79 protein-coding genes, 1 pseudogene and 1 CRISPR repeat array (1 of these 81 running past the window's edge) are annotated in these 82,847 nt (G+C 66.0%); of the genes and pseudogenes, 48 read left to right on the top strand and 32 right to left on the bottom strand.

Features of this window, described 5'->3' with window-relative positions:
- Position 1: 1 nt before the first annotated feature.
- A CRISPR array of direct repeats spans positions 2–2,345; the repeat unit is 35 nt; unit sequence GTGTAGCCGCTTAGGGATCGAGCACCAGCCGCAAC.
- Positions 2,346–2,500: 155 nt separating this feature from the next.
- From QNJ30_19700 to QNJ30_19675, 6 genes are all read left to right on the top strand, one after another.
- On the top strand, positions 2,501–4,039 hold the full coding sequence (locus QNJ30_19700) for a benzoate-CoA ligase family protein (protein MDJ0945699.1): 1,539 nt from the start codon (positions 2,501–2,503) through the stop codon (positions 4,037–4,039).
- Positions 4,040–4,045: 6 nt separating this feature from the next.
- Complete coding sequence (locus tag QNJ30_19695; GenBank protein ID MDJ0945698.1) at positions 4,046–4,855, top strand: alpha/beta hydrolase; 810 nt, start codon at positions 4,046–4,048, stop codon at positions 4,853–4,855.
- A 54-nt stretch (positions 4,856–4,909) separates the two neighbouring features.
- Positions 4,910–6,556, top strand: coding sequence for a 2,3-epoxybenzoyl-CoA dihydrolase (gene boxC / locus QNJ30_19690; GenBank protein ID MDJ0945697.1), 1,647 nt, complete (start codon positions 4,910–4,912; stop codon positions 6,554–6,556).
- A gap of 450 nt (positions 6,557–7,006) precedes the next feature.
- Positions 7,007–8,455 (top strand): benzoyl-CoA 2,3-epoxidase subunit BoxB, encoded by a 1,449-nt coding sequence (gene boxB, locus QNJ30_19685; GenBank protein MDJ0945696.1) that lies wholly within the window; start codon positions 7,007–7,009, stop codon positions 8,453–8,455.
- Positions 8,456–8,773: 318 nt separating this feature from the next.
- Complete coding sequence (locus QNJ30_19680) at positions 8,774–9,253, top strand: thioesterase family protein (protein ID MDJ0945695.1); 480 nt, start codon at positions 8,774–8,776, stop codon at positions 9,251–9,253.
- Between the two features lie 170 nt (positions 9,254–9,423).
- Positions 9,424–10,377 carry a helix-turn-helix transcriptional regulator gene (locus tag QNJ30_19675; protein ID MDJ0945694.1) on the top strand — a complete coding sequence of 318 codons (954 nt, stop codon included), beginning with the start codon at positions 9,424–9,426 and terminating at the stop codon, positions 10,375–10,377.
- Positions 10,378–10,445: 68 nt separating this feature from the next.
- Here QNJ30_19675 and QNJ30_19670 read toward each other — a convergent pair whose 3' ends face one another.
- Positions 10,446–11,027, bottom strand: a complete 582-nt coding sequence (locus tag QNJ30_19670) for a hypothetical protein (protein ID MDJ0945693.1) — start codon at positions 11,025–11,027, stop codon at positions 10,446–10,448.
- A gap of 185 nt (positions 11,028–11,212) precedes the next feature.
- Between QNJ30_19670 and QNJ30_19665 the strand changes: the two genes are divergently transcribed.
- The 4 genes from QNJ30_19665 to QNJ30_19650 all read left to right on the top strand — a co-directional run bounded on the left by QNJ30_19665 (position 11,213) and on the right by QNJ30_19650 (position 14,468).
- Entirely contained in the window at positions 11,213–11,437 is a 225-nt protein-coding gene (locus tag QNJ30_19665) for a shikimate kinase (GenBank protein MDJ0945692.1), read from the top strand.
- 12 nt (positions 11,438–11,449) lie between these two features.
- A complete protein-coding gene (locus QNJ30_19660) occupies positions 11,450–11,896 on the top strand; it encodes a hypothetical protein (protein ID MDJ0945691.1) in 447 nt (148 codons plus the stop codon).
- Entirely contained in the window at positions 11,897–13,468 is a 1,572-nt protein-coding gene (locus tag QNJ30_19655) for a right-handed parallel beta-helix repeat-containing protein (GenBank protein MDJ0945690.1), read from the top strand. It begins immediately after the preceding gene.
- 70 nt (positions 13,469–13,538) lie between these two features.
- Positions 13,539–14,468, top strand: coding sequence for a hypothetical protein (locus QNJ30_19650; GenBank protein MDJ0945689.1), 930 nt, complete (start codon positions 13,539–13,541; stop codon positions 14,466–14,468).
- 450 nt (positions 14,469–14,918) lie between these two features.
- Here the strand turns inward: QNJ30_19650 and QNJ30_19645 are convergent, their stop codons facing one another.
- Entirely contained in the window at positions 14,919–15,233 is a 315-nt protein-coding gene (locus QNJ30_19645) for a hypothetical protein (GenBank protein ID MDJ0945688.1), read from the bottom strand.
- 196 nt (positions 15,234–15,429) lie between these two features.
- A complete protein-coding gene (locus tag QNJ30_19640) occupies positions 15,430–15,648 on the bottom strand; it encodes a helix-turn-helix transcriptional regulator (GenBank protein MDJ0945687.1) in 219 nt (72 codons plus the stop codon).
- A 115-nt stretch (positions 15,649–15,763) separates the two neighbouring features.
- Here QNJ30_19640 and QNJ30_19635 point away from each other — a divergent pair, with 115 nt between their 5' ends.
- A complete protein-coding gene (locus tag QNJ30_19635) occupies positions 15,764–15,976 on the top strand; it encodes a hypothetical protein (protein ID MDJ0945686.1) in 213 nt (70 codons plus the stop codon).
- 239 nt (positions 15,977–16,215) lie between these two features.
- Here QNJ30_19635 and QNJ30_19630 read toward each other — a convergent pair whose 3' ends face one another.
- The gene (locus QNJ30_19630) at positions 16,216–17,430 is read right to left on the bottom strand and encodes a hypothetical protein (GenBank protein ID MDJ0945685.1); all 1,215 of its coding nucleotides are present in this window, start codon (positions 17,428–17,430) and stop codon (positions 16,216–16,218) included.
- A gap of 419 nt (positions 17,431–17,849) precedes the next feature.
- The gene (locus tag QNJ30_19625) at positions 17,850–18,584 is read right to left on the bottom strand and encodes a hypothetical protein (protein ID MDJ0945684.1); all 735 of its coding nucleotides are present in this window, start codon (positions 18,582–18,584) and stop codon (positions 17,850–17,852) included.
- A gap of 283 nt (positions 18,585–18,867) precedes the next feature.
- On the opposite strand from QNJ30_19625, the gene QNJ30_19620 reads away from it, so the two are divergent.
- Positions 18,868–19,290 (top strand): hypothetical protein, encoded by a 423-nt coding sequence (locus QNJ30_19620; GenBank protein MDJ0945683.1) that lies wholly within the window; start codon positions 18,868–18,870, stop codon positions 19,288–19,290.
- A 56-nt stretch (positions 19,291–19,346) separates the two neighbouring features.
- Here the strand turns inward: QNJ30_19620 and QNJ30_19615 are convergent, their stop codons facing one another.
- A complete protein-coding gene (locus QNJ30_19615; protein ID MDJ0945682.1) occupies positions 19,347–19,739 on the bottom strand; it encodes a hypothetical protein in 393 nt (130 codons plus the stop codon).
- A gap of 228 nt (positions 19,740–19,967) precedes the next feature.
- On the opposite strand from QNJ30_19615, the gene QNJ30_19610 reads away from it, so the two are divergent.
- Together QNJ30_19610 and QNJ30_19605 are read left to right on the top strand one after the other, a co-directional pair.
- Positions 19,968–20,303: a hypothetical protein gene (locus QNJ30_19610; protein ID MDJ0945681.1), complete on the top strand. Its 336-nt coding sequence runs from the start codon at positions 19,968–19,970 to the stop codon at positions 20,301–20,303.
- 62 nt (positions 20,304–20,365) lie between these two features.
- A complete protein-coding gene (locus tag QNJ30_19605; GenBank protein MDJ0945680.1) occupies positions 20,366–21,334 on the top strand; it encodes a DoxX family protein in 969 nt (322 codons plus the stop codon).
- Between the two features lie 110 nt (positions 21,335–21,444).
- Here QNJ30_19605 and QNJ30_19600 read toward each other — a convergent pair whose 3' ends face one another.
- From QNJ30_19600 to QNJ30_19575, 6 genes are all read right to left on the bottom strand, one after another.
- Positions 21,445–21,576 carry a hypothetical protein gene (locus tag QNJ30_19600; GenBank protein MDJ0945679.1) on the bottom strand — a complete coding sequence of 44 codons (132 nt, stop codon included), beginning with the start codon at positions 21,574–21,576 and terminating at the stop codon, positions 21,445–21,447.
- The gene (locus QNJ30_19595) at positions 21,573–22,121 is read right to left on the bottom strand and encodes a hypothetical protein (GenBank protein MDJ0945678.1); all 549 of its coding nucleotides are present in this window, start codon (positions 22,119–22,121) and stop codon (positions 21,573–21,575) included. Before QNJ30_19595 ends, QNJ30_19600 begins: the two co-directional genes overlap by 4 nt.
- Complete coding sequence (locus QNJ30_19590; protein ID MDJ0945677.1) at positions 22,118–23,023, bottom strand: hypothetical protein; 906 nt, start codon at positions 23,021–23,023, stop codon at positions 22,118–22,120. Before QNJ30_19590 ends, QNJ30_19595 begins: the two co-directional genes overlap by 4 nt.
- A 178-nt stretch (positions 23,024–23,201) precedes the next feature.
- Positions 23,202–23,564, bottom strand: a complete 363-nt coding sequence (locus QNJ30_19585; protein ID MDJ0945676.1) for a hypothetical protein — start codon at positions 23,562–23,564, stop codon at positions 23,202–23,204.
- Between the two features lie 342 nt (positions 23,565–23,906).
- Entirely contained in the window at positions 23,907–25,283 is a 1,377-nt protein-coding gene (gene nhaD / locus QNJ30_19580) for a sodium:proton antiporter NhaD (GenBank protein ID MDJ0945675.1), read from the bottom strand.
- Between the two features lie 431 nt (positions 25,284–25,714).
- On the bottom strand, positions 25,715–27,091 hold the full coding sequence (locus QNJ30_19575) for a glutamate decarboxylase (GenBank protein MDJ0945674.1): 1,377 nt from the start codon (positions 27,089–27,091) through the stop codon (positions 25,715–25,717).
- Between the two features lie 202 nt (positions 27,092–27,293).
- Here QNJ30_19575 and QNJ30_19570 point away from each other — a divergent pair, with 202 nt between their 5' ends.
- The 7 genes from QNJ30_19570 (at position 27,294) to QNJ30_19540 (ending at position 31,287) form a co-directional block, all read left to right on the top strand.
- Positions 27,294–27,506 carry a hypothetical protein gene (locus tag QNJ30_19570; GenBank protein ID MDJ0945673.1) on the top strand — a complete coding sequence of 71 codons (213 nt, stop codon included), beginning with the start codon at positions 27,294–27,296 and terminating at the stop codon, positions 27,504–27,506.
- A gap of 297 nt (positions 27,507–27,803) precedes the next feature.
- The gene (locus QNJ30_19565) at positions 27,804–28,127 is read left to right on the top strand and encodes a hypothetical protein (protein ID MDJ0945672.1); all 324 of its coding nucleotides are present in this window, start codon (positions 27,804–27,806) and stop codon (positions 28,125–28,127) included.
- 171 nt (positions 28,128–28,298) lie between these two features.
- Positions 28,299–28,439, top strand: coding sequence for a hypothetical protein (locus tag QNJ30_19560; protein ID MDJ0945671.1), 141 nt, complete (start codon positions 28,299–28,301; stop codon positions 28,437–28,439).
- Between the two features lie 84 nt (positions 28,440–28,523).
- On the top strand, positions 28,524–28,742 hold the full coding sequence (locus QNJ30_19555; protein ID MDJ0945670.1) for an MbcA/ParS/Xre antitoxin family protein: 219 nt from the start codon (positions 28,524–28,526) through the stop codon (positions 28,740–28,742).
- Between the two features lie 414 nt (positions 28,743–29,156).
- Complete coding sequence (locus tag QNJ30_19550; protein ID MDJ0945669.1) at positions 29,157–29,666, top strand: cytochrome c; 510 nt, start codon at positions 29,157–29,159, stop codon at positions 29,664–29,666.
- A gap of 256 nt (positions 29,667–29,922) precedes the next feature.
- Positions 29,923–30,267: a c-type cytochrome gene (locus tag QNJ30_19545; protein MDJ0945668.1), complete on the top strand. Its 345-nt coding sequence runs from the start codon at positions 29,923–29,925 to the stop codon at positions 30,265–30,267.
- A 390-nt stretch (positions 30,268–30,657) separates the two neighbouring features.
- Entirely contained in the window at positions 30,658–31,287 is a 630-nt protein-coding gene (locus QNJ30_19540; GenBank protein MDJ0945667.1) for a class I SAM-dependent methyltransferase, read from the top strand.
- 338 nt (positions 31,288–31,625) lie between these two features.
- Here QNJ30_19540 and QNJ30_19535 read toward each other — a convergent pair whose 3' ends face one another.
- Positions 31,626–32,408 carry a fumarylacetoacetate hydrolase family protein gene (locus QNJ30_19535; GenBank protein MDJ0945666.1) on the bottom strand — a complete coding sequence of 261 codons (783 nt, stop codon included), beginning with the start codon at positions 32,406–32,408 and terminating at the stop codon, positions 31,626–31,628.
- 97 nt (positions 32,409–32,505) lie between these two features.
- Between QNJ30_19535 and QNJ30_19530 the strand changes: the two genes are divergently transcribed.
- The 3 genes from QNJ30_19530 (at position 32,506) to QNJ30_19520 (ending at position 35,187) form a co-directional block, all read left to right on the top strand.
- Positions 32,506–33,651, top strand: a complete 1,146-nt coding sequence (locus QNJ30_19530) for an aminotransferase class V-fold PLP-dependent enzyme (protein MDJ0945665.1) — start codon at positions 32,506–32,508, stop codon at positions 33,649–33,651.
- A gap of 849 nt (positions 33,652–34,500) precedes the next feature.
- The gene (locus tag QNJ30_19525) at positions 34,501–34,644 is read left to right on the top strand and encodes a hypothetical protein (GenBank protein MDJ0945664.1); all 144 of its coding nucleotides are present in this window, start codon (positions 34,501–34,503) and stop codon (positions 34,642–34,644) included.
- Between the two features lie 3 nt (positions 34,645–34,647).
- Entirely contained in the window at positions 34,648–35,187 is a 540-nt protein-coding gene (locus tag QNJ30_19520; protein MDJ0945663.1) for a hypothetical protein, read from the top strand.
- A 621-nt stretch (positions 35,188–35,808) separates the two neighbouring features.
- Here the strand turns inward: QNJ30_19520 and QNJ30_19515 are convergent.
- Positions 35,809–36,288, bottom strand: a complete 480-nt coding sequence (locus QNJ30_19515) for a universal stress protein (GenBank protein ID MDJ0945662.1) — start codon at positions 36,286–36,288, stop codon at positions 35,809–35,811.
- Positions 36,289–37,104: 816 nt separating this feature from the next.
- Here QNJ30_19515 and QNJ30_19510 point away from each other — a divergent pair.
- From QNJ30_19510 to QNJ30_19500, 3 genes are all read left to right on the top strand, one after another.
- Positions 37,105–37,836, top strand: a complete 732-nt coding sequence (locus QNJ30_19510; GenBank protein MDJ0945661.1) for a class I SAM-dependent methyltransferase — start codon at positions 37,105–37,107, stop codon at positions 37,834–37,836.
- A 221-nt stretch (positions 37,837–38,057) separates the two neighbouring features.
- On the top strand, positions 38,058–38,417 hold the full coding sequence (locus QNJ30_19505; GenBank protein ID MDJ0945660.1) for a hypothetical protein: 360 nt from the start codon (positions 38,058–38,060) through the stop codon (positions 38,415–38,417).
- A 162-nt stretch (positions 38,418–38,579) separates the two neighbouring features.
- Positions 38,580–39,233, top strand: coding sequence for a DUF3313 domain-containing protein (locus QNJ30_19500; protein ID MDJ0945659.1), 654 nt, complete (start codon positions 38,580–38,582; stop codon positions 39,231–39,233).
- Between the two features lie 325 nt (positions 39,234–39,558).
- Here QNJ30_19500 and QNJ30_19495 read toward each other — a convergent pair whose 3' ends face one another.
- The 4 genes from QNJ30_19495 to QNJ30_19480 all read right to left on the bottom strand — a co-directional run bounded on the left by QNJ30_19495 (position 39,559) and on the right by QNJ30_19480 (position 42,403).
- Complete coding sequence (locus tag QNJ30_19495; protein ID MDJ0945658.1) at positions 39,559–39,885, bottom strand: hypothetical protein; 327 nt, start codon at positions 39,883–39,885, stop codon at positions 39,559–39,561.
- 214 nt (positions 39,886–40,099) lie between these two features.
- On the bottom strand, positions 40,100–41,269 hold the full coding sequence (locus QNJ30_19490) for a serine hydrolase (protein ID MDJ0945657.1): 1,170 nt from the start codon (positions 41,267–41,269) through the stop codon (positions 40,100–40,102).
- 203 nt (positions 41,270–41,472) lie between these two features.
- Positions 41,473–41,952 (bottom strand): CYTH domain-containing protein, encoded by a 480-nt coding sequence (locus tag QNJ30_19485; protein ID MDJ0945656.1) that lies wholly within the window; start codon positions 41,950–41,952, stop codon positions 41,473–41,475.
- A 52-nt stretch (positions 41,953–42,004) separates the two neighbouring features.
- Positions 42,005–42,403, bottom strand: a complete 399-nt coding sequence (locus QNJ30_19480; GenBank protein MDJ0945655.1) for a hypothetical protein — start codon at positions 42,401–42,403, stop codon at positions 42,005–42,007.
- 205 nt (positions 42,404–42,608) lie between these two features.
- Here QNJ30_19480 and QNJ30_19475 point away from each other — a divergent pair, with 205 nt between their 5' ends.
- From QNJ30_19475 to QNJ30_19465, 3 genes are all read left to right on the top strand, one after another.
- Positions 42,609–43,865: a hypothetical protein gene (locus QNJ30_19475; GenBank protein MDJ0945654.1), complete on the top strand. Its 1,257-nt coding sequence runs from the start codon at positions 42,609–42,611 to the stop codon at positions 43,863–43,865.
- Positions 43,866–44,115: 250 nt separating this feature from the next.
- Entirely contained in the window at positions 44,116–46,692 is a 2,577-nt protein-coding gene (locus QNJ30_19470) for a DUF3772 domain-containing protein (protein MDJ0945653.1), read from the top strand.
- An 18-nt stretch (positions 46,693–46,710) separates the two neighbouring features.
- Entirely contained in the window at positions 46,711–47,103 is a 393-nt protein-coding gene (locus QNJ30_19465) for a VOC family protein (GenBank protein MDJ0945652.1), read from the top strand.
- An 18-nt stretch (positions 47,104–47,121) separates the two neighbouring features.
- Here the strand turns inward: QNJ30_19465 and QNJ30_19460 are convergent, their stop codons facing one another.
- Together QNJ30_19460 and QNJ30_19455 are read right to left on the bottom strand one after the other, a co-directional pair.
- A complete protein-coding gene (locus tag QNJ30_19460; GenBank protein MDJ0945651.1) occupies positions 47,122–47,682 on the bottom strand; it encodes a hypothetical protein in 561 nt (186 codons plus the stop codon).
- A 336-nt stretch (positions 47,683–48,018) separates the two neighbouring features.
- A complete protein-coding gene (locus QNJ30_19455) occupies positions 48,019–49,191 on the bottom strand; it encodes an adenylate/guanylate cyclase domain-containing protein (GenBank protein MDJ0945650.1) in 1,173 nt (390 codons plus the stop codon).
- A 359-nt stretch (positions 49,192–49,550) separates the two neighbouring features.
- Here QNJ30_19455 and QNJ30_19450 point away from each other — a divergent pair, with 359 nt between their 5' ends.
- The gene (locus QNJ30_19450; protein ID MDJ0945649.1) at positions 49,551–50,105 is read left to right on the top strand and encodes a DUF1353 domain-containing protein; all 555 of its coding nucleotides are present in this window, start codon (positions 49,551–49,553) and stop codon (positions 50,103–50,105) included.
- Between the two features lie 10 nt (positions 50,106–50,115).
- Here QNJ30_19450 and QNJ30_19445 read toward each other — a convergent pair whose 3' ends face one another.
- Positions 50,116–52,950, bottom strand: a complete 2,835-nt coding sequence (locus QNJ30_19445) for a hypothetical protein (protein ID MDJ0945648.1) — start codon at positions 52,948–52,950, stop codon at positions 50,116–50,118.
- 195 nt (positions 52,951–53,145) lie between these two features.
- Positions 53,146–53,964 (bottom strand): SDR family oxidoreductase, encoded by an 819-nt coding sequence (locus QNJ30_19440; protein MDJ0945647.1) that lies wholly within the window; start codon positions 53,962–53,964, stop codon positions 53,146–53,148.
- Between the two features lie 368 nt (positions 53,965–54,332).
- Here QNJ30_19440 and QNJ30_19435 point away from each other — a divergent pair, with 368 nt between their 5' ends.
- The 8 genes from QNJ30_19435 (at position 54,333) to QNJ30_19400 (ending at position 61,496) form a co-directional block, all read left to right on the top strand.
- Positions 54,333–55,526: an ABC transporter substrate-binding protein gene (locus QNJ30_19435; GenBank protein MDJ0945646.1), complete on the top strand. Its 1,194-nt coding sequence runs from the start codon at positions 54,333–54,335 to the stop codon at positions 55,524–55,526.
- 489 nt (positions 55,527–56,015) lie between these two features.
- Positions 56,016–56,888: a branched-chain amino acid ABC transporter permease gene (locus QNJ30_19430; protein MDJ0945645.1), complete on the top strand. Its 873-nt coding sequence runs from the start codon at positions 56,016–56,018 to the stop codon at positions 56,886–56,888.
- A 4-nt stretch (positions 56,889–56,892) separates the two neighbouring features.
- Positions 56,893–57,867, top strand: coding sequence for a branched-chain amino acid ABC transporter permease (locus QNJ30_19425; GenBank protein ID MDJ0945644.1), 975 nt, complete (start codon positions 56,893–56,895; stop codon positions 57,865–57,867).
- A complete protein-coding gene (locus QNJ30_19420; protein ID MDJ0945643.1) occupies positions 57,860–58,627 on the top strand; it encodes an ABC transporter ATP-binding protein in 768 nt (255 codons plus the stop codon). The genes QNJ30_19425 and QNJ30_19420 overlap by 8 nt, the downstream gene beginning before the upstream one ends.
- 3 nt (positions 58,628–58,630) lie before the next feature.
- Positions 58,631–59,323, top strand: coding sequence for an ABC transporter ATP-binding protein (locus QNJ30_19415; GenBank protein MDJ0945642.1), 693 nt, complete (start codon positions 58,631–58,633; stop codon positions 59,321–59,323).
- 250 nt (positions 59,324–59,573) lie between these two features.
- The gene (locus QNJ30_19410; protein MDJ0945641.1) at positions 59,574–60,509 is read left to right on the top strand and encodes a peptidoglycan-binding protein; all 936 of its coding nucleotides are present in this window, start codon (positions 59,574–59,576) and stop codon (positions 60,507–60,509) included.
- A gap of 202 nt (positions 60,510–60,711) precedes the next feature.
- Positions 60,712–60,948 (top strand): hypothetical protein, encoded by a 237-nt coding sequence (locus QNJ30_19405; GenBank protein ID MDJ0945640.1) that lies wholly within the window; start codon positions 60,712–60,714, stop codon positions 60,946–60,948.
- Positions 60,949–61,022: 74 nt separating this feature from the next.
- Positions 61,023–61,496, top strand: a complete 474-nt coding sequence (locus QNJ30_19400) for a hypothetical protein (protein MDJ0945639.1) — start codon at positions 61,023–61,025, stop codon at positions 61,494–61,496.
- Between the two features lie 75 nt (positions 61,497–61,571).
- Here QNJ30_19400 and QNJ30_19395 read toward each other — a convergent pair whose 3' ends face one another.
- Positions 61,572–62,162, bottom strand: coding sequence for a hypothetical protein (locus tag QNJ30_19395; protein ID MDJ0945638.1), 591 nt, complete (start codon positions 62,160–62,162; stop codon positions 61,572–61,574).
- Positions 62,163–62,389: 227 nt separating this feature from the next.
- On the opposite strand from QNJ30_19395, the gene QNJ30_19390 reads away from it, so the two are divergent.
- The gene (locus tag QNJ30_19390) at positions 62,390–63,010 is read left to right on the top strand and encodes a glutathione S-transferase family protein (GenBank protein ID MDJ0945637.1); all 621 of its coding nucleotides are present in this window, start codon (positions 62,390–62,392) and stop codon (positions 63,008–63,010) included.
- A 2-nt stretch (positions 63,011–63,012) separates the two neighbouring features.
- Positions 63,013–63,528 (top strand): DUF2867 domain-containing protein, encoded by a 516-nt coding sequence (locus tag QNJ30_19385; protein ID MDJ0945636.1) that lies wholly within the window; start codon positions 63,013–63,015, stop codon positions 63,526–63,528.
- A gap of 164 nt (positions 63,529–63,692) precedes the next feature.
- Here QNJ30_19385 and QNJ30_19380 read toward each other — a convergent pair whose 3' ends face one another.
- Positions 63,693–64,514 (bottom strand): OmpA family protein, encoded by an 822-nt coding sequence (locus QNJ30_19380; protein ID MDJ0945635.1) that lies wholly within the window; start codon positions 64,512–64,514, stop codon positions 63,693–63,695.
- 239 nt (positions 64,515–64,753) lie between these two features.
- Between QNJ30_19380 and QNJ30_19375 the strand changes: the two genes are divergently transcribed.
- The gene (locus tag QNJ30_19375; GenBank protein ID MDJ0945634.1) at positions 64,754–65,122 is read left to right on the top strand and encodes an HU family DNA-binding protein; all 369 of its coding nucleotides are present in this window, start codon (positions 64,754–64,756) and stop codon (positions 65,120–65,122) included.
- A gap of 112 nt (positions 65,123–65,234) precedes the next feature.
- Here the strand turns inward: QNJ30_19375 and QNJ30_19370 are convergent, their stop codons facing one another.
- From QNJ30_19370 to QNJ30_19355, 4 genes are all read right to left on the bottom strand, one after another.
- Positions 65,235–65,666, bottom strand: a complete 432-nt coding sequence (locus QNJ30_19370; protein ID MDJ0945633.1) for a GFA family protein — start codon at positions 65,664–65,666, stop codon at positions 65,235–65,237.
- A 51-nt stretch (positions 65,667–65,717) separates the two neighbouring features.
- Positions 65,718–66,281, bottom strand: coding sequence for a histidine phosphatase family protein (locus tag QNJ30_19365; protein ID MDJ0945632.1), 564 nt, complete (start codon positions 66,279–66,281; stop codon positions 65,718–65,720).
- Between the two features lie 291 nt (positions 66,282–66,572).
- Complete coding sequence (locus tag QNJ30_19360; protein MDJ0945631.1) at positions 66,573–67,508, bottom strand: hypothetical protein; 936 nt, start codon at positions 67,506–67,508, stop codon at positions 66,573–66,575.
- Positions 67,509–68,152: 644 nt separating this feature from the next.
- Positions 68,153–68,566 carry a hypothetical protein gene (locus tag QNJ30_19355; protein MDJ0945630.1) on the bottom strand — a complete coding sequence of 138 codons (414 nt, stop codon included), beginning with the start codon at positions 68,564–68,566 and terminating at the stop codon, positions 68,153–68,155.
- 114 nt (positions 68,567–68,680) lie between these two features.
- Between QNJ30_19355 and QNJ30_19350 the strand changes: the two genes are divergently transcribed.
- Complete coding sequence (locus QNJ30_19350; protein ID MDJ0945629.1) at positions 68,681–69,502, top strand: competence protein CoiA family protein; 822 nt, start codon at positions 68,681–68,683, stop codon at positions 69,500–69,502.
- A 695-nt stretch (positions 69,503–70,197) separates the two neighbouring features.
- Positions 70,198–70,392, top strand: a pseudogene (locus QNJ30_19345) (ArdC family protein).
- Between the two features lie 144 nt (positions 70,393–70,536).
- Here QNJ30_19345 and rocF read toward each other — a convergent pair.
- On the bottom strand, positions 70,537–71,466 hold the full coding sequence (gene rocF, locus QNJ30_19340) for an arginase (protein MDJ0945628.1): 930 nt from the start codon (positions 71,464–71,466) through the stop codon (positions 70,537–70,539).
- 120 nt (positions 71,467–71,586) lie between these two features.
- Positions 71,587–72,363, bottom strand: coding sequence for an AAC(3) family N-acetyltransferase (locus tag QNJ30_19335; GenBank protein MDJ0945627.1), 777 nt, complete (start codon positions 72,361–72,363; stop codon positions 71,587–71,589).
- Positions 72,364–72,710: 347 nt separating this feature from the next.
- Between QNJ30_19335 and QNJ30_19330 the strand changes: the two genes are divergently transcribed.
- Together QNJ30_19330 and QNJ30_19325 are read left to right on the top strand one after the other, a co-directional pair.
- A complete protein-coding gene (locus QNJ30_19330; protein ID MDJ0945626.1) occupies positions 72,711–75,362 on the top strand; it encodes a hypothetical protein in 2,652 nt (883 codons plus the stop codon).
- A gap of 187 nt (positions 75,363–75,549) precedes the next feature.
- Positions 75,550–76,149, top strand: coding sequence for an acyloxyacyl hydrolase (locus QNJ30_19325; GenBank protein ID MDJ0945625.1), 600 nt, complete (start codon positions 75,550–75,552; stop codon positions 76,147–76,149).
- 97 nt (positions 76,150–76,246) lie between these two features.
- Here the strand turns inward: QNJ30_19325 and QNJ30_19320 are convergent, their stop codons facing one another.
- On the bottom strand, positions 76,247–79,561 hold the full coding sequence (locus QNJ30_19320; GenBank protein ID MDJ0945624.1) for an AAA family ATPase: 3,315 nt from the start codon (positions 79,559–79,561) through the stop codon (positions 76,247–76,249).
- A gap of 364 nt (positions 79,562–79,925) precedes the next feature.
- On the opposite strand from QNJ30_19320, the gene QNJ30_19315 reads away from it, so the two are divergent.
- Together QNJ30_19315 and QNJ30_19310 are read left to right on the top strand one after the other, a co-directional pair.
- On the top strand, positions 79,926–80,225 hold the full coding sequence (locus tag QNJ30_19315; GenBank protein MDJ0945623.1) for a hypothetical protein: 300 nt from the start codon (positions 79,926–79,928) through the stop codon (positions 80,223–80,225).
- Positions 80,226–80,424: 199 nt separating this feature from the next.
- The gene (locus QNJ30_19310; GenBank protein ID MDJ0945622.1) at positions 80,425–81,912 is read left to right on the top strand and encodes a D-aminoacylase; all 1,488 of its coding nucleotides are present in this window, start codon (positions 80,425–80,427) and stop codon (positions 81,910–81,912) included.
- Between the two features lie 640 nt (positions 81,913–82,552).
- Here the strand turns inward: QNJ30_19310 and QNJ30_19305 are convergent.
- Positions 82,553–82,847, bottom strand: the 3' end of a protein-coding gene (locus QNJ30_19305; GenBank protein MDJ0945621.1) for an aspartate aminotransferase family protein. The gene runs 986 nt beyond the window's last position; only the last 295 of its 1,281 coding nucleotides appear in the window; the start codon falls outside the window, past its right edge — the gene reads right to left on this strand; its stop codon occupies positions 82,553–82,555.

Genomic DNA, 82,847 nt, shown 5'->3' with positions numbered 1-82,847 from the left:
AGTGTAGCCGCTTAGGGATCGAGCACCAGCCGCAACCCACCAGGCGCCGCGGCGCTTCTGCTCCTCAGTGTAGCCGCTTAGGGATCGAGCACCAGCCGCAACGGAACCAACCCCGACAAGACGAAGCGGGTTAGTGTAGCCGCTTAGGGATCGAGCACCAGCCGCAACTGCCCTGGGCTTGGAGAGTAGCCAGCACACAGTGTAGCCGCTTAGGGATCGAGCACCAGCCGCAACCGATTGGCCGCAATCCAGCGCCACAGAGCTAGTGTAGCCGCTTAGGGATCGAGCACCAGCCGCAACAAGGGCACGCGTTTCTGCGCCACGCACCATAGTGTAGCCGCTTAGGGATCGAGCACCAGCCGCAACAGATCCGCCGTCAATGACATGCAGCTCGGCAGTGTAGCCGCTTAGGGATCGAGCACCAGCCGCAACCAGCGCGTTTTGGAGGCCGTTCAGCTCAAGAGTGTAGCCGCTTAGGGATCGAGCACCAGCCGCAACCACGAACATATCCCTAGTATCTTTCGGAACAGTGTAGCCGCTTAGGGATCGAGCACCAGCCGCAACCGGCCCCGACCGCGGCCCAAGTCCGCGACAAGTGTAGCCGCTTAGGGATCGAGCACCAGCCGCAACCCCGAGGGAGATCGTGTGATTAAAGTTGCAAGTGTAGCCGCTTAGGGATCGAGCACCAGCCGCAACAGGGTGATCGGACCAAGCAGGAGTTTCGCAAGTGTAGCCGCTTAGGGATCGAGCACCAGCCGCAACAGGACTATCTTGGTCTGCCGACCAAGATCGAGTGTAGCCGCTTAGGGATCGAGCACCAGCCGCAACGAGGAAGCCGGTGTCTGGCCCGGGCGCGGCAGTGTAGCCGCTTAGGGATCGAGCACCAGCCGCAACAGCCGGGCGAACTGCGCGATGTCGAGATAAGTGTAGCCGCTTAGGGATCGAGCACCAGCCGCAACTTCTGCCATCTCCTCGGCAACGAACGGGTTAGTGTAGCCGCTTAGGGATCGAGCACCAGCCGCAACTGCACGTTGTTCGTGGCATTCTGCGGGTTAAGTGTAGCCGCTTAGGGATCGAGCACCAGCCGCAACGGTTGATTACACCATCATCGATCATTCGAAAGTGTAGCCGCTTAGGGATCGAGCACCAGCCGCAACCGCGGCGGTATCGATTCCATCGCCCCGGTGAGTGTAGCCGCTTAGGGATCGAGCACCAGCCGCAACTAGTTCGCCTGGATCTCGGCCTTGGCCGCCAGTGTAGCCGCTTAGGGATCGAGCACCAGCCGCAACGGGAGGCGGCGTGATGGCAGGCAGCACCGAAGTGTAGCCGCTTAGGGATCGAGCACCAGCCGCAACAGCGAGCTCGCGCCCTTCATCGTGAGTGCGAGTGTAGCCGCTTAGGGATCGAGCACCAGCCGCAACAGATTACGGCAGAAGGCAACTCTGCAGAAGAGTGTAGCCGCTTAGGGATCGAGCACCAGCCGCAACCAGGACATCGAGCGGCGCACCCGCTCGGCCAGTGTAGCCGCTTAGGGATCGAGCACCAGCCGCAACGCGAGCTCCGGCGCAACGGCGTGACCAGCTAGTGTAGCCGCTTAGGGATCGAGCACCAGCCGCAACCTCCGAAAGCGGCTTGGGCAAGGTCTACGAAGTGTAGCCGCTTAGGGATCGAGCACCAGCCGCAACGGATCCGGCAGGTTGGTGTTCGGCGCCGGGAGTGTAGCCGCTTAGGGATCGAGCACCAGCCGCAACAGGGCGAACCCGAACCCGTTGTCGACCCGGAGTGTAGCCGCTTAGGGATCGAGCACCAGCCGCAACGAAAAACTATGCGAAACGCTGGAAATGGCGAGTGTAGCCGCTTAGGGATCGAGCACCAGCCGCAACAGCTGGTGTTCGAACTCGCCGGCCAGGTCGAGTGTAGCCGCTTAGGGATCGAGCACCAGCCGCAACTCTATACCGGCGCCTACCTGCTTGGAGGAGAGTGTAGCCGCTTAGGGATCGAGCACCAGCCGCAACGGCGGCGCTGTCGTTGAAGGCCGCGGTCAGAGTGTAGCCGCTTAGGGATCGAGCACCAGCCGCAACGACGATCACAAGCGCCATTTGCGCCAGTCCAGTGTAGCCGCTTAGGGATCGAGCACCAGCCGCAACTGGGACGAACGCCGGAGCCGGATCGAGCTGAGTGTAGCCGCTTAGGGATCGAGCACCAGCCGCAACTTCTCGTCCTCCGTCGAGCAGGCTCGCTTGAGTGTAGCCGCTTAGGGATCGAGCACCAGCCGCAACACAGCGGCCTCGAGCAGCTGAGGCCGCAGGAGTGTAGCCGCTTAGGGATCGAGCACCAGCCGCTGCTGCTCCGCGGTCGCCATTCGCACTTGTACTCTCCCCCATGAACGGAGTGGAAGGCTTGGGCGGCAGCCGCCCCCTGCAGACTTTCCGCTGGACGCGCGCCGCCGAAAGGCAAGAATCGCCCGACAACCAAGAACAAGAGAAAGGGGAGGCGCAAGGTGGAGTTCCCGCGCGACTACAACGCGGCGGTCGATTTCGTCGACCGCCACCTGGCGGAGGGCCGGGCCGGCAAGGCCGCCTTCGTCGATCCCGAACGTGCGCTCACCTACGGCGCGCTGGCCGCGGCCTGCAACCGCCTGGGCAACCTGCTGGCCGCCGCCGGCATCGGCCGCGAGGCCCGGGTCGCCCTGCTGGTGCTCGACACCGTCGACTTCCCGGTGATCTTCTGGGGCGCGATCAAGGCCGGGGTGGTGCCGGTCGCCCTCAACACCCTGCTCACCACCGAGCAGTACGCCTACATCCTGCGCGACACCCGGGCCCAGGCGCTCTTCGTCTCCGCCCCCCTGCTGCCGACCGTCGCCCCCCTGCTGGCCGAGCTGCCCAGCCTGCGCCAGGTCTTCGTCCTCGGCGGCGAGGCGGGCGCCCACACCGCCTTCCGGCCGGCCCTCGAGGCCCAGCCGGCCGAGCTGGCCCCGGCCGAGACCTGCGCCGACGAGGTCGCCTTCTGGCTCTACTCCTCCGGCTCGACCGGCCAGCCCAAGGGGGTCAGGCACGTCCATGCCAGCCCCATGGCCACCGCCAAGCTCTACGGCCAGGGCCTGCTCGGCCTGACCGAGGACGACCTGGTCTACTCCGCCGCCAAGCTCTTCTTCGCCTACGGCCTGGGCAACGCCATGAGCTTCCCCCTGGCGGTCGGCGCGACCGCGGCCCTGCTGCCCGGCCGGCCGACCCCGGCCGCGGTCTTCGAGACCCTCAAGGCGCACCAGCCCACGGTCTTCTACGGCGTGCCCACCCTCTACGCCGCGATCCTCGCCGACCCGGCCTGCACGCCGGAGGCCGGCTCCGAGCGCCTGCGGCTCTGCGTCTCGGCCGGCGAGGCCCTGCCTGCGGAGGTCGGCAAGGCCTGGCGGGCGCGCTTCGGGGTCGACCTCCTGGACGGCGTCGGCTCGACCGAGATGCTGCACATCTTCCTCTCCAACGCCCCCGGCGCGGTTGCCTACGGCACCTCCGGCCGGGCGGTGCCGGGCTACGACCTGCGCCTGGTCGAGGAGGACGGCTCCGAGGTCGGGCCCGGCGAGATCGGCGAGCTCCTGGTCCGCGGGCCCAGCGCCGCCGAGGGCTACTGGAACCAGCGCGCGAAGAGTCGGCGGACCTTCGAGGGCGAATGGACCCGCACCGGCGACAAGTTCACCCGCGACGCCGCCGGGACCTACGTCTACTGCGGGCGCACCGACGACATGTTCAAGGTCAGCGGCATCTGGGTCTCGCCCTTCGAGGTCGAGTCCGCCCTCATGGCCCACCCGGCCGTGCTCGAGGCCGCCGTGGTCCCGGCCGAGGACGAAGACGGCCTCCTGAAGCCCAAGGCCTTCGTCGTGCTCAAGCCCGAGACGGCGGCCGACGCCGAGCTGACACCCGCGCTGCAGGAGCTGGTCAAGGAGAAGGCCGGCCCCTGGAAGTACCCGCGCTGGATCGATTACGTCCCCGACCTGCCCAAGACCGCGACCGGCAAGGTCCAGCGCTTCAAGCTGCGCGGCTGACGATCTGTGATCGCCCCCGCCGGCCAGCTGGAGATCGGCGCCGCTCGCCTGGAGTACCGCCGCTGGAGCCCCGAGCCGGGCGCGGCCCGGAACGGGGCGCCCACCCTGATCCTGCTCCACGAGGGCTTGGGCTGCCTCGCCCTCTGGCGCGACTTCCCGGAGCGCCTGGCCGCCGCCACCGGGCTCGGGGTCCTGGCCTACTCCCGGGCCGGCTACGGCGGCTCGACGCCCTGCGCCCTGCCCCGGCCGCTGACCTACATGCACGACGAGGCCCGGGAGGTCTTGCCCGCGGTCCTGGACGCCGTCGGCCTGGCGCGCGGGGTCCTGCTCGGCCACAGCGACGGCGCCTCGATCGCCGCGATCTACGCCGGCAGCCGCCCGGACCCGCGGATTTCCGGGCTGGTCCTGATCGCCCCCCACTTCTTCACCGAGCCCGAGGGCCTGGCCGCCATCGCCGCGGCCAAGCTGGCCTACGAGACCGGCGACCTCCGCGACCGCCTGGCCAAGTACCACCGAAACGTCGAGGCCGCCTTCCGGGGCTGGAACGAGGCCTGGCTCGACCCCGGCTTCGAAACCTGGGACCTGACCGAATTCCTGCCCGGGATCGAGGTTCCCCTGCTCCTGATCCAGGGCGCGGACGATTCCTACGGCTCGGCCCGGCAGGTCGAGACCGCCCGCGACCTGGCCCCGGGCCCGAGCGAAATCCATCTGCTGCCGGCGTGCCGGCACAGCCCGCACCTGGAGCGGCCGGAAGAGACCCTCGCGGCGATCCGCAGCTTCCTCGAAACTGGCCAGGCCGGGAAACCTGTATTATAGTTCCGGTCCAGAAACTGGACATGAACTATAATTCCTGTTTTGGCCAGGGCGGGCATGCGGATCGATTTCCAGACCGAGCCGTCGAACTACCGGCATTGGCGCTTGCGAGTCGCCGGCCGAGTCGCCGAGCTGATCCTCGACGTCGACGAGGCCGGCGGGCTCTTCCCCGGCTACGACCTCAAGCTCAACTCCTACGACCTGGGGGTCGACATCGAGCTGGCCGACGCGGTGCAGCGCCTGCGCTTCGAGCATCCCGAGGTGGGCGCCGTGGTGCTGCGCTCGGGCAAGGACCGGGTCTTCTGCTCGGGCGCCAACATCCGCATGCTCGCCGGGGCGAGCCACGACCACAAGGTCAACTTCTGCAAGTTCACCAACGAGACCCGCAACGCCATCGAGGACGCCGGCGCCAGCTCCGGCCAGCCCTACCTCTGCGCGATCAACGGCACGGCGGCGGGCGGCGGCTACGAGCTGGCGCTGGCGGCCGAGCACATCGTGCTCACCGACGACGGCGCCTCGGCGGTCTCCCTGCCCGAGGTGCCGCTGCTCGCGGTCCTGCCCGGGACCGGCGGCCTGACCCGGGTCACCGACAAGCGCAAGGTCCGCCGCGACCTGGCTGACGCCTTCTGCGCCACGGAAGAGGGCGTGCGCGGCCAGCGCGCCGTCGCCTGGCGCCTGGTCGACGAGGCCGTCCCGAATTCCCGCTTCGACGCGGTGGTCGAGGAGCGGGCCGCGGCCCTGGCCGCAAAGTCGGACCGGCCGGAGGGCGCCTCGGGGATCGCGCTCACGCCGCTCGACCGGGCGTTTTCCGAGGATGGCGTGGCCTATTCCAGCCTGGCGGTCGAGATCGACCGGGACCGGCGCCTGGCCACCCTGACGATCAAAGGCCCGGCGGCCGCGGCGCCGGACTCCGCCGAGGCGGCGGCGGAGGAGGGCGCGGCCTTCTGGCCGCTGCGCCTGGCGCGCGAGCTGGACGACGCGGTCCTGCACCTGCGCTTCAACGCGCCGGAGCTCGGGGTCCTGGTCTTCCGCAGCGCGGGCGATCCCGAATTGGTGGCGGCCTACGACGCTTTGCTCGAGGCCGACCACTGGCTGCTGCGCGAGCTGCGCGGCCTCTGGAAGCGCGTCCTCAAGCGGATCGACATGACCTCCCGCTCGCTGGTCGCCCTGGTCGAGCCGGGCAGCTGCTTCGCCGGGAGCCTGGCCGAGATCGTCTTCGCCTGCGACCGGGCGTACATGCTCGCGGGCGGGTTCGAGGGCGACAACCGGCCGCCGGCGACCCTCCGGCTGGGCGCGCTCAACTTCGGCGCCTTGCCCATGGGCAACGGCCTGACCCGCCTCGCGACCCGCTTCCTGGGCGAGCCGGAGTCGACCGAACGGGCCCGCGCCCGCCTGGGCGAGGCCCTGGAGGCCGAGGCCTGCGAGGATCTGGGCCTGGTCACCTTCGTCTACGACGACATCGACTGGGAGGACGAGATCCGGATCTTCCTGGAGGAGCGCGCCAGCTTCTCGCCCGACGCCCTGACCGGCATGGAGGCCAACCTGCGCTGCCCGGGACCGGAGACGATGGAGACCAAGATCTTCGGCCGCCTGACCGCCTGGCAGAACTGGATCTTCCAGCGCCCCAACGCGGTCGGCGAGGACGGCGCGCTGCGCCGCTACGGCAGCGGCCGCAAGCCCGCCTTCGACCCGAAGCGGGTGTGAGGGGGTGCGGCTTGGACGGCAGCTTCTTCTGGCTGTCATCCTCGGGCTCGACCCGAGGATCCAGGGCGGCGGGCTCGGAAGGGGCTCTGGATCACCGGGTCAAGCCCGGTGATGACAGCGGGAGGTGGCGATGGCGGGGGCGAAGCCGGGGGTGCGGGTGACCGCCCCTCACCCTCCCAGCGCCTTGCGCTGGGCCCCTCCCTCTCCCTCGGGGAGAGGGGACTGGGGGGCGGCTCTGATTTTCCCTCTCCCACGGGGAGAGGGTTGTGGAGGCTTGGCGAGGCCCTTGGCCGAGCCTTAGCCGGAGCTGGGTGAGGGGGCTACCTGGCCAGCTTGGGTGTGCCACCCCCACCGCGCGAAGCGCAGCGCGTACGCGCCCCATCCCCTTTCGAGGGGAGGGAGATAAGGAAAGGGGTCGCGGGACCACTTGCGACGGGAAGGAACGAGGAGATGATCGAGAGCTTGGAGGTCAGCTACGACACGCGGATCCCGAACAACGTCGGGCTGTCCGAGGACCGGCGGGTGCTGAAGGCGCTGGAGCGCTGGCACCCCGGCTACATCGACTGGTGGATGGACATGGGCCCGGAGGGCTTCCAGGCCTCGGAGGTCTACCTGCGCACCGCGGTCAGCGTCGAGAAGGAGGGCTGGGCCAAGTTCGGCTTCGTGCGCATGCCCGAGTACCGCTGGGGCATCCTGCTGGCGCCCCAGGTCGAGGGCCGGAGCATCGGCTTCGGCGAGCACAAGGGCGCGCCGGCCTGGCAGGAGGTGCCGGGCGAGTATCGCGCCATGCTGCGCCGCCTGGTCGTGATCCAGGGCGACACCGAGCCGGCCTCGGTCGAGCAGCAGCGCTGGCTCGGCCAGACCGCGCCCTCGCTCTACGACCTGCGCAACCTCTTCCAGGTGAATGTCGAAGAAGGCCGCCACCTCTGGGCCATGGTCTACCTGCTGCAGAAGTACTTCGGCCGCGACGGCCGCGAGGAGGCCGAGGCCCTGCTGCAGCGCCGCTCCGGCGACCTGGACCGGCCGCGCATGCTGGGCGCTTTCAACGAGGAGACGCCGGACTGGCTGTCCTTCTTCATGTTCACCTTCTTCACCGACCGGGACGGCAAGATGCAGCTCGAGAGCCTGGCCCAGTCCGGCTTCGACCCGCTGTCGCGGACCTGCCGCTTCATGCTGACCGAGGAAGCCCACCACATGTTCGTCGGCGAGACCGGGATCCGCCGCACGATCCAGCGGACCTGCGAGGCGATGGTGGCGGCCGGGATCGAGGACCCCCACGACGTCGAGCGGATCCGGGCGCTGGGGGTGATCGACCTGCCGACGATCCAGAAGAAGGCCAACCTGCACTTCTCGCTCTCGCTCGACCTCTTCGGCTCGGAGATCTCGACCAACGCCGCCAACGCCTACAACGCCGGGCTCAAGGGCCGCTACCGGGAGGACCGGATCGAGGACGACCACCGCCTGGTGGACGCGACCTACCCGGTGCTCAAGCTGGTCGACGGCGCCTTCCGCCTGGTCGAGGCGCCGGCCCTGACCGCGCTCAACATGCGCCTGCGCGACGACTACGTGCGCGACTGCGAGGGCGGCATCACCCGCTGGAACACCATCATCGCCAAGGCCGGGGTCGACTTCCGCATGGCGCTGCCCCACGTCGCCTTCAACCGCCGGATCGGCGAGTTCGCCGGGATCGAGGCGAGCCCCGAGGGCGCGCTGCTCTCGGCCGAGGCCTGGGCGGCGCGGCGCGACGCCTGGCTGCCCTCGGCCGACGACGGCGAGTTCCTGAAGTCGCTGATGCGCGCGGAGCGGGCCCCCGGCGCCTACGCCGGCTGGATCGCCGCCCCCAAGCGCGGCATCGACAGCAAGCCCGGCGACTTCGAATACGTGAAGGTGGTGGCGTGAGAGTGGCGGTGTGGCGTTGGTGGTCCGTCATGGCTGACCTGTGTGTTCCACCCCCACCCCGACCCTCCCCCATCAAGGGGGAGGGGGCTATGTGGCTGGCCGCGCCATCGTTCCCTCCCCCCTTGTGGGGGAGGGCTAGGGTGGGGGGTCGCGTTGGTGCCGCGCCTCCACTGTCATGCCCGGACTTGATCCGGGCATCCATGGATCACCGGATCAAGTCCGGTGATGACAGCTGTGTTTTGAAGCCGAAGATGGAGGGTGAGTGACCGCGATGCGAAGCTTCCGCACAGTGATCATCGTCAACACCGGAGCCGCGGCGTGAGCCCGGCCGACGATCTGCCGGAGCTGCCGGCCGGGCCCTTCGTCTACGTGCGGCGGGTGCGCTGGGGGGAGTGCGATCCGGCGAAGATCGCCTATACCGGCAACATCCCGGGCATGGCGCTGGAGGCGGTGGAGGACTGGGTCAAGGCCTGCACCGGGGCCGACTGGTACGTCGGCCACCTGGACCAGGGCATCGGCACGCCCTTCGTCCACCTCTCCTGCGACTTCACCGCGCCGATCACGCCGCGCCACGACCTGGTCTGCCACCTGACGGTCGAGCGCCTGGGCCGCGCCTCGGTGGCGACCCGGGTCGAGGCCTTGCAGGACGGGCGGGTCTGCATGGAGGCGCGCTACGTGTTCGCCTGCGTGGATGCCGAGTCGATGAAGCCGATCCCGATCCCGCCGGCGATCCGGGCGCGCATGCGCCGCTTTGCCGAGGCCCAGGGGCGGGACTTCGAGGACGCGGCGGGTGGGTAGGAGCGGTGGCCCCTCACCCTCCCACAGCGCTGTTGCGCTGCGGGCCCCTCCCTCTCCCTCGGGGAGAGGGATGTGGAGGCTTGGTGCGGCGTCTAGCCGCGCCTTAGCCGGAGCTGGGTGAGGGGTCGGCAGGGTGAGGGGACAGCCCGCGGCCTAGAGAGGAGAGCCGCTTGGCCAAGCGGACGCACGAAGACTGGGTGCTCTCCGGGGAGCTGGAGGCAGAGTCCGAGCGGGCGATGAGCCGGCGCGACTACCTGCAGCGCCTGGGCGAGCGGGTCAAGCGGGCGCGGGAGAGGTCGCGGACCAGCCGCCGGCTGCTCGCCCACCTGGCCGGGGTCTCGGAGCGCTACCTGGCCAAGCTCGAGGCCGGCGGCGGCAACCTCTCGATCCTCAAGCTGCGCGAGATCGCCCGGGCCGCCTGCATCCCGCTGGAGGAGCTGGTCGCCGAGGAGCCGGTCTTCCCGGACAGCATCTGGTTCTGGCGCCTGCGCCTGCACGACGCCACGGACGACGAGCTGCGCGCGGTCGACGCCGCCCTGGGCGCGATCTTCCGCCTGCCCGGCGAGGGCCAGCGGCGGACCCGGCGGGTCGCCCTGATCGGCCTGCGCGGCGCCGGCAAGTCGACCCTGGGGCGCCTCCTGGCCGAGGCCATGGGCGTGCCCTTCGTCGAGCTCAACCGGGAGATCGAGCGCGAGACCGGGGTCACGACGGCGGAGATCTTCGACCTCTACGGCCCCCAGGGCTACCGCCGGCGCGAGGCGGCGGCCCTGCTCCACGTCTTCCAGTTCCACGACGAGGCGGTGATCGCGACCGGCGGCGGCATCGTCGCCGAGCCCGGGACCTTCGACCTGCTGCTGGCCAACACGGTGACCGCCTGGATCCGGGCCGCGCCCGAGGAACACATGGCCCGGGTCCTGGCCCAGGGCGACGACCGCCCCATGGCCGGCCACCCCGAGGCCCGGCGCGACCTGGAGCTGATCCTGGAGGCCCGCACCCCCCACTACGAACGCGCCGACGTGACCGTCGACACGACGGGGAAGCGGGTGGAGCTGAGCCTGGCGGAGCTGAAGATGGCGCTGGCGGCCTATGGGGTGGCGAAGGCAAGGGTGCGGGGGGAGGGGTGATTGGGGGCCTGTGGCCGCGCCACAATTTGAGTCTCGGTATCCGAGAGCAGGCAACTCAGAGGTTTTGGTTAGCTCGAGCTCTCAGTCGATGCGGCTGGCCTATCTTTCGGCTTGAGCATGCTCTCCGCTATGCTGTAGAGGCGCTCATAAGCGTGATCTGTGAACATGCCGGCGATAATCGCCAGTATGGACAGCGTGAATACATTGATTGCTTCTTCGTCAACCTTTCCATCGCCGCCGCTGTAGAACACCAACTGTCCTGCACGGAAGGCATAGTAGATGAAAATAGCCATCAATACACCTTGAAGCGGTCTAGTCAGGTACCATGCGACTGAGCAATCGCTCTCTCTTCGAGTTCTCACAAAAGTCCTAGTAACGAAGAACACGCCTCCCAGAAATCCAAATGTCATCATTAGAATCAGGTGGTTCTCTAAATCGATCGCAAATACCGCAGCGATGCCTGGGTCAGAAGTTTCTGCAGCGGTGACTGGTTCAGGAGTTTCTGATGTGGCAATGGAGAATGAAAATAAAAACGCGTAAACATAATATAAGAATAGCAGAAATCCAATCATCGCTCTTCGGAAAATCCATCGCGATTGCGAGATGCCAGAGAAATCGATTGGATCAAACCTAAATCTGGAAATGTCCATTTGTCTCGTCCCTTTTCCTAATGCGAAATGAACTCAGCCGAGGCGTTTGTAATATCAGAATTTCATGGACAGTATACTCATATTAAATCCCAAAACCTCCCTAGTGTCGCTGCTCGTTCGTGACAAGGCTTGCCTAGCCAATCGCGATCCATGAGCCAGCTGCAAGTGGGTAGATCGAACTAGAAATGGCTATACACAGGCCCCTGAATGTCGTGCCCTTCATCGAGCTCTACTTGGAGGTCGAGAAGGCGACCGGGGTCACGACCGCGGAGATCTTCGACCTCTACGGCCCCCAGGGCTATCGCCGGTGCGAGGCCGCGGCCCTGCTCCATGTTTTCCAGCTTTACAAGGAGACGGTGATCGCGACCGGCGGCGGGATCGTCGCCGAGCCCGGGACCTTCGACCTGTAACTGGCCAACACAGTGACCGCCTGGATCAAGGCCGCGCCCCACGAACACATGGCCCGGGTCCTGGCCCAGGGCGACGACCGCCCCATGGCCGGCCCCCTGCGCGACCTGAAGCTGATCCTGGACGCCCGCACCCCCCACTACAAACGCGCCGACGTGACCATCGACACGACCGGCAACCGGGTGGAGTTGAGCCTGGTGGAGCTGAGGATGGCGCTGGTGGCCTATAGGGTGGCAAAGGCGACAGGGGTGAGGTCTCCAGCCGGCACGCTCCGTTTTCCTCAAAATTCACTCACACACGCCCAGCCTTTGGCCTTCGATCAATTGGCCATTCTCCCAACAGCCCTAATTTGTCTCTTACATGACGCAGATCAACGTTCGGTAGCAGCATATATGGCATTCGGGATAAGAAGGATTTGCAAGCAAGACGTTTTCATTGTCGTCATGGAGCATGAGAAATAGATGCCAGCCTGGGTAAGACCTCTTCCACTCATGATCATGGGTGTCCTGCTTGGTTGTGTTGGCCAACCATGCTTACAGTGTGTTGGAAAGAGTAGCTCTTCGGCAAGCTTTGTGGTCGTCGATCCTGGTGGTGATGGTGATGTGGCGACACTTGCTGAGGCGATCACACAATGTGCTCTTGATCCCAACTTGCCTTGCCTGATTTGCGTTTCCCCCGGCATGCATCTCCTTGATGAAGAGGTTGAAGTCAGAAATCTGTCAAAGGTTCATATTTCGGGCGCCGGCAGCACATTGACCACGATCAGAGCACAAGGCAACAATGGCCTTACAATCCAAAACTCTCATTTGGTTACTATATCTGATCTTGCAATAGACGAAGCTTTGGCAGCGGTGAAGCTCAAGAGTGGCACCGAACTAGCGATTCGCAATACAGAGATCAGAAACTCAGACGTTGGTGTAGAGCTACTTTCTGGTGCTGATGTCGAGATAAGTCAGAGCTACTTCTATGCAAATAGGGAAGGGATTCGGTCGAGCGGTATAGGCGGATTGCTTATCGGCGGAAATGTCTTTGCGGACAACGGCCAGCCTGACCCTCTGCGCGGCGCTATTCATTTCGTTGATGAACTGGGCACAACACTCGGCGCTCCCCGGGTGGTTGGTAATGTTTTTCGCCGCAACGTGGTAGCTGTCTTTAGCGAAGTCGCCCCCTATTTCCCGACCGATCCAGTTCCGGTGATCCAGGACAATTTCATAGGTGATTCTGTTCACGCTGGGATATATTTTGTCGATACAAGTTCTTCTGCAAATCCAAAAAAGAGAGCAATTGTTGCCAGAAACCAAATACGTGGAAACCCCATCGGTATTCGAATTGAAAACTCACATGTTCAAATTTCCGACAACAAATTTGAATCCAACGGAAAGGGTGTACAGTTCCATTTCTCCACTGCCGCCATTGGTGCATCAGGAGGTTCTGAAACCAACATCGATCGGAGCGTATTCGAATCTGGCGAGTCTGCCATAGTCGTGGGTGGAAGCGGCGGAATTCGGAACCGGATCCTTGTTCGGGGTAACACCATTCAAGAAATGGAAGGTCATGCCATTGTTCGAGGTAGCAACAACGTGGCGCTTAGGCTCGAGCGGAATTCTGTCGTCGAATCTGCAGGGGACGGCATCTATGTGATATCGAACGGAGCGGCTGACAACGGTACTGAGCTTGCGATTCTCGGGAACACAATCAGCGATGGAGACGCAAACGGCGTCAATATAGTTGGAAGTGCCGCCGTGATCTCTGTCCATGGGAATATCATTCTAAACAATGATGGCTACGGACTCCAATTGTCGGATTATGCCAATACAGTCCATCAACATGCTGGGGGAGGCGCAGTTATCAGCCACAACACCGTCTACGGAAGCGGCGCGGGAAAGGACATACGAGTGAATGACTGTTCAATCCACAGCCACGTCGCGATTAGCCTCAATATGGTTGACATTTTCGGTGCGTCTATTGCGTGCGTAGACGGAGGATTTAACGCTAAAACAAATGGGGCAATATTCCAACAATTCCCGCTTTGATTGAGTAGCCCAGGCTGGCCAATCTGCTTCGCCAGATTGAGTAAACCGCAAGAAATTCCCGGAGGTTACGATGTCCAAAACTGCACCACAAGAAATCTCCATACCTAAGCGTATGCTTTTTGGAGGCTTAGGGGGCATAGTGCCCGTGCTTATTGCTGCCGCCGCTCTGGACCCGCCGAATATCCACGTTAACTATATGATCGGCTCTGGTTTTAAGGCTTTAGTCATGTTCGCTCTTGGTGCAATTGTACCATTTCTTATGAGCGATATAAAGAACCCAAAAGCGTTAATTATGCTTGGTATGGTTGCGCCATCAATTTACTCGAATGCGACGAATACAATTGGTCAAATCAATGAGCGACCGCCAGAATTTGCGGGCGAACTCACAGGTACGGCTAAAGGGATCCTTGGTAGTGGTCAGGTTTCTCTATGGCCCTCGCCAGGCCGTGCGTTGGCAGGGGAAAGATCTGACGGCGTTACATCTACCGTAACGCCTGAGCAAATCCAATTGACTAATCCAGGAGTTCGACTAGTCAGTCTTTGCTGGGAGGTGCCCCGAATGGAAGGAGTCGATAGCTTTGTTCGAGGTTTGCTTGGTTTGGGAAACCCGACGCCCAAGTTCTTCATAGTTGTTGGTAGGTTTAGGTCAAATGATGGCGATAAAGCAGACAAGAATGTAACTAACTTGAATACTGTCTTTGAGAAACGTAAGATCCTAGATGCCTTTGCTTTGAAGATTGAAGACCCCTTCGAGGGTTCGAGGAAGGACTGGTACGTGCTTGTCGGGCACAAAGGCACTCGAGATCGGCTGAGGCCACGCTTCATTTCACCGCTAACTCGGCAAGTCATTTTTGACACGCAGCAACAGGCAGAAGAAATCTACAAGAAGGTCGCTGCTGTCATCACTGAGCCCCCGAAAGGTGGCCTAATGCAGCATTGCACCTCACGTCAACCAATGGTGTCGCGGGATGAGCAGATACCTTCATCGTCTGGCAGGTGACATTTCTGGTGGATCCACTTGGTTGACTTTGTTTTTTGGTTTTAACTTCGCATTCTGCTACTTCGGCAGCCCGTTTGTGAAGGCCGTGTAGGTGGTACCGGAGTTTCGGGGCTAGCATATGTGTTTCGGTATTGATTTTGATCCTTGGGCATAGGCCCCGGCTTGCCAAAAACCTGCATCCGCATTGGTCCGGCCTTGCATCAAGCCTAGCACTGCGTTCGCGGTCGCATTGCGGGGACAGTATACCTATATTCGCGAATCGGTCGTCGTTTTCGTGGATCTCTGCGGGCGGCGAACGTTGGTGAATCTAGCCTTAGGTTTGCTCTGACATCAAGTCACCCGGCCGTCCGGAAATAGGTGGTCTACACCCCTACTCGGCCGACTTCGATCGACTCAGCCGGGCGTGACGGCGCCGAAGCCGCGTGCCCTCACCCCTGCGCCGCGCCGCGGCTACTGCAGGCCGCAGGTCGACTTGATCTCGGCGATCTTGGCCTCGATGCGCTTGTTGTACTCGCCGGTCGCGACCTCGGAGTCGTCGCCCCAGGTGCCGCCGACCAGGGCGACGACGTTGCTCGTCGGGTCGACCGTGCTGGCGCCCGCGAGCGCCCTCTGGGTCGTGCTGGCGCGCTCCTTCTCGAGCAGCGCGATGTCCTCCTTGGCGGTCGTGCAGTCGACGTCCTTGGCCAAGCCTTCCTTGGCCTCGTCGGAGATCGAGCCGCAGGCGGCGAGCAGCGCCGCCAGCGCCAGGATCGCTGGCCGTTGCATCCTGTCCTCCCTCGCGTCACGGTTGTGCGCGACCTTCAGACTAGATCAAGCGGCGATCAATTGGAATCAACCGAGCGCAGCTTGACCTAGAGCGGGATGACATGAAGCCAATCCGGCTTCATGTCATCCCGCTCTCTTTCAACAGTTTAGAGCACGATTCAGACATGAGGTCGGTTCGACCTCATGCCATCGTGCTCTAGGCCTCCTCGCCCCGGTAGTGGACGGCGGTCTTGCCGCTGAACTCGATGCCGGCGGCCTCGAAGGCGGCCTGCAGCTTGGTCATGGTCTCGAGCATGACGGGGCGGTTCTTCTCGAACTGCACCACGGTCGACTTGGAAAGGCCCGCCTCCGCGGCCGCCTTGCGGATCGACCACCCCAGCCAGCTGCGCGCCGCCCTCGACTGTCCCGGCGTCATCGCCACCCCGTCCCGCGAATCCAGCGGACAGGTTACCAGTACCGTAGGACCATAATCTTAGGCTGTTATACTGGTACGCTGTACCAGAGTTGGGAATCGCGCTAGACTGCCCGCCATGGGGGAATCGCTGAAGGCCTGGCACAGCTTCTGGGACACGGCCGCATCGCGCCGGGCGGCCGCGCGGCTGCGCGCGCTGCACGGCGCGGGGGCGACGGCGGTGGCGCTGGACCGCGTCCTGGCGGCCCGGGCGGCGCGGCGCCGCGAGGACTACCGCTTCTGGCTTTGCGTCCTTTGCCTGCTCTACGGGGTGCGGCCGAGGGCGCACTAGCCGCGTGTTCCGAGGTCGCGATCACGGGACTCCGGGGCTGCGTTTGGGTCCATCGGCGGGGCGCTGCCCGTGTTCCCGGGTTTCAGCCGGCGGGGAAGCTTGGCGAACTTGGCCCCATAGCTGCTCCGGCGTCCGATCGCCCGACGGTCCTTGGTATAAGGATACGGTCGCTCTATCCCATTCCCGCGAACATCAATCAGTACCGTTTCTTCGGAACTGGATCGGTCGAGACCCTGGGCTCACCTGACCAGCCCCAGGTTCAAGGCCCTGTCGTATCTGTCCCTGTCGGATTTCGACAACTCCGTCTTCAGCCATCCGGCAAAGGCCGGGTCGATCGTCTCAACTGCAGCCAAGGTTTCCTTGAAGGTGAGTCTTCCGGCCTTGATGCCCGGAACCATACCCGATAGCACCGTTGCGCGGCTCAGGGGCGAGGCGCGGAATCTACCGACTTCCCCTCCACCGGTAAGCACGATCGCGCCTTCCGGAAAACCCTTGTCGTAAAAGCAAATCATGTGCAGGCCGTTCTGGCTCACAAACTCTTCGTGGATTGTCGCCACCCTTTTTATGTCCCCGGTGAGCTGTGAAGAATCCGCATCCTGGGGCACTATGGTCGAATAGAACCCAATCCTGTAATCGATGTAGCCCTTGAGGGATTGTGGGAGTGCCACCTCCAAGATGCTGTGGTGGTGAAAGCCGGCGATGGTTCCAAATGGGAGAACACGGTAGATGGAGCCCAAGTCCCCACCGTGCACTTTGAGTACATACATGACATCTGCGGTGGTTCCGGAAATGGAGCACACGTCGCGCAAGCCGAACAACTGGTCGATCTTGAGAACGCTATCTTCCGTGGGGCCCTTGGGTATCCGTTTGAGCTCTCGCCCCGACAGGCCGACATGAAGCTTATGCTTGTCCTCGCGGTACCTAAGCAGTTCCCGCTGCACATCAAAGGGCGTCTGGTCGATCGTCACATTTCCATGTGTTTTCTTTTTGGCACCCGGAAAGATACCTTCTCTTTCCCGAAACCTGTCGGACCAGGGGTCGCCTTGTGGTCCGGCCCCAGCCCGTTCCTTCTTCTTTTCTTCCGCCATTTTGGAGCCTTCGTGCTTTTCAACCCACGCTCCGATGAAGCGGAACAAGTCGTTACAGTCTGCGGCGTTGACCCTGGTGGGCTGGGTGCCAAGGCGGTCATAGAGCGTCTGCACACCAATGCGGTTCGTCTGTACTTCTTGATTCTTCCATACTTGTAGAGAGTCTTCGTCTTCAAAGGCTTTTTGGAGGTACAAATCCTGATCTTCCAGCACCTTCCCAAGAGCGGCCCTCACTGTTTTCCGCAAGGACGTTATCTGCGGCCCCGTGTTGAATATGTCGAACAGCTTGTGCGTCAGCTCCACCTCGTTGCTTTGCTTTTTCTTGATCCGTTTGCGAACCTCCACATGATCTATGATGTGAACCACGATGGCCTCCAGATATGATCCGTAACAGTTTTCTGAAGGAAGGCGTCACGAGCAGCGGGGACAGGAGAACGCAATTCCCGTCCCCTCCCATCTGAGGTGGGTGCCCCGCCTCCTCGCTCCCTCATCCCTTTCTCCTCACCCGAAGGCATGGGCGGACGCCCCGTCCTTCACGCCCACATCGACCTTCTCGATGGTCCCGCCTTCCATCATCCGGGCCAGGACCGCCTCGCCGACGCGGGCGTTCAAGGTACAGTAAACTTGTGTCTGTGAATCGCCATTGATTTTCTTGGGTCCCTGCGGGCGGGGAAGGCTGGCGGACTTGGCCCCATACGCCCTCCGGCGTCCGACGACCCGAGCGGCCCGAAGCAGGTGCAGTGTCTCCCCGGTCCGGACCTCAGTCCCGGCGGCGGGCCGCGGGGCTACTCGGCGCCGCGGCCGCCGCGCTCCAGCAGGAAATCCCGGATGGCCGCGCGGGCCTCTTCGACGAAGATCACCGCGTGGATGTCGCCGTCGAGCGCCAGCTTGTGGCGCGCCTGGCTGCAGCCGAGGCCGCGCATCCAGGTGTCGCGCTTCGACCAGAGGGCCAGCGTGTTGCGCGGGTCGCCGCGGCCCTCGAAGCAGGGCGCGCTCATGACGATCCGGCCGGCGAAGCCCGCGCCCTGAAAGGCGCCGGCGTAGTAGCCGCCCTCGCTCTGGCCCATGAGGAAGAGCCGCTCCGGATCGACCCAGTCGAAGGCGCGCAGCCGGTCGCGGGCGTAGCGGATCTCGGCGAAGCGGGCGGCCGTGGTCCACTGGGTCTGGGCGCCGCACTGCTCGGGCCGGTAGGCGCGGGCGAAGCTGTCCGGGGCGACGAAGACGAAGCCACGGGCCGCCAGTTCGAGGTAGAAGACCGGCAGATGCGTCCAGGGCAGACCGTTGCAGCCGTGGAGGTAGACGATGACCGGCCGCTTGGCCCCGCCGTTGAGGCCGGCCAGCTGGCTCTGGACCTCGGGATCCTCCATGCGGCCGATCCCCTGCTCGCTGCGTGCGCGCACCACGATGACCCCGGCGCGCTGCCAGGTCCGCTCCAGCTCGGCCGGGTCCTCTGAGGGCAGGGCCGCGCAGCCCGGGAGCCAGAGCCCGGTCAAGACCAGGCCGAGAAGAGCACGCATCATGGAGCGACCCCCGCTGGTTTCCGGCTGCCGCATCGGACCCGAATCGGGCGACGGCCGGCCCGCAAGACTAGACGGAGGGCCGCGAAGCGCAACTCCTCTTGCCGGATCTCCGCGGGCCGGGGGGCCTCGGCGCGCGATCATCCGGTCTCCTGCCCGGGCGGCGGCGCGCGCCCTTCACGGCAGACGAGGGAATTCTCGCGCGCTTGTCGCTCTAGGAGTCGAGCGCCCATCGCGCTCCTCGAACCGAAGCGGCCACCAGCTGGCCCATTCAAGGAGTAGGATCATGACCGACGTTATCGACACCCTCGACGACAGCACGATCCCGGAGGAAAAGGCCGGCGTCGAGCGCGGGCCAATCATCTGCAAGGGCGCCTTCTTCAACGAAACGGGCCGCACCATCGAAGTGAAAGAGCTGACCCACAGCATCGACGGCAACAAGAGAACGCTCTTGAGAAACAAAACGGTCGGCAACGGTCAGGCGGTGAAGTCCAACGACGTGCATTCCTACTCGGGCGTGCCGGTCAATGATTACTGGTACCTCGAGATCGTCATGGACGGCAAAACCTACTCGAACGACAGTTTCTCGTGCAACCTGGGTGAGGACGACAACAAGGGCACCGTCTACTTCAGGGTCTATCAGTCCTATTTCTACCTGGACCGACCGGCACGCAGCAGCTGTTATTCGAAGATGAAGAAGCGGTCCTAGGGCATTACATCCGGCCAGATGGATCGCGAAGCGATTCCATCTGATCGGATAGTGCCCTAGTTCCGCCGCGCGAACCAGGCGAGGAGCTTTCCCGACTTGCTCGTCTTGGCGATCCGGCCGTCCCGCCACCGCCAGGTGTATTTGCCGACCCCGTGGACGGCGTCCCGGGTTTTCATGGGGACCGGCCGGATCGTCTTGCTCTGCGCCCAGATCTGGTGGTTGTCGAACGCCCGGTCCGTCAGCTCGCCGGTCCCGCTCCCGTCGACCCGGACCCGGAAGCGGATGCGCCCGGAGTCCTCGACGGTGATGCGCTCGCGCCCGTCGTCGCTGACGTATTCGCCGGGGGGCAGGGACTCGCCCGGGGTGATGCAGGCGCCGAGGCCGAGGACCACGGCCAGGACCATCGAGACGCGCGCGACCCGCGCCGGCAGAGCCTCGAGCCAAGGCATTGCAGTCCCCCCGTGCCGCCCGGTTACGGTCAGACAGTATAGGCATCTCGGGTCCAAGGACGTCCATCCCGTCGCGGCGCCCGGCCGTCGCCCGGAGGTCCCGCGGCCGGGGCGACCGGGGAGGGAAAGACCGTCCGGTCCTGCCATCAAATCATTGTGATCGGAATCCGCTTTCCAGGGAAAGGCCTGCGGTCTTATCTCTGGAGCATGGCAGCCTTAGCGAGAGCGGTGCGGGTTCTCCTTGTCGCCCTGGTGGTATCTCTTGCCGCCGGGAGCGTTGCCGGCGCGGCCGCGCCCGCCGGGCCTCCCGCGGAGGCGGCGCCGGCGGTCGGGCTTGCGGCGCCCGACGCGGGCGGGGCGGCCGCGGCCGAGCTGCGGGGCTGTCCCTGTCCTTCGGAGACGGCGCAGGGGGACTGCGACGAGGCGCCCTGCAGCCCGGGGCTGATCCAGACGTCGGACCCGGCGGGTCCGGCGCCGCCGGGCGCGCGCGGCGGTCTCGCGGGGGCGGACCTCAGCGGGCTGGCGCGCGGGCCGGAGCCGACGCCGCCGAGGTACGCCGGCTGATCCGGGCCGCGCTCGGGCGCGGCCACCGCATCACCTCGAAATCCGATTCTTGGAGTGACCCAATGACTTTTAGTCTTTCGGGCCGTGTCCCCGGCAGCCTCCGGGGCGGCCTCTGGGGCGCCGTGCCCACCCGTCTCGAGTCCGCGCAGGCGGACCGCATCGCCCTCGCGCTGAGGCTTGGCCTCGGCTCGGTCTTCGTCGTCGGCGGCTGGTGGAAGCTGTCGCGGGCCCTCGATCCCGAGCGGGCCGGGGCCCTGGTCGAGCGCTACACCGCGAGCAACGGCTACATCAACGCCTTCTTCGACCAGTACCTCTTCGCCGGGCCCGAGGCGCTCCTGACCCCGCTCGCCTTCCTGACCCTGCTCTCGGCCTTCGAGCTGGCCTCGGGCCTGGCCTTCCTGGCCGGGGTCTTCGTGCGGGCCTTGAGCTTCGTCTACGCCTTCCTGCTCTGGAGCTTCGTGATCGCCCTGCCGGTGGTCACGGCGCCCGGCTTCGAAGGCGTGGCGGCCTCCTACTTCTCGCCGGCGATCCTGGTCCAGATCCGGGACATCGGCCTGTCCGGGATGTGCTTCGTGCTGTTCTGCCTGGGCTCCGGCGCCTGGTCCGTCGACCAGCGGGTCCTGGGGCGGGGCGCGGCGCCGGCCGAGGTCGACTGGAACGCCTATGGCCTGCTGCTCCGCCTCTCGGTCGCCGCGGTCTTCATCGTCGGCGGCTTCTTCGCCGGCTTCGACCACATCAAGAGCTTCGTCGACGGCCCGGTCCTGCTGGCGGTCCTCGGGCTGGTCCTGGCCAGCGGCCAGGCGACGCGGCCCGCGGCGGCGGCGGCCTTCGCGGTCATCGCCTGGTATTGCCTCGGCAAGCTCAGCCTGGAGGCGAGCCTCTGGAACAACCTCAACGCCATCAAGCGCGAGCTCGCCTTCCTGGCGGCCTGCGGCGTGCTCGTCGCCTGGCAGGGCGGCCGGGCCTTCCGCCCGGAGGTCCTGGCGAAGGCGCCGCTCGCCGTGCTCCTAGGCAAGCCGCGTCGGGCCTGACCCGAAGCCTGCGGGCGGGCGCCGTCCCCTTCGGCGCCCGCCCGCGCCAGCCGCTCCGAGAGCGGAACAGGCATCGCGGGGCCTGCGACCTCCGTCACGTCGCCGCCCGCTCACGGCCAAGCTCGCGCGGCCGCGCGTGATCCTGGAGCAAGTCGCGTGACGTCGCCCTCGTGGATGCCGCGGACGTCGTCCTGGACCACCGCCTCGACGGCGGCCGCCTCGGGGTCGCTGCCTTCGGTCATGCGTGGTCTCCCGGTCCGGGGTCCGGGCGGCGCCGGGCCGGCCCGGCCGGGTTTCCGGACAGGCGTTCGCGCAGCTCCGGCAGGGTCATGTCCTCGATGTCGAAGCCGGCGTCGCAGAGGCTCGGGTCCAGGACCCAGCCCTGGGTCCGCGCCCGGGGCCGGAGCTCGGAGCGCTCGGCGCAGTAGACGTAGCCCCGGCCTTCGAAGTAGTCCGCCATCCAGGCCGCGACCGCGATGCGCGACAGGATCCCCAGGAAGACCGCGATCACGAAGAGCGAGCTGACCGCGATGTGGGCGCGGGAGGAGAGCGTCCTGCCGAAGAGCGGCGGCAGGCAGATCACGGCCAGGGCGAGCGCCGCCGGCAGCACGCCGGCGAAGAGGCCGAGGTTGGCGTCGAACTGGATCAGCAGCTTCTGCGCCGCGATGGACTGGCGGATCTCGCGCGATTCCTCGAGCACGATGTAGACCGAGGCGATCGCCAGGAGGACGGCCAGGGCCAGGCCGCAGCCGTAGGCGAAACGGCCGGGCTGCAGGCCGCCGGTCAATAGCGCGCGCCGAAGACGCGCATCCAGAAATCGACCGTGGACTGCGGGCTGCGGTGATACCAGCGCCACTGGCGCTTGACCTCCTGGATCTGGGCGTCCATCGCGGCCTCGGCGTCGCGCAGGCCCTGGATCAGGGACTGGGTGAAGCCGGTCCTGTCGTCGACGTACTCCAGCACCAGGCCGACGCCGATGCCGACGGCGATGGCGGCGAAGAGCGGGCCGGCGGCCACGGTGCCGACCGCCGCGCCGCCGGCGACCAGGCTGGCCGCCAGGAAGCCGGCGCCGCCGCTGATCCCGACCTTGACCACGTCGGTCGCGACCGAGCCGACGAAGTAGTGCCAGGTCGCCTCCTCGCGCAGCAGGGTGTCGATGGCGCGGAACCCGATGGTCAGGAAGATGGTGATCTTCATGCCGCCCGCGATGGCCTTGGCGGCGCCGAGCTTGCCGACGCCCATGTTGACGACCTTGCTGTTGTTCGCCAGGTAGCGGGTGCCGGTGAGGATTCTGCGGGCGCGGTGGTTGCCCTTGAAGATGACGTAGGCCTTGCCGTTGTAGTTGGAGATCCGGTACTTGGTGAAATAGGAGCCGCTTCGCCCCAGGTCCTGGGCGAGCTTTCCGAGCAGGGCGAGGTCCAGGGCGTTGGCGGTGTTGCTGGCCGCGAGGGCGGCGACGTCGCGCAGGCTCTCCCAGCAGTCCTCCAGGCCCCAGGCGCCGAGCTTGCCCTGCAGCTCGCGCTGCGCGGCTTCCATCGATGCGCCCTCGTGCAGCCGGGCGCCGTACCACATGGCCGCCATGCCGGGGGCGTCGAGGACGGCGATGTCGTGCTGGTTCTTCTTGAACGCGGCCGAGAGCTTCTGCAGCTTCAGCTTCTCCTCGGCGGTCAGTTGCGGAACGCCGGACATCGTGACACTCCCGCTCTACTTCAACAGATTAGAGCACGATTCAGATATAAGGTTGGCTCAACCTCATATCATCGTGCTCTAGGGGTCCAGGCACTCTCCTCGCACCGATCACAAAGCACGAAAGTGGGTTTCCGCACAACCGCAGGCGGCGGCGGTGTGCAGACCGCGGCGCGTGCGCTCAAACCGCGCGGGAGGCCGGCGCGCGTCCTGGGAGGTCCAGGCGCTTGGTGAGCTGACACACCACGTCGAAGCGGGGCCGGTCGGCGCGGACGATCTTGCCGTCGATCACCTCAGCTTCGAGTCTGCCCGTCAGCTTGATCTCGAAGCGCTCCCGTTTCTCGCCGAAGATCGTGCGCGGCGGGCCGTAGTAGTAGTTCAGTATCTCGGCTTCGAAGGCCTTGCCGGAAAGGCTGTAGCGGCCGACGGAGTAGTGCCGGTTGTTGCCGCCGAGCATCAGCCCCTGCTCGATCACGTAGACGCCGATCTGCTCCCAGCCGTAGGGACCGTAGATCTCCCCGGTCCAAATACCCTCGATCGTCATCTGCGCCCTCTTCCAGTTGCCTTGGCGCCGCCGCCGGGCCGGGGTGACGGGCCGATTCCCGAATTCTGGGGAGATGTCCTTCGATTCGCGCCTGCGCCGCGAGGGCGCGACGCCTGGCCCCAAGCAGCCGATCAAACTCCAATAAGGCAGACTCTCAGAGGTTTTCCCGAATTCTCAAAGGTCGACCGGCACCAAGTCCGTCCCACAAGCAAAGAAAATCCCTTGAAACAACTTCGATCCCGGAGGTTACGGCTGCGCCAAGGTGGATGATTGCCAGGAGGTGCCAAAGACCGCCCGATGGCCAGTGCCGCGGTGCCGCGCTGGATGCTCGAACGCGCTCCCTCAGCCGTTGACCAGGAAGTGGGCGGCGATGCTGGCGAAGTAGCCGAGGGCGATCACCGGGGTCCACTTGAGGTGGCCCATGAAGGTGTACTGGCCCTTGGAGGCGCCCATCAGCGCCACGCCGGCGGCGGAGCCGATCGACAGCAGGCTGCCGCCGGTCCCGCAGGTGAGCGTGATCAGCAGCCATTGGAAATGCGGCATCTCCGGGCCCATAGTGAGGATGGCGAACATGACAGGGATGTTGTCGATGATCGACGAGACCACGCCAAAGGTCGTGTTCGCCGCGGTCGCCCCCCAGGCGCCGTACATGACCTCCGAGGCGACCGCCAGCCAACCGATGAAGGCCAGGGCCCCGACGCTGAACATCACCCCGAAGAAGAACAGCAGAGTGTCCCACTCGGCGGCCGCGACGTGGTGGAAGATGTCGAACTCCTCCTCGTCCGGCGCACGCGTCCTGCGGTGGAAGTAGGCGAAGAACATGAGCAGCGACAGGCCGGTCATCATGCCCATGAAGGCCGGCAGGTGGAGCACCTGCTCGAAGCTGATCGCCATCGCGATGGTGATCACGAAGAGCAGGGTGGCGAAGCGCGCGCCGCGCTTCAGCCTGACCGCCGCTTCGAGCTTCTCGGGCTGACCCTTCGGCAGGAAGAGGGACATGATCACGGCGGGCACCAGGTAGTTGACCAGCGAGGGAATGAAGAGCTCGAAGAACTCGAAGAATTCGACCCGCCCCGACACCCAGACCATCAAGGTCGTGATGTCGCCGAAGGGGCTGAAGGCACCGCCGGCGTTGGCCGCGACGACCACGTTGACGAAGCCGATCGCGACGAACTTCGGGTTGCCGGCGCCCACGGCCATGATCACCGTGCCCATGACCAGCGCGGTGGTCATGTTGTCGGCGACCGCCGAGAGGAAGAAGGCGATGAAGCCGGTGATCCAGAACAGCGCCTGGTAGCTGAAGCCGCGGCCGACCAGCCAGGCGCGCAGCGCCTCGAAGACGTTGCCGGCCTGGAGGGCGCTGATGTAGGTCATCGCCGCCAGGAGGAAGAGGAGCAGGCCGGCGTACTCCTCGAGGTCGTGCGTCAGCGCCTTGTGGATCTCTTCCTGCGGAAAGCCGTAGCCGGGCGCCAGCCAGGCGACCAGGGCCCAGATGATGCCGGCGCCGAGGATCACCGGCTTGGACTTGCGCAGGTGGGTCTTCTCCTCGGTCATGACGAAGAGGTAGGACACCAGGAAGATCGCCAGGCAGAGGTAGGCCGCCGGCACCTCTGTGGGATCCGGGACCAGGAAGGCCTCGCGCGGCTCGGCGGCCAAAGCGTCGAACGGCGCAAGCAGGCCCAGGCTCAAGACGAGCGCGGCACGCAGCCATGTGTTCATTGCGGAACTCCCCTCCTTGTCCTCACACTCCCTGCGCGCCCTCGCGTGCAGTCTGCGGCGCGCCCCGAAGGCCGCCGTCCCGGACCGAGCGGTGACGCGCTCGAAACCGGGTGGAACCTCCGCTTCGAGCCTCTTTTCGGGTCACGCCGAAGGCAGGGCTGGACGGGCAAAACCAGCCTAAGACGAAGTCGCCATCGACGGCCATCATGTTCGAGCTCGGCGGGGCCTCTCTCCGGGATGACGTGCGGTTGCGCTTCGGTGCGCGAGGCTCACGTTAGCGAAGCGATCGGAGATCAAAAAGGCTGTTGCGCCTCGTCCCTAAAAGAGCCCCGGCCCGACCGGACCTGGTTCGCTGGAAGGCACCGGCTTGTCGTGCAGCGGCAGCCCGACGTTGCCCCCTGCGCCGTCGGGCTGCCACGCGGGCTAAGTCGTCAGCACTTCGGCGCCGCCTTGGCGTGGCTGTGCAGTTGCGGCGGCGTCGCCGTCCCGCCGTGCTCCTGCAGGTACTTGCAGGCGCCTATGATGTCCTCGGCCAGATTGTCGACCACGTTCCTGTTCAGATGCGGACGGACGACCACGCGCAAGGAGTTCACGCTCTCGGCGTTGGGCGGCATGGAGTAGGCCGAGAGCACCCAGCCCTTTTCGCGCACCTTGAAGGAGACGTCGAACTCGTTGAAGTTCTTGATGTCGTCAGCCAAGGTGAGGGCGACCACGGGGATGCTCTGGGTCTCGTTCATGATCGTGAAATGGCCGCTGTCGACCAGCGCCTTCCTGAGGTGCTCGGCATTGTCCAGGGTCAGGCGCATGACGCGTTCGTAGCCGGCGCGGCCCAGCCTGACGAACTGATAGGCCTGGGCGATGATCTGTGCCGCGTTCCGGCTGAAGTTGAGGGTCGCCGTCGCCGATTCGCCGCCGAGATAGTTGACGTAGAAGACCAGGTCTTCGTTGAAGACCTTGCGCTCCCGGAAGATCACCCAGCCGAGGCCCGGATAGACGAGGCCGAACTTGTGGCCCGAGGCATTGATCGACTGCACGCGCGGCAGTCGGAAATCCCATTCGTAGTCGGGGTAGAGGAAGGGATGGACGAAGCCGCCCGACGCGCCGTCGATGTGCATCGGGATCGAGATCCCCGTTCGATTCTCGTAGTCGTCGAGCCAGTCGTGGATCTCCTTCAGGTCGTCGTCCTCGCCGGTGAAGGTCGAGCCGGCGATGGCCACCACGCAGATGGTGTTCTCGTCCACGTACTTGTCGAGGTGCTCCGCCGTGAGGCGATAGTTGCCCGGCGACAGGGGTACGATATGCGGCTCGACGTCGAAGTATCTCAGGAACTTCTTCCAGACGATCTGGACGTTGCCGCCCGTTACCATGTTAGGCCGGCTGGCATCCTTGCCCGCGGCTTCCCGCGCCTGACGCCAGTTCCACTTGTGCGCCAAGCCGGCCAGCATGCAGGCCTCGGAGCTGCCGACGCAGGCCGTCCCGTAGGGCACGACGCCCTTGGGCCCGTTGTAGAGCTCGTGGAGCATCGTCACCATCCGGTGCTCCAGGTCATAGGACTTGGGGTACATGTCGTGGTCGATGTAGTTGACATGTGCGTGCTTGGCCATCAGCTCCGCGCATTCCGGTTCGGCATAGGTCGTGACGAAGCTCGACAGGTTCAGCATGGGATTGGAATCGGTCCACATGTGGCTTTCGACCATCGCCTGGGCGGCGCGCGCCGACATGCCCGCTTTCGGGAAGGCTCCCTTCGGGACCTCGCTCTGGAACTCCTCGTAGTCGGTGAAAACGAACTCCTGCAGGTCGTTCGGCATACTCTTCCTCCCAAGTGTGCGGATCAAACAAGGATCCTTCGTGGACTCCTTGGGACCGGAAGCTACGGCTGTGCGAGGAGAGGTGCTTGCCATTACATGCCAGAGGCATGGCTGGGAGCGGGTCCGGCGCGGCGGCGCCAAATCCCGTATGTGTACAAACAAACACTAGGCGAAAGCGCCGGAACGCGTTAGACTGCCCGTCATGAGAGAGTCACTGGAAGCTTGGCACAGCTTCTGGGACCCTGTCGTTCCGGGGCAGGCAGCGGCGGCGCTGCACCGGGAGCACGGTGACGGGGCCAAGATGGCGGCACTGCAGCGCGCCCTGGCGGCGCGGGCGGACCAGCGCGGCGAAGACTACCGCTTCTGGCTCTGCGTCCTCTGCCTGCTGCACGACGCGCGGCTTACCCTCCACTAGAGCATGATCGTGTCACGCCGCAGCGCTGTGACACGTGGCTCATGCTCTGACCTTTTCAAGTTGATCAAGATTCACGGCACAGATTGATCCAATCTGAGCCGTTCTTGATCTAGAGTCCCGGCGCGCCCCGTCCGATCGGGCTGGTTGCCGGCGTCCTCGGCCGCCTCGGGCCCGGCAGAGAGGCGGGGACCGAAAGGCCCGTGGTGCATGCGGCCGGTTTGGGCCGCCGGGCGTGGCGGCCCGGGGCAAAGCGGGCTATGACTCCCGCTGTTGCCTTTCGCCGAGGGGGGATGCCGCATGAGACCAGCCATAACGCTCGCGATCCTGACGATCGCGGCCCTGCCGTCGCCGGCTTTCGGCCAGGACGCGAAGTACGGCTGCAGCCGGGAGGTCGCCGGCTTCCTGCAGTCGGTCGGCCTGACCAAAGACAAGATCGCGCGGCGGCAGGACCTCACGGAGTACACGCCCGCCCAGCGCAGGCGGGTCGTCGGGCTGCACGTCTGGATCTGGCCCAAGGACTGCGACGGCCGCTTCATCGTCGACCTGAACACGGCCTGCCAGGTGACCAACACCTATTCCACCGGCGACTGCCGCTTCGAAGGCCAGGACTTCGCCGAGTGAGCTCCGGCCCCCGGGGCTGCGGCATCCGGACCCGCCCGGCGGGGCAGAATACCGGCACGGGCGAAAAGGCGTGAGGGAACTTCCCGCGGGATCCCGCTTGACGGGATGAGCGCAAGGCAGCGGCAAAGGCCGCCCGCCCGATGCCCCGGACCCCGAACAGGAAAGAACCCCATGGGAAGCCTTCGAGACATCGCCAAGCACCTCCGGCCCGTCGCCGGACTGTCCCGGGCCGCGCTGATCGCCGTCGCCCTGGCCCTGCCTGCGAGCGCGCAGGCCGGCGCCGCACATCGAAAACCGCGAACTGGCATGTAGTGGTAAGTGTTTGCCCTCAGGCAAGGCTAGCCTGTGCCGGAAAGATGTCTCCCTTAACGTTGGTTCTTGCCAAGAGAGCAGGTGGTGCACGTCAAGACCTACGGCAGGCTCACCGTCAGAGCCGTGCGGGCGTTTCGGGATGTCGAGAAGGCGGAGCGATGGCTGAAGTCGCCGACGCACTTGCTCGACGGCCGTTCGCCTTTGGAAGCCGTGGCGTCCGCGGAGGGGAAGGCCAAAGTCGAGAGGCAGTTGAAGTGGTTCGCCGGCAACCCTTCTCTGCCTTTCGACCCTGGTCCGCGCTGAGATCGACCGAGGTCTCGGGCGGCGCCGAGCGGGAGGCGGGTCGACCCGGGGCCGGGTCGGTCGATGACACTGCCGCCGTGGCAGGCGTCGGCAAACGAGGACGGCAATGGGCGTTGCTGCGGAATTCCTTATCCGCCCGGTGCCCGAAAAATACTTGGGTGAAGAAGACAGGCCATGAACAGGTCTGGCCCTGGGGCCAGGCCGGGGAGGAAAAATGGCGGAGCCCTTCAAGCGCGCGCAAGCTGGCGTCCATCCTGCCATAGCCGAGGACAGGATCGACCGGGGGAAGCGGTCCCCCGGATCGATTGCTCGACATTTCGGGCGTTTGAAGCTCACCCCTGTCGCGGGGTTCGAAAGATGAACGGGACACCGAGAAAGCTCCGCTTTCTGGCGATCTTGGGCGTGATCCTTCCAATGACCCCGGTCTTCGGGATCTTTCCCGCGGCGTCGCTTGCCGGCGACGATGGCATCGGCGTCGTCGAAGAGCGCAGGCTGGTCATGAAAAGCATGGATGCGGCGGCGAAGCGGATCACCGAGATGATGCTCGGCCGAGAAGCCTACGATCCGCAAGCCCTCGCCGCCGCCGCGCGCTTGGTGGCCTCTCACGGCGGCTCAAGGCTGACTCGGCAATTTCCCGAAGGCAGCCTGGAAAGCCCGAGCAAGGCTTCACCGAAAATCTGGGCCGATTGGAAGCGCTTCGAGTCGCTGGCGCAGGACCTAGAGCTTTTCGGCGAAGGCCTGGCACAGGCGGTTGAACGGCGTGCCGGCCCCGGCACCCAACGCCTGCCCGCGACGGTCCGACCGGATTACGCCGCACGCCCGCTCAATACCGGCTCGCTTTCGCGACAGCCGCCGAAACTGGTGTACTTGCGCCTGCTGCGCACCTGCATGTCCTGCCACGCCGATTTCCGGGGCGAGAGGTGATACCAAGGCGCGTTGATACGGATTCATTTGATGGCGCGCGGCGGGGGAGCCGATCCCACGGGTCAGGCCCCGAGGATCGCTCCCGCCGGGCTGCCACGCCTTGTCCAAGCCCGGCCTGGTCCCACCCGGGAAGTCGCAGAGGGGACCTCGATTGATGTGCGTCATGTTACGGTGCCGGCGCCAGCGCTAGGAAGGTGCCGAGCGACCGCCTTCCGGTCATGGACGTCACGTGCAACCAACCCGAGGTGTAGCCGGAATGAGACCAAGCATCGTTGTCGCCAGCGTGCTCGCTTTCCTGGCCCTTGCCCAACCCGCAGCCGCGGGCGATGCGGCGAAGGGGCGCGCGGACTTCGAAGCCAGGTGCGCGAAGTGCCACAGCTTCGACCCGACGGCTTCGGGCTATCGTGGGCCGCACCTGGCCCGGCTCTTCGAGCGCAGGTACGGCGCGGTCGAGGGCTTTCCCTATCGGATGGTCTGGACCGACGCGAACCCCCTTTGGACGCGGGAACACCTGAACAACTACCTGGAAATCCACGGAGTGTTCGAGGCGGGAGACCGCGCCGACCTGATCGAGTTCCTCGTCGAGGCGACGAAGGAGTAGGGCCCGGGCCTCGGCGCCGGAGGCCGTCCCGGTCCCGGCCGGGGTGAACGGCGTTGCGACTGACGGTCCCGACTTGCCGGCGCCCAGGAGGGCACGCAAGGCTCGCAAGGCGGCCCGCGGCGTCTTCGCCGCAGGTCTCCGTTCTTGCCTCAAAAGCCGACGGCCGGAGCGCGGTCCTCCCAAGGCGACCCATAACCTATCCTGGTCATTCAATATAGCTCCGCGGCAAAGGCGGCGTTCGGCCAAGTACGGCAGTCCAACGTGACCTTGCGCAAGGTCCGCTTGCTGATCACGACGCGGACGTTCAGACAGCGCGGCTCATGTTGCCGATTTTGACCGATTTCTGCCCCGCGGATTGTCTCACTGGGGCCCTTGATGTAGCATTTGCGAATGATCCAAGACACCTCAAAAGACGTTCCCAGCCCAATCGATCTTCGCTCAATGGTTGATGCGCGGGAGTGGGCCTCCAGTGCCATGTCCAAGCGGCCTTGGCGTGAAGAGTTCTTTCAGCGCTTCAGTGACGAACTCAGCTCCCTAGAGACCAATCCGTTGCAGGTTCTTGAACTCGGCTCTGGCCCAGGATTTCTCGCTCAATCGATCTTGCAAGCGCTGCCGACGGCCAAGTACACGATGTTGGATTTTTCACCCGCAATGCATGACCTCGCACGAGAGCGGTTGGGTTCGATGATCGGGAGGGCCTGCCAAGTACAGTTGGATTTCAAGCAAGACAACTGGTGCGACGGCTTGGGCCCATTCGATGCCGTTGTGACCAATCAGGCGGTCCATGAGCTTCGTCACAAAAGGCATGTGCCTGCGCTGCATCGAGCCGTTCGTTCAGTCCTGGAACCGCACGGAGTATATCTCGTCTGCGACCACTACGTTGGTGGTGACGGGATGTCGAATTCAGATCTCTATATGACGGTCGAAGAACAGCGTACGGCACTTGAGTCGGTGGGCTTCGGGACAGTCACTAAACTGCTTGAGAAGGGTGGATTGGTTCTGCATCGCGCCGTGATCTGAGACCAGAAGCCGCACTTAACTTCTCTTGCGTTCCTGTCCATCAAGGACCCGATCGATAGCTGTAGTTGGGCGATCGAATTATGGTCCGAATGCCACCTTTCGCGACCACGCCATGGACGACCGCGTCGGATTGAAGCCAGCCCCCTTCCCTTCCCGCAGTATGATTTTTTGTGAAGCGATGGAAGGGGGTGGGTCCGCCTAGAGCACGATGATAAGAGGTCAAATCGACCTCTTATCATCGTGCTCTAGGAGAAGTTATTGGCGACGAGGATTGCTATGGCTGGGTTGAGCCCCTTTGGGACATCTCCAAGTTGCAGGAGATGGGAGGTGGACATCGGTTACCGGACGCTCACCGACACGCTCGAAAGCAGGCTAAAATCGGCTTCGAACCTGTCGCCCGCCATCATGGGAACGACCGGACCCAAGGCACCGGTGAGCACCAAATCCCCGGACTGCATTGGCTTCTCGTGATCGATCAGAATATCACAGAGCCATGACAGGGCATTCAACGGGCTGCCCAAACTGGCAGCTCCGCTACCGGACGATACAAGCTCGCCGTTTCTGAACATCTTCATCTCGCATCGCGCGAGGGCTTGCTCATCGAGTGAATATCGGTCCTCGCCAAGAACAAACCTTGCCGACGCGCCGTTGTCGGCAATCGTGTCAACGATCCCGATCCGCCAATCCTTGAGACGGCTGTCGACGATTTCCATTGCGGGGGTAACATAGGCGATACATGCTGCCAGTTCGTCTAAGGGCAGATATTTTCGCGTAACTTCTGTCTCAAGAACGAGAGCGATCTCTGCCTCGATTCGTGGCGCGATCAGCTTGGACGCGTCGACGGATCCGCCCGACGAGATGCGCATATCGGCGAAGAGAGCGCCGTAATCCGGCTCGTCGACACCCAGTTGCTCTTGGACGGCGTCTGCCGTGAGGCCGATCTTGCGGCCACAGAAAACCCGCCCGGCGGAGATCGCGAAGTCGGAGTTGATGTGCTGCACACGGTATGCGCGAGCAATGTCGTGTTCGCCAAGCCTCGCCGCAAACGGCTCGATTGGTACTGCGCTTGCTTCGGCGGCGCGAAGTTCGGCGGCGATTTTTTGTTCAAGTTCATTGCTCATCTGATTATCTTTTCATGGAGTCCGTGGAGGACGAGTTTTCCCTGGCTTTCCCAGCGGGCGAATGTCTCCGACTCGGTCGACCACAAGAGGTAATTCCTTGACCGCGGATTGGAGCGCATATCGCAAACGCTTTCCGGCACTTGAGCGGTACACCTATCTCAACACCGCGGGCGGGTGTGCCATGTCCGTCGATGCGGCAGAGGCGGGCAAACGCTACTTCGATGAGATGGTCGAAGGGGGCGATACCCACTGGGATAGGTGGATTGAGCGGACCGAGGTGAGCCGCCAAAGATTGGCGGCTCTGCTGAACGCCAGTCCGCAAGAAATCGCTTTCGTGCCGACAGCATCGCTTGGGATGAACCTGGTGGCGCTGATGCTGGGCAATCCGGGCGCTAGGATCATCGCCGCCAAGAAGGAGTTTCCCTCGGCGACGCTGCCATGGCTTAGACAAGGTGCGGAAATCGACTTCCTGCCGCTGTCGCAAAACGGCGTTGTGGACTTGTCGAAGGCGAAACGGGAATTGAATCCGCAAACGATCGCCTTTGTCGCCAGCCACGTCCAATACCACACCGGGTATCGGTACAATCTGGGCAAGCTCCAATCCATGTGTGACTCCAACAGCTTTCATCTCATTGTGGATGCGACCCAATCGGTGGGGGCTTATCCGATCGACGTGAAGCGCCTCGGCATCGACGTCCTTCTATTCAGCGGCTACAAATGGACGACAGCTGGCTATGGCATCGCAGCGCTCTATGTTAGCGAAGATCTTCTGGCGTCGGTGGACCTCCCGGTCGTCGGATGGCGAAGTGCCCGCGTGCCCTATGAGATGGTTTACGACCGGCTCGATATCGTTCACGAGGGTCGGGCGCTTGAGGTAGGCCACCCGCCATTCCCAGGCGTGTTCGCCCTCGACGCTGGAGTCCGGCTTGTTCAAGAGATCGGCGTTGACACGATCGCCGCGCGCATCGACGACTTGACGCAGTCATTACACCAGGGCCTCGCAGCGGCAGGCTACGCAATCGCTTCGCCAACTGATCCAGATGAAAGGTCGGGGATCACACTGGCGCGAGTTTCCAATGCGGAGGTGGTCGCCGCTGAGTTGATGCGCCGCGGCGTATTCGTGTCGCATGTCGACGGATGCATACGTATTTCTTTGCACTTTTATAACGACGAGAGCGACATCGACACGTTCCTTCGGCACCTTCAAGACATTGAGACAGCAACCTCCCATCGTGGCACATAGCAAGGTCGGAGTCTGACTGAAGTCACAACCCGCAAATGCCTCTGCGGAGCGATCCGCTCCGCTCAGTTGTGGCGGCCGCCTCTCCTTGGCGCCGCGGCGGAGGAGTCGTGGAGCGCCGAGACAGCGTTTTGGGCTTGTGAAGGCGAGGCGAAGTTTCGGCCGTCAAGCCGCGCGGTACTCTGGTCCGCCGCGAAATACTTGTAGCCCGATCGCTGTGCGACCAAGACGCCGACTCCGCGACCTTCGATTTCGACGACAAAGCGAACAGACCTCTCATGGCTAGGCATGGCGTATCCTAGTCCTCCCTCGAATGAACTGAGAGCTTGCCACCTGAATCCAGGTTCCCTCTAACGACATGCGCACCGCCTTCGCAGAGAGGGCGGCCAGCAACGCGGGCGCCAGGGGTCACCATTCGATGCGCGGCGACCACGGTAACGTTGCTTGAGGGCGAAGTCCTACCATTACATGCCTAGCTCGTGCAACCATGGCGTGTGCAGCGAAATCACTCCCAGCAGTAGCGGCTTGATGACGAGAGATGTGCGCAGGGCGCTCAGACCGACCCGACAAGCCGGCATCGGAACGATCACCGGCGATTGAATTTCTCGGTCGAATGCTCGTATTGGCGTGAAATGGCAGGAATTCCACGGAACCTGCCGGCATGCTCTGCCGACTGCGCGTGACGTGTGAGGCCGGATTTCAATCGAGAATTAATGGCGGTGGCCGGCCTTCGTGCCCTGTCGAGGCGCTTCATCGCGCAAAAGCCGCGCGACGACGCGCAATAGCAGACGGCGCCAGGTCAACCGCCCTGGTTGGCAACGATCCTGCCCGGCAGAGAAGGTTGATGGAGAAATGCTGGCGAATGGAAACAAGGAACTTCGCCGTGACGCCAAGGTCAAGACCATCGCCTTCGATCCTCGCGGCGTGCTCTTCACCGAAGGCAAGAGCGTCGCGCTCGAGGTAGCTGTCGACTTATCCAATCCAAAGGAGTGCTGAACCATGATCCGCTTCGTTGCACAAAGCGTCCTCGGGCTGTGTCTGGTCATTGGGGCTTGGAGCGGCCCTGCTGCCGCTGGCTGGGACGCGGCCTCGCAAAGGTTGGCGGAAGAGGCCATTGCCGCTTTCAAGGAGGACAATCCCCGCACCAAGATTTTCTTCGCCAAGTCCCACGGCTATGCGGTGTTCCCAGCGGTGACCAAGGGCGGTCTGATTCTGGGTGGCGCCGGTGGCAGCGGCACGGTCTACGAACAGGGTAGGGTGGTCGGCGGAAGCTCCGTGACTCAGTTCACCTTCGGGGTGCAGTTCGGCGGCATGAGCTTCAGGCAGATTGTCTTCTTCAGGGACAAGGCGGCGCTGGAGCGCTTCAAGGCCGGCACCTTGGAGATGTCGGGCGATGTCTCGTCAGTCGCTGTGACAACGGGCGCCGCAAACGCCTTGGATTTCGCCGACGACACGGCGGTCTTCACCCTCGCGGACGGCGGCCTGATGTTCGAGCTCTCTCTCGGCGGTCAAAACCTCTCTTTCGAGCCGAAGCCTTGATCCGGCCGTCGACGCTCCAAATCACCACCAAAAACGCCCCCTTGTACCAAAGATATCAATCAGCTTTTGCCGGGCGCCTTCAACGAAGAAATCAAACTCGCGATGGGAGTCCACTAATCCTGCTACATTCAAGGAAGCTTCTTCGGCCCTCCTGACTTCCGTCTGATTTGCAAAGTGCTCACCCAGGTGAAACCAATTGAAAGGTCCCTGGTTGGCGGGGAGAGCTATAAGCTGGAGGTCCGCCGCTGGATTCGAGAATTCGCAGCATTTCCGGTGTTGGCTAGAAATCGCCGTGCCCGGCGGAGGGCCGCCACGTCCGGGTTGGCCCCAACTCCGGACCCGTCGGAGCCAATATCTGTTTTCGAGGCGATTGCGACCACTGTAGTGCCGGGTCCGGACATGCGGTGAAGGTCCGTCCCACGGCAAGGTGTGACCCGTTCCCGTCATTAAGCTGGCAACAGCGCCAGTGGCGGGAACCGGCCAGGAACGGCCGATCGGGTCGGCCGCCTGGGCGGCCGATTTCGGATCAGAAAGCGGACGTTGCGGGGTGACGACGAGGGTAGTGAAAAGTGACATGGCGCTGACCTTCGGACGCGCCGAACTTTGTGGGCAACAGCCAATCTATTTGACCGTGACTACGGCACAATTGGCCAGACTCGAGATCTTTTGCGACACGCTGCCCATGAAAAGACCCTTGAGACTACCAAGGCCGCGCCGGCCCATAATGATCATGTCATACTTACCTGTTTCCGCTGCGCGCAATAGTTCTGTGCTAGGGTCACCATCGCGGATTGCCGTGCTTACTTCGTTAACCCCCCTTTCTCTAAGCAATTGTTCCGCGTCCGCCAATATTTCCATGCCTTGATCTTCTCCTGATTTCGATAGGGCGCTACGGACACTCTCGATCTCCGCCTCATGTAAGGCTGGGTCCTTCTCCAAAGCTGTCAAGTAATCCTTGAGCTGCCGGCGGGCCGGCAATTTGTCCAGGACGTGCAGCAACAAGATCGAGGCCTGGAGTTCCGCAGCCAATTCTGCTGCAAAGCTCACCGCTCTTAGGCAAGGTTCAGAACCATCTACAGGCAAGAGAATCCGCTTTAGCATCTCGTTTTCTCCCTATCGCACCCGACTTTCGAGAATCTAGATCGCCATACGTGGCATTCTTCATCAAGCTTTCAATGTGAGCACATCGTTGGGGGATCCCCAGACTGACGGCGGCGAAGCCAAACTGGGTCATTTCACCCATTCCGACAAATGAGGTCCAGCTCTCGCCTGCCTCTGCCAATTCGTGACGCTATGGCGGTCTCTCTCGTCGAGTTGATGGTTCCCGGGGGAGAGTCGATCAGCTGCGAGCTCCGCGCGAATCAGCCTCAGCCGATCCGTTTTGCCCGGTACCCCTCTCCCAGGAGATCGGACCCGCAGAGCGAAGCATTTGCGATTTCAGTGAATGGGGGCACAGTCCATAGCTTGCGAAGCTGAGGCTCGATCTCCCGCCGGATACGCCACTTCTCCGAGGACCTTGCCTTTGGAGGAAGATCCCCTTGATAAACCAATGTGAACCGCAAAGCGCTCTCCTATAATCCCACACAAGCGGCGCATCGCGCATTTGGTCTGAAACTCTATCAGGATTGACCTCTGAGGTCGTAGCCTCTCCGTGGTTCAGGCTCGTGGACCAATGACCAGAGTTGGCTACACCTTGCCCTCGACGCCATGCCCGCGGCAGGGTCCGGCTAGCCCCTGGTTTCAGACATCGGAGTCCGGGAGGACCGCACTGCACCCGTTTCCAGAAGTCTGTGGTAACGGTCGGTGACAGGGAAGAACGACCCGAAGCGGAGGTTCATTCATCTTCGTTGGAAGGTCGGCTTTGCGGACCAAGCGGAGACTCCCTGACAAATCCGGCGCGGCATGCTACCCGGCCCCATGCGCAGCGCCTACGATACGATCGGGGTCAACTATTCCGATCTCAGGAGACCCGACTCCCGGATCGAGACGGCGATCGGGCGGGCTCTGGGATCTGCAAGAACCGTCCTGAACGTCGGCGCCGGCACGGGTTCCTACGAGCCCGCCGACAGGCAGGTCACGGCTCTCGAGCCTTCGATGGAAATGATCCGACAGCGGGGCGCCTCGGCGGCCCCCGTCGTTCAGGGTCATGCCGAAGACCTCCCCTTCGACGATAAGGCCTTCGATGCGTCGATGGCGATCCTGACGCTTCACCACTGGGCCGACAAAGCGAAGGGCCTCAAGGAGATGCGTCGCGTGACCCGGGGCCGGGTCGTGGTGCTGACCTACGATCCGTCGTTCCGGGGGTTCTGGCTTGCGGACTACGTCCCGGCGCTCGTGGCCCTGGACGAGGCACGGATGCCAGGGATGACGGCGTACGAGGATTGGCTTGGGCCGGTCGAGATTTCGGCCCTTCCCATTCCGCATGACTGCACGGACGGTTTCCTCTGCGCCTATTGGCGGCGGCCCCGGGCCTATCTCGATCCCGCAGTTCGCGCCGCCATGTCGTCCTTCTGGGCGGTCGGCGACGTATCCGAAGCCATGAGGAGCCTCGCGCACGACCTGGACAGCGGCGCCTGGGCGAAACGCCATGCCGAACTGCTGAAGCTCGATGCCTGCGACTTGGGCTACCGCCTCGTCACGACGAAATGACGCGCTTTCGAGCTCGGGAAGCTCGCCCCGGCCAAATGAGTCATTATCAGCGCCCCTTGGCATTACTGCCGAGCAGGCGCGAAACGGTCCGTCGCTGCGGGTCCGGTGAATCACCGGACGACGGCCCCGGGGCTTCGGCCGCGTCACGCGCGGTCTTGCTTAAGGTCCCGTTAACCATCCGCTCCTAGCCTCGCAAGCGCTGACGCGGAGGACGAACGGCCATGCCCGGCGGCAGGCGGCACCCTGACGTTGTTCCCATAGAGATCATCTGGCGGGTCATCAGCCTCGCCAACACCCTGGGAGAACTTCGCGCCCCGGGCGACGGCACCGTGCGACGCCGCTTCAACCGGGAAGCCTTCACCGTCGAGTTCGGCGGCCCGACGGACGACGACGTCTTCCAGGAGTTCATCCAGGTCTTCGCAGAGGAACGCCAGGTGTTCTGGGCAAAGCTCGGGCAGGATTGGGGACGGCCCGAGGGCTCGCGGGTCATGAAGCCCATGCCGCCGGCGCTGCACCGCGCGTTCGTCGAATGGGCGGACGGCTTCTTGAAACCCCTCGGCGATCCCACGGACCGGCGCTGACGCCCCGGCTTCCGGTCGCGCGACCCACGTCGAGTGAACTTCTTCCTATGCGCGCCGGCGCAAGGGCATGCCATAGTGCGGTACAAAGCGCTGGCGCGTTGGGAGGGTCTGCCGCGGCGGATCGAAGGTCCGCGGTGGGCAGACGCGGAGGAGGACTGACTGATGTCCGTGATTCGGGGGTTTGCGTTATCGATGCTTGCGGTTCTTGTCGCCCTGGGGTCGGCAGGCTGTGACTCGACTCAGCAGAAAGAGGTGAAAATCGAAGACTACAAATTCGTCAACGACGTCTCGGGGCTGGCCCGGTCCCCCAACGAAGAAGGGATCGTTGTCTACGACCGCGAGGGCGTCGATTTCGCCGTCTACGACAAGTTCATCATCGATCCGGTGAAGGTCGTCTACAACAACGAGGACATGCGCAACCTCGATCAGGCGAAGCTGAAGGAGATCCAGGCGTACTTCGTCGAGTCGATCGGCAAGCAGCTCAAGGACGGCGGATACAAGGTCGTCGACAGCCCGTCCGCGGGGACGCTGCAGATCCAGATCACGATCGTCGACCTCAGCGTGCCGAGCGCCGCCTACAATGCCGTTCAGCTTATCGGCAGCCCCGTCGCCGCGACGGTCGGCTCCATCACGATCGAGGCGGCGTTTCGCGACGCCTCCAGCAAGCAGCTGGAATCCGTCGTCGTGGCGCGTCGCAGCGGCGATCACATGAGCGCGACGCCGTGGAGCAACTGGGCGGACGTTAAGGACTCGGTCGACGCCTGGGCCGAAGAGCTGCGCGAAGCCCTGGATGCGGCGCGCGGCGTGACCAGCTAGCGCGGGTCCCGGTCGGACGCCTTCGCGTCCGATCGGGAGGCGTGGGCCGACACTCCGACGGCGGGGCGTTACCTCCGGCCGGATCGATCGCGGCGCGATCCAATCCGATCGGACAACGTCCCGCTGCGCGGCCGTGCTCTAGCGCACTTCCCGATCAGACGCATTCGCGTCTGGCCGGGAGTCGTGCGCCAATACCTTGAAGTTCGGGCATTACATCCGGCCAGATGGATCGCAGAACGATTCCATCTGATCGGATAATGCCCTAGGCTTTTGAAAGAGGGCGGGATTCAGAAATGAAGCCGAACTGGCTTCTTGTCATCCCGCGCTAGCCGTAGAAGAAGGCGCGTCCGGAGGCGCGCAATTGCTCGACGGTCTTGCCGTCGCAGCCCTCGAGCTTCGGCGCCCGGACCACGCCGTCCGCGCCGATCTCGAGCCGAAAGGCGAGCGTGCCCATGGGGGCGTAGTAGGTGGTGCCCTCGTCGTCCCGCCAAACGAGATGGAACACGACGTCTCCGCCCGGCCGACCGGATATCTCCGCCACGGGGCAGACGACCGCGTCGGGGCGACCGTCGAAGATCTGCGCGTCGGCCGGCGAGACCAGGGCGTGCAGCAAGGCCGCAGCCGCAATCGCCGGGACATGTCGGACCGCCATGGGGTCGCCTCCGAACTCCACAAAACGGGATTGAAACAGGTTCTTGGAACGACGCAAGCCAGGGTAGGGCATCGGGGGCAGGATCTCAACGGAAGGCGAAGGGACGCGAAGGTCACCTTTCGTGGCCGTGCCGGTCCGGGCGTGTGGCGGGAACTGCGGACGGGGCTACACATGACCCCAAGCGGTCATTCGTCGCCGTTATGGGGGCTGGCGTTCACCGGTCTCGCAGGGCTGCTCCAACCTTGTCTATGACGGCGAAGGGCAGATCCTGATCGCCCGGCTTGTTGTAGTTGCCGGCCGTGATCACGACCACGAGCTCCAGGCTCGGGGCGATGAAAAGGCACTGGCCGCCGTTGCCAAAGGCGGCCATCCAAGGCTGATCGGTGCCTCGCACTTTGCCGAGCCACCAATGATAGCCGTATTCGATATCATTCGCTCGAACCGTTGGCGTCACGGATTGATCGAGCCATTCGGACGGCACCAGCTGAGAGTCGCCCCAGGTTCCGCGATCGAGGATCAGCTGGCCGATCCTGGCGAGATCTCGTGGGCGCATGCGCAGACCAGAAGCCGCAAAGGGCTCGCCGTCCGAGTCGGCGACCCATTCCACGTCGGCGATTCCCAGCGGTTCGAACAGGGTCTCGCGGGCGTAGTCGAGCAGCGGCCGTCCGGTGCCTCGACTGATCAGTTTCGCAAGCACTGCAGTCGCGCCGCCATTGTAGGTCCACCGGGTGCCAGGTTCCGCGACCATCGGCCGCTCCAGAACGTAGCGGTACCGATCGGCTGCCCGATCCATCGCGGTCTCGCTATTGCGCGGATCGGAATAGGGCAAACCCTCGTCCCACGCGGTTCCGAGCGTCATCGACAGAGCGTGACGGACGGTCATTCGACCTCTCTTGGGATCGGCTGCGAGATCCCCGTAGGCCGGAAACTGGCCAACAAGCGACTGATCTAGGTCGGGGACTTTTCCATCGGCCAGTGCAATCCCGTACAGCAGGCCGACGATGCTCTTGGTGACGGAACGGAGGTCGTGCTTGACCTCGGGGCCAAACTTGACGACGCCCAAAGCTGGCCCCCGGGTGCGCCTGTCCTCGCCTTCATAGTATCGCTCCAGGACCAGCTTCCCGCCTCTGGCAACGATGACGGCATGGAGATTGTCAAACTCCTTTGTCTCGACGGCGTCATCAATCTGCTCTCCCACATCCGGCAAGAACCCAGCCTCGGCCAGAGAGATGCGTTCCCATGCCTGCGGGGAGTCCGCCTGTGCCGAACTGACCGAGGCGCAGAGTATGACACTCGCAAGAACCGACACCGGACGACGCGCGAACATGAGCTGCATCCTGATTCCAAGACTGTGGGTTTTCTCCAAGATCAGAATATCGATCAACTTTGTCGCCTGCAGCGATCGTTCAAGAAGGGGGTGGACAGACAGGCCCCGCCAAAATCGCGCAACCGGGGCTACCAGACGCAGAGCCTTGGCATGTCGGGACCTGGCCATTCCCGGCCGTTCGGGGCGGCGGGCAGCGGGGTCCGGATCGCCGCCGATTTCAGACTTGGGGAGGCGACAGGCGAGCACCGGGTGCCGGCCCCTCAGTCCTGTCCGGCGTCGGCGTCCGGGCGTTCGAGGGCGAGGCTGGCGTTGTAGTAGCGGCGCTCGCCGGTGACCTCGCGGCCGAGCCAGTCGGGGCGCTCGAAAGGGGTGTCCTCGGCCGGCAGCTCGATCTCGGCGAGGACCAGGCCGGCGTGGGCGCCGGCGAAGACGTCGACCTCCCAGGTCAGGCCGCCGAGGGGCACCAGGTGGCGGCGCTTCTCGATCACCAGGCCCTCGGCCAGGGCCAGAAGTTCGCGGGCGTCGTCCAGGGGGATGGGGTACTCGAACTCGGCGCGGGTGGTGCCGGGAAGCGCGGACTTGAAGGTGAGGTAGGCCTCGGCCTCGTCGAGGATGCGGACCCGGATCGCCAGCCTCTCGGTCTGCGCCAGGTAGCCCTGGCGCAGCGCGCGGCTGCCCGTCGCCTGCGCGCGCCAGCCCGCGCCGGCGACCAGGAACTTGCGTTCGATCTCCTTGGCCATGCCCGGCCCCCCGTTCCTTGTCTTCGCTGCGACGATCTCCCGGATGCCGAGGCTAGCGCAAGGGACGTTCAGCAGCCAGTCGCTCGGCTTCGACCCGGCCGGCCTTGCGATAGCTGAAGACGAAGAGCGCGGTCAGGACGACGCCCAGGAGGCTGGTCGGGACGATGCGCGCCGGGGGCAGGATGCCGGCGGCGACGGCGTAGACGCCCGAGGCCATGAGGCCGAGCACCACCGCGATGGTCGGCAGCAGCACGCCGCGGCGCTCGAGCGGCCGGCGGTCGGCCCAGACCAGCAGGCCCGCCCAGCAGAACATCACCGTCGCGGCCAGGGCCATGGGGTAGCGGATCTCGGTCTCGCCCATCCTGTCCGGGATCAGGGTCAGCACGCCCACCAGGACGTCGGCGACGGCCCCGGACCAGTAGCTGACCCGCAACCAGGCGACTGCGCGCATCGCGTGATCCTTCTCCGGCGGCGGCCTCCGGAGGAGCATGCCAGCGCGGCCGCCGGCCGGCCAGACCCGCGGCCGGGGCGCAGGAGGCGCGAGAGCTAAATCATGGCTCGCCGCGGGTGGAAGGTGCTAGGCTCGCTCGTCTTGGGAGCACGACCGGCGATCCGCCCGGGGGGCGGGCCGGACCCGGAAACTGGGAGGAACGACGATGGGTCGCAGCGGCGGGCAGCGCGCGCTTTTGATTCTGCTTGCGGGGCTTCTGGCGCCGGCGGCGGCGGGCGCCGCGGACTTTGAGAAGGTCCCGCAGAACTTCAAGGCCACGGACTTCGTGCCGCAAAAGATGATGTCCGGCGAGGGCTTCTCGGTCGGGCCGGAGGCCCGGAACGACGGCTACATCAACACCTACGCCCTGACCACCGACTGGGGCGAGCTCGAGGCGGTCGGCGACTACCGGCTGAGGGTCCGCCTGCAGGAGATCCAGGCGCTCAAGACGCTGGACTCCATGAGCCGCGCCGGGCAGTTCGGCGAGGGCCTGAAGAACGGCGTGCTGTCGCCGATCGAAGGCGCCTACAACGTGGTCACCTCGCCGATCGAGACCACCAGCGGCGCGGTCAAGGGCGTCGGGCGCTGGTTCGGCAACATCGCCAACTCGATCACCTCGGACGATCCCAACCAGGAAGGCGCGCTCTCCGCCGCGGCCGGCTGGGCGGGGACCAAGCGGGCCTTCGCGGTCGAGCTCGGAGTCGATCCCTACACCGACTGGGAGCCCCTGCAGGAGGCCCTGGTGTCGGTGGCCCGCGCGGCCTTCGCCGGCGGCATGACGGCCAGCGTGGGCATGGGCGTGGCGACCCAGGACACCGTGCTGGAGTACCCGGTGCTCGCGCTGAGCCTGACCGAAGACATGAACAAGGTCCTGATCGACAACCCGCCCGCGCAGCTCACCGAGATCCACGAGAAGGAACTCCTCGAAATGGAGATCGACGAGGGGATCGTCGCCACCTTCCTGCGCAACTACAACTACTCGCCCCTGGAGAAGCTGCTGCTGGTCGAGGCGCTGAAGCGGATGCCGGAGGCGCAGGGCCGCGAGCTCTTCCTGACCGAGGCCGGCGGCGCCCCGGACAAGGCCATGGCCCGCTACTTCCAGCAGCGCGCGGAGATGATGTCCAACTTCCACAACAAGGTCGCGGCGACCGACATCGTCGAGGTCGGCGAGCTGGTCGTGCAGAAGACCAAGGAAGGCCGCCTGGTCGGGATTTTCCCCCTCGACTACCTGCTCTGGTCGGCCGAGGCCGCGGCGATCACCCAGAAGCTGACCGAGGAGAAGGCGGCTGCGGCGGACGTCAAGAGCGCCGAGCTCTGGTTCGAGGGCCGGGTCTCGCAGCCGGCCCGCGCCGGGATCGAGGCGCTGGGCTGGACCGTGAAGGAACAGGCCGGCCTGCTGCTGGTCGAGGCAAAGCAGGAGTAGTCGGCGCAGGACCGCCCGGACCCCGGATCTTGGCGCCTAGAGCACGATGACATGAGGTCGAATCGACCTCTTGTCTGAATCGTGCTCTAAACTGTTGAAAGAGAGCGGGATTCAGACATGAAGCTGGATCGGCTTCATGTCATCCCGCTCTAGCGGCAAGCTGGGGGCCGAGTTCGGCTCGTAGACAGAGCGTCCCGGGGCAGGTCACCCGAAGGAGTCAGGGATCAGGATCGATGGGCAGACTGACGCCATGTCCCGCGCTTGGCTGATCCCCGCCCTGGTCGCGGCCTTGCTGGCGACCGGCGGTCCGGCCTTCGCGCAAGCCACCTCGGGCCAAGCCGCGCCGACCGAAACCCGCGCAGTGCCGAGCGAGGCCGCAACGGCGCCGGCCGAGGCGATGCCGCCGGCCCGGCCGGGCCAGGAGGAGTTGCGGCAACGCATCGAGCGCTGGACCCGGATCCTCGAGCGGGTCGACGCCCAGCTCCAGGACGCGGACCTCTCCCCGGCCGTCCTCGCCGAGCTCGATTCGACGGTCGACGCGGTGCGGCGGCAGCTGAACGAGGTCCGGAGGCCCCTGCAGACGGAGGTGTCCAGGCTCAACGCGCTGGTCGATGCCCTGGGCCCGCCGCCGACGGAGGGCGCGGCGCCGGAAGCGGAATCCGTGGCGTCGCAACGGCGTTACCTCAACGAGCTGCTGACCACGCCCGCGGGGCAGCTCAAGTCGATCGACGTCCTGATCCAAGCGACCGGCCTGCTGGTCGACCAGATCGCCGACGCGCAGCGCGAGGTCCTGACGGCCGAGCTTCTGGTGCGAACTCCCTCCGTGCTGTCCTTCGATACCTGGTCCAGCGCCGTCGCGGATCTCGCGATCTGGTCCGGCCGAATCCTGACCGTGCCCGGGCAGTGGTACAATTCGCCAGAAGTCGGCGCGGCCGGAAGCGGTTATCTCGCCGGCATCTTCATCGCCGTCTTTGCGGCAGGCGCCCTCGGCTGGTACCTGCGCCGCTGGCTGCTCCGGCACTTCGCGCGCGATCCCGAGATCGAAGAGCCGAGCTACCGCACGCGCGTCCTGGCCGGCTTCGCCGAGACCACGGCGAATGTCGCGATTCCGATCCTGGTGGTCGCGGCCGCCTATGGCGCGCTGCTGAGCCGAGGCCTGATGTTCGGGCCGTTCCAGAGCCTGGCGCTCGGCGTTCTCTTCGCGGTGGTTGCCGTCAGCCTCTTGCGCGGCCTGCCCAAGGCCTTGCTGTCTCCCTCCATGCCGCACTGGCGTCTGGTCAATCTGGGCGATCTGGCGGCGCGCCTCTGGTATCGCCGCGCGGTCACGCTCGCGGTGATCTTGGGCATCGATCAGCTGATCCTCTTTTCCTTCGCGGCCGTCGAGCCCTCCCTCTCGCTGCGATACGCCTATGCCTTCGTCGTGGACGGCGCGATAGCCGTGGTGTTCCTGGCGACGACCCTCGACAATCGGCTGTGGCTGTCCCCGGAGGAGGACGCGCGAGCCGTGGCGGCCAGGGCCGGCGAGACGCCGGAGCCGCCTTTGGAGGAGTCCGAGGGCCGAAGCAATTGGTGGCTGGTGTTTCGCGTGCTGATCACCGGCCTTGCCATCGCGGTGCCGACCGTATCGCTCATCGGTTACGGCGTCTTGGCGATCTACATCGGCGAACGGATGGTCGTCAGCACCGGCATCCTTCTGCTCGGCGTCGTGTTTCACGGCCTGGCGCGTGATCTGGCCGCGGTCCTGACCTCGTCGGACGACAAGCCGCCGGCGCCGGACGAGGCCCCCAGCCCGATCTTCGTCTGGACCCTGCTGCTGATCGACATCGCCATATTCTCCGCGGTCGTGGTCTTCCTGGTGCCGCTCTGGGGCGGCCGCTGGGACAACGTCTTCGAACGCATCGGCTGGGCCCTGTCCGGGATCTCGGTCGGCGGGCGCAGCTTCTCGCCGGCCGACGTGCTGATCGGCATCGCGGTCTTCGTCGTCCTGATCATGGTGGTCCGCTTCCTGCAGCGCTTCATCAACCGGCGCGTCCTGATGCAGACGCGCATGGACGTGGGCGTGCGCAACGCGATCAACACCGGCTTCGGCTACGCCGGCTTCGTGCTGGCGGCCTTGGTCGGCATCGACACCGCGGGCGTCGACCTGTCCGGGCTTGCGATCATCGCCGGCGCGCTTTCGGTCGGCATCGGCTTCGGGATGCAGAGCATCGTCAACAACTTCGTCTCGGGCCTGATCCTGCTGATCGAACGGCCGATCAAGGTCGGCGACTGGATCGTGGTCGGCCAGGACCAAGGTACGGTCAAGCGCATCAGCGTGCGCAGCACCGAGATCCTGACCTTTTCCAATGCCTCGGTGATCATCCCGAACTCCGAGCTGATCGCGGGCCGGGTCACCAACTGGATGTACAAGGACCGCTCCGGCCGGATCGAGCTGAAGGTCGGCGTCGCCTACGGCTCGGACACCGACCAGGTCCGCCGAGTCCTGCTCGACTGTGCCAGGGGGCATCCCGGCATCAAGCCCTGGCCGCAGCCCTATGTGGTGTTCATGGACTTCGGCGACAGCGCGCTGCTGTTCGAGCTGCGCTTCTTCATCCGCGACATGAACAACTACCTGGCGATCTCGAGCGACCTGCGCTTCGCGATCGATGCCGCCTTCCGCGAGGCGGGCATCACCATCCCCTTCCCGCAACGCGACGTGCATGTCTACCAGCAGGGCGCCCTGGCGGCGGCCCCGGAGGCGGCCGCCGCCGCGCCCTCGGGCAAGGTCCTGCCGATGCGCGGCGGCAAGCGGCCCGAAGATCTGCCGGACCAGGACGGCGAAACCTAGATCGGGTTCGGGCCGCCGATGTCCCTGAAAGCCATAGCGTCGCTCGACTACGTCGTCCTGCCCTGCCGCGACCTCCGGGCGGCGCGACGTTTCTATCGCGATGTCCTGGGCTTCGATATCGTCTACGAACGCGCCGACTGGATCCGGTTCCAGATCGGCACGACGGCGCTGGCCTTGCGGCCGCTGGACGGCGCCTTCGAGGGCCGCCGCGTCGAGGGGCCGGCGGTGCAGCTCGCCTTTCGGGTCGGCCAAGACGAGGTCGACGCCTGTTACGAAGAGCTGAAGGCCTGCGGCGTCGAGGTGCTCGATCCGCCGCGCGACCAAACCTGGGGCCACCGCACGCTGTACTTCACAGACCCCGAAGGCAACGTCCTGGAGGTCTATGCCGAGCTCCCCGAGAGCCGCGGGTGACGGCTGCCGGCCCGAAGTTCATCTGATCAACCTGACATTCTGCTTGCACGATTGTTTACCGGCGCCCTTGATCGTCCCTATGGCTTTCAAGGTGAACTTCGTGTTCGGCACGTTGTCGGGGAGCTTGACCGCAACCTGCGCATCGAAGTCGACATCATTGAAGGTGTCCAGTTGCCGGAAAGGGGTGAAGGTCTGCAGATCCGGGGTATAGCCGTCGATCGAAAAGCGTTCGGGCCGCTCCGGGATATCGACGTCGAGGATGGGAAGCCTGACCCGGTACTTGAAGCCCTTGACCTTGATCTCGGCCAAGACCTGCACGTCGATCTGATCATCGTAGACGTCTTCGGGAATGTTCATCGCCAGGCGCAGGATCGCCGTTTCACCGCCCCTGAACTCCGCTTTCTCGTTCAGACCCGTCTCATCCAGAACCTGGCAAAGCACTTCGAAATCCGCAAAAGATCTGGCATCTGTCGCGGCGGCGGGCAGCGCCAGAAATAGAATGACAGCCGCCGTTGCGCTGCTGACAAGGCCGGCGATCCTTCTCGCAACCGTCGATACCTCGAGACTTGGTTTCACCATTTTTCGATTGCCTCCTCTCTGATGACCGAGGTCCGCGGGCCGACGTCGCCGTCGAGACCTCGATCGGATTGGCCATGGTCGACAAGTTATCCGGCAATCCTGGGTTGTGCGTTGATCTGTTTCATAGAGGGTCGAGAGAAGGGCGATTTGCGCCGCCGCGGAAGCGGGGTGTCTTGGACTCGCGCCGGAATCTCGAGACCCGCTGCTTGAAAAGGTGCTGCGGTCGCTACCGCCAGGCAAGAGATCCGACGATCATGCTCTGACCTATCGAAGGGCAGTGCCCAGCGTGTTCTCGGTCCCCGCTCGATCCGGCGCCGCCCGACGGCGGATCCCGCTTCAGCCCGCGAGGCCGAAGAGCTCCTGCGGCTCCCGGACGCCGCGAAGCGCGTGAAGGCCGAGGGATTCCAGCCCGAGCTTGCTGCCGGCGGACTCTTGAAAGGTGCTGGAAATCAGGATGCTGCGGTCGAGGGACTTGCAGAGCGCTTGAATGCGGCTGGCCTCGTTGACCGCCGGTCCGACCACGGTGAAGTCGAGCCGCTCGCTGGCGCCGATATTGCCGTAGAAGACCTCGCCCAGGTGCAAGGCCAAGCCGAAGTCCATGATCGGCTTTCCGGCGGCTTCGCGGGCCTCGTTGAGGGCCGGAAAGGACGCGCGCAGGTCCGCCGCCGCCGCGAGGGCGTCCCGGCACACGGCCGCATCGTCGCGCCCCGTCAGGTCGAAGGTGGCGAGCAGGCCGTCGCCCATGAACTTGAGGATCTGACCGTTGTTGGCCTGGACCGGCTCGGCCATCGCCTCGAGATAGTCGTTGAGCGCCGCGATGAGGAGGTCGCGCGGCAGGCTGTCGGTCAGCCTGGTGAAGCCGCGCAGATCGGAGAACCAGATGACGGCGCGGATGGCCTCGGCCGAGCCGCGCTCGATCGCGCCCGTCAGCACCCGGTGACCGGCGTCCCTGCCGAGATAGGTCTCGAGCACCGTGCTCGCGACATCGTAGGTCAGGCGCGATTTCGCGCAGATCGCCAGATAGGGAAGCGCCTGGACGACCTGGTCGAGCTGGCCGTCGTCGAAGCCTTCGGGCCGGTCGGTGGCGCAGGAGAAGAAGATCCCGTCGAGCGCGCCGGCCGCGTCGAGTCCCTTCGCGATGAGCTCCAGCTGCGTGGAGTCGTAGGGCACGATCTGCGCCGCATAGTCGACCAGCCCTTCCGCGCGCAATTCGGGGAAGAGGACGAACTCCTCCGGGTCGCCCACATCGAGCCGCCGGCGCAGGGCCAGGAGGCCCTTGCTGCGCATATGGTGGACGGGGCTCTTCAGATAGACGTCACGGCTTTGGATCGCGCGCTCGCGCGGAACATGCTCTATCCCCTCGGCCCCGGGCCGCCACACGAAGGTGTGCGAGCCATAGCGGGGATGAAGCGTGTACATGCCCATCTGCGCCCGCTTCATCGGAAAGCCGGCGTCATAGACTCTCCGGCAAAACCCGGCGATTTGCTCGCCCACCGGCAGGCCCCGCATGCCTTGCTCCACGAGCCAGAGCGGAAGACCGCCGAGATCGAGGGGCGGGAGGGGGGCGGCGTCCGCTGGCCCGTGGCTCATGTCGGCCCGCCGATGCGTCGGGACGCAGGTGACCCGGCGGTCATCCGCCCGTCGGGGTCCGGGCCGGCGCCATGGCGGCTGCGCTTCGCTGGCCGTTCACGCCTCATCCGCCAAGTCTTACCAAAGAGTCTTGGTCCTGACCAATTCGATGGCGCGCGGCGACCCGCCGCCTGCCAGCCCTTGCGGCGGTGAGGGAAAAGCCACAGTCACCGGGTTCCGCCGGGGGATAGCCTGCCGCTTCGATCGGCGGTCAAAGCAGGATCCTGCAGGAGGACACGATGGCAGCATGGAACCCCGGCCCGGACCCCTTTCCCACGGGCGAGATCGACAAGATCACGGACTTTACCTACCTGGACGAGCTGAAGTTCGTCCGCCACGCCAAGGTCCACGTCGACAAGAGGCCGCGATCGCTGTGGCAGCTCTCCGCCAACTTCCGCGTGAGCCTGACCGTGCACCCCAAGGCGGGCGATCCCTACCCGCTGACCATCAAGGCGCCGCGCGGCCTCTACACCGACCTCGCCTCGGTCCCGGACCTTCTCTGGTCCTTCGTCGGGCCGATCGGCCCCCATCTCGAGGCGAGCATCGTGCACGACTACCTCTACATGGCCTGGACCGATTTCCGGAACAAGGCGCAGAAGCGCGACTGGAACTTCGCCGACGCCGTCTTCCTCGCCGGCATGGCGGCGTCGAAGGTCAAGAACCGCAAGCTGATCTACGACGTCGTGCACACCCCGATCGGCTGGCGCGTGTTCCGCAGAAAGCGCTACACCCTCAAGAGCCGGATGGAGCTCTGGCTCCCCCAGGTCGCCCCCGGGCACGGCCGCGACGGCTGAACGCGGGGCGTCAGGTCCCGGCCGGCCCTTTGCCCTTGGTGAGGCTGTCCAGGTTGGCGAGCAGGTTCTTGGTCTGATCGGCGCCGACACCCCAGGCGATCAGGGCGAGGTCCTCCTTCCAGGAGCCCACCAGCGCCGCCGCGAAGACGTTCGACTGCAGGCCGGTCAAGAGGGCGAGGGCGAGGGCGATCGCGATCCCGATCAGCTCCGGCGTCGGCGTCGGCCAGAGGTGGTCGAAGGCGCTGGTCTGGTGGGTCTTGAAGCGTGCCGCCCAGGCAAGGGGTTCGGCCGCTTCGCCGGGCGCCTCCGCCCCCGTTTCGGCCTCCGGCTCCTCGGGCGGCAGCCCGATGCGCAGGGAGTCCCGGCCGCGCCGGACCAGCACGCCGACCTTCACCTCGACGTCCCTCTTGGGAATGAACTGGGTCACGACGGTCGAGCGCGTAATCAGCTTGAGCAGCCGCTCGCCGCCCCAGTCGATGGTCCACTCGTACTCCAGGCCGTGCTTGAAGAGGTAGGTGTCGGCCAGCGGATCGGCGCATTCGACCTTGAAGTCGATGGGCTGGAACTCCTCGACCCGCCTCTGGGCGTCCGGCGGCACCACCTTGATCACGCCCGGCACCTTGAGGCGCGTCCAGACCTCTTCGTCGAACTCCTTCAGGGCCTCTTCCAAGGGCCTGTCTTGGCGCACCTGGTCGACGAGGTTCCTTCGGCGCTGGTCGTCGCCGCGCTGTTCCCAGATCAGCTTCAGCCAGATGTAGCTTTGCTCCATCCGGATCATCCCGTTCAGGGTCCCCGGCGCGGTCCCCGGGTCGAGCCCCGCCCTGAGCCTTCGCACGACCTCCCGATCGCTGTCCTCCAGGGCCTGGAGGTCGCTTTCGGTCGCCTTCGCGTCGGCGATCCCGGCCGGCAGGGGGGTCAGGCGTTCCCGAAGCGGGCCCACGCCCTTTTCCGCCACCGCTTCGGCGGCGTCGAGCGCGGCCGAGATGGCAGAATCGTCGGGCGCGGCCTCCAGCGCCGCCCGCAGCCCCGCCGCCAGGCGCTGCCGGGGCGCGTCGTCGAAGTCGAAGCGGTCCAGGTCGACGCTGTCCAGGAGCAACTGCATGTCGACCCGCAGGCTCGCCCAGTAGCCGGCCTCCAGCTTCTGGCGGTCTTCCCAGGCCTCCAGGGCCGCGATGTCGGCCAGGATCGCGTCGTCGACCGCCTCGCGCTCCTGCAGCTGGCCGAGGCGGTCGACGATCCCGCGCAGGGCCTTCTGGGCACGCTTGACGATCCTGTCATCGACGCCGCTCACCGTGACGCCGGTGGCCGAGGGCGCGGCCTTCCAGTAGATCGCCAGCTCGTTCAGGCGCTTGAGGACCTCCATACGGTCCTCCACCTCCTTGACCTCGTCGGCGATCAGCTTGGGGGTCGTGATGAAGCGGCTCAGCCGCTTCGGCCAGGACGACAGGCCCTCGCCGAAGCGATGGCTCAGGGCCTTGTCCGCCATCTTGGCCCGCCCGAAGGCTCGGACCACCGGCAGCGCGCCCCAGCGGTCGCTGCGCAGCCAGGACTGCTTCTGGATCTCGGTGATGCGGGCGCGCAAGTTGCGGCGCTGGATCATGGCGGCGAGCCACTTGGTCGTGCCGTAGGACGCGAAGACGGCCAGGACCAGCCAGAACACCGGCCAGAACCAATGCCGGGGCACGACCAGGGTGGTCTTCACCTCCTCCCAGCGCGACGGGTCGACGTTGAGGGCGGCGATCTTGAGCGTCACCTCGTGGCTTCCCGCGGGCAGGTCCGTCCTGGCCTCGACGAGGATGTTCTTTCTGACCCCGGGCTCCAGGATGCGGCGTCCGAGGTCTTCCGGCCGGGTTGGGTCGAACTCCGTGAGGGACTCGCCGTCCAGGGTTATCGCGAGATGCTCCTGCGGGGCGATATCCTCCGTCGCGGCGGTGACGCTCTCGACCCAGAAGCCGTGGACCGGCTGGTCGCCGACGGCGCCCAGGGTCAACCCGAGGGGCAGCCGGCCCTTGCTGTCGGGGATCGGCCGGAAACTCGGGCCGGGCGGCCACTTCTGCCGGGTCAGGACGAGCTCGGTCTCTATGAAGCGCCGCTCGCCGATCACGGTCCGCAGCGCGCCGCTGTAGGCGGTCTCGGCTCGCAGCGAGGCGGCGTCGAGCTCGAGCGTGATCCGCTGCCGGCCCTCGGGCAGCGCGACGTCCCGCGTGGTCTCGCCCGGTTCCGGCGTCGCGGTGGCGAAGCGGACCTCCGCCTCGTGCCCTGCCGCTGTGAAGGGCGTCAGCTCAAAGCGCGCCGTCTCGCCGAAGGCCCGGTGCCGGCCGACGTCCAGGGTCAGGCGTGCGGCGCCCTCGGCGGAGACGGTGACGGCCGGCGCGCCCTCGACCGCGGGGCCGAAGGCGCCCAGAGCCAGAGGCAGGCGATGGGTGATCTTCTCCTGCTCTGCCTCGAGGATGCCCCAGACCACCCGGCCCTCGGGGATCCCCTCGGCCTTCAGCCGGATCGGCCGGCCGACTTTGGTGGTGGCGGTCTTTGCCTCCGCCTCGGCATCGGGGTCCTCCAGCGCGAAGTCGTAAGGCGTCCCGTCCCGGTCCCAGAAGGTCCGCAGGGTGAGCGCGACGGGAAGCTCCGGCTTCAGGGCCGCGACGTCCAGCTGCATCAGGACCCGGCCGTCGGGGCCGGGCGTCAGGCGGAGCGCGTTCTCGGGAGGCGCCAGCGCGCGCAGGCCCTTGCGTTCGGGCTGCGCGGTCTCGGCCTGCGCCGGCCCGGCCAAGCCGCAGAACAGCAGCGCGAGTGTGGCGCCCAAGGCGCGGCTTCGTCTCTTGCCCCGGATTTCGCGAGCGGCCATCCCCGAGTCCCCCGTCTCAAGGAGTCCTGCGCCGACGGTCGCGTCGGCTCGGCCCGAATCCTAGCAGGTCGCGCGCTCGGCCGCGTGGCATATCCCACACTCTATCGCGCACCCCCTTGAGGGAACGGGTCGGGCACCCGCTCCGCCGGCGACCGGGGCGATCGCCGGCGCCGTCGTGCCGCGCCGGTGCGCGCCTCAGGCCGCGGCCGGGTGCCAGCCGGCGTCGGCCCAGATCTCCCCGCTGACCGCCTGGTTGGTGATCATGAAGCAGATCGCGTCGGCGATCTCCTCGGGCTTGATCAGGCGGCCCAGCTGGGTGTCGGGCAGCACGTGCTTGGCCAGGTAGTCCTTGCCCATGGCCCGCAGGATCGGCGTATCGGTGAAGCCCGGATGGATGATCGAGCAGCGCACGCCGTGGAAGATGGCCTCCTTCATCAAGGTCGAGGCCGCGCCCTCCAGCGCCGCCTTGGCCGAGGCGTAGGAGATCTGACCCTTGTTGCCCTGGGAGGCGACCGAACCGATGAAGACGATGGCGCCTTCCATGTCCTCCGTCGGGCCCCACTTGCCCAGGCCGCGGGCGTAGCGGCTCTCGGCGACCCGGCCGATCATCTCCATCGCCCAGTAGATCGGCGCGATGTAGTTCACCTCGGTCACCAGGCGGAAGGTCTCCTCGTCGTAGACCTGCGCCCGCCCGCTGGCCTTGTCGATCTTGACCGCCAGGGCGTCGCGCACGATCCCGGCCGCGGGCACGCAGATGTTGACCTCGCCCCGGGCCATGCAGACCTGGTCGTAGACCTCGTGGCGGAAGTCCGAATCCCGGGTATCGCCCTGATAGGCCTTGGCGACCTCGCGGCCGGCCTCGTGGTTGATTCGCGCCGCCGCCTCGACGACATGGCCGTCGAGATCGACCATCGCCACGTGGCCGGCGCCGCGGCCGGCGAGCTCCTCGCAGACCGCATAGCCGATACCGCCCGACGCCCCGGTGACGACGGCGGTTTTCCCTTTGATTTTCATGGCTTTTCTCCAAGCCTGGCCGAACGCCGTCCCGTGCAAAGGACGCTGTCGGGACACCCGGCCAAGTGACCGAAATTCTAGCAGAAATTGTGCAGTGCAGCAAGAAATATTGCACTGCACAATCGCGGGACGAAGCTGCGCCGAGGCCCCTCGACGCGAGGAAATGCCGCCTCCGCGCCTTGCCGTCGCGCGGCCTTCGTCCAAGCCGCCGCGTGACCCTTTCTCCCCGACCCCGGCTTGGGCTAGAGTCCGGCTGGCGCGGCGGCCCCGTTCCCTTGCCCCGAACGCGGGGCGGGGCCGGCGCGGCGCAACCAAGGAAGAAACGCGATCACAACGGGCCGAAGGCTCGGGAAAAGGGAGGAAAGCGGATGAGGATCCGTAGCGTTGCGGGCGTCCTGGCGCTCTGTGCGCCTCTGGGCGGCCTGCTGGCCGGGGTGGCGGCCCCGGGGCCGGCGGCGGCCGAGGAGGAGGTCAAGGTCGGCCTGCTGCTGCCCTTCTCCGGCGTCTATGCCGGACTGGGCAGCCACATCGAGAACGGCTTCAACCTGGGGCTCGAGCACTTCGGCGGCGAGCTCCAGGGCGTGACCATCACGGTCGAGCGGGCCGACACCGAGGCCAAGCCGGCCACGGGTCTGGCCAAGGCCAAGAAGATGGTCCTGCAGGACAAGGTCGACGTCCTGACCGGCATCGTCTCCTCGGCGGTGCTGGGCGGGCTGCGCGACTTCGTCCACGGCGCCAAGATGCCGCTGGTCGTCGCCAACGCCGGCAACGACGCCATGACCGGGCCGAAGTGCAGCCCCTACATCACCCGGGTGTCCTTCTCCAACGGCATGATCAACCGGCCGATGGGACCGTGGCTGGCGGCCCAGGGGGTGAAGAAGGTCTACGCCATGGCGCCGGACTACGCGGCCGGGCACCAGATGATCGAGGCCTTCAAGGCGACCTTCACCGCGGCCGGCGGCGAGGTGGTCGGCGAGGCCTTCCCGCCGCTCTCGGGGACCAAGGACTACGGGCCCTACCTCTCGGCGGCCAAGGCGGCGGAGCCGGACGCCATCTACACCTTCTTCGCCGGCGGGGCCGCGATCACCTTCGTCAAGCAGTACCACGCCTTCGGCCTCAAGAAGGAGATCCCGCTCTACGGCGCCGGCTTTTTGACCTCGGCGGCCTACGTCCACGTCCAGGGCGAGGCGGCCGACGGCATCACAGCCTCGCTGCACTACGTGCCGACCATCGACACCGCGGAGAACAAGCGCTTCCAGGAGGCCTACCAGGCCAAGCACGAGAAGGTCGGCTCGGAGTTCGCGGTCCAGGGCTACGACGCCGCGCGGCTGATCGTCGAGGCGCTCAAGCTCTCGGGCGGCGACAAGGCCAAGCTCGCCGAGAACCTGCGCAAGGTCAGTTTCGACGGCCCGCGCGGGCCGCTGGAGATCGACCCCAAGACCAACAACGTGGTGCAGTCGATCTACATCTTCCGCAACGACTTCAAGGACGGCGCGGTGACCCAGACCGTCCTGGAGAAGGTCGAGGGCGTGCGCGACGAGGTCAACGGCTGCGCGATGTAGCCCTTGCGGGCGTAGATGGCGCGGGCGCCCACACCCCGACACGGGGGCGGCGGGCGCCCGCTGCTTTTTCGGGGTGTTTTCCTTCTTTCGGGACGCGGTGGTTCTACTCTAATGGCTCCGACGGACATCTGCGGCGGCTAGCAGGCGTCGATGGGGTCCATTGCACCTTGCATTGACCACGCCCCGCTGTCATTGCCGGGCTTGACCCGGCAATCCATGGTACCGCTTGCTCGATGGATCGCCGGGTCAAGCCCGGGGATGACAGCGGGAGAAGGTTGAGGACAGTGAAGGGGAGGACACGCTGAAGCTATCGGCACTCAGGTTCCCTCCCCCTTTGTGGGGGAGGGTTAGGGTGGGGGGTACTCTTCGGCGATCTCGCTTGAAGATTGCGATCGGGCGGCCTGTCGGCCGCCACCCCCTCCTCGATCCGTGCGCAGCACAGCGCGTACGCGCCCCATCGAGGGGGAAGAGGATTGCGGGGCGCCGCTGATGCTGGCGGATCCCGGGTTCTGGTTGGTGCAGGGGCTGAACAGCCTGCAGCTGGCGATGCTGCTGTTCCTGCTGTCGGTCGGGCTGACCGTGATCTTCGGATTGATGAACTTCGTCAACCTGGCGCACGGCTCGCTCTACGCCCTGGGCGCGCTGATCGGCTATTCCCTGGCGCTGTGGAGCGGCTCCTTCTGGTTCGCCTTCGCCGCGGCGCCGCTGATCGTCGCCGGGATCGGGGCGGCGCTCTACGCGACCCTGATCGACCGCCTGCGCTTCGCCGGGCCGATGAACCAGGTGCTGGTCACCTTCGGGCTGATCTTCGTGCTGATCGACGTCCAGCGCTACCTCTGGGGGACGGACCAGCTCGGCCTGACCAGGGGCCTGCCCTTCCAGGGGGCGGTCACCATCCTGGGCGAGTCCTATCCGGCCTACCGGATCTTCATCATCGCGGTCGGCCTGGGCGTCTTCGCCCTGCTCTACCTCTGGCTGGAGCGCACCCGCCTGGGCGCCGAGATCCGCGCCGGGGTCGACGACGCCGAGACCGCGCGCTGCCTGGGGATCGACGTCGACCGGACCTTCTTCCTGGTGTTCCTGCTCGGCTGCGCCCTGGCCGGCCTGGCCGGGGTGATCGCCCTGCCGGCCTTTCCGGTCGAGGCCGGGATGGGGGTCTCGATCCTGGTGCCGGCCCTGATCGTGGTGGTGATCGGCGGGCTTGGCAGCCTCAAGGGCGCCATGGTCGGGGCGCTGCTGATCGGCGCCACCATCACCTTCGGCCAGGTGCTGGTCCCGGCCTTCGCCGGGATCCTGATCCACCTGCTGCTGGTCGTGGCGCTGCTGGTCAAGCCCGAGGGGCTCTTCCCGGTGCGGGAGTGACGGCGTGCTGAAGGGACTCACCTTCCGCGACGGGGTCGCCGGGCTGGTCTTCCTCGGCCTGCTTGGGTACGCGGCCCGGGCCGAGTACTTCGGCCTGGAGCTGCTGGCCGAGATCGCGATCTTTGCGGTCCTGGCCATGAGCCTGGACCTGCTGGCCGGGGTGACCGGCCTGGTCTCCCTGGGCCACGCCGCCTTCTTCGGGCTCGGCGCCTACGGCTTCGCGGCGCTGACCGTCCTCCTGGGCTGGCCGCCCGGCCTGGCGCTACTGATCGCGCCCCTGGCGACCGGGGTGCTGGCCTTGGTGGTCGGGGCCATCGTGACCCGGGTGCGCGGGATCTTCTTCATCATGATCACGCTGGCCTTCGGGGAGATGGGCCACGAGTTCGTCTTCAAGTCCCGGGCCCTGGGCGGCGACGACGGCCTGGCCGGGATCCCGCGCCTCGACCTTTCGGCGCTGGGCCTGGAGCTGGCCGAGCCGCGGACTTTCGCGGTCGCCGCGATCCTGGTCGCGGTCCTGGTCTACCTCGCGCTGGCCTGGCTCCTGGCGACTCCCTACGGCAAGGCGCTCGCCGGGATCCACAGCAACGAGCAGCGCCTGCGCGCGCTGGGCCTGCCGGTGCGGGCCTACAAGACCAGCGCCTTCGCGCTGGCCGGCGCGATCGCCGGGCTGGCCGGGGTGCTGGCCGCCCAGCACACCCAGTTCATCACCCCGCAGCTGCTGCACTGGACGACCTCGGGCGAGATCCTAGTGATGGTCATCCTGGGCGGCCTGGCGACCCTGGTCGGGCCGGTGGTCGGCGCAATCCTCTTGACCCTGCTGCGCCACGAGCTGTCGAACTACACCGATTACTGGGGGCTCTGGCTCGGGCTGTTCCTGATCCTGGTGGTGGTCAGCGGGCGCAACGGCCTGGTCGGGGCCGCGGCCCAGCTTTGGCAGAGGTGGCGGCCGCGGCGGGAGGGGGCGCGCGGCCATGCCTGAGACCGGCGCGGCACAGCCGCTGCTGCGCACCGAGGGGCTGAGCAAGCACTTCCGCGGCCTGCAGGTGACCCGGGAGGTCGCGCTCGAGATCCCGGCCGGGCGGCGCCACGCGATCATCGGGCCGAACGGCGCCGGCAAGACCACCCTGTTCAACCTGCTGGCCGGGGAGCTTCAGCCCTCGGCCGGGCGGATCATCCTGGAGGGCCGCGACATCACCGCCCTGCCGCCGGACCGGCGCGCCCGGCTCGGCCTGTCGCGCAGCTTCCAGAAGAACAACCTCTTCGAAAGCGAGTCCGTGCGCGACAACCTGCTGCTCGCCGACCTGGCGCGGCGCGGCAAGGGCCACGTCTTCTGGCGGCGGCTCGCGGCCGACCGGGCGGCGCGGGAGGCGGCCGAGCGCGTCGCCACCGCGGTCGACCTGCTGGACCGGCTCGACCAGCCGGTGCGCGCGCTCTCCTACGGCGCCCGGCGGCAGCTCGAGGTCGGCCTGGCGATGATGGCCGCGCCGCGGGTGTTGCTGCTCGACGAGCCGACCTCGGGGATGAGCCCGGAGGAGACCGGGATGATGATGCGGCTGATCGATTCCCTGCCGCGCGACCTCACCGTCCTGATCATCGAGCACGAGATGGAGGTGGTCTTCGCCCACGCCGAGCGGATCACCGTGCTCAACTACGGCGAGGTCCTGCTCGAGGGCACGCCGGCGGAGGTCCGCGGCTCGGAGCTGGTCCAGCGGACCTACCTCGGCAGGCCGGAGGACTGAGCCCTGCTGGCGCTGGAGGAGATCCACACCTACTACGGCGAGAGCCACGTCCTGCGCGGCGTGTCACTGGAGGTGCCAAAGGGCGCGGTGGTCGCCCTGCTCGGGCGCAACGGGGCGGGCAAGACCACGACCCTGCGCTCGGTCATGGGGCTGACCCCGGCGCGGCGCGGCCGGGTGGTCTTCGAGGGCGAGGACATCACCCGGCGCCGGACGCAGTGGATCGCGCGGCGCGGCCTCTCCTTCCTGCCCGAGACCCGGGGCATCTTCCCTTCGCTCAGCGTGGAGGAGAACCTGGCCATCGCGGCGGGCCGCCGGCCCGGGCCCTGGAGCCTAGCGCGGATCCACCGGCTCTTCCCGTGCCTCGCCGAGCGGCGGCGCCAGGGCGGCGGGGTGCTCTCCGGCGGCGAGCAGCAGATGCTGGCCATCGCCCGGGCCCTGCTGCTGAACCCGGAGCTGCTGATCCTGGACGAGCCGACCGAGGGTCTGGCCCCGGTCATCGTGCGCGAGGTGCAGCGGCACCTGCAGGCGGTCAAGGACGAAGGCCTGACCATCCTCCTGGTCGAGCAGAGCTTCCACTTCGCGACCGCGCTGGCGGATACCGCCTACGTCCTCGGCAAGGGCCGGGTCCAGTGGCAGGGCCCGAGCGCGGCGCTGGTGGCGGACACGGAGGTGCAGAAGGCCTGGTTGGGGATTTAAAGGGGGGGCAGAAGGGAGGTCTTCTATCCACTGAGCTGGTCAGGAAACAGAACTGCAACCCCTAGAGCTTCGATATCGGTTTCCTTCTTCCACTACTGTGATACTGTAATTGGTGGATATACAGCGATGAGAATGTCAACGATTTTCTCGCCTGGGTATCCATAGCGCCTTCAACCCGATACCAGTTTGGGTTCTCTCGCCATAAATCTGACCTGATCAAGGTCAAAAGGGTGACAAGGGGAGGCGGGCGATGAGCTTTAAATCAGGCCACTTCAAATCTAACGGCAGATTGGTCCTAGCCCGTTCCAATTCTCCCCCGATGCGACGGGGGGAGGCCAATCATGCAGTTCGTTTAGTGCAGAAAGCGCTAATTGATCTGGGTTACAAATTGCCAATCTCAACGAAAAAGTACCATACACCGGATGGGATCTATGGATCAGAGACAAAGAAGATAGTGTGGAAATTCCAGTATGATCAGAAGTTGGCATCAAAGGATGGCGACGTTGGGCAACAGACACTGTCTAAGTTGGATGATCTGCTCTGGAGTAGAGGGATAAAATTCAGCCCACTCCCGAATCTCCCTCCAGGTTCTCCTGGTTCGCACACCGACGAGGTCATGAATTCGCAGCAAGTCGTTCTTGAGACCTTGGGAACATCCAATCCTTTACGTACAATTAATTTCACTTTGAGCTGGCATCAATTAAGTACAGACCGGAAGGAGAAAATAACTATCCTTGGCCGCCATTATGATAAAGTCGCTAGCGCAATATTCAACAATCAGATTGGCGTTGATATTAACTATGGATACAAGTCTTTTGCAGCCTACTCGTCACCAGCCAATATCTTTATTTTCTCTCGACCAATGACGCTTTCAATGAATGACCGTTCAGCGATCATTCATGAGGCGACTCACGCGGTCAATGACATACAAGGACCGAAAGTCATAAGTGGGTTATTTGACGAAGTGGTAGCGTTTATTGCTGAAGCGTTGTTTTGGCGTAAGCGAGCCGGCCGTCCAAAGAGCCAATTGGAAGTGTATCAGGTCGCTGACCAAGTTGCCCAATCGATCATTAGCGGTGATGAAGTAGATGATGACATAATGCAAGATCTATCGAGCAAAGTTCGACAAGATCCGACATATGGCCCCGATACTTATGGTTTATCTCGATACGACGGTATTGATTAAGGATCACGGTCGGGGTGCGGTGGCGCCAGGAGACAAACCGACTGTTCTCGGAACAGCCTCTTGACCGTCAGTCTGCCGTCGCGAAAAACTCTCGGCCTTTGCCCCGGCGACTCCAATCAATGGTCGAAACAGACAAGCCTTTTCTCCGGTGCGGGCCCCCGCGGGTTTGCGCCACATTCCGGTCAAGCCAGTGGAGATGACGATGCAGCAGCCGAGCCGGTTCTGGGATCGGATCGCCGAGCGCTATTCCAAGAGACCCGTTGCCGACGAGGCCGCCTACCAGAGAAAGCTGGAGGTCACGCGCGAGTACTTCCGGCCGGAGATGGAGGTTCTGGAGTTCGAATTCGAATTCGGGGGACAGCACTTCCATTTCACAACCGCCTGGGTCGCAAGTCTATCGGGACCGGCGCTCCTGTTGGCATGTCCGAGGGGATTTTGAGATAGGACCGCGTCAGCAAGCGGAAACATGTATCCTGCCCCGGATTTCCCCTTGGCGGACTTCGGAGCCAAGATATGTGGAGGCAGATGGCTTGTGCTCTTGCGTGGACCGCAGTCCTTGGCTTTCTCGCGGGCTGCGGGCCGGCGCGTGTGACGGGTGAAGATACGGATGGTCCCGTCGTCGTCAGGCTGTACGAGGGAGGGGAACGGCCCAGCAGCGAGATTTCCGCGATCTCCATAGCGCTGAGCGACAGCAAGCCGCTCGCGATCGACGGGAGGCGCATTCCCTCGAATGCCGACACCGTACTCCTGCGCCCAGGAAAGCACAGCGCGGATCTGGAGGTACGGACGTGGGGGATGGCGGACGGGGAGATCGTCGAGCAGGTTCGGCCGTTCGAGCTGACGTTCTCCTTGGCGGCCGGGAGTCTCTACAAGTTCACGGTGACCACTCGGCTCATCCAGCCGGAAGGGATTTTCTTGGCAGAACCGACCCTCTTGAAGCTGGCCATAGATCTTTGGGAGGGCGAAGCTCGTCTGGCGCCGCCATGAAATGAACGAACTGAGCTTCAACCGGTTCCTAGGCTGTCTGGCAGGTCCGTGTGAGCTGCCACACTCCAGGCTTTGTCAGTCGAAGGAGGTCAGGTAGCGTCGCGTGGGGCGCCACAACGGGACCAGGACGGCGAGCGTCACCGCGCCGGCCAGCGCCGAGGCGTAGATGCCGCCGATCGTCAGGGCGAGGGTCTCGGGCGTCATGGTCTTGAAGGCCGCGAAGACGCCGAGCCCGAGCGCGCTGAGCCAGCAGGCGCCCGACAGGGCACCGACCAGGGACAGCCGCAGCCGCCAGCCCGTCGGCAGCTCGCCGAAGTGCCGGCCGATGCTGCGCGCGAGCAGCGGCAGCGCCACGGATTCGATCAGCACGGCGTTGACAGTCAGCAGGGTGACCACGGCGAGCTTGGTCAAGAGCTTCGGCGTGAAGGCGGCCAGGTCCAGCCCGGTGCGGGCGTGCAGGAGAAAGAGCCCGCTGGCCCAGAGGAGCGCCAGCGCCGCAGCGACGTAGCCGTGGATCCGCCGCAGGGACAGGAGATAGTCCGCGGCGATCGGACGGGACAGGCCGCCCAGAAACCGGGTGTCGGCGTAGAGACCCAATCCCAGGCCCAAGGCCAAACCGACGAAGTGTCCGCAACGCGCGGCGTCCACCAGCGTTTGCGCGTCCATGGCTCGATCCTTTCCCCCTTGCCGGCCGGCAGAGTCGCCCCGGCCGTCGCGGCCGCCCGGGCCCGCTTGCCCGCGACGATCTCCGCTTATGTGAAGAAGCGACGAAGCCCTGGGGATTCCCTCACGGGGCCAGACGGCGGGGAGCGGGGCCGGGCGCCCTGTTGCCATCGGTTCGTTGGGGCGGTAGCTCTTGATCCCTTGACGCTTTGCCGGGAAGGGATCGTCGCATGCTGGAGCTCTACTTTGCGCCGGACAGCTGCGCGCTCGCGACCCACATCGCGCTGGAGGACGCCGGGGCGGACTACCGGCTGCACCGCGTCGACTTCGAGAAGGGCGAGCAGCGCAGCGCGGCCTTCCTGGCGGTCAACCCCAAGGGGCGGGTGCCGGCCCTGGTGACGGCGCGGGGTATCCTGACCGAATCGCCGGCCATGCTGGCCTTCGTCGCCCAGTCCTATCCCGAGGCGGGGCTGGCGCCGCTGGACGATGCCTTCGCCTTCGCCCGGCTCCAGGCGGTCAACTGCTATCTCTGCGCGACCCTGCACGTCGCCCACGCCCACCGCATGCGCGGCCACCGCTGGGCCGACGCGCCCGAGGCCATCGCCGCCATGCGGCGCAAGGTGCCGGAGTCGGTCGGCGCCTGCTGGGCCTACCTGGAGGCGGAGGCCTTCGCCGGGCCCTTCGTGATGGGGGAGGCCTACTCGATCGCCGATCCCTACCTCTTCACCTTCGCCCAGTGGATGGAGGCGGACGGGGTCGACCCGGGGCGCTTTCCCAAGGTCGCGGCGCACCGCGAGAGGATGCGCGGGCGCGAGACGGTGCAGGCGGCCCTGCGGGCGGAAGGGGCCTAGCGGTGGGCGCGGTGACCCGCAGCGCCCTGGCCGCCGAGAGCGGGCTCCACGCCTTCTGCGCGCCGGGGGACTTTCTCGATTGCTACAGCGTCGAGATCGGCCGCGCCGGGGTGCCGGTCGCGGAGATCGCCCAGCGGATCTTCCTCGGCTTGCCGGCCTGGATCAACGCGCTGCTGGCGCTGCGCGATCTCGCGGTGATCCCCTTCGGCCTGAAGACGACCCTGGCCCTGCCGAAGGACAGGAGCATCCGGCCCGCGGTCGCGGTCGGCGAGGTGATCAACTTCTTCCGGGTGCGCAGCCTGGCCGAGGACGAGATCATCCTCGGCGAGGACGACCGCCACCTGGACTTCAAGATCGCGGTGCGCCGGGACGGCGCGGCCGGCCGCCGGATCTCCCTCGCCACCTGGGTCCACCCCCACAACCGCCTGGGCCGCGCCTACCTGCGCCTGATCCTGCCCTTCCATGTGCGGATCGTGACCGCGCGCCTGGCCGCCCTGGCGCGGGACTTGGCCGCTTAGGGTGTGGCTTCGGCAGTCGGAACGGCGCATCCTGAGGCCCGCCGGCACAAGCCGAACTTCACCCCTCGGATCGGTTAGATCCGGAGCGATCTCGATCCAGGGCTCGCGCCCTTTCGGCCGAGGGCGAGGCCGGTGTCAGCCTCGCCGGCTCGGCCGGTTTCGATCTAGGGCGCGAACTTGATCTCGGCGCGGCGGTTGCCCGCCTCCGGGGTGCCGGCGGCGGCCGTGACCTCCGGCGCGGTGTCGCCGCGGCCGATGGCCTCGATCTTGTCGGCCGGCACGCCGGACATCTCCAGCAGCCGCTTGACCTCGTCGGCCCGCTTCTGGGACAGGGTCATGTTGACCTCTGAAGGGCCGACCTGGTCGGCGTGGCCGACGACCGTGATCTTGCTGGTGAAGCCGGTCTTGACCGCGGCCGCCGCCTTCTTGACCAGAATCTTGCCGTCGTCGTCGACGTTCGCGCTGCCCAAGGGGAAGTAGACCAGGTAGGGCGGCCTCTGCAGGGCCTCCATGCTGGCGTAGAAGTTGTCGCGGCAGGCGGCGATGTCCTCCGCCTGATGGTCTTCCGCGGCTTCCTGGATCCAGCAGTCGAAGGCGACCTGGGCCCGCGCCGCCTGCTCGGCGTTCAGGCCGGCCGCGCCGCCGTAAAGCGCCGTGACCAACTGCTTGCGCGCCTTGGACAGCTCGGCCTCGGACTCGGACGGCAGGCTGTGGTCGCGCAGCAGATCCGGCGCGACGCGCTGGCCGTCCGCCGCCTCCAACGCCTTGATGGCGAAGCGGCGCGATGCCGGCCAATCGAACTCTGCGCGCTCGCGCCCTGCAGCCTCCAGGTAGCCCTCGTAGAGCTTGCGGTCGAAGTCGGCGCCCTGCACCTCGGCCTCCTGTGCGCGCTGATACTTGTCGTCGAACTGATCGACGACGGTTCCGCAGGCCGCCAAGGCGAGCACGGCAAGGCCGGCGGTTGCGATTGCAATGGTCTGTCGCATGTTTCCATCCCCCCAAGTGGGAAACGTGAATACCCGGAAGCTTCGCAGAGAACGCGCCTTGGAGTCTACAGGGCGTCGGGATGGGGATCGGGTGTCGCTTCGCGGCCGCACCGCGCGGCAGGCCAAGCAATCGCTTTACCTTTTGTTTACCACAGACTGCGTAAGGAAACGGGTCAGACAAGGCCGGCGACCGCCGGTGCGAGTCCGAAGACCTCCTGGGCAAACACGAAGGAAAAGCCATGACTGTTACCAAGACCCAGCTTGCCGACGCCTACTCCGCGGCCCTGACCGCCGAGCTCGGCGAGGAGTGGGGCTGCGAGTTCAGCCGCCGGGACGCCAACAGGATGCTCAACGCGCTCTGGCCGGTCGTCACCGACCTCGCGCTCAAGGACACCAAGAAGCGGACGCCGGGCAGCGTGCCGCTGGGCCACCTCGGCCGCCTGAAGATGCGCTACAAGGCCGCCACTAAGTCGCGCAAGGGCACCAACCCCTTCACCGGCGAGCCGACCACCTTCAAGGCCAAGCCGGCGACCCTGCAGCCGCGCTTCACCGCCGGCAAGGCGCTCAAGGACGAGGCCGCGAAATACTTCCGCTACAAGATGAAGTAGGGCGCCTCGGCCGCCAGACCCGACGGGCCGGCGACGGCCCGCGATCAAAAAAGCCCCGGCTTCGGCCGGGGTTTTTCCTTGCCGGCGGTCCGGGCTTCGAACGGGCCGGGCCTTACAACGCATCGCCCTCGAGGGCGCCGTGGGAGGAGCCTTCGAAGCGCGGCGCTGCGCCGGCGATCTCGACGAAGTCGGCCTTCTCGGCGACGAAGATGTGGCCGATGGTCGCGAGGCCACTCGGCTGATCGAGCGAGCCGGCCAGGATCCCGGTGCCGGGCTGGTCGACCGGCTCCCAGAACAGGCTGGTGCCGCACTCGCCGCAGAAGCCGCGGCGCGCCCGCTCGGAGCTGGCGTACCACTTGAGCCCGCGGCGCTCGAGGAGGGTGATGGCCGCCTTGTCGGCCTTGCTGTGCGGGCCGACGCCGCCGTGCAGCTTCTGGCACAGGCTGCAGTAGCAGTTCACGACGCCGCGCAGCGGCCCGCGCACCTCGTAGCGCACGGCGCCGCAGAGGCAGCCGCCGCGATGCCGGTCTTGCGAATCTTCCATTGCCCGAGGATAGCCAAGCGGGAAAGTCGGCGCCAGGCGGCACGCCGGGCTTCAGGACCGACGACTTTCGAGGGCGAGGCTCGGCCAGGCGAGGACCAGGTGATCCGGCAGGCGCAAGGAGGCCCAGATGTCTTCCGCCCTGCCGTTGCCGCCTGCGGCGGCGAGCAGGCTGATCACCGTCCCGTGGGAGACGACCAACTCGTCGGCGTCGGACTCGGCCATGATCCCGGACAAGGCGCCGCGGAACCTGGCGAGGGCGGCGGCCGCGCTCTTCGACCCGAAGACGACCTCCTCCGGGCGGGCGAAGAGCCGCGCCATGTCGGCGCGGAAGGCGGCCTCCGACGCGCCCTGCTGCGCCTTGAGCCGGTGATGCTCTTCCAGGCCGTCGCGGACCTCAACGGGCAGGGCCAGGGCCTCGGCCAGGATGCGCGCCGTCGCCACCGCCTTGCCTTGCGGGCTGGCGAGGACCCGCCGCAGGCCGCGGCCGGACAGGCCGTCCGACAGGGCGAGGATCAGCGGCGCGGCTTCGGCGGCGAGCACCCAGTCGCGCGAGTCGCGCTCCGGGTCGACGACGACCGGCCCGTGTCGGACCCGATGCAGCCTGCGCCCGGTCACGGCGGCCGGGAGCTCATGCCCGCGGGCGCGCGGCGCGCGGCGGGGCGAAGTGGCACGGCATGTTTGGTTGACGTGTCAGCCAGTCGTCGTTCCTGCCTATTCAAGCTGGTGGAATGCAAAGAGGGCGTCCCCGACGATGTCAAGGCGCTGGTCGCGGGTATGAATGAACTCCTGAACCCGCACGTCTCCTGGGAAGGAGAACCCGGGGTCTGAAACGCCTAGAATCCAACGATTCTGCGGGCTTCAGCCACTATCCAGCACCCACAGTGTCCTACTAAGTGGCAGTGCGCCCTACGCTACTACTTCATTGATTTCTCGTAGCTCGTAGTGGTCACCCTTGTCCTCTGCGAAATATTCTTGGTCCGCACCGAGGATACCGATAGGGAGTCGGTTTGTGGCGAGCGGGTTGTGGACCACTACAATGGGCGTATCAGCACCGCACGCGGCGTTCAAGCCTGCCGGACTTCCAAAAACGGCGCTCACTCCCGCGTAGTCTGGATTCAAAAAACTGTCCGTTGGCACTTCGGCACCGCTCGGCTTGCGGATGAACATCCGGTGTCCATGACGGGTATCAACCGTTTCCATCGTTTCACGGTTGATCACCACTTCAATCGGCCCCACGGGAAACACCGCCTCCACCGCGAATGGCAGTTGAGATATGCCGACGTGGCAGTCCATCTCATCGCGCCCTAGGCGACATGAGCTAACGGCTATGACATAAGGATCGCCCCGCCCGACAATGTCCTTGGCCGCATAGCCCGGCCTCACAAGCTCCTCACCGGTAGCGCGGACACGCTCCAGCCTTCCGGTCAGCTTCTCCTTCTTCTCCTTCAATGCCGCTGTCCATCGGAGAACCATTTCCTCGTGGGGTAGGCTCCAAACGCGGACTTCGCCCGGTCGGGATTCGCGCAGCCACTCGTCCGGCAGGCCGGAGGGGGAAGGACAGATTGCCTCGACCCAGATCGTTTGGTCCGAGCGGCCTATTCTGAAGTCCGGTCCTTTGTCGGCGGAGCTTATATCCAGGCGAATCTTCTTGAGGTGACTGGCAAGTAGCATCTCCCAGAGATAGGCGTAGAAGTGATCATCCGTGCCATCGGTGAAATCCTGATCGAACTTCGTATCCTTCAAACCCCAAGCCGCATACCGACGATGAAGGTCAATCAGGCAGTCGGTCAACTTGGTGTTGTTCGGAAATCTGTTTACCAGGAAATCCTCTACACGGTTCATGGCAGCTCCGTTTGCAGCTCTGTGTACACCTCCAGCGGCCACGTATCCCGATAGGTCGTTATCATTCTGCCGCTGGGTAGCTCAATATCCGCGATCACGGCAACCTGACCGAGGCAACGGCTCAGGTGTCCGCGCAGCGCCTCCAAGGCTGCGAAGTACGCTTACCGCTGATCGTGCGGACGGTGAAAATTCCGATGGCCGCCGTAACCCCAATCGTGGTCTTGGGACGATAGCCGTTGCTCGAATGTGAGGAATTGCCGCACGCCCTCCAGCATGGCATCCAAGAGTAGATAGAGCGGTCCACCGGTCAGGTGCGCAAGCTCAACCTGTTTGTCCACCAGCACTGACCGGATGGACTGGAGCGACTCCAACGCCTGATCAATGCACGTATCGCAGCATTCCTTAGCGCTGAGCATACGGCGATCCGATAGGCGGATTACGACTTCGCGCGCAACCCGGCACTCTATATCTGGCGGAGTCGCCGTGAATGACAAAAAAGGCAAGCTGAGCGTCACGCTCACGCCATCAGTACGTCGGGCGAACTCGCGCCACGCTCGCTGGATAAGCCCTGTCAGGTCGAATCGGAAGAGTGGCTCACTCTTCATCTGTGTCCCTATCTTTGACGCTCGACCAGACCGGCCGAACTACATTCCCTTCGGCGGCGGACAAAGCTCCAGATACAAGATTTCATCGCCCTTGTTTATCATCCAGAGAATACCGTGAGCCTCCAATACCTGGAGATGTCTGATTGCTTCACTCTCCGGAACATTGATCTCTCTCAAGTGCTGCAAGAGTTTGCTTCCGGGCATATTGCCTGGAAAGTGCGGTGATATCTGACCGCCCGGTCGTTCTGCTAAACAAATTCTTGGGAAATGTTCATATAGCCAGGAGAAGAATCCAAGAGCTTCCCATTCTTTTGCTTTTCCCAGAGTCTTACCTACGAATTGGTGTCCCATCTCCGGCTGATGCCAAGAGAAGTGTTCCAAGTACTCGGGGCTGTATTCAAAACCGTCTGTCGCGTAGATTTCGCGCTGAACCGTCCTGGATCGCTGTGCCACTCTCGGTCTCCTTGAATTTGGTGGAAATATTCAGCCGAGTCGCGCTCTATAGTATAAGCCGGATCGACAGTGCCGTCCGGTAGAATGTCGCTCAAACACTAGGAATGCTATCCAATGCTCGTGGCTGCGCTCAAGGGTGATCGCGTTGAAGCTGACATTGCTGAGCGCGGCTTGGAGTACCTGTGCCCCGAGTGTAAGGGGCCTGTGATCCTGAAGCGCGGTCGGATCAAGATTGCTCACTTCGCTCACAAGCCGCCAACGGATTGCACGTGGGCGAAAGGCGAGACACTGGCACACCTGGAATCGAAAAAGCTGTTCCGGGACTCCTTCGTATCGCGAGGCTTGCGGGCGGAAGTCGAGTTCCTAGTTCCATCGCTGCCGAACGATCGGCGCGCCGATGTATTGGTGTGGTCGCCAATGGGTCAGCAGGCGGCAATTGAGCTGCAGCACACCAGCATTCAGCCAGAGGTAATCGAAAAACGCGCATTCTCTTATGCACGTGAGGGTATCGCTCAAGCATGGATTCCGTTCCTGTCGCCGAAGGCCATGGTGCAAGCCGAAACAGGAAAGGGCAGCGGCGGTCTTTTCATTGAAAGGTATTCGGCCCGGCCATTCGAGCGATGGGCGCACGCCTTCCACTTCGGACGACTGTGGTTCTATAACCCCACGCAAAAGGTTCTATGGCGCGGCCATTTCGACGATCATCAGATTTGGGTCGATCACTCAGACTGGTACAGTTCGGACGGAGAGGAAATGTCGGCGGGCGGCTATTCCCGCATCTCCAAGCGGTGGAAGGAATTGACCTTGTGGGGTCCGTACTCCGTCGATCAAGTCAAGATCAAAATCAGGCAGCGCAAGGCGTGGCAGACGGATCGATACCGAATACCGGCGGGACGTGTCGCCCACTTTGTGACCGAGGACGAGCCGGATTCGTAGCTGTAGCAGCATGAAGGCTTGGCACGATAGGTCTTGGAAAGCCAAAAGCCCCTCGCAGCTACGAATAGGGTCTTACCCTGCTATCACGGACATCTGACAAGAGGTCGACAATGGCCGGAGCGGTAAGGTGTGATGACAAGAAGAAACCATTCGAGAGAGTTCAAGGTCGAGGCCGTGAGCAGGGCCAAGTCCGACTGACTCCGGTATTCGGTGCACAACCTCCCGCACCGACGAGGACCTGAAAGCGGAGCGCAGGGACACAGCATTCAGAAGGTGAATGTCCCGCCTCACACAGGAGGAGATAGCCGAGCCCATCGGGTAAGACCAAGGCGCCGCGCTTCAGCCCCAAGTCTGTTCGTTTACCTAACGCTAATACGCTGTGTTCGGGCGCCTGCCCGGCCTGGCAGCCGGGCACCGCGCTACTCGCCAGGCTCCTGGGCTGTTCGGAGCCTGGCCCAAGAGCCTAGCTCCCGGAGCTATTTCCACCGCCCACCGGAACGCGCTAAGCCGGGGCCGGTCTTGTTCAAGCCCGTCGCCGGCAAGTGCGGTGCCCGGGCGTCCGCCGGTTTGTCTCCGCCCATCCAGGTAACGCTCGACGCGGCCGGGCCGGGGCCCGCCCGCTCTGGCGCACACACAAGGACGCCGCCCCGTCCGGGGCGGCGGCTTTCCGGTTTAGGTCCACCGCGGCGCGGCACCGGAACGGGGCCACGGGACACAGCTATTCGGGCATCAACGTCCTGGTGCTCTGGGGCGCGGTCTTCGAGCACGGGTTCCCCTCGCAGGCGTGGCTTTCCTACAAGCAGGCAGCGCAGCTCGGCGGCCCGGTGCTCAGGGGCGAGCGCGGAACGACGGTGTTCTATGCGGACAACTTCGTGCCCAAAGACGAGCGCAATCCCGACCAGCTCCGCCGAACGCCGCTACCATCGCGTCAGCGGAAGCGATATTAGGCCAAGGACTCTCATTGTTGGTGAGGGACTGAAGGGGAGCAGGTCAGCTGCAGTAGCAGTTCACGACGCCGCGCAGCGGCCGGGGGCTCAAAGCGTCGAATGGTGGCGGCTGAGGATCTGCTCGCCGAAGAGGCTCTCGACCAGCTCCACCACCAGGGCCGCGGTCCGGTTCTGATGGTCGTAGGCCGGGTTCAGCTCCATGATGTCCAGGGAGCGCATCAGGCCGGAGTCGTAGATCATCTCCATGCAGAGCTGGGCCTCGCGGTAGGTCGGCCCGCCCGGCACCGTGGTGCCGACGCCGGGCGCGATCGCGGGGTCCAGGAAGTCGACGTCGAAGCTGACGTGCAGGTGGCCGCCGATGGCGGCGATGCGCTCAAGGACCCGGTCCATGGTCTTGCGCATGCCGTTCTCGTCGATGCGCCGCATGTCGTGGACCTCCAGGCCGCTCTCCACGACCATTTGCTTCTCGACGTGGTCGACGGAGCGGATGCCGAGCTGGAAGATCCGCGCCGGATCGAGCATGGGCGTCGCCTGGCCCAGGGCGGTCAGGGACTCCGGCCCCTGGCCCGCGACGACGGCGACCGGCATGCCGTGGATGTTGCCCGAGGGCGAGGTCTGCGGCGTGTTGAAGTCGGCGTGGGCGTCCAGCCAAAGGACCGAGAGCGGCGTCTCCCGCGCGGCGCAGTGCCCGGCGATCGCGGCGATGGACCCGATCGCGAGGCAGTGGTCCCCGCCCAGCAGCACGGGAAACAGGCCTTCGTCGAGGGCCGCGGAGAGGGCGTCGCGGACCTTTTCGCACCACGCGGTCACCTCCGCCAGGTGCCGGTAGCCCGCGACCGGCGCGGCATCCGGGTTCGGCGGCCCGGCGAGGTTGCCCCGATCGACCACCTCGTAGCCGAGGGTCTGCAGGGCGCGGCCGAGCCCGGCGACGCGCAGGGCTTCCGGGCCCATGGACCCGCCCCGGTGCCCCGCGCCGATGTCGGTCGGCGCCCCGATCAGGGCGATCGTCGGACCCATTCTCGTGTCCTCGTTCATGCCTACCTGCCCTCGCTCACGCAATCCCGCCCACGCAATCCTGGGGTCACAGAGTGGTCCAAACGCCAGGAATTGCAACCGCGCCCGGCGGCACGCGCCGCGTCACAGGACGCGGGCGAAGTATTCTTCCGCGAAATCCACCAGCGCGCGCGTCGAGAAGAGCAGGGCGTCGGCGTTTCCTATGCGACCGCGGCGAAGCGATCCGGTCTCGCAGAAGCGAGCGCCGACGATCGGGAAGTGAACGCCGTTGTCGGTCGCCATGTCGGGCATCTCCACCCAGGTCCGCAGGCCGTCGCGCAGGATCGGGAAGCGGCTGATCGTCGTCCGCCGCTTGGGCACCAAGGATTCGGCATAGTGCAGCGAGGTGCAGCGGTCGAAGCCGACACCCAGCAGCAGGGTACGGGCGTCGAGACGGTAGAGCTTCTCGAAGGGTGTGCCCTCGCCCTCGCAGAACGCCAGCGCGTGATCCCTGGTGATCTCCTTCGCGTGCCGGCCCCTGGCGCAGACCGACACCATCGGGTGCCGGCTGCGCAGGGTCCCGGGAAAGGTCCTGAAGGCCTCCGGGATCGCGCCCATGGTCGTCGGCGTGGTCAGCGGGTCGAAGACCGGCAGATGCGCCCGGATGACGTCATGCCACTCGGGCTTCACCCTGTCGTCGCTCCAGGTGCTCGGATCGGAAACCTGGGGCGACTCGGCCGGCATGACCAGGGTTCCCTCTTTGCCGATCACCTCCAGGAGGGCCCGTATCACCGTGACGGGACCGCCGACCGTCCAGCCCACCCGGCCCAGGGAGGAATGCACCATCACGATCGTTCCGGGTTCGAGTCCCAGGTCGGACAGCTCGCGGCGCAGGGAGTCTTGGGTGTTGGGCAAAGGCATCGGCGCTTACCAAGGTGAGTTGGATGATCCGCCAAAACGGGCGACGCGCCTTCGAGGCCCCGAAGCCGCGCCGCTACATCGACCATCTCGTTGCCGACCTGAACACGCAAGACTGATCTGTGGTGGATCTCTCCCGGCCGGCGAGCTCCGGCCTTGCGCCCGCCCGCGGACGCGGCGTTCCCGTGTGCTCTTAGCCACACCCGGGGCGCGCGGGGTGGTGCAAACTCCGGGAAATGCAACCGCGCCTTTCACCCGAGACCGGGCGGCGCGGGCCGGTCCTTCCGGGCAGTGCGGCGCATTCGGTGCGCCGGACGGCCGGGCGACGATGAGGAAGGAGAGCCAGCGCCATGACACGACTCACCCTCTACGACGGCACCGCGGCCGTCGACATCCGCGTCGCGACCGGCGAAGACCCCGAGGTTCTGCCCCAGGCCGAGCGGCTGCGCGACGACCTCAACGCCTTCGTCGCGACGGGCGATCCCTTCAACGTCGTGATCACGGATTCCACCGCCGGGGACCACATCCGAGTCGAGATCGAGCAGAACTGGGCCACCGGCGACGCGGACTGGGAGCTTTTCACCGCCGCGGACGGCGTCCTCTACGTCCGGGCCCGCTCGGCGTTGTGGCTGACCCGGGCCGTGGCGCGCCTGTCCTGGAGCCTGGGCAAGAGGATGTGGCTGCCCAACAGCGCCTTCCTCGTGCAGCCCACCTACCCCACGATCTCCGTCGAGCTCGACATCGCGAAGGCGCACGACGTGCAGGACACGGGGGCCTTCGGGACCGCCGGGGGTTTCCTGGAGGGGTCCCTGAAGACCGACTTCCCCGAGTGGCAGCGGGTCAACATGGTCGGCCCGGTGCCGGCCGTGATTTCCTCGCACGTCTGGCAGGGGGCCGTACTCGAACTCAGCACGACCCCCGAAGGCAATCCGGAATGGAACAGCACAGACCATTACGTCGACGACGGGAAGCGCCTGCAGGTCTATCTGCAGGACGAGAACGGCAGCTACGTCGTCTGCGAGCGCTTCGCCGAGTGGCTGAAGCAGGACATGATCGACAGGGGCCGGGACAACGTCTCCGTGTCCACGACGGACGGGACCAAGGGCTGGGAGCACGTGGTCGGGTTCGGGCGCGACGACGGCGACCCGACGACCTACAACGAGACCGAGATCAACCTCTTCCTGGCCAAGAAGGTCGCCGAGTCCTTCGCGGCCGACGCGGACCAAGCCGTCCGAGACGCGCAGATCAGCATGCTGGCCTACGGCTCGACCAGCTATCCGGGAGCCCCCGGCAAGCTGGATCCGGAGGGCCATGGCATTTTCCTGCCGGCGGGCCTGCACGTCGTCGTCACCAAGGGCTTCTTCCAGGGCACCGAGGACTGGAACAGCGTGCACGACAGCTACCGCACGCTCGTGGCCTCCGGCAACGTCCACCAGTTCTCCGGCTACTGGTACATGAGCGTCTGGCAGGGCAGCAGGGACCGGCCGGGCGCGGCGGCGGTCTCCCGGGAGGACGTGCTCGCCGACTGGTGGGCCAACGACGCGCCCCGGATCACGGAAAACTACCCGCTCTACGTCGGCGGCGAGCTGGGCGCCGGGCTCTGCCCGACCTTCCTGGGCGCCCTGATCTGGCAGGGCATCTGGCGGAAGCGCGGCAGCGACCTCGCCGGCCTGGCGCGCGACGTGGTAACCAACTTCCTGGACACCTGCTTCCCGACCGGCGCGGTCCGTTCGGCCATGGAAGGCTTCACGGCGCGGGCGCTCTGGATCCGCAGCGGCAGCTTCGCCCCGCTGCTCACCGAGGACCTGCTCCACCGGATGTACGGCGACCTGGTCAGCGCGCTCGACGCCAACCCCACCGCCGAGGAGCGGGCGCGGCTCAACGCCTTCGTGAAGTACACGCGCTTCCTGGAGCTCTACCGGGCGGTCCTGGCCGCCGAGGTCGAGACCGCGGCCGGGCTCGACGTCTACGACGAGTTCAGGGCGTTCCTCTATCACATCCGCTACGAGGGGCTGGTCACCTACCACTTCTGGACCTGGCTCGACCCCTTCGGCGCCGACCGCGATCTCGAGGACCGCTACGGCGGCCACCCGCTGGGCTCGGTCCAGCTGGAGAAGCCCTGGGGGCAGGTCCCGAGCACCTGGCAGAGCGGCGGGGCCTACTTCCCGGATTTCAGCGACGCCGGGCTGTACGCGCTCTGCGTCGCGGGGCTGACCAACAACAATCCCTACACCTTCACGGTCGTCGGCTACCCGGACGACCCCTTCGACGGGCTGGTCGCGCCCCAGCCGGCGGCGGCGGCCGAGGAGCCAAACCGACCGCTTGGCCAAGCCTGGTACGACCGCAGCGACGCGGTCACGCTGTGGGTCAAGACGACGGCCGGCCAGACCTCGCTGGACTGGTGGTTCAAGCCCTGGGTCACGGGGTCGCCCGGCGCCGATCAGACGGTCGAGGTCGTCGACGGGTCGGAGACCGTGGTCGACAGCCGCACCTTCACCGCAGCCCAGGACAGTCAGGTCTGGACCAACTGGGTCGCGACCGGCTTGCAGGAGAACACCGTCTACCAGCTGCGGATCAAGGACCCGCGCAAGCAGGGCGTGTGGCTCTGCTGGTGGCGCGACGGTGACCCGGGGGGCGCCTCGAACGAGATCTCGGGGACCTATCTGGTGAGCTTCCGGGTGCTCCCGGCGGAGACCCAGGCGGTGCTGACCGGATCCCCGAAGTGGTACTTCTACGTGCCGGCGGGCGCGACCGAAGTGGGCGGCGTCTGGTCGAAGATGGAGGGCGAGATCAGGGATGCCACCGGGACCACGATCCTCGACAAGGACCCGAACGATCAAAACTCGGACCTGGAGGCTTTCCACCTCCGGACTCTGACCGCGAACCAACTGGACACGGTGATGCGCGGGGTCAACGTCGGGGGCGATTTGACCCTCATGACCCTGCCCCCCTACCTCGCCCTGCATCCCGACGAGCTGATCGTCCCGCCGAGCGCGGTGTAGAGCATGGTCGTGTCGCACCGACGCGGCGTGACACGTGAATCATGCTCTAACGTGCTAAAATCGATCGAGATTCACGGTTCAGATTGGTTCGGTCTGAACCGATCTTGATCGAGCGGGTTGTCGCGGAGCTTCGTGCGGGCAGCTTCGCCTCTCGACGGGGCGCACCTCGGTCCGGCAAGCTCGGGACATGGCACACCTTACCACTGCCGGCAAAGACGTCGGCCTGGACATGAGGCGCGCGGTCGCGCGCTCCGGTGCCCTCGCGGCCGCGGTCCTCGCGGCGCCGCTGGCGCTGTCCGGCGCGCCCCGGGCGGAGGAGCAAGCGGTCGTCGAGTCCTTCTGGGGCGTCGACCTGCTGGGGCAGGGGCCGCACTACCTGGACCTCGGCGTCGGGGTCTTCGACGTCTTCGAGCGCAAGTCCGACTCCAAGCGCTCGGCCGCCGCGCGTGTCGAGTTCAGGCTCGGCGACAAGCTCTACGGACTCGGCCCGGCGGTCGGCGCCCTGGCCAACACGGACCGCGGCGCCTATGGCTACGTCGGCCTCTACGCCGACTTCAAGTACGGCGATCTCGTGGTCACGCCCCTGGCCGGCCTGGGCGCCTACCACCAGGCCGACAGCAGCGACCTCGGCGGGGTGTTCCAGTTCCGCCTCGCGCTGGGCCTCACCTACCAGTTCGAGGACGGCTCGCGCCTGGGGCTCACCCTCGGCCACATCTCCAACGCCCAGATCCACGACGAAAACCCGGGGGAGGACGAGGTCCACGTCAACTTCGCGCTGCCGTTCTGAGGGTCTTCGCTGGGGGGTGAAGGCGGTTCCAAACCCGGGCTATGAGAACGGCCGTTCCGCCGTTCTGCCGCCATCCGTCCCGGCGGCGCGGTCGGGGTCAGCCGGGGGGCGAGTCGGGTTCGGAGAGGCCGAGGCCCTTGAACATCTCCCGGGAGCGGGAGAGGTGGCGCTTCGCCGCCTCCTCCTCGGCGGCGCCCTCGGAGAGCAGGCGGCCGAGGGCCCGGTGGCACTGGGCGGCCAGGGGCGCCATGCCCAGGTCCTCGGCGCGCGCCAGGGCGTTCTCGTAGCACTGCCGGGCGTCGCCGCTGCCGCTGCCGGGGGTGCGCGCGGCGATCCCGCCGAGCACGAAGAAGCCGTAGGCCTCGTGGCCGCGCTCCTGGCGGCTGCGGGCGACCTCGAGCGCCTGCTGCAGGCGCTTCGAGGCCTCCTCGAGCCGCCCGGCGCGCAGGTAGGCGTTGGCCAGCTGCATGCCGACCAGGGACTTGAAGAGGCCGAGGCCCATGCGCGCGTAGCGCCGGTTGGCCTCTTCCAGAAGCTCGAGGCCGCGCTCGACCTGGCCGCTCTCGACGCAGGCATGCCCCAAGAAGCCCAGGGTGAAGGGCGAGAGGTAGGCGAGGCTCCAGGTCTCGATCAGCCCGAGCGCCCGCTCGAGCGCCCGGATCGCCTCCTTGTGGTCGGCGCGGACGATCTCGAGGTAGCCGACGTCGTAGTAGATGTGCGCCTTGTTGAAGGGATTGCCGACCTCCTCGGCGAGCGCGATGGCGCGTTCCGCGTGGTCCTCCGCGCGGCCAAACTCGCCGCGCTCGCCGTAGGACCAGACCAGCCAGGAGCGCGAGATGATCGAGGGCGCGAAGGGCAGCCCGCACTTCTCCTTGGCGCGCTGGCCGGGCAGGGCCTCGACGACCCGCTCGAAGTAGGCCTCCGCGGTGCGGCACTCGCCGGAGGTGACGTAGGCGCAGCCGAGATAGAAGTTGGCCGCCATCTCCAGGGCCAGGGCATCGGCGCGCTCGCCGATCTCGCGGCCCCGCTCGACCGCCGCCTTGGCATGGTCCGACTGCCCGAGCTGCCAGAGGCTGGCGCCGCGGTAGACCGAGACCCAGCCCAGGCGGACCTCGTCGCCGAGGGCCTTGGACAGGCGCTCGGCCTGGTCGAGGTGGCTCAGGATCTCCTCGAAGCCGCCGACCGCCCAGAGCGCGTTGCGCAGCTCGAAGTGGAGGTCGATCACCCGGCCCGTGAGCTCCGGCGAATCCGGCAGCTGCTTCGAGGCGACCAGGGCCTGCTTGAACTGCCCGATCGCCTCGCGCAGGGCCGAGCGGCCGATGGCGTCCTCGCCGGCCCGCTTGTAGGCCTCGAAGGCGCGCCGCCAATCCTCCGCCTGCAGGGCGTGGTGGGCGACGAGGTCGACGTGCGCCCGCTTGCCCTCGGCCGAGCGGGCCTCGAGCGCGGCGACGATGCGGCCGTGCAGCTCCTTGCGCCGGCTCATCAGCAGGGTGGCGTAGGCGGCGTCCTGAACCAGGGCGTGCTTGAAGGCGTAGCGCGCGTCGGGCGGCTGGCCGCGGCGGATGACCAGGCCGGACTCCACCAGGCGCTCGAGCGGGCCCTCGATCGCGACCCCGGCCTCCCCGGCCAGGGCGGCGAGCAGCCCGTGGTCGAACTCGCGGCCGATCACCGAGCCGATCTGGGCGACCGCCTTGGCCTCGCCCAGGCGGTCGAGGCGCGCGACCAGGGAGGTCTGCAGGGTCGTCGGCACCAGCTCGACGCCGCCCGTGGCGCCGTCTTCCGTCTCGACCATGGTGCGGGTCAGCTCCTCGACGTAGAGCGGCACGCCCTCGGCGCGCCGGACGATCGCTTCCAGAGTCGAATCCTGGAGCTGGGAGCCGCCGATCGAGCGCGCGATCTCGGTCGCCTGGCGGCGGCCGATCCGGCCCAGGGTGATCGGGGTGAGGTGGGCCCGGTCGGGCCAGCCGCCGTCGTCTTCGGTGCGCACCGTGACGACCAGCAGGACCGGCCGGTCGCCGATGGCGTTGATCAGCTCGCCGACGTAGTCGAGCATCGAGGGGTCGGCCCAGTGCGCGTCCTCGACCACGACCAGGACCGGATGCCGGCTGGCGGGCGAGATGACCTGCTCGACCAGGCAGGCGATGGTGCTCTGCCGCAGCTGCTGCGGCGGCATCTCCAGCGCCGGGTAGGCCGGCTCCGCCGGGACCCGCAGCAGCGAGGCCATGATCGGCACCGCGCGCCCCAGGTCCTCCGAGGCCAGGCCGGCCAGGGCCTCGAGCTTGCCGATCCTGGCCTCGGCCGGCTCGTCCTCCGTGATCCCGGCGGCCTGCCGGATCTGCTCGATCACCGGATGGAAGGCGCTGTTGCTGTGATGCTGGCTGCACTGGTAGCGGAAGCTGAAGCTCGGCTGGTCGGCGATCTTGCGCCGGAACTCCTGGACCAGCCGCGACTTGCCGATGCCCGCCTCGCCGAAGAGCACCACGACCTGGCCCTCGCCGTCCTTGGCGCGCTGCCAGCGCTCCTCGAGCAGCCCGAGCTCGTGATTGCGCCCGACCAGGCGGACCAGACCGCGCCCGCGCACCGCCTCGAAGCGGGTCTCGGCCCGCCCCTCGCCGAGGACGCGCCAGGCCTCGACCGCCTCGTCGAAGCCCTTGAGCTCGCGGCGGCCGAGGGACTCCAGCTCGAAGGCGTCGCCCAGGAGCCGGCGGGTCGTCGGCCCGATCACCACCTCGAAGGGCGCGGCCAGGCGCTGCAGGCGGTCGGCCAGGGCCGGCGCGGTGCCGACGACGGCCTCCTCGTCGGTGGTGATCTCGCCGACGATCGAGCCGACGACGACCTCGCCGGTGGCGATTCCGACCCGCGCCCGCAAGGGCCGCTCGGCCGGGGTCGCGATGGCCTTGACCGCGGCGAGGGCGTCGCGCGCGGCGCGGACCGCGCGCTCGGCCTCGTCCTCGTGGGCCCTCGGCCAGCCGAAGTAGGCCAGGACGCCGTCGCCCAGGAACCTGGCGACGTAGCCTTCGAAGCGGACGACGGCGGCGGTCACGGCGACCTGGAAGTTGCGCGTCAGGGTGCGCAGCTCCTCGGGGTCGACCTCGTGCGCGAGCGGCGTGGAATCGACCAGGTCGATGAACATGACGGTCAGCAGCCGGCGCTCGGCCGCGCCCTCGCCGCCGGGCCGCCGCGGCTCCGGCTCCGGGTCGCGGCCCTCCGGATCGCCGTCCTCCGCGGACTCGCGCAGCCCGGCGAGCGCCGCCAGGAGCTTGCGGCGATGACCCAGCGAGAGGCCGAGCTCCTTCAGATCGTCGTCGTCGAGGTAGCCGAGCGCCTCGAGGTCGACGTCGTTGGCCTCGAAGGCCCCGGCGTGCGCCTCCAGCCCCAGCTTCCGCAGCAGGCTTACAACCCTGTCGTCCACGACCACATTCCCCGATCGCGCAGCCGCCCGGTCCAACCCGTCATTGCCCCGAGAGTTCCGCGCCTTTTCGGCTCCGACTATAGCCGGAAACGCGACTTCGAGGAATCCCGGGCTCTGGCCGCCGCCTCGAACCACGATGGCAGGAAACAAGGCCCGGCGAGCGCCCCCGCGTCTGTGGCCATTGCCACCCGCCGAAAAGTTTCGGCAGCGCCGGCGGGCGCTCGGGCCGGCCCCGCGAGGGCGCGGCCGAAGGGCCGGCGATCCGGGGGCGACGGCAGTCCCGCACCAGGATACAAGAAGAGCACCCGTTTTGGCCCCTGCCGAAAGGGCGTAGTGCCAAGAGAGCAAGGAAAGGCCTCCGGCCGTGGGTGAACTCCGCCGCCTCTGGTCCGGCGAGCTGCCGCTCGACCGGGCGTTCTGGACCTATGCCGTGGCCGGCGGGCTGCTCGTCAACCTCGCGACCAGCCTGCTGTTCCTGGCTCTGGTAATGGCGGATCGGCCGCTCGCGGCCCTGGCCGTGGGCTACGGCCTCTCCCTGCCCTACAACCTCCTGGCGGTGGTCGGGGTCTGGCGCGCCGCCGACCGACACGACGGCGACCGGGGCCGGGCCGAGCGGTTGCGCCTCGCGGCGCTGGTCTGGGTCGTCCTGCTGAGCCTGACTTAGGGATGGCCGGCGGAGATCGGAGAGCCACCCCCACCCCGACCCGCGCGCAGCGCCGCGCGTACGCGCCCCGTCGAGGGGGAGGGAGGCGGGCGGGGGCGCCGCCCACTTCGAGCGCCCCCTCGCCGGGATGCGTCTGCGCGGCGGGTGATTTCTCGGGCCGAGCGGCCTATCCTCGGGGCGGGACGAAGCTGGAGGCGACATGGTCGAGGGCGAAGTGGCTGCGGGCAAGGCGGACCTGATCATCCGGAACGCGCGGCTGATCGACGGCAGCGGGGCGCCGTCGCGGCGCGGCGACCTGGCGGTGGCGGACGACCGGATCCTTGCGCTGGGCGAGCTGGACGGCCTCGAAGCCGCGCGCGAGGTCGAGGCCGGCGGCAAGGCCCTGGCGCCCGGCTTCATCGACGCCCACACCCACGACGACCGGGCGGTGCTGGCCGATCCCCTGATGACCTGCAAGGTCAGCCAGGGCGTGACCACGGTGGTGGCCGGGAACTGTGGGGTGAGCCTCGCGCCGCTGACCACCGCGCGGCGGCCGCCGGCACCCATGGACCTGGTCTGCGACGCGCCGGAGGGCTTCTTCGCCGACTTCGCCGGCTACCTCGAGGCCCTGGACCAAGAGCCGCCGGCGGTCAACCTCGCCGCCCAGGTCGGCCACGCGACCCTGCGGGTCGGCGCCATGGACGACCTGGCGCGGCCCGCGACCGCGGCCGAGGCCAAGGCCATGCGCGCCGCCCTGGAGGAGTCGCTCGAGGCCGGCGCGATCGGCTTCTCGACCGGCCTCTTCTATCCGCCGGCCGCGGCCGCGCCGACCGAGGAGGTGATCGAGATCGCCCGGGGCCTCGCGGCCTTCGGCGCCCTGCATTCCACCCACATGCGCGACGAGGGCGACCGCGTGCTCGACTCCCTGGAGGAGAGCTTCCGGATCGGCCGGGAGGCCGGGGCGCCGGTCGTGATCTCGCACCACAAGTGCACCGGGCGGCAGAACTTCGGCCGCTCGAGCGAGACCCTGGCGCGGATCGAGGCGGCGCGGCGGGACCAGCCGGTCGGGCTCGACGTCTATCCCTACGTCGCCGGCTCGACCATGCTGGCCTCGGGCCGGGCGCTCAACGCCGAGCGGGTCATCGTCACCTGGTCGCAGACCCGCCCGGAGGTCGCCGGGCGCGACCTGGACGAGATCGCCGCCGAAATGGGGCTGGAGCGCGACGCGGCGGTCGAGGCACTGTCGCCGGCGGGCGGGATCTTCTTCGTCATGGACGAGGCCGACGTGCAGCGGATCCTCGCCTATCCCCATGCCATGATCGGCTCCGACGGCCTGCCCCACGACGTCCACCCCCACCCGCGGCTCTGGGGCACCTTCCCGCGGGTGCTGGGGCACTACGCCCGCGAGCTCGGCCTCTTCCCCCTGGAGGAGGCGGTGCGCAAGATGACCGGACTGACCGCCGCGCAGTTCGGCCTCAAGGACCGCGGGCTGCTGCGCGCGGGTGCCTTCGCCGACCTCGTACTCTTCGACCCGGAGACGGTGATCGACAGCGCGACCTTCGACGAGCCGAAGCGGCCGGCCGCCGGGATCGAGCTGGTCATGGTCAACGGCCGCACGGTCTGGCGGGACGGCGCCCACAGCGGCGACCGGCCGGGCCGCGCCCTGCGCCGCCAGGGCCAGGACCCGCCGCGGGCGGCGGCGGAATAGGGCCGCGCCGCCGCAAGCTCCGCTCTCGCCGGGCCAGAATGGCGGTCGAGGGCGAATCCGACTCTCACCCGGCAAGCTGCCAGGAAGGCAACATAGCGGCCGCGTCGCAGGGCTTTTGCAAGGGTCTCAGCCAACACGTTTCGTAAGGCGTCGTGCCAAGAAGGCACGACGTTCTCTTGCGGCACGGGCGTCGCCCCTTGGCGAAACCTATTGATCACGCTCAAGTCGGCGACAGGTTCGTTTTGGCCCCGGCTTGGATCCCCCGGGCTCGAGCGGACCGCTCTGCCCCAGACTCCGGACATGCAGGGTAGCAGTCGGTGACAGGGAAGCGTGTCCCGATCCGGAGGAAACCGATGCAGGTTGATGGAGCAACGTCTGCTACTGTGCCAAGCTCTGACCGGGCACGGCTGCCCGCTGGTATTATCTATGCTGTGGCCCAACCGGCGCGTTTCACAGAAATTGCATAGCCATCGGCCTGCCCTATCTCGAGGGCGTCCGATGGGGCAGTGAATGCAGGTCTTGGCCACCCAGGCGGGCAAGACGACACCTGCGCCAATGATCGGTCCGAAGATGTTATTCGGAGTCTCTTGCACACCTTAACATTAATACTGGTGGCAAGAAGGTCACCCGGGCGAGCTGACTAAGCCATCGCGCATTCGCTTAGGGCCTGATCGAATATCGCCACGGCCCGGTCGATCTCGTCTCGGGTCACCGTCAACGGCGGCGCCAGTCGGAACACACCGGCCATGGAGCGTCGGCCGATGTTGAGGCAGGCCCCGAGTTCGAGGCAGCGCTGGCTCACGGCCACCCCGACCTCCGGCGTCGGCGTCTTGGTTTGGCGATCGGCCACCAGTTCGACACCAAGCAGCAGGCCGCGCCCTCGGATATCGCCGATGATCGGGTGTCGTTGCTGCAGGTCGTGAAGCTGGGAACTC

The organism is Kiloniellales bacterium (genome assembly GCA_030066685.1).
GTDB lineage: Bacteria > Pseudomonadota > Alphaproteobacteria > Kiloniellales > JAKSBE01 > JAKSBE01.
This window is presented reverse-complemented; position numbering and strand designations above follow the sequence as displayed.

Excerpts from the sequence above, each read along its gene's own strand:
- boxC (MDJ0945697.1), top strand. The coding sequence starts at position 4,910 with ATGCGGATCGATTTCCAGACCGAGCCGTCGAACTACCGGCATTGGCGC.
- boxB (MDJ0945696.1), top strand. The coding sequence starts at position 7,007 with ATGATCGAGAGCTTGGAGGTCAGCTACGACACGCGGATCCCGAACAAC.
- QNJ30_19670 (MDJ0945693.1), bottom strand. The coding sequence starts at position 11,027 with ATGGACATTTCCAGATTTAGGTTTGATCCAATCGATTTCTCTGGCATC.
- QNJ30_19665 (MDJ0945692.1), top strand. The coding sequence starts at position 11,213 with ATGGCTATACACAGGCCCCTGAATGTCGTGCCCTTCATCGAGCTCTAC.
- QNJ30_19655 (MDJ0945690.1), top strand. The coding sequence starts at position 11,897 with ATGCCAGCCTGGGTAAGACCTCTTCCACTCATGATCATGGGTGTCCTG.
- QNJ30_19650 (MDJ0945689.1), top strand. The coding sequence starts at position 13,539 with ATGTCCAAAACTGCACCACAAGAAATCTCCATACCTAAGCGTATGCTT.
- QNJ30_19645 (MDJ0945688.1), bottom strand. The coding sequence starts at position 15,233 with ATGCAACGGCCAGCGATCCTGGCGCTGGCGGCGCTGCTCGCCGCCTGC.
- QNJ30_19640 (MDJ0945687.1), bottom strand. The coding sequence starts at position 15,648 with ATGACGCCGGGACAGTCGAGGGCGGCGCGCAGCTGGCTGGGGTGGTCG.
- QNJ30_19635 (MDJ0945686.1), top strand. The coding sequence starts at position 15,764 with ATGGGGGAATCGCTGAAGGCCTGGCACAGCTTCTGGGACACGGCCGCA.
- QNJ30_19625 (MDJ0945684.1), bottom strand. The coding sequence starts at position 18,584 with ATGATGCGTGCTCTTCTCGGCCTGGTCTTGACCGGGCTCTGGCTCCCG.
- QNJ30_19620 (MDJ0945683.1), top strand. The coding sequence starts at position 18,868 with ATGACCGACGTTATCGACACCCTCGACGACAGCACGATCCCGGAGGAA.
- QNJ30_19615 (MDJ0945682.1), bottom strand. The coding sequence starts at position 19,739 with ATGCCTTGGCTCGAGGCTCTGCCGGCGCGGGTCGCGCGCGTCTCGATG.
- QNJ30_19605 (MDJ0945680.1), top strand. The coding sequence starts at position 20,366 with ATGACTTTTAGTCTTTCGGGCCGTGTCCCCGGCAGCCTCCGGGGCGGC.
- QNJ30_19600 (MDJ0945679.1), bottom strand. The coding sequence starts at position 21,576 with ATGACCGAAGGCAGCGACCCCGAGGCGGCCGCCGTCGAGGCGGTGGTC.
- QNJ30_19590 (MDJ0945677.1), bottom strand. The coding sequence starts at position 23,023 with ATGTCCGGCGTTCCGCAACTGACCGCCGAGGAGAAGCTGAAGCTGCAG.
- QNJ30_19585 (MDJ0945676.1), bottom strand. The coding sequence starts at position 23,564 with ATGACGATCGAGGGTATTTGGACCGGGGAGATCTACGGTCCCTACGGC.
- nhaD (MDJ0945675.1), bottom strand. The coding sequence starts at position 25,283 with ATGAACACATGGCTGCGTGCCGCGCTCGTCTTGAGCCTGGGCCTGCTT.
- QNJ30_19575 (MDJ0945674.1), bottom strand. The coding sequence starts at position 27,091 with ATGCCGAACGACCTGCAGGAGTTCGTTTTCACCGACTACGAGGAGTTC.
- QNJ30_19570 (MDJ0945673.1), top strand. The coding sequence starts at position 27,294 with ATGAGAGAGTCACTGGAAGCTTGGCACAGCTTCTGGGACCCTGTCGTT.
- QNJ30_19565 (MDJ0945672.1), top strand. The coding sequence starts at position 27,804 with ATGAGACCAGCCATAACGCTCGCGATCCTGACGATCGCGGCCCTGCCG.
- QNJ30_19560 (MDJ0945671.1), top strand. The coding sequence starts at position 28,299 with ATGGGAAGCCTTCGAGACATCGCCAAGCACCTCCGGCCCGTCGCCGGA.
- QNJ30_19550 (MDJ0945669.1), top strand. The coding sequence starts at position 29,157 with ATGACCCCGGTCTTCGGGATCTTTCCCGCGGCGTCGCTTGCCGGCGAC.
- QNJ30_19545 (MDJ0945668.1), top strand. The coding sequence starts at position 29,923 with ATGAGACCAAGCATCGTTGTCGCCAGCGTGCTCGCTTTCCTGGCCCTT.
- QNJ30_19540 (MDJ0945667.1), top strand. The coding sequence starts at position 30,658 with ATGATCCAAGACACCTCAAAAGACGTTCCCAGCCCAATCGATCTTCGC.
- QNJ30_19535 (MDJ0945666.1), bottom strand. The coding sequence starts at position 32,408 with ATGAGCAATGAACTTGAACAAAAAATCGCCGCCGAACTTCGCGCCGCC.
- QNJ30_19525 (MDJ0945664.1), top strand. The coding sequence starts at position 34,501 with ATGCTGGCGAATGGAAACAAGGAACTTCGCCGTGACGCCAAGGTCAAG.
- QNJ30_19520 (MDJ0945663.1), top strand. The coding sequence starts at position 34,648 with ATGATCCGCTTCGTTGCACAAAGCGTCCTCGGGCTGTGTCTGGTCATT.
- QNJ30_19515 (MDJ0945662.1), bottom strand. The coding sequence starts at position 36,288 with ATGCTAAAGCGGATTCTCTTGCCTGTAGATGGTTCTGAACCTTGCCTA.
- QNJ30_19510 (MDJ0945661.1), top strand. The coding sequence starts at position 37,105 with ATGCGCAGCGCCTACGATACGATCGGGGTCAACTATTCCGATCTCAGG.
- QNJ30_19505 (MDJ0945660.1), top strand. The coding sequence starts at position 38,058 with ATGCCCGGCGGCAGGCGGCACCCTGACGTTGTTCCCATAGAGATCATC.
- QNJ30_19500 (MDJ0945659.1), top strand. The coding sequence starts at position 38,580 with ATGTCCGTGATTCGGGGGTTTGCGTTATCGATGCTTGCGGTTCTTGTC.
- QNJ30_19495 (MDJ0945658.1), bottom strand. The coding sequence starts at position 39,885 with ATGGCGGTCCGACATGTCCCGGCGATTGCGGCTGCGGCCTTGCTGCAC.
- QNJ30_19485 (MDJ0945656.1), bottom strand. The coding sequence starts at position 41,952 with ATGGCCAAGGAGATCGAACGCAAGTTCCTGGTCGCCGGCGCGGGCTGG.
- QNJ30_19480 (MDJ0945655.1), bottom strand. The coding sequence starts at position 42,403 with ATGCGCGCAGTCGCCTGGTTGCGGGTCAGCTACTGGTCCGGGGCCGTC.
- QNJ30_19475 (MDJ0945654.1), top strand. The coding sequence starts at position 42,609 with ATGGGTCGCAGCGGCGGGCAGCGCGCGCTTTTGATTCTGCTTGCGGGG.
- QNJ30_19470 (MDJ0945653.1), top strand. The coding sequence starts at position 44,116 with ATGTCCCGCGCTTGGCTGATCCCCGCCCTGGTCGCGGCCTTGCTGGCG.
- QNJ30_19465 (MDJ0945652.1), top strand. The coding sequence starts at position 46,711 with ATGTCCCTGAAAGCCATAGCGTCGCTCGACTACGTCGTCCTGCCCTGC.
- QNJ30_19460 (MDJ0945651.1), bottom strand. The coding sequence starts at position 47,682 with ATGGTGAAACCAAGTCTCGAGGTATCGACGGTTGCGAGAAGGATCGCC.
- QNJ30_19455 (MDJ0945650.1), bottom strand. The coding sequence starts at position 49,191 with ATGCGGGGCCTGCCGGTGGGCGAGCAAATCGCCGGGTTTTGCCGGAGA.
- QNJ30_19450 (MDJ0945649.1), top strand. The coding sequence starts at position 49,551 with ATGGCAGCATGGAACCCCGGCCCGGACCCCTTTCCCACGGGCGAGATC.
- QNJ30_19445 (MDJ0945648.1), bottom strand. The coding sequence starts at position 52,950 with ATGGCCGCTCGCGAAATCCGGGGCAAGAGACGAAGCCGCGCCTTGGGC.
- QNJ30_19440 (MDJ0945647.1), bottom strand. The coding sequence starts at position 53,964 with ATGAAAATCAAAGGGAAAACCGCCGTCGTCACCGGGGCGTCGGGCGGT.
- QNJ30_19435 (MDJ0945646.1), top strand. The coding sequence starts at position 54,333 with ATGAGGATCCGTAGCGTTGCGGGCGTCCTGGCGCTCTGTGCGCCTCTG.
- QNJ30_19430 (MDJ0945645.1), top strand. The coding sequence starts at position 56,016 with ATGCTGGCGGATCCCGGGTTCTGGTTGGTGCAGGGGCTGAACAGCCTG.
- QNJ30_19420 (MDJ0945643.1), top strand. The coding sequence starts at position 57,860 with ATGCCTGAGACCGGCGCGGCACAGCCGCTGCTGCGCACCGAGGGGCTG.
- QNJ30_19410 (MDJ0945641.1), top strand. The coding sequence starts at position 59,574 with ATGAGCTTTAAATCAGGCCACTTCAAATCTAACGGCAGATTGGTCCTA.
- QNJ30_19405 (MDJ0945640.1), top strand. The coding sequence starts at position 60,712 with ATGCAGCAGCCGAGCCGGTTCTGGGATCGGATCGCCGAGCGCTATTCC.
- QNJ30_19400 (MDJ0945639.1), top strand. The coding sequence starts at position 61,023 with ATGTGGAGGCAGATGGCTTGTGCTCTTGCGTGGACCGCAGTCCTTGGC.
- QNJ30_19395 (MDJ0945638.1), bottom strand. The coding sequence starts at position 62,162 with ATGGACGCGCAAACGCTGGTGGACGCCGCGCGTTGCGGACACTTCGTC.
- QNJ30_19390 (MDJ0945637.1), top strand. The coding sequence starts at position 62,390 with ATGCTGGAGCTCTACTTTGCGCCGGACAGCTGCGCGCTCGCGACCCAC.
- QNJ30_19380 (MDJ0945635.1), bottom strand. The coding sequence starts at position 64,514 with ATGCGACAGACCATTGCAATCGCAACCGCCGGCCTTGCCGTGCTCGCC.
- QNJ30_19375 (MDJ0945634.1), top strand. The coding sequence starts at position 64,754 with ATGACTGTTACCAAGACCCAGCTTGCCGACGCCTACTCCGCGGCCCTG.
- QNJ30_19370 (MDJ0945633.1), bottom strand. The coding sequence starts at position 65,666 with ATGGAAGATTCGCAAGACCGGCATCGCGGCGGCTGCCTCTGCGGCGCC.
- QNJ30_19360 (MDJ0945631.1), bottom strand. The coding sequence starts at position 67,508 with ATGAACCGTGTAGAGGATTTCCTGGTAAACAGATTTCCGAACAACACC.
- QNJ30_19350 (MDJ0945629.1), top strand. The coding sequence starts at position 68,681 with ATGCTCGTGGCTGCGCTCAAGGGTGATCGCGTTGAAGCTGACATTGCT.
- rocF (MDJ0945628.1), bottom strand. The coding sequence starts at position 71,466 with ATGGGTCCGACGATCGCCCTGATCGGGGCGCCGACCGACATCGGCGCG.
- QNJ30_19335 (MDJ0945627.1), bottom strand. The coding sequence starts at position 72,363 with ATGCCTTTGCCCAACACCCAAGACTCCCTGCGCCGCGAGCTGTCCGAC.
- QNJ30_19330 (MDJ0945626.1), top strand. The coding sequence starts at position 72,711 with ATGACACGACTCACCCTCTACGACGGCACCGCGGCCGTCGACATCCGC.
- QNJ30_19325 (MDJ0945625.1), top strand. The coding sequence starts at position 75,550 with ATGGCACACCTTACCACTGCCGGCAAAGACGTCGGCCTGGACATGAGG.
- QNJ30_19310 (MDJ0945622.1), top strand. The coding sequence starts at position 80,425 with ATGGTCGAGGGCGAAGTGGCTGCGGGCAAGGCGGACCTGATCATCCGG.